This is a genomic window from Pseudomonas sp. DVZ6 (genome assembly GCF_024259445.1).
Lineage (GTDB): Bacteria > Pseudomonadota > Gammaproteobacteria > Pseudomonadales > Pseudomonadaceae > Aquipseudomonas > Aquipseudomonas peradeniyensis.
This window is the reverse complement of record NZ_JANCLM010000032.1, coordinates 1-80819: the sequence shown is the minus strand read 5'-3', so window position 1 is coordinate 80819 and position 80819 is coordinate 1. Positions and strand designations below refer to the sequence as shown.

Annotated in this window: 87 protein-coding genes and 5 tRNA genes; 16 read left to right on the top strand and 76 right to left on the bottom strand. The window is 62.4% G+C overall.

Annotation, left to right across the window (positions count from 1 at the left end; genetic code table 11):
- The first annotated feature begins 113 nt into the window (after nt 1-113).
- A complete protein-coding gene (dxs, locus tag NMG10_RS18580) occupies nt 114-2009 on the top strand; it encodes a 1-deoxy-D-xylulose-5-phosphate synthase (protein ID WP_232856655.1) in 1896 nt (631 codons plus the stop codon).
- A 147-nt stretch (nt 2010-2156) separates the two neighbouring features.
- Nucleotides 2157-4031: a TonB-dependent siderophore receptor gene (locus NMG10_RS18575; RefSeq protein ID WP_232856656.1), complete on the top strand. Its 1875-nt coding sequence runs from the start codon at nt 2157-2159 to the stop codon at nt 4029-4031.
- Here the strand turns inward: NMG10_RS18575 and NMG10_RS18570 are convergent.
- The 12 genes from NMG10_RS18570 to nrdR all read right to left on the bottom strand — a co-directional run bounded on the left by NMG10_RS18570 (nt 4009) and on the right by nrdR (nt 12831).
- Entirely contained in the window at nt 4009-4821 is an 813-nt protein-coding gene (locus NMG10_RS18570; protein WP_203650072.1) for a cobalamin-binding protein, read from the bottom strand. The genes NMG10_RS18575 and NMG10_RS18570 overlap by 23 nt on opposite strands.
- On the bottom strand, nt 4821-5240 hold the full coding sequence (locus NMG10_RS18565) for an MFS transporter (protein WP_203650070.1): 420 nt from the start codon (nt 5238-5240) through the stop codon (nt 4821-4823). Before NMG10_RS18565 ends, NMG10_RS18570 begins: the two co-directional genes overlap by 1 nt.
- A complete protein-coding gene (ribA, locus tag NMG10_RS18560; protein ID WP_011531972.1) occupies nt 5237-5854 on the bottom strand; it encodes a GTP cyclohydrolase II in 618 nt (205 codons plus the stop codon). The genes NMG10_RS18565 and ribA overlap by 4 nt, the downstream gene beginning before the upstream one ends.
- A gap of 259 nt (nt 5855-6113) precedes the next feature.
- Nucleotides 6114-6851 (bottom strand): ABC transporter substrate-binding protein, encoded by a 738-nt coding sequence (locus NMG10_RS18555; protein WP_203650068.1) that lies wholly within the window; start codon nt 6849-6851, stop codon nt 6114-6116.
- Between the two features lie 16 nt (nt 6852-6867).
- Nucleotides 6868-7371: a phosphatidylglycerophosphatase A gene (locus tag NMG10_RS18550; RefSeq protein WP_023632630.1), complete on the bottom strand. Its 504-nt coding sequence runs from the start codon at nt 7369-7371 to the stop codon at nt 6868-6870.
- Nucleotides 7368-8324 carry a thiamine-phosphate kinase gene (gene thiL, locus NMG10_RS18545; RefSeq protein WP_203650066.1) on the bottom strand — a complete coding sequence of 319 codons (957 nt, stop codon included), beginning with the start codon at nt 8322-8324 and terminating at the stop codon, nt 7368-7370. Before thiL ends, NMG10_RS18550 begins: the two co-directional genes overlap by 4 nt.
- 18 nt (nt 8325-8342) lie before the next feature.
- Entirely contained in the window at nt 8343-8843 is a 501-nt protein-coding gene (gene nusB / locus NMG10_RS18540) for a transcription antitermination factor NusB (RefSeq protein WP_203650064.1), read from the bottom strand.
- Complete coding sequence (gene ribE / locus NMG10_RS18535; protein WP_003255395.1) at nt 8840-9316, bottom strand: 6,7-dimethyl-8-ribityllumazine synthase; 477 nt, start codon at nt 9314-9316, stop codon at nt 8840-8842. The genes nusB and ribE overlap by 4 nt, the downstream gene beginning before the upstream one ends.
- Nucleotides 9317-9407: 91 nt before the next feature.
- Entirely contained in the window at nt 9408-10499 is a 1092-nt protein-coding gene (gene ribBA, locus NMG10_RS18530) for a bifunctional 3,4-dihydroxy-2-butanone-4-phosphate synthase/GTP cyclohydrolase II (protein ID WP_050703586.1), read from the bottom strand.
- Between the two features lie 18 nt (nt 10500-10517).
- Nucleotides 10518-11183, bottom strand: coding sequence for a riboflavin synthase (locus NMG10_RS18525; protein WP_050703585.1), 666 nt, complete (start codon nt 11181-11183; stop codon nt 10518-10520).
- 53 nt (nt 11184-11236) lie between these two features.
- Nucleotides 11237-12364 carry a bifunctional diaminohydroxyphosphoribosylaminopyrimidine deaminase/5-amino-6-(5-phosphoribosylamino)uracil reductase RibD gene (gene ribD, locus NMG10_RS18520; protein WP_254464859.1) on the bottom strand — a complete coding sequence of 376 codons (1128 nt, stop codon included), beginning with the start codon at nt 12362-12364 and terminating at the stop codon, nt 11237-11239.
- 2 nt (nt 12365-12366) lie between these two features.
- On the bottom strand, nt 12367-12831 hold the full coding sequence (gene nrdR, locus NMG10_RS18515; RefSeq protein WP_009685710.1) for a transcriptional regulator NrdR: 465 nt from the start codon (nt 12829-12831) through the stop codon (nt 12367-12369).
- 105 nt (nt 12832-12936) lie between these two features.
- Here nrdR and NMG10_RS18510 point away from each other — a divergent pair, with 105 nt between their 5' ends.
- From NMG10_RS18510 to trxA, 3 genes are read left to right on the top strand one after another with little or no spacing between them, the layout of a single operon-like run.
- Nucleotides 12937-13389, top strand: a complete 453-nt coding sequence (locus NMG10_RS18510) for a YbaY family lipoprotein (protein WP_028690274.1) — start codon at nt 12937-12939, stop codon at nt 13387-13389.
- The gene (locus NMG10_RS18505; protein WP_254464858.1) at nt 13390-14049 is read left to right on the top strand and encodes a methyltransferase; all 660 of its coding nucleotides are present in this window, start codon (nt 13390-13392) and stop codon (nt 14047-14049) included.
- A gap of 31 nt (nt 14050-14080) precedes the next feature.
- Complete coding sequence (gene trxA / locus NMG10_RS18500; RefSeq protein WP_232856661.1) at nt 14081-14968, top strand: thioredoxin; 888 nt, start codon at nt 14081-14083, stop codon at nt 14966-14968.
- Between the two features lie 164 nt (nt 14969-15132).
- Here trxA and NMG10_RS18495 read toward each other — a convergent pair whose 3' ends face one another.
- A complete protein-coding gene (locus tag NMG10_RS18495) occupies nt 15133-15477 on the bottom strand; it encodes a hypothetical protein (protein ID WP_254464857.1) in 345 nt (114 codons plus the stop codon).
- A gap of 133 nt (nt 15478-15610) precedes the next feature.
- On the opposite strand from NMG10_RS18495, the gene NMG10_RS18490 reads away from it, so the two are divergent.
- From NMG10_RS18490 to NMG10_RS18470, 5 genes are all read left to right on the top strand, one after another.
- The gene (locus tag NMG10_RS18490; RefSeq protein WP_232856663.1) at nt 15611-16177 is read left to right on the top strand and encodes a DUF2796 domain-containing protein; all 567 of its coding nucleotides are present in this window, start codon (nt 15611-15613) and stop codon (nt 16175-16177) included.
- Nucleotides 16178-16888 carry an ABC transporter ATP-binding protein gene (locus NMG10_RS18485; RefSeq protein WP_234560565.1) on the top strand — a complete coding sequence of 237 codons (711 nt, stop codon included), beginning with the start codon at nt 16178-16180 and terminating at the stop codon, nt 16886-16888.
- On the top strand, nt 16888-18153 hold the full coding sequence (locus tag NMG10_RS18480; RefSeq protein ID WP_062361877.1) for an ABC transporter permease: 1266 nt from the start codon (nt 16888-16890) through the stop codon (nt 18151-18153). Before NMG10_RS18485 ends, NMG10_RS18480 begins: the two co-directional genes overlap by 1 nt.
- Nucleotides 18154-18291: 138 nt before the next feature.
- Nucleotides 18292-18783 (top strand): DUF3299 domain-containing protein, encoded by a 492-nt coding sequence (locus NMG10_RS18475; RefSeq protein WP_254464860.1) that lies wholly within the window; start codon nt 18292-18294, stop codon nt 18781-18783.
- A 109-nt stretch (nt 18784-18892) separates the two neighbouring features.
- Nucleotides 18893-19576 (top strand): OmpW family protein, encoded by a 684-nt coding sequence (locus NMG10_RS18470; protein WP_028690266.1) that lies wholly within the window; start codon nt 18893-18895, stop codon nt 19574-19576.
- Here the strand turns inward: NMG10_RS18470 and NMG10_RS18465 are convergent.
- On the bottom strand, nt 19564-20784 hold the full coding sequence (locus NMG10_RS18465; protein ID WP_254464856.1) for an MFS transporter: 1221 nt from the start codon (nt 20782-20784) through the stop codon (nt 19564-19566). The two genes, NMG10_RS18470 and NMG10_RS18465, sit on opposite strands and share 13 nt — an antisense overlap.
- 104 nt (nt 20785-20888) lie before the next feature.
- Between NMG10_RS18465 and NMG10_RS18460 the strand changes: the two genes are divergently transcribed.
- The gene (locus NMG10_RS18460) at nt 20889-21329 is read left to right on the top strand and encodes a helix-turn-helix domain-containing protein (protein ID WP_232856666.1); all 441 of its coding nucleotides are present in this window, start codon (nt 20889-20891) and stop codon (nt 21327-21329) included.
- A gap of 235 nt (nt 21330-21564) precedes the next feature.
- Here the strand turns inward: NMG10_RS18460 and NMG10_RS18455 are convergent, their stop codons facing one another.
- Together NMG10_RS18455 and NMG10_RS18450 are read right to left on the bottom strand one after the other, a co-directional pair.
- Nucleotides 21565-22497 (bottom strand): NAD-dependent epimerase/dehydratase family protein, encoded by a 933-nt coding sequence (locus NMG10_RS18455; protein ID WP_234560561.1) that lies wholly within the window; start codon nt 22495-22497, stop codon nt 21565-21567.
- Nucleotides 22490-23374 (bottom strand): sugar nucleotide-binding protein, encoded by an 885-nt coding sequence (locus NMG10_RS18450; RefSeq protein WP_028690262.1) that lies wholly within the window; start codon nt 23372-23374, stop codon nt 22490-22492. The genes NMG10_RS18455 and NMG10_RS18450 overlap by 8 nt, the downstream gene beginning before the upstream one ends.
- A gap of 181 nt (nt 23375-23555) precedes the next feature.
- Between NMG10_RS18450 and NMG10_RS18445 the strand changes: the two genes are divergently transcribed.
- Nucleotides 23556-24395 carry an alpha/beta hydrolase gene (locus NMG10_RS18445; RefSeq protein ID WP_254464855.1) on the top strand — a complete coding sequence of 280 codons (840 nt, stop codon included), beginning with the start codon at nt 23556-23558 and terminating at the stop codon, nt 24393-24395.
- Nucleotides 24396-24576: 181 nt separating this feature from the next.
- On the opposite strand, the gene NMG10_RS18440 is transcribed toward NMG10_RS18445, so the two are convergent.
- Entirely contained in the window at nt 24577-25389 is an 813-nt protein-coding gene (locus tag NMG10_RS18440; protein ID WP_110739063.1) for a helix-turn-helix transcriptional regulator, read from the bottom strand.
- A gap of 181 nt (nt 25390-25570) precedes the next feature.
- Here NMG10_RS18440 and NMG10_RS18435 point away from each other — a divergent pair, with 181 nt between their 5' ends.
- Both NMG10_RS18435 and NMG10_RS18430 read left to right on the top strand, forming a co-directional pair.
- The gene (locus NMG10_RS18435; RefSeq protein ID WP_050703570.1) at nt 25571-27013 is read left to right on the top strand and encodes a sodium:alanine symporter family protein; all 1443 of its coding nucleotides are present in this window, start codon (nt 25571-25573) and stop codon (nt 27011-27013) included.
- Nucleotides 27014-27088: 75 nt separating this feature from the next.
- Nucleotides 27089-28078, top strand: coding sequence for an asparaginase (locus NMG10_RS18430; RefSeq protein WP_203650039.1), 990 nt, complete (start codon nt 27089-27091; stop codon nt 28076-28078).
- 878 nt (nt 28079-28956) lie between these two features.
- Here the strand turns inward: NMG10_RS18430 and NMG10_RS18425 are convergent.
- From NMG10_RS18425 to fdnG, 7 genes are all read right to left on the bottom strand, one after another.
- Nucleotides 28957-29052, bottom strand: a tRNA-Sec gene (locus NMG10_RS18425).
- A 6-nt stretch (nt 29053-29058) separates the two neighbouring features.
- A complete protein-coding gene (gene selB, locus NMG10_RS18420) occupies nt 29059-30981 on the bottom strand; it encodes a selenocysteine-specific translation elongation factor (protein WP_232857412.1) in 1923 nt (640 codons plus the stop codon).
- Nucleotides 30978-32405, bottom strand: coding sequence for an L-seryl-tRNA(Sec) selenium transferase (selA, locus tag NMG10_RS18415; protein ID WP_232857399.1), 1428 nt, complete (start codon nt 32403-32405; stop codon nt 30978-30980). Before selA ends, selB begins: the two co-directional genes overlap by 4 nt.
- A gap of 162 nt (nt 32406-32567) precedes the next feature.
- Nucleotides 32568-33488 carry a formate dehydrogenase accessory protein FdhE gene (fdhE, locus tag NMG10_RS18410; protein WP_254464854.1) on the bottom strand — a complete coding sequence of 307 codons (921 nt, stop codon included), beginning with the start codon at nt 33486-33488 and terminating at the stop codon, nt 32568-32570.
- A 4-nt stretch (nt 33489-33492) separates the two neighbouring features.
- Entirely contained in the window at nt 33493-34149 is a 657-nt protein-coding gene (locus tag NMG10_RS18405; RefSeq protein ID WP_203650023.1) for a formate dehydrogenase subunit gamma, read from the bottom strand.
- Nucleotides 34146-35096, bottom strand: coding sequence for a formate dehydrogenase subunit beta (gene fdxH / locus NMG10_RS18400; protein WP_254464853.1), 951 nt, complete (start codon nt 35094-35096; stop codon nt 34146-34148). The genes NMG10_RS18405 and fdxH overlap by 4 nt, the downstream gene beginning before the upstream one ends.
- Nucleotides 35096-38164: a formate dehydrogenase-N subunit alpha gene (fdnG, locus tag NMG10_RS18395; RefSeq protein ID WP_254464852.1), complete on the bottom strand. Its 3069-nt coding sequence runs from the start codon at nt 38162-38164 to the stop codon at nt 35096-35098. Before fdnG ends, fdxH begins: the two co-directional genes overlap by 1 nt.
- Nucleotides 38165-38418: 254 nt before the next feature.
- Between fdnG and NMG10_RS18390 the strand changes: the two genes are divergently transcribed.
- The gene (locus NMG10_RS18390) at nt 38419-38916 is read left to right on the top strand and encodes a heme-binding protein (RefSeq protein ID WP_254464851.1); all 498 of its coding nucleotides are present in this window, start codon (nt 38419-38421) and stop codon (nt 38914-38916) included.
- Between the two features lie 115 nt (nt 38917-39031).
- Here NMG10_RS18390 and NMG10_RS18385 read toward each other — a convergent pair whose 3' ends face one another.
- Entirely contained in the window at nt 39032-39580 is a 549-nt protein-coding gene (locus NMG10_RS18385; protein ID WP_203650014.1) for a single-stranded DNA-binding protein, read from the bottom strand.
- A 9-nt stretch (nt 39581-39589) separates the two neighbouring features.
- Complete coding sequence (locus NMG10_RS18380) at nt 39590-40984, bottom strand: MFS transporter (RefSeq protein WP_203650012.1); 1395 nt, start codon at nt 40982-40984, stop codon at nt 39590-39592.
- A 129-nt stretch (nt 40985-41113) separates the two neighbouring features.
- Between NMG10_RS18380 and uvrA the strand changes: the two genes are divergently transcribed.
- Nucleotides 41114-43948 (top strand): excinuclease ABC subunit UvrA, encoded by a 2835-nt coding sequence (uvrA, locus tag NMG10_RS18375; protein WP_254464850.1) that lies wholly within the window; start codon nt 41114-41116, stop codon nt 43946-43948.
- A gap of 135 nt (nt 43949-44083) precedes the next feature.
- On the opposite strand, the gene bfr is transcribed toward uvrA, so the two are convergent.
- The 50 genes from bfr to birA form a co-directional block, all read right to left on the bottom strand.
- Complete coding sequence (bfr, locus tag NMG10_RS18370) at nt 44084-44548, bottom strand: bacterioferritin (RefSeq protein ID WP_050703558.1); 465 nt, start codon at nt 44546-44548, stop codon at nt 44084-44086.
- Between the two features lie 163 nt (nt 44549-44711).
- Nucleotides 44712-46151, bottom strand: coding sequence for a catalase (locus tag NMG10_RS18365; protein ID WP_203650001.1), 1440 nt, complete (start codon nt 46149-46151; stop codon nt 44712-44714).
- A gap of 170 nt (nt 46152-46321) precedes the next feature.
- Nucleotides 46322-46708, bottom strand: coding sequence for a 50S ribosomal protein L17 (gene rplQ, locus NMG10_RS18360; RefSeq protein ID WP_003255451.1), 387 nt, complete (start codon nt 46706-46708; stop codon nt 46322-46324).
- 42 nt (nt 46709-46750) lie between these two features.
- Complete coding sequence (gene rpoA / locus NMG10_RS18355) at nt 46751-47752, bottom strand: DNA-directed RNA polymerase subunit alpha (protein ID WP_003255452.1); 1002 nt, start codon at nt 47750-47752, stop codon at nt 46751-46753.
- Between the two features lie 22 nt (nt 47753-47774).
- Nucleotides 47775-48395 (bottom strand): 30S ribosomal protein S4, encoded by a 621-nt coding sequence (gene rpsD / locus NMG10_RS18350; protein WP_023629185.1) that lies wholly within the window; start codon nt 48393-48395, stop codon nt 47775-47777.
- Between the two features lie 15 nt (nt 48396-48410).
- On the bottom strand, nt 48411-48800 hold the full coding sequence (gene rpsK, locus NMG10_RS18345) for a 30S ribosomal protein S11 (protein WP_003255454.1): 390 nt from the start codon (nt 48798-48800) through the stop codon (nt 48411-48413).
- 18 nt (nt 48801-48818) lie between these two features.
- Nucleotides 48819-49175, bottom strand: coding sequence for a 30S ribosomal protein S13 (rpsM, locus tag NMG10_RS18340; RefSeq protein WP_003255457.1), 357 nt, complete (start codon nt 49173-49175; stop codon nt 48819-48821).
- A 131-nt stretch (nt 49176-49306) separates the two neighbouring features.
- Nucleotides 49307-49423: a 50S ribosomal protein L36 gene (gene rpmJ, locus NMG10_RS18335; protein ID WP_002555468.1), complete on the bottom strand. Its 117-nt coding sequence runs from the start codon at nt 49421-49423 to the stop codon at nt 49307-49309.
- A gap of 30 nt (nt 49424-49453) precedes the next feature.
- Complete coding sequence (gene secY, locus NMG10_RS18330) at nt 49454-50785, bottom strand: preprotein translocase subunit SecY (RefSeq protein WP_003255459.1); 1332 nt, start codon at nt 50783-50785, stop codon at nt 49454-49456.
- Nucleotides 50786-51220 carry a 50S ribosomal protein L15 gene (gene rplO / locus NMG10_RS18325; RefSeq protein ID WP_011531896.1) on the bottom strand — a complete coding sequence of 145 codons (435 nt, stop codon included), beginning with the start codon at nt 51218-51220 and terminating at the stop codon, nt 50786-50788.
- Nucleotides 51221-51223: 3 nt separating this feature from the next.
- Nucleotides 51224-51400 (bottom strand): 50S ribosomal protein L30, encoded by a 177-nt coding sequence (gene rpmD / locus NMG10_RS18320; protein WP_011531895.1) that lies wholly within the window; start codon nt 51398-51400, stop codon nt 51224-51226.
- Between the two features lie 2 nt (nt 51401-51402).
- Entirely contained in the window at nt 51403-51903 is a 501-nt protein-coding gene (rpsE, locus tag NMG10_RS18315) for a 30S ribosomal protein S5 (protein ID WP_011531894.1), read from the bottom strand.
- A gap of 3 nt (nt 51904-51906) precedes the next feature.
- Nucleotides 51907-52257 carry a 50S ribosomal protein L18 gene (rplR, locus tag NMG10_RS18310; RefSeq protein ID WP_023629183.1) on the bottom strand — a complete coding sequence of 117 codons (351 nt, stop codon included), beginning with the start codon at nt 52255-52257 and terminating at the stop codon, nt 51907-51909.
- Between the two features lie 10 nt (nt 52258-52267).
- Entirely contained in the window at nt 52268-52801 is a 534-nt protein-coding gene (gene rplF / locus NMG10_RS18305; protein ID WP_110739044.1) for a 50S ribosomal protein L6, read from the bottom strand.
- A 12-nt stretch (nt 52802-52813) separates the two neighbouring features.
- Entirely contained in the window at nt 52814-53206 is a 393-nt protein-coding gene (gene rpsH / locus NMG10_RS18300) for a 30S ribosomal protein S8 (protein WP_028690236.1), read from the bottom strand.
- Nucleotides 53207-53415: 209 nt separating this feature from the next.
- Entirely contained in the window at nt 53416-53721 is a 306-nt protein-coding gene (rpsN, locus tag NMG10_RS18295) for a 30S ribosomal protein S14 (RefSeq protein ID WP_011531890.1), read from the bottom strand.
- A 13-nt stretch (nt 53722-53734) separates the two neighbouring features.
- Nucleotides 53735-54274, bottom strand: a complete 540-nt coding sequence (rplE, locus tag NMG10_RS18290) for a 50S ribosomal protein L5 (RefSeq protein WP_003255474.1) — start codon at nt 54272-54274, stop codon at nt 53735-53737.
- Nucleotides 54275-54294: 20 nt separating this feature from the next.
- The gene (gene rplX, locus NMG10_RS18285; RefSeq protein ID WP_003255476.1) at nt 54295-54609 is read right to left on the bottom strand and encodes a 50S ribosomal protein L24; all 315 of its coding nucleotides are present in this window, start codon (nt 54607-54609) and stop codon (nt 54295-54297) included.
- An 11-nt stretch (nt 54610-54620) separates the two neighbouring features.
- A complete protein-coding gene (rplN, locus tag NMG10_RS18280; protein ID WP_008089810.1) occupies nt 54621-54989 on the bottom strand; it encodes a 50S ribosomal protein L14 in 369 nt (122 codons plus the stop codon).
- A gap of 23 nt (nt 54990-55012) precedes the next feature.
- Nucleotides 55013-55279 (bottom strand): 30S ribosomal protein S17, encoded by a 267-nt coding sequence (gene rpsQ / locus NMG10_RS18275; RefSeq protein WP_003255478.1) that lies wholly within the window; start codon nt 55277-55279, stop codon nt 55013-55015.
- Between the two features lie 2 nt (nt 55280-55281).
- Nucleotides 55282-55473, bottom strand: a complete 192-nt coding sequence (rpmC, locus tag NMG10_RS18270) for a 50S ribosomal protein L29 (RefSeq protein ID WP_002555481.1) — start codon at nt 55471-55473, stop codon at nt 55282-55284.
- Nucleotides 55473-55886, bottom strand: coding sequence for a 50S ribosomal protein L16 (gene rplP / locus NMG10_RS18265; RefSeq protein WP_009397508.1), 414 nt, complete (start codon nt 55884-55886; stop codon nt 55473-55475). Before rplP ends, rpmC begins: the two co-directional genes overlap by 1 nt.
- A gap of 12 nt (nt 55887-55898) precedes the next feature.
- The gene (rpsC, locus tag NMG10_RS18260; protein ID WP_003255481.1) at nt 55899-56585 is read right to left on the bottom strand and encodes a 30S ribosomal protein S3; all 687 of its coding nucleotides are present in this window, start codon (nt 56583-56585) and stop codon (nt 55899-55901) included.
- Nucleotides 56586-56598: 13 nt separating this feature from the next.
- Nucleotides 56599-56931, bottom strand: coding sequence for a 50S ribosomal protein L22 (rplV, locus tag NMG10_RS18255; RefSeq protein WP_003103908.1), 333 nt, complete (start codon nt 56929-56931; stop codon nt 56599-56601).
- An 11-nt stretch (nt 56932-56942) separates the two neighbouring features.
- Complete coding sequence (rpsS, locus tag NMG10_RS18250; RefSeq protein ID WP_003255482.1) at nt 56943-57218, bottom strand: 30S ribosomal protein S19; 276 nt, start codon at nt 57216-57218, stop codon at nt 56943-56945.
- A gap of 16 nt (nt 57219-57234) precedes the next feature.
- Nucleotides 57235-58059, bottom strand: a complete 825-nt coding sequence (gene rplB, locus NMG10_RS18245) for a 50S ribosomal protein L2 (protein ID WP_027915105.1) — start codon at nt 58057-58059, stop codon at nt 57235-57237.
- A gap of 14 nt (nt 58060-58073) precedes the next feature.
- Nucleotides 58074-58373 carry a 50S ribosomal protein L23 gene (rplW, locus tag NMG10_RS18240; protein WP_003255484.1) on the bottom strand — a complete coding sequence of 100 codons (300 nt, stop codon included), beginning with the start codon at nt 58371-58373 and terminating at the stop codon, nt 58074-58076.
- Entirely contained in the window at nt 58370-58972 is a 603-nt protein-coding gene (gene rplD, locus NMG10_RS18235; RefSeq protein WP_003255485.1) for a 50S ribosomal protein L4, read from the bottom strand. Before rplD ends, rplW begins: the two co-directional genes overlap by 4 nt.
- A gap of 12 nt (nt 58973-58984) precedes the next feature.
- Nucleotides 58985-59620 carry a 50S ribosomal protein L3 gene (gene rplC / locus NMG10_RS18230; RefSeq protein ID WP_011531887.1) on the bottom strand — a complete coding sequence of 212 codons (636 nt, stop codon included), beginning with the start codon at nt 59618-59620 and terminating at the stop codon, nt 58985-58987.
- Nucleotides 59621-59700: 80 nt separating this feature from the next.
- Nucleotides 59701-60012, bottom strand: a complete 312-nt coding sequence (rpsJ, locus tag NMG10_RS18225; protein ID WP_003186070.1) for a 30S ribosomal protein S10 — start codon at nt 60010-60012, stop codon at nt 59701-59703.
- A gap of 141 nt (nt 60013-60153) precedes the next feature.
- Nucleotides 60154-61347, bottom strand: coding sequence for an elongation factor Tu (tuf, locus tag NMG10_RS18220; protein WP_003255489.1), 1194 nt, complete (start codon nt 61345-61347; stop codon nt 60154-60156).
- A gap of 27 nt (nt 61348-61374) precedes the next feature.
- A complete protein-coding gene (gene fusA / locus NMG10_RS18215) occupies nt 61375-63519 on the bottom strand; it encodes an elongation factor G (protein ID WP_232857405.1) in 2145 nt (714 codons plus the stop codon).
- 30 nt (nt 63520-63549) lie between these two features.
- Nucleotides 63550-64020: a 30S ribosomal protein S7 gene (gene rpsG / locus NMG10_RS18210; RefSeq protein WP_003246741.1), complete on the bottom strand. Its 471-nt coding sequence runs from the start codon at nt 64018-64020 to the stop codon at nt 63550-63552.
- Nucleotides 64021-64126: 106 nt separating this feature from the next.
- On the bottom strand, nt 64127-64498 hold the full coding sequence (gene rpsL / locus NMG10_RS18205) for a 30S ribosomal protein S12 (protein ID WP_003255492.1): 372 nt from the start codon (nt 64496-64498) through the stop codon (nt 64127-64129).
- Nucleotides 64499-64709: 211 nt separating this feature from the next.
- Entirely contained in the window at nt 64710-68909 is a 4200-nt protein-coding gene (rpoC, locus tag NMG10_RS18200; protein WP_203649994.1) for a DNA-directed RNA polymerase subunit beta', read from the bottom strand.
- Nucleotides 68910-68973: 64 nt separating this feature from the next.
- Nucleotides 68974-73047 (bottom strand): DNA-directed RNA polymerase subunit beta, encoded by a 4074-nt coding sequence (gene rpoB / locus NMG10_RS18195; protein ID WP_203649991.1) that lies wholly within the window; start codon nt 73045-73047, stop codon nt 68974-68976.
- 219 nt (nt 73048-73266) lie between these two features.
- A complete protein-coding gene (gene rplL, locus NMG10_RS18190; RefSeq protein ID WP_003255496.1) occupies nt 73267-73632 on the bottom strand; it encodes a 50S ribosomal protein L7/L12 in 366 nt (121 codons plus the stop codon).
- A 78-nt stretch (nt 73633-73710) separates the two neighbouring features.
- Nucleotides 73711-74211 (bottom strand): 50S ribosomal protein L10, encoded by a 501-nt coding sequence (gene rplJ, locus NMG10_RS18185; protein WP_008089133.1) that lies wholly within the window; start codon nt 74209-74211, stop codon nt 73711-73713.
- A gap of 197 nt (nt 74212-74408) precedes the next feature.
- Nucleotides 74409-75104, bottom strand: coding sequence for a 50S ribosomal protein L1 (gene rplA, locus NMG10_RS18180; RefSeq protein ID WP_023628747.1), 696 nt, complete (start codon nt 75102-75104; stop codon nt 74409-74411).
- Nucleotides 75104-75535, bottom strand: coding sequence for a 50S ribosomal protein L11 (gene rplK, locus NMG10_RS18175; RefSeq protein ID WP_028692261.1), 432 nt, complete (start codon nt 75533-75535; stop codon nt 75104-75106). The genes rplA and rplK overlap by 1 nt, the downstream gene beginning before the upstream one ends.
- A 119-nt stretch (nt 75536-75654) precedes the next feature.
- The gene (gene nusG, locus NMG10_RS18170; RefSeq protein WP_011531880.1) at nt 75655-76188 is read right to left on the bottom strand and encodes a transcription termination/antitermination protein NusG; all 534 of its coding nucleotides are present in this window, start codon (nt 76186-76188) and stop codon (nt 75655-75657) included.
- A 9-nt stretch (nt 76189-76197) separates the two neighbouring features.
- Nucleotides 76198-76566, bottom strand: coding sequence for a preprotein translocase subunit SecE (secE, locus tag NMG10_RS18165; RefSeq protein WP_011531879.1), 369 nt, complete (start codon nt 76564-76566; stop codon nt 76198-76200).
- A 43-nt stretch (nt 76567-76609) separates the two neighbouring features.
- Nucleotides 76610-76685, bottom strand: a tRNA-Trp gene (locus NMG10_RS18160).
- A 54-nt stretch (nt 76686-76739) separates the two neighbouring features.
- Nucleotides 76740-77933 (bottom strand): elongation factor Tu, encoded by a 1194-nt coding sequence (tuf, locus tag NMG10_RS18155; RefSeq protein ID WP_003255489.1) that lies wholly within the window; start codon nt 77931-77933, stop codon nt 76740-76742.
- A 79-nt stretch (nt 77934-78012) separates the two neighbouring features.
- Nucleotides 78013-78088, bottom strand: a tRNA-Thr gene (locus NMG10_RS18150).
- A gap of 28 nt (nt 78089-78116) precedes the next feature.
- A tRNA-Gly gene (locus NMG10_RS18145) sits at nt 78117-78190 on the bottom strand.
- Nucleotides 78191-78214: 24 nt separating this feature from the next.
- Nucleotides 78215-78298: transfer RNA gene (locus tag NMG10_RS18140), tRNA-Tyr, on the bottom strand.
- A gap of 152 nt (nt 78299-78450) precedes the next feature.
- Nucleotides 78451-78876, bottom strand: a complete 426-nt coding sequence (locus tag NMG10_RS18135) for a hypothetical protein (RefSeq protein WP_110739041.1) — start codon at nt 78874-78876, stop codon at nt 78451-78453.
- Nucleotides 78877-78878: 2 nt separating this feature from the next.
- The gene (locus tag NMG10_RS18130) at nt 78879-79634 is read right to left on the bottom strand and encodes a pantothenate kinase (RefSeq protein WP_203649987.1); all 756 of its coding nucleotides are present in this window, start codon (nt 79632-79634) and stop codon (nt 78879-78881) included.
- The gene (gene birA / locus NMG10_RS18125; RefSeq protein ID WP_232857802.1) at nt 79624-80583 is read right to left on the bottom strand and encodes a bifunctional biotin--[acetyl-CoA-carboxylase] ligase/biotin operon repressor BirA; all 960 of its coding nucleotides are present in this window, start codon (nt 80581-80583) and stop codon (nt 79624-79626) included. The genes NMG10_RS18130 and birA overlap by 11 nt, the downstream gene beginning before the upstream one ends.
- Nucleotides 80584-80819: the final 236 nt, after the last annotated feature.

The following is an 80819-nucleotide window of genomic DNA, read 5'->3' as shown; positions in this document are numbered from 1 at the left end:
CCGCTCCTACAGGATCTGCGCTGCATTGAGCTTCCTGCACACCCGTCCGAATGGGCAGCTTTTCCTACAATGGGGTAAACTGCCGCGTCTTCACACCTATAACGACACGCCTGATGCCCACGACGTTTCAAGAGATCCCCCGCGAACGCCCGGTCACGCCTTTGCTGGACCGCGCCGACACGCCCGCCGGCCTGCGCCGGCTGGCCGAAGCCGACCTGGAGACCCTGGCCGACGAGCTGCGCCAGGACCTGCTCTATACCGTGGGGCAGACCGGTGGGCATTTTGGTGCGGGCCTGGGCGTCATCGAACTGACGATCGCCCTGCACTACGTCTTCGACACCCCGGACGACCGGCTGGTGTGGGACGTCGGCCACCAGGCCTACCCGCACAAGATCCTCACCGGCCGCCGCGAGCGCATGCTCAGCCTGCGCCAGAAGGACGGCATCGCCGCCTTCCCGCGCCGCAGCGAGAGCGAGTACGACACCTTCGGCGTCGGTCATTCCAGCACCTCGATCAGCGCCGCGCTGGGCATGGCCATCGCCGCCCGTCTGCAGAACGATCCGCGCAAGTCGATCGCCGTGATCGGCGACGGCGCGCTGACCGCCGGCATGGCCTTCGAGGCGCTGAACCACGCGCAGGAAGTGGATGCCAACATGCTGGTCATCCTCAACGACAACGACATGTCGATCTCGCGCAACGTCGGCGGCCTGTCCAACTACCTGGCCAAGATCCTCTCCAGCCGCACCTACGCCAGCATGCGCGAAGGCAGCAAGAAAGTGCTGTCACGCCTGCCCGGGGCCTGGGAGATCGCCCGTCGCACCGAAGAGTACGCCAAGGGCATGCTGGTGCCCGGCACCCTGTTCGAGGAACTGGGCTGGAACTACATCGGCCCGATCGACGGCCACGACCTGCCGACCCTGATCGCCACCCTGCGCAACATGCGCGACCTCAAGGGCCCGCAGTTCCTGCATGTGGTGACCAAGAAGGGCAAGGGCTTCGCCCCGGCCGAGGTCGATCCGATCGGCTACCACGCGATCACCAAGCTGGAGCCGGCCGACAAGCCGGTCGCGCCGAAAAAAGCCAGCGGGCCAAAATACGCCTCGGTGTTCGGCCAGTGGCTGTGCGACATGGCCGCCGCCGACAACCGCCTGGTGGGCATCACCCCGGCAATGAAGGAAGGCTCGGACCTGATCGACTTCAGCGAACGCTATCCCGAGCGCTACTTCGACGTCGCCATCGCCGAACAGCACGCGGTGACCTTTGCCGCGGGCATGGCCTGCGAGGGCGCCAAGCCGGTGGTGGCGATCTACTCGACCTTCCTGCAGCGCGCCTATGACCAGCTGATCCACGACGTGGCGGTGCAGGACCTCGATGTGCTGTTCGCCATCGACCGCGCCGGCCTGGTCGGCGAGGACGGCCCGACCCACGCCGGCGCCTACGACCTCTCGTACCTGCGCTGCATCCCCGGCATGCTGGTGATGACCCCCAGCGACGAGAACGAGCTGCGCAAGATGCTCAGCACCGGCCACCACTACAAGGGCCCGGCCGCCGTGCGCTACCCGCGCGGCACCGGCCCCAACGCGCCGATCAGCGGCGATCTGGAACCACTGGAGATCGGCAAGGGAGTGATCCGCCGCCAGGGCGGCAAGGTCGCCCTGCTGGTGTTCGGCGTGCAACTGACCGAAGCCTTGCAGGTGGCCGAGCAGATCGACGCCAGCGTGGTCGACATGCGTTTCGTCAAGCCGCTGGACGAGGCGCTGGTGCTGGAGATGGCCGCCAGCCACGAACTGCTGGTGACCATCGAGGAGAACGCCATCATGGGTGGTGCCGGCGCCGCCGTCGGCGAGTTCCTGGCCCGCGAGGGCGTGGTCAAGCCACTGCTGCACCTGGGTCTGCCGGACATCTATGTCGAGCATGCCAAGCCTGCGCAGATGTTGGCTGAATGTGGGCTGGATGTGGCGGGGATCGAAGCCTCCGTCAAAGCCCGGATGGCCAAGCTCGGCCTCTAGGGCCCTTTCGCGGGTAAACCCGCTCCCACAGGGACTGCACAGTATTCAAGGTCTGTGGAGATCCTGTGGGAGCAGGACTGCACAGTATTCAAGGTCTGTGGAGATCCTGTGGGAGCGGGTTTACCCGCGAATGCGATGGAACTGCCCATGAAAAAATCCGCCTGTGCCGCACTCCTCTGCGCCCCTACATTCCTGCTGGCCGCCGAGCGCGATGACGCCCTGAAACTCCCCGACGTACTGATCAGCGCCAGCCGCCAGGTCGAGTCACGCACCGCCACCAGCGCCGCCAACACGGTGTTCACCCGTGCCGATATCGATCGCCTGCAACCCAGCGGCGTCACCGACCTGCTCGCCCGCGTTCCCGGCGTACAGGTCGCACCCACCGGCGGTCGCGGCAGCCTGCCCGGCATCTTCATCCGCGGCACCAAGGCCGCCCAGACCCTGGTGCTGGTCGACGGCGTGCGCATTGCCAATGCCACCTCCGGCGACAGCGCCCTGCAGTTCCTCGGCATCGACCAGATCGAACGTGTGGAAGTGCTGCGCGGCTCGCGCTCAGCGATCTACGGCAGCGACGCCATTGGCGGGGTGATCCAGATCTTCACCCGCCGTGGTGACGGCCAGGGCCTGCAACCGCGCCTGCGCCTGGCCGCCGGCAGCAATCAGACCTGGCAACGCAGCCTGGGGCTGTCGGGCGGTGATGGCGCGACCCGCTTCAACCTCGGCGCCAGCCTCGACGAAACCGCTGGCATCGATTCGACCGGGCCGTCGTATGCCAGCGATGGCGACCATGACGCCTATCGCAACCGCTCGCTCAACCTGAACCTGAGCCACACCTTCAACGAGCGTTTCGAAGCCGGGTTGAACCTGCTCGACAGCTGCGGGCGCAGTGAATACGACAATCCGTACGGACGGCTGGATGATGTCACCTGGCTGAGTTATCCACAGCAGCCCTACACTGACTTCAGCGTCAGCAGCCTGGGCTCATGGTTCGACGTCCAGCTTAATGACACCTGGCACTCCAGGCTGGAGTTGGGCCACAGCGAAAACCGCGACGACAAGCGCGACAAGCTCAGCGACCAGCGCTTCATCTACAACACCTATCGTGATCAGGTCACCTGGCAGAACGAGCTTGCCCTGGACGAGCGCAACCAGCTGATGCTCGGTGGCGACTGGTATCAGGACCGCTTCCACGGCACGGCGAACTTCAGCGAGGACAGCCGCTGGAACCGCGCGATCTTCGCCCAGTACCGTTTCGCGGGGGAACGCTTTTCCAGCGAGCTTGGCGTGCGTCACGATCGCAACCAGCAGTACGGCGAGCAGACCACCTGGAACGCCAGCCTCACCGTCCCCTTGAATCCACGCAATGATGTGCTGGTGTCCTATAGCGAAGGATTCCGCGCCCCGACCTTCAACGACCTGTATGACGTGCAGTACGGCAATCCGGACCTGCGTCCCGAGCACTCGAAGAGTTACGAGCTGCAATGGCGCAGCCAACTGGCCAGCCATACTCGCCTGGAAGCCTCGCTGTATCGCACCGACCTGCGCGACGCGATCAACTACGACCCCACGCGCAGGCGCCCCGGCAATGTCGACAACGCACGCATCAACGGCCTGGAGTTGTCGCTAATGCAGGAGTGGGCTGGCTGGACCTCTCAGCTGGGCCTGAGCATGATCGATCCCCGCGACCGTGAAAGCGGCCATACCCTGCAACGGCGCGCTCGACGCACGTTGAGCCTGGACCTGGATCGACAGTTCGAACGCTTCAACGTGGGTGCGAGCTGGCAAGCCGTCAGCGGCAGCTACGACGATCCATCCAACAACAATCGCATCGGTGGCTACGGACTACTCGGTCTGCGCGGCGGCATGGCCCTGACCGACGAGGTGAGGCTGGAGCTGAAGCTGGACAACTTGCTGGACAAGCACTACAGCCGTGCCCTTTACAGCTTCGATGGCAGCCAGTACGGCTATCGCGAAGAAGGCCGCACCTGGCTGCTGAGCCTTACCTGGACACCGACCCTCTAGCCTCCAACAGCGCACACAACCGGGCGGTAGCCTCGATCATCTGCCCGCTGGGCCGCTCCAGTCCCTTGTCCGGCACCACCAGCAAACGCTCCCCCTTCACGGCGCTCAACTGCGGCCAGCTACGCCAGCTGGCCAGCTGCGCCGCGTCACCCGCCAGGATCACCTCGGGATCGCGCAACAGCACCGACTCCACGCTGACCTGCGGCGCAGGCTGGGTCAGGTCGTCGAACACATTGCGCGCCCCGCAGACGCGCAAGGCATCGCTGACCACCTGGCGTCCACCCAAGGTGTACAGCGGCTTGTCCCAGACCTGATAGAACACCCGCAGCGGCGTGTCGCGCCGGTAGCGCTCGCGCAGCGCCTGCAGTCGATCACGCAGGCCGGCGGCATAGGCGCGACCCTGCTCGTCCCGCCCGAGGCGCCGGGCGATGGCTTCGATCTGCTCGATCAACTGGTCGAGGTCGCCGGGCTCGCCACTGAACGTGGCGATACCCAGGCGCTTGAGCTGGTCACGCTGGGCTGGCGCGACACTGCCGGGCCAGAGCAGCAGAAGGTCAGGCTTGAGGCTGAGCAAGCGCTCCATATCCAGCTGGCCATGGCGCCCGACCGAGGGCAGGGCCTGAAGGCCGGGCGGACGCTCGCCTGCATCCAGCAGGCCCACCAGCAGGTCATCAGCATCCAGTTCGAGGACGATCTCGGTCATCGACGGCGCCAGGCTGACCACCCGCGGCCCGGCCTCGGCCAGGGTACCGAGGCACAGCAATGCGAAGGAGGCGAGAAGCGCCCGCATCAGCCGAGCTGGCGCGGAATACGGTAGAGGTACAGCAGCACCACAGTAGACAGGGCGAGGAGGATCTGCGGCACGGCCTCCAGCCCGACCAACACCGACAGTGCAGCGACCCAGGCCGGGAAGCAGGCGAACAGCATGGCCAGGCGTCGAACCCGCGCCAACTCGATCCAGGCAGCGGGTTCGTCCGGCGTGCCCAGCTGCTTGTCGGTGGCGATCAATGCCCGCTTGTAGGCGCCGAAGCGCGGCAGGCTGAGGAACATGGTCGCGGCCCCGGCGATGAACAAGGGCATGGCCAGCACCGGGATCAGCGGCTCACCGCCGCCGAACGCCCAGGCCATTATCGGCAACGGCAACAACCCCATGGCCAGGTACTGCCACCAGGCCAGGGCCAGCCGCCGCTTCACCTCGCCGCGGGTCACGCCTGTGGCACCTCGCCCTGGTGCTTGTTGCCCATCATGTGGCCAAGCTTGTCGGCCTTGGTGGCCAGGTACAGGCGGTTGTGCGGGTTGTGACCGGTGTGCAGCGGCACGCGCTCGGCAACCTTGATGCTCATGTCGGTCAGGGCCTTGACCTTGCGCGGGTTGTTGGTCATCAGACGCAGCGATTTCACGCCCAGGTGTTCGAGCATCGGCAGGCACATGGCGTAGTCACGCTGGTCGGCGGCGAAGCCCAGGCGCTCGTTGGCCTCGACAGTGTCGGCGCCGCCATCCTGCAGCTCGTAGGCGCGGATCTTGTTCAGCAGGCCAATGCCACGGCCTTCCTGACGCAGGTACAGCAGCACGCCACGGCCTTCGCGGGCGATGGCCTGCAGCGCGGCTTCAAGTTGCGAGCCGCAGTCGCAGCGCTGGCTGAACAGGGCATCGCCAGTCAGGCACTCGGAGTGCAGGCGCCCCAGCACCGGCTCGCCGTCCGCGATGTCACCCAGGCTGAGCACCACGTGCTCGCGGCCAGTAGCTTCGTCGAGGAAGCCATGCATGGTGAAGATCGCAAAGGGCGTCGGGAGTTTAGAGGCGGCAACAAAGACGACGGGCACGTTGTGCTCCTGGATAGTAGGATTTTTCAGATCGGCCGATTGTATCAGCAGCCCGGCGCAGGTGCGCAGGAGGAATATGGTGGCTTAAGATCGAAATGTTCGATGCTTATGGAACAAGGACCAAATCCTGTAGGAGCGGCCTTGTGCCGCGAAAGGGGCGCGCAGCGGCCCCAGATTCCGAGCCAGCATCAAAATTGCTGGGGCCGCTACGCAGCCCATCGCGACACAAGGCCGCTCCTACAAGAACAGCGACATGAGCCTAATGCGGCTGGCTATCCGCAGTGAACGGATACGGCTGCTTCCAGCGCTCGAAGATCGGCTTCAACTCACCGCTGCGCACCAGTTGCGCCATGCGCCGGTCGAACAGGTCACGCAAGGCCTCGCCCTGCGCACTGCGGGTGAACGCCAGGTACAACGGCAGCTCGGCGACGTGGGTGCTGCGAAAGCGCTTGGGCTCGGGCGCCTGCCCGAGTACGTACTCGACCTCGGTCTGTGCATCGATGTAGAAATCCACCCGGTCATGCTCGAGCATGGGCAGGATCCCTTCGCGACGCTGTACCTCGCGGAAATTGTGGACGTTGGGCAGGTAACTGGCGTAGTCATAGCCACGCACCCAGGCCAGGCGGTACTGGCCGATGGTGTCCAGCGTCGGCTGCGGCTTGCCGGCCAGGCCCAGGGCATAGATATGGTCCAGGTCGAAATGCCAGCGCGGATAGAGGTTGTCGTCGTTCTCTTCCTTGTACGAGCCGACCCAGGCATCCGCCTCGCCCCGTTTCACCAAACCGACCGAGCGGCTGTACGGCGCGCTCAGCACCTTGACCTTGACCCCCGCCGGCTCGAACACCTGGCGCAGCACGTCCCAGGCCAGCCCGCTGCCATCGGCGTTGGTGTAGTCGAGCCACTCCTCGCTGACCAGGCGCACCTGCTGTTCCTGCGCCATGACGCCGGGCACCGCGCAAAGCAGCACCCACGCCAGCAACACACTCCTCAAGGCCATTGCAACGCTCCCTGTATCAGGCCACCGCCCACACCAGAACCTGCATGCCCAGCCAGGCGAACACGCCGGCCAGGATATCGTCGAGCATGATCCCGAACCCACCATGCACATGGCGGTCGACCCAGCGGATCGGCCACGGCTTGAGGATGTCGAAGAAGCGGAACATCAGGAACCCCGCCAGCAGCCACTGCCAGCCTTCCGGCACCAGCCACAGGGTGATCCACATGCCGACGATCTCGTCCCAGACAATGCCCTCGTGGTCGTGCACGCGCAAGTCGTTGGCCACCTTGCCGCACAGCCACACGCCGAACAGCATGCTGATGCCCAGCAGCAGCCAGTAGCCCCAGTCGGGCAGCATCTGCCACAGCGGGATGAACGGCAGCGCCACCAGCGACCCCCAGGTACCGGGGGCCTTGGGCAGGGTGCCGGAGCCGAAGCCGAAGGCGATGAAGTGCCACGGGTTGCGCCAGACCGAAGGCGGAACGAACTCCGCAGGCACCTGGTTGGGGTGGTCGGTCACGGTGTCTCCCTGAAATGTTGATAGCCCCGCTGCACGGGGGTGATGTCCTGGCCCTGCGGGTCACGCAGGGTCACACCCTGGCCTTGCAGCACACGCCCGATGACGTGCACCTCGCGGGCCAGGGAGGTCAGTGCGCTTTCCGGCAGGGTGAAGGCCAGCACGTAGTCGTCGCCGCCAGTGAGCGCCGCCTGCACCGCCGCCTCGCGCCCCAGGAAAGCCTGTAAAGGAGCAGACACGGGGACCTGCGCCAGGTTCACCTCAAGCGCGACGCCGGACGCCTTGGCGATATGCCCGCAGTCGGCCAGCAGGCCGTCGGAGATATCCAGTGCCGCCGTGGCCAGGCCACGCAGGCGCTCGCCCAGTTGCAGTTGGGGCAAGGGCGACCAGTAGTGCTCCAGCAGCGGGCCGGCCACCTCGGCAGCCGCCTCGCGCTCGCCCAGCACCAGCGGCAAGGCCCCCGCCGCATTGCCCAGGAAACCGCCGACGCACAGCAGGTCGCCCGGCTGCGCGCCGCTGCGACGCAGGGCCTGGCCCGCCGGTACCCGGCCGAACACGGTCACGGTGATACTCAGCGGTCCACGGGTGGTGTCACCGCCGATCAGGGTCATGCGGCAACGGTGGGCCATGCGGCCGAGGCCATCGGCGAAGGCTTCAAGCCAGTCCGGGCCGACTTCGGGCAGGGTCAGGGCGAGGGTGAAGCCGATGGGCGTGGCGCCCATGGCCGCCAGGTCGCTGGCCGCCACGGCGAGCGAGCGCTGGCCCAGCAGCAGCGGGTCGCAGACGGCGGGGAAATGCACAGCGGCCACCAGCGTGTCGGTGGAGATCGCCAGTTGCTCGCCGGCGGGCAGGTCCAGCAGGGCGCAGTCGTCGCCGATCCCCAGGGCCACGCCCTCGCCGCCCTGCGCACAAGGCGCGGCGGCGAAGTAGTGACGGATCAGCTCGAACTCACCCATGGCTGGTCAGCGCCGCGATCAGCGCTTGTTCGCCTTGACTTCCGCCTCACGCAGACGCGGAGCCAGCTTGTCCAGCACGCCATTGACGAACTTGTGGCCGTCGGTGGCGCCGAAGACCTTCGCCAGTTCCACGCCTTCGTTGATGACGACGCGGTACGGCACGTCGACGCGCATCATGAACTCCCAGGTGGACAGGCGCAGCACGGCCAGCTCGACCGGGTCGAGCTCTTCCAGCGGCGTGTCCAGGCAAGGCTTGAGCGCCTCGTCGATCTCGGCCTTCTTCGCCGGGACCCCGTGCAGGATCTCGCGGAAGTAGGCGCCGTCGACATCGGTGAAATCGTTATCGACCCGGAACTGCGCTTCCACTTCGTTCAGCGAGTGCTTGGCCATGTGCCACTGGTAGAGCGCTTGCGTGGCGAGCTTGCGGGCTTCGCGACGCTTGGCGCTCTTCGAGGGCTTGCCGGCATCCGCAGGTTTTGGATCGCGCGGGTTGAAACGATCGCTTTCGTCGCTAATCACTTGGCCTCCAACTGCGCCAGCAGACTGACCATTTCCAGGGCCGACAGGGCAGCTTCGGCACCTTTGTTGCCGGCCTTGGTGCCGGAACGCTCGATGGCCTGCTCGATGGAGTCGACGGTCAGGACGCCGAAGGCCACCGGAACACCGAACTCCATGGACACCTGGGCCAGGCCCTTGGTGCACTCGCCCGCCACGTATTCGAAGTGCGGGGTACCGCCACGGATTACTGCGCCCAGGGCGATGATCGCGTCATAAGCACCCTGCTGGGCGACTTTCTGCGCTACCAGCGGGATTTCGAACGCGCCCGGGGCACGAATGATGGTGATGTCGCTTTCACTGACGCCGTGGCGTACCAGGGCATCGACTGCACCGCTTACCAGGCTTTCGACGACGAAGCTGTTGAAGCGGCCAACCACCAAAGCATAGCGACCTTTGGGGGCGATGAAGGTACCTTCGATGGTCTTCAGGGTCATTCCGGAGTTCTCATCTTCAAGAGCGAGGCCGCGCTGTGGCGGCCTCGGGAGGGTTTGGACTCGAGTCCAGGGGCGAAAATGCCGCCTCAAGTCACTCGGAGGGCACGTATTCTACAACTTCCAGATCGAATCCGGATATCGCATTGAACTTCATCGGCGAACTCATCAGGCGCATCTTGCGCACGCCGAGGTCGCGCAGGATCTGCGAACCGGCACCGACGGTGCTGTAGGTGGTCGGCGCTTTCGCCGGGGCATCGCCCGCGCTCTCGCGGATATGCGCCAGCAGCACGTCGCCGTCCAGCGGGTGGCCCAGCAGCAGCACCACGCCGCTGCCGGCCTCGGCCACGGCGCTCATGGCCGCGCGCAGGCTCCAGCGGCCCGGTTGCTTGACCATCAGCAGGTCGCGCAGCGGGTCCATGTTGTGCACGCGCACCAGGGTCGGCTCCTCGGCGCAGATCTTGCCGAGGGTCAGGGCCATGTGCACATCGCCTTCCACCGCGTCGCGGTAGGTGACCAGGTTGAACTGGCCCAGCTCGCTCTCGATCGGTTGCTCGGAGACGCGCTGCACGGTGCGCTCATGGATCATGCGGTAGTGGATCAGGTCGGCGATGGTGCCGATCTTCAGGCCGTGCTCGGCGGCGAACACTTCCAGCTCGGCGCGGCGCGACATGGTGCCGTCGTCGTTCATCACTTCGCAGATCACCCCGCTTGGCTCGAAGCCGGCCATGCGCGCCAGGTCGCAGGCGGCCTCGGTGTGACCGGCGCGGGCCAGGGTGCCGCCGGGCTGGGCCATCAGCGGGAAGATATGACCGGGGCTGACGATGTCCTCGGCCTTGGCGTCCTTGGCGGCGGCGGCCTGCACGGTGCGGGCGCGGTCGGCGGCGGAAATGCCGGTAGTGACGCCTTCGGCGGCTTCGATCGACACGGTGAACTTGGTGCCGAAGCCCGAGCCGTTGCGCGGCGCCATCAGCGGCAGCTTGAGCGTTTCGCAGCGCTCGCGGGTCATCGGCATGCAGATCAGGCCGCGGGCGTGCTTGGCCATGAAGTTGATGTGCTCGGGCAGGCAGCACTCGGCCGCCATGATGATGTCGCCTTCGTTCTCGCGGTCTTCGTCATCCATGAGGATGACCATTTTGCCCTGGCGGATGTCTTCGACCAGTTCTTCGATGCTGTTGAGCGCCACGCGGCACCCCCTTCTCAATCAGGATTTCAAGAAGCCGTTGGCGGCCAGGAAGCTTTCGGTGATGCCACTGCCTTTGCTCGGCTCGGCGGCCTTGTCGCCCAGCAGCAGACGCTCCAGGTAACGGGCCAGCAGGTCGACCTCAAGGTTCACCCGACGCCCTGCGCGGTAGTCGGCCATGATGGTTTCGGACAGGGTGTGCGGGACGATGGTCAGCTCGAACTCGGCGCCATCGACTTCGTTGACCGTCAGGCTGGTGCCGTCGACGGTGATCGAGCCCTTGTGGGCGATGTACTTGGCCAGCTCCTTGGGCGCGCGCACGCGGAACTGGATGGCGCGGGCGCTATCGGCGCGCGAGACGATCTCGCCGACGCCGTCGACGTGGCCGCTGACCAGGTGGCCGCCCAGGCGGGTGGTGGGGGTCAGGGCCTTTTCCAGGTTGACCCGGCTGCCGCTCTTGAGGTCGACCATGGCAGTGCGCTTGAGGGTCTCGACGCTGACGTCGGCCCAGAAGCCGTCGCCGGGCAGCTCGACGGCGGTCAGGCACACGCCGTTGACCGCGATGCTGTCGCCAAGCTTGACGTCGCCCAGGTCGAGCTTGCCGGTCTCTACGTAGACGCGCACGTCACCGCCCTTGGGGGTGAGGCTGCGGATGGTGCCGATGGATTCGATGATGCCGGTGAACATGGTGTTCTCCTAGATACGGGCTGCGCCTCGGGCTATATGGCACAAGCCAGGCATTATACGCCGGGGGCCGGCAGGGGGATGGCAGTGACTCGCCAGTCATCGCCGACCGCGCGCATTTCGGTGATCTTCAGCCGCGGCGCCTCGCTCATTTTCGACAGCGGCCAGTCCAGCAACGGACGGGCGTCGGAGCCGAGGAAGGTGCCGGCGACGAACAGCTGGTACTCGTCGACCAGGCCCTGGCGGGCGAAAGCGCCGACCAGGCCGGCGCCGGCCTCCAGCAGGATTTCGTTGACCCCGCGCCCAGCCAGGGTGCGCAGCAGTGCCGGCAGGTCGACACGCCCCTCGCTGCCGGGCAGGTTGATCAGTTCATGGCCGGCGGCCGCATAGCGTGGGTCTTCACCGGCGGCGGTCACCACCAGTGCCGGGCCGGCCTGGAAGAACGGCGCGTCCAGCGGCAGACGCAGGCGCCCGTCGATCAGCACGCGCAACGGCGGGCGCGACAGGGCCAGGGCGGTGAGCGCGTCATCCAGGCCCAGCTCCTCGCCACGCACGGTCATGCGGGCGTTGTCGAACAGCACGCTCTCGGCGCTGGTCAGCACCACGCTGGAGCAGGCGCGCAAGCGCTGCACCGCGGCACGCGCCGCAGGGCCGGTGATCCATTGGCTTTCGCCGCTGGCCATGGCGGTGCGGCCGTCCAGGCTCATGGCCAGCTTGGCGCGCACGAACGGCAGGCCCTGCTCCATGCGCTTGAGAAAGCCCGGGTTGAGCGCGCGAGCCTCGGCCTCGAGCACACCGCTGGCGACTTCGATGCCGGCCTCGCGCAGCCGCTGCAGGCCATTGCCGGCCACTTGCGGATTGGGGTCCTGCATGGCCGCCACCACCCGCGCCACCCCGGCCTTGACCAGCGCCTCGGCGCACGGCGGCGTGCGGCCATGGTGGCTGCAGGGCTCGAGGGTGACATAGGCGCAGGCGCCGCGGGCGCGCTCACCGGCCTGGCGCAGGGCATGGACCTCGGCGTGCGGCTCGCCGGCGCGCGCATGCCAGCCTTCGCCGACCACCTCGCCGTCACGCACGATCACGCAACCCACGCGGGGGTTGGGGTGGGTGCTGTACAGGCCCTTGCGGGCCAGTTCCACGGCCCGGGCCATGTAGTGGGCGTCGAGAATGGCTTGGCTGGACATGCTTACTCTTTAGCCGGCTCGCGGGCCAGGCGGTCGATTTCTTCGCGGAATTCGTCGAGGTCCTGGAAACGCCGGTAGACCGAGGCGAAACGGATGTAGGCCACTTCGTCGAGCTTGCGCAGCTCGGCCATCACCATCTCGCCGACCACCAGTGACTTCACTTCGCGCTCGCCGGTGGCGCGCAGGCGGCTCTTGATATGCGCCAGCGCCGCTTCCAGACGCTCGACGCTGACCGGGCGCTTCTCCAGCGCGCGCTGCATGCCGGCGCGCAGCTTGTCTTCGTCGAAGGGCTGGCGCGTGCCGTCCTGCTTGATCAGCCGGGGCAGGACCAGCTCGGCGGTTTCGAAGGTGGTGAAGCGCTCGCCGCAGGCGACGCATTCGCGCCGACGACGCACCTGTTCGCCCTCGGCGACCAGACGCGAGTCGATGACCTTGGTGTCGTTGGCACCGCAAAACGGACAGTGCATGGTGGCAGGCAACAAAAAAAGGGAGGGCCATGGTAGCGCATTGCACTGGCAAGACAAGCCAAAGGGTTTACCATCCATGCAAATCTGCCCGTGAAGGACTACCCCATGCACCCTCGAGCGCTCGTCGTGCTGTGTTGCGCCGCCCTGCTCGCCGCCTGCGGCAGCGACCGCCCCAAGCCGGAACAGGCCCCTGCCCCTGTGCCGGCCAAGGTGGCCAAGAAAACCGAACCCCTGGGCCCGCTGCCGGCCTACCAGCGCGAGCTGAGCGGCACCCTGCTGGAAATCCCGGCGGGCGCCGACGTGGAGCTGGCCCTGCTGGTGATCGACGAGCGCGGCCGACCACAGCAACTGCTGGCCAGCAGCACCCTGAGCGGCACTGGCCAGGCCCTGCCCTACCGCCTGCGCTTCAACCCCGAAGCCTTCCCCGCCGGAGCCCGGGTCGAACTGCGCGGTCGCGCCAGCCGCTCCGGCCAGCTGATCCTGCACCTGCCGCCGGTACGCATCGCCCAGGCCCAGACCCAGGCCACCGGCCCGCTGCGTTTCGAAAAGGCACCCTAGATGGCCCCGGCAATCCTGCAACAGGCCCTGAGCGGCCTGATCGGCGAAGCGCGGCTGATCGTCAGCGAACTGCCCGGGTGCGAGCTGAAACTCTGGTTGATCGACGACCAGAACATGGACCGCGAATTCACCCGCGAGGAAACCCGGCGCATTCTCGAGGAGCCGCCCTACTGGAGTTTCTGCTGGGCCAGCGGCCTGGCCATGGCGCGCTACCTGGCCGAGCGCCCGCAGTGGGTGCGCGGCAAGCGCGTGCTGGATTTCGGCGCCGGCTCCGGCATTGCCGGGATCGCCGCCGCCCGGGCCGGCGCCCTGGAGGTGGTGGCCTGCGACCTCGATCCGCTGGCCCTGGACGCCTGCCGTGCCAACGCCGCGCTGAACGGTGTGACGCTGAGCTACAGCAGCGACTTCTTCGCCGAAGCCGACCGCTTCGACCTGATCCTGGTCGCCGATGTGCTCTACGACCGCGCCAACCTGCCGCTGCTGGACGAGTTCCTCAGCCGTGGCCGCCAGGCGCTGGTCGCCGATTCGCGGGTGCGCGACTTCAGCCACCCGCTGTACCGCCCGCTCGGCGTGCTCGAGGCGCTGACCCTGCCGGATCTGGCCGAGCCGCACGAATTCCGCCGGGTCAGCCTGTACCATGCCAGCCGCGAGCCCTTATAGTGGGGGTATTCACGGATTTGCGAGAGTTGCGATGAGCCAAGCTCCTGATAACAAAGATGTGCCGTACATCTTCGATGCCACCGATGCCACCTTCCAGCAACTGGTCATCGAGAACTCCTTCCACAAGCCGGTGCTGGTCGACTTCTGGGCCGAGTGGTGCGCGCCGTGCAAGGCGCTGATGCCGTTGCTGGCAAAGATCACCGAGGGTTATCAGGGCGAACTGCTGCTGGCCAAGATCAACTGCGACGTCGAGCAGCAGGTCGTCGCCCAGTTCGGCATCCGCAGCCTGCCGACCGTGGTGCTGTTCAAGGACGGCCAGCCGGTCGACGGTTTCGCCGGCGCCCAGCCCGAGTCGGCCATCCGCGCCATGCTCGAACCCCATGTGCAGATGCCCGCGCCGCCTGCCGCCGCGCCGCTGGAGCAGGCCAAGACGCTGTTCGCCGAAAGCCGCTTCAGCGAAGCCGAGGCCCTGCTGCAGGTACTGCTGGGTGAAGACAACAGCAATGCCGAGGCACTGATCCTCTACGCCCGCTGCCTGGCCGAGCGCGGCGAGCTGGGCGAGGCCCAGGTGGTACTCGACGCGGTCAAGACCGACGAGCACAAGGCCGCCCTGGCCGGCGCCAAGGCCCAGCTGACCTTCCTGCGCCAGGCCGCCAGCCTGCCGGAAGCCGCCGAGCTGAAGAGTCGCCTGGCGCAGAATCCGCAGGACGACGAAGCAGCCTACCAGCTGTGCATCCAGCAGTTGGCGCGCCAGCAGTACGAGGCCGCGATGGACGGGCTGCTGAAGCTGTTCCAGCGCAACCGCGCCTACGAGAACGGCTTGCCGCAGAAGGCGCTGCTGCAGGTGTTCGAATTGCTGGGCAACGCTCACCCGCTGGTCAGCGTGTATCGCCGCAAGCTGTCCGCTGCGCTGTTCTGACGCCACGGCAAGGCAAACCCGTGGGAGCGGGCTTGCCCCGCGATCACCGGCGAAGCCGGTGCCATAAACCGCATCGCGGGGCAAGCCCGCTCCCACGCCGCTCCAGTTAAATCAATAAGTCACCTTTTACTACAAGAAAGCAGACGTGCTCCGCGATGTATCGCTCACCCCACCCAGCGATACACCGGCGCATCCACGCCGCTTTCCACCTTCACCTCACTGCTGTGGCGCAAGCGCACCAGCAGGCGCTTGCCCGCCGCCACGCTCCCGGCCAGCCCCTCCAGGCGCTCCAGCAGCTCCGGCCCACCCATCTGGCCCGCCTGGCGCAGCACTTCTCGCGCGGCCGCCCACTGCCCGTCATCCTGCCGAGGTGCCGGGCTGGTGGTGACCGGCAGCGCCTCGACAGAGGCCGGCACCTCCAGTCGACGCCCCAACTGTGCCCACTCCTCCGGCGCCAGCTCAACGGTCAGGTCCACCGGCCAGTCACCGATCTGTCCACGAATTCTCACGATAGGTTCCTTGCTTTCAGGCTCGATGCCGCCATGCTCCCACGAACATGAAACCTGTGCCAGACAGGCTGGCGGGGCAAAGAACAATTGTTATAACATCACAAATCATCCCAAGCCGCCTGTGGAGCCGTCCATGCGTCGTCTGTTGCTCGCCCTGCCCTTCGCCCTGCTGCCCCTGGCCGTGGCCCATGCCCACGACGACCATGATCATGACCACGCCCATGGCACCCTAGGCACCCACGAGCATGGCGTGGCCAAGCTCAACGCGGTGCTTGACGGCAATACCCTCGAGCTGGAACTGGACAGCCCGGCGATGAACATCGTCGGCTTCGAGCACGTAGCCAGCAGCGATGCCGACAAGGCCAAGGTCGCCGCCGCCCGCCAACAGCTCGAACAGCCCCTGAAACTGTTCGGCATTGCACAGGCCGCCGGTTGCAAGGAAGACGCCCAGGAGCTGGAAAGCCCGCTGTTCGGTGACGCCGACGAGGATGGCGACAGCCATGAGCACGGTCACGCGCACGCCGACGTCAACGCCCACTATCAGCTGACCTGTGCCACCCCGGGCAAACTCACCCAGATCGACCTCGGCCCGCTGTTCAAGACCTTCCCGCAGACCCAGAAGATCAACGTGCAACTGATCGGCCGCAACGGCCAGAGAGGCGTCGAGGCCACCCCCGCCAAGGCCATGGTCGCGTTCTGAATGAACCAGCCGCTGATCGAACTGCATGATCTGGTGTTCGCCTGGCCCGGCCAGGCGCCGCTGCTGGAAATCCCGGCCTTTCGCCTGGAGCCCGGCGAAGCGCTGTTCCTCAAGGGCCCCAGCGGCAGCGGCAAGACCACCCTGCTCGGCCTGCTGGGTGGCGTCAACCGCCCCGGGCAAGGCAGCATCCGTCTGCTTGGCCAAGACCTCGCAACCCTGGGCCAGGGCGCGCGCGACCGTTTCCGGGTCGATCACACCGGCTACATCTTCCAGCAGTTCAACCTGCTGCCGTTCCTGTCGGTGCGGGAGAATGTCGAGCTGCCCTGCCGCTTCTCGAAAAGCCGCGCGGTCCGCGCCGCCCAGCGCCATGGCAGCATCGACCAGGCCGCTGCCCAACTGCTCGCCCACCTGGGCCTGGACGACCCGGCCCTGCTCGCCCGCCGCGCCGACAGCCTGTCGATCGGCCAGCAGCAGCGGGTCGCCGCGGCACGGGCGCTGATCGGCCAGCCCGAATTGGTGATCGCCGACGAGCCCACCTCGGCCCTCGACGCCGACACCCGCGAGGCCTTCATCCGCCTGCTGTTCGACGAATGCCGCGACGCCGGCGCCAGCCTGCTGTTCGTCAGCCATGATCAGAGCCTGGCGCCGCTGTTCGACCGGCACCTGTCCCTGGCCGAGCTCAACCGCGCCGCCAAGCCCCGGGAGGCCTGATGTACCTGCTTCGCCTTGCCTTGGCCAGCCTGGCCAACCGCCGCTTCACCGCCCTGCTCACCGCGTTCGCCATCGCCTTGTCGGTGTGCCTGCTGCTGGCCGTCGAGCGGGTGCGCACCGAGGCCCGCGCCAGCTTCGCCAGCACCATCAGCGGTACCGACCTGATCGTCGGCGCCCGCTCGGGGTCGGTGAACCTGCTGCTGTACTCGGTGTTCCGCATCGGCAACGCCACCAATAACATCCGCTGGGACAGCTACCAGCACTACGCCAGCGACCCGCGGGTGAAATGGGCCATCCCGATCTCCCTGGGCGACTCGCACCGTGGCTACCGGGTGATGGGCACCACCACCGACTACTTCAGCCATTACCAGTTCGGCCGCCGCCAGCACCTGGCACTCGACCAGGGCCGGGCATTCGCCGACGATCCGTTCGAGGTGGTGCTTGGCGCCGAAGTGGCCCAGGCGCTGCACTACAAGCTCGGCGACAAGCTGGTGCTGGCGCATGGTGTAGCCGCCATCAGCCTGGTCAAGCATGACGACAAGCCGTTCACCGTGGTCGGCGTGCTCGAGCGCACCGGCACCCCGGTGGACCGCACCCTGCACATCAGCCTGGCCGGCATGGAGGCGATCCACATCGACTGGCACAACGGCGTGCCGGCCCGTGGTGCCGGGCGTATCAGCGCCGAGCAGGCTCGAACCATGGACCTGCAGCCCGCAGCAATCACCGCCTTCATGCTCGGGCTCAACAGCAAGATCGCCACCTTCAGCCTGCAGCGCGAGATCAACGAGTACCGTGCCGAACCGCTGCTGGCGATCCTGCCCGGCGTGGCCCTGCAGGAGCTGTGGAGCCTGATGGGCACGGCGGAGCAGGCCTTGTTCGTGGTGTCGCTGTTCGTCGTGCTCACCGGCCTGATCGGCATGCTCACGGCCATTCTCACCAGCCTCAACGAGCGCCGCCGGGAGATGGCCATCCTGCGTTCGGTGGGTGCCCGTCCCTGGCACATCGCCGGGCTACTGGTGCTCGAGGCACTGGCCCTGGCGCTGGCGGGCATCGCCGCCGGGCTGGGGTTGCTGTATGCGGGCATCGCCCTGGCTCAAGGCTATGTACAGGCCAACTATGGGCTATACCTGCCACTGGCCTGGCCGAGCGCCCACGAGTGGACGTTGCTGGCCATCATCCTAGGCGCGGCGCTGCTGATGGGCAGCGTGCCGGCCTGGCGCGCCTATCGGCAGTCGTTGGCCGATGGTTTGTCGATTCATCTTTAAGAGACAGACATGACTCTAGACTTCACCGCCCTCTTCGCGGGTAAACCCGCTCCCACAGGGATCGCCTCACCTCCTGTGGGAGCGGGTTTACCCGCGAAGAAGGCAACACCGATCATTCAGTACTTGCTGCTCACGATCATGCTGATGACTTCGCTGCCCCTGTGGGCCGCCGACCCGCGCGAACTGGACTGGCCCGCCCTGATCCCCGAGGGCGCGCCGGTCATCCCGCCACAACTGACGCCCCTGCACGACCTGTCGCAGATCAGCAACGCGCTGTCCGCCGAGGCGGCCCCCGCCGCCCGCCAGCAGGCGCCCAACGCACCGGTGGTGAAAACCCTGGACGGCCAGCAGGTGAAGATCCCCGGCTACATCGTGCCGCTGGAAGTCAGCGACGAAGGCCGCACCACCGAGTTCCTCCTGGTGCCCTACTACGGCGCCTGCATCCATGTGCCGCCACCGCCGTCGAACCAGATCGTGCATATCGTCAGCGAGATGGGCGTGCGCATCGAAGACCTGTACCAGCCCTACTGGATCGAGGGGACGATGCAGGTCAAGGCCAGCAGCAGCGAGCTGGCGGATGCCGGTTACCAGATGGAAGCAGAGAAAATCTACGCGTATGAGCTCAAGTGAGCACTGCGTCACCCCGATAGCACGGCTTCTTTGAGCTGGGTCAAACTTTCTGTTTAGTCAGCTTCGTACCATTGGACTACTCGATTACTCACGTCCTCTGGGAGCTTCCATGAACAAGTCCTTGCTCGGTGCCTCGCTCGTCGCGTTGGCGCTTGCAGCCCCTGTCGCCCACGCCCACCAGGCGGGGGATTTCATCCTCCGCGCCGGCGCCATCACCACCGCGCCCAACGAGAACAGCGGCGACATCAAGCTCGACGGCGCCAAGGTCTCGGGCACCAAGGCGACCCTGGACAGCGACACCCAGCTGGGCCTGGCCTTCGCCTACATGCTCACCGACCACATTGGTCTCGAGCTGCTGGCCGCCACCCCGTTCCAGCACAAAGTCGGCGTCAAGGGCCTCGGCCCTGGCCTGGACGGCAAGCTGGCCGACATCAAGCAACTGCCGCCGACCCTGTCGCTGCAGTACTACCCGATGGCGCCGTCCTCGAAGTTCCAGCCGTACGCCGGCGTGGGCATCAACTACACGATGTTCTTCGATGAAGACCTGACCAGCGACCGCAAGGCCCAGGGCTTCAGCAACATGAAGCTGAAGGACTCGGTCGGCATCGCCGGCCAGCTGGGCATGGACTACATGCTCACCGACAACCTGCTGCTCAACGCCGCGGTCTGGTACGTCGACATCGACACCAAGGCCAGCATCGACGGCCCGAGCGCCTTGGGCGTGGGCAAGACCAAGGTCGACGTCGATGTCGATCCGTGGGTCTACATGGTCGGTATCGGCTACAAGTTCTGATCCGCAGGCGCGCCTGCTCCGACTGGAGCGGGCGCGCCGCGCATCGTCTCGATGCTCCAGAGATACCCCCAATAGCCCCAGGCTAGCGCGCTTATCCCCGCCCCCAAGCCGCACACCGCCACCCAGCCCCACTGCCCGTACACCCAGGTCGCCACGACCGCTCCCACCCCGCTGCCGAGCGAATAACAGCACATGTAGGCGCCGATCAGCCGGCTGGCCATCTCGCCGCGCCCCGCCAGCAGCACACTCTGGTTGGTCACGTGCACCGCCTGCACAGCCAGGTCCAGCATCAGTATCCCGATCACCAATGCCAGCAATGACTGCTCGAGGTAGGCGATGGGTAGCCACGACAGCGTCAGCAGGCCCAGTGCCCAGCCGCTCACCCGCCGCGCATGCCCCTGATCGGCCAGGCGTCCGGCACGTGCTGCCGCCAGCGCTCCCGCCACACCGGCCAGGCCGAACAACCCGACCTGCGTATGGTCCAGCGCCAGTGGCGCGGCGCTCAAGGGTAGCACCATCGCGCTCCACAGCACGCTGAACGCCGCGAACACCAGCACCGCGAACAGGCCGCGCTGGCGCAGCAGGCGGTCATGTCGATACAGCCGCAGCACCGATGCCAGTAACGCCCCATAGCGCTGCCCTGGCCCCTGCGGCCTGGCGGCAGGCAAGCGCCAGGCGAGCAGCCCCGCCATTGCCAGCGCCAGTCCCGCCGCCACCGCATAGACACCCTGCCAGCCGAACAGGTCAGCCACTGCGCCCGATATCAGACGCGCCGAGAGGATGCCCAGCACCACGCCGCTGGTCACCGTGCCCACCGCCTGCCCTTGTTCGGCGGGCGAGGCCAATGTGGCGGCATGCGCCACCATCACTTGCACCACCACCGCTGCCAGGCCGACCAGGGACATTGCGGCCAGCAGCACGGCCCAGTCCACGGTAAAGGCTACGGCCAGCAAGGCGCCGGACGAGACCAGCAACTGGCCGAGGATCAGTCGCTTGCGATCGACCAAGTCCCCGAGTGGCACGATCAGCACCAGCCCCAAGGCATAGCCGGCCTGGGTCATCCCCACTACCAGGCCGGAGCGGGCGCTGCTCACCCCAAGGCTCGCCGCCATCGACTCCAGCAGCGGCTGGGCGAGATACACCGTGGCCACGGCCAGGGCGCAGGCAGCGGCCAACAAAAACGTCAATCCACGGGTGAGCGTCGACATCGAAGACTCCCTTTCAATTCTGGTTTCAATTTAAAACCACCTGACTGGATTTCTAGCAAATGTGGTTTTATTCTGCAACCAGACAGACATTCAAGGATCGCGCCATGCTCGACGAGAACAACCAGCAATGCCCCGTGGCCCGCGCCTTGGAAGTGCTCGGCGACCGCTGGGCGCTGATGATCCTGCGCGATGCCTTCGATGGCCTGCGCCGTTTCAGCGAGTTCCAGAAAAACCTGGGGCTGGCGAAGAACATCCTCGCTTCGCGCTTGAAGCTGCTGGTGGAGGCGGAACTGCTGGTGCAGCAGCCGGCCTCGGATGGCAGTGCCTACAAGGAATATGTGCTGACCGAACGGGGACGCTCGGTGTTTCCGATCGTGATCGGCTTGCGCCAGTGGGGGGAGCGCTACCTGTTCACAGCGGGGGAGTCACGCTCGCAGCTGGTCGATGATCGTGGCCAAGGGCTGGAGACGCTGCAGGTGCGGGCCCGGGATGGGCGGGAGGTGGCGCCGGAGGATTGCCGGCGGCGGGTGGTCCGGCATTCGTGATGCCTGCTCCACCTGCCATGCACGATCCCTGTAGGAGATCACCCAGCCCTTCCGGCTGAGCTGTCGCGCATGGATCAGAGTTCCAGCGTGGGAGCGGGCTTGCCCCGCGATCACCGGCGCAGCCGGTGCCATACACCGCGCTGGATTCTTCGCGGGTAAACCCGCTCCCACAGGGTCAACTCAAGTCAATGGGTTACGTGTTGCTCCATAGGAGCGGCCTGCCCCGCAATAGTGCTTAAGCCTTGCCGAGCAACCGCGCCAGCCCCTCGACGAACGGCGTCGGCTCAGGGAACGCGAAACGCGCCAGCAAGCGCGCATTGTCCGCCCGCGAATGGCGGATATCGCCCGAGCGGGCCTGAGCGTAGCTGACCGCAGGCAAACCGCCCACCACCTGCTCCAGCGCCTTGAGCAGCTGGTTCAGCGAAGTCGCCTGGTTCAGGCCGATATTCACCGCGCCCTCTTCCACCACCGGCTGTTCAAGCGCCTGCACCATCACCTGGACCAGATCGCCGACGAACAGGAAGTCGCGGGTCTGCTCGCCATCACCGAACACGGTGATCGGCGCACCCCGGGTGGCGCGCTCGCAGAAGATGCTGATCACCCCCGAATACGGCGAGGAAGGATCCTGGCGCGGCCCGAAGATATTGAAGAAGCGGAATACCACCGGCTCCAGTCCATGCTGGCGGCGGTAGAAGTCCAGGTACTGCTCGCTCGCCAGCTTGTCCACCGCATAGGGGGTCAACGGTGCCTTGGGCGTGTCCTCGGCAATCGACTGGCCCTCGCCATTGTTGCCGTACACCGCCGCGCTGGAGGCGAACAGCACGCGACGGATGCCGTTCAGGCGCATCGCCTCGCAGACGTTGAGCGTGCCGATGAAATTGCTCTGGTGGGTCTTCACCGGGTTTTCCACCGAGGCCTGCACCGAGGCCACCGCAGCCAGGTGCACCACTGCCTGGCAACCATTGGCGGCACGGGCCACCAGGGCGGCGTCGGCGACATCGCCTTCGAGCAGCTCCAGGCGCGGATGGCCGAGCTGCAGGTTGCTGCGCTTGCCGGTCGACAGGTCGTCGAGGATACGCACCGCGTAGCCTTTCTCCAGCAACGCATCGCACAGGTGGGAGCCAATAAAGCCGGCACCGCCGGTGATCAGGATGGGGGCGTCAGCCATGTCGGTAGAATCGGTCCAGTAGGGGCGGCAAGCCGGCGCGCCAGGCGCGGGGCTTGATGCCGAAGGTGTGAAGGATCTTCTTGCAGGCCAGCACCGCGTGCTGCGGCTCCTCGCTGGCATCCGGGCGGGCGGCGTGGGCCTGGGCGGTCGGCGCCTGCACGGCCAGCTTGCGCCACTGGGTGGCCTCGGTGAGGATCGCCTGGCCCAGCACCAGCGGCGTGGTGGCCTCGTTGCCAGCATAGTGGTAGGTGCCCCACAGCGGCGCCTGGCAATCGAGCTGCTTGAGCACCGAGAGGATCACTCGCGCGGCATCATCCACCGGCGTCGGGTTGCCGCGCCGGTCATCGGCCAGCAGCAGTTCCTGGGGCTGTTCGGCGCGGGTCAGGAAGCGCCCGAGCGCGCCGTCGATGCTTTCGTCAAGCAGCCAACCGAAGCGCAGCAGCACATGCTGTGGACAGGTGGCGCGCACGCTCTGCTCGATGCGCCAGAGCGCCTGGCCGCGCAAGCCGAGCGGCACCGGCTCGTCCTTCTCGCTGTAGGCAGTGGCGCGCGAGCCGTCGAACACACGGTAGCTGGACGGTTGCACAAGGATCATCTCGTGGTGCTGGCACAGCTCGGCGAGTCGCTCCACCGCCCGCTCCTGCTGGGCCAGGCGTTGCTCGCTGACCGACTCGGCCTGGAACCAGTCGAAATAATAGGCCAGGTTGACCACGGCGTGCGGACGTTGCTCGTCGAGCAGCAGGGTCAGGCTGGCCGGATCCCAGCCGTTTTCCGGCGGGCGAGGCGCCAGGAAGGCGATGTCTTCCTCGGCCCCGAGACGAATCAGCGCTTGCCCGAGGGCATTGCCACCACCCAACAGCATCAGGCGCATACGCATAGAGTCAACAGGTCCGGTCTGGTCGATGGAGGAAAGGGTTCATTTTGCTGTTTCCGGCAGGGGAAGTCCAACCCAGGCAAGGCCTGGCGCGCGCCGCATACCGATTGGCACCGGTCGGGGCGGTATTCCGCCTTTGCCGACAGCTACTTATACTGCGCCAGGCCTGTTCAAGGAGATCAACATGGATGCCGAACTGAACACTGCACAACGCGCCAGCTGGCAATTCGACGAGCCCGCGCCCGGCCCGGAGCGGTTCATCGACGAAAATTTTGCCGACTATCGCCAGCAGGCGCGCCTGCTGCTGCCAGACGCCGAACGTGCCCCCACGGTCTTCGTGGTCGGCGGCGCACGCTCCGACTTCACCCGCCTCAACCCGTTGCTCTACCGTCTCCAGCAGCAGGGCATCGGCTCGCTGACCGGCAACCTCTCCGGCCATAGCCTGGCCAGCGAGCCCGGGGCGAAGGACGCCTCGCTGGCCAGCAACCTGCAGGAGGCCCTGCGCTTTCACCGGCATCTGGACGCGCGCAGCGACACCCTGGTCGGCCATAGTCTGGGCGCCGCCATCGCCCTGAAGCTGGCCGCCCAGCGCCCCAGCGTGCGCAAGCTGGTGCTGATCTGCCCGGCGGTCTACCCCGACGCGGCCCATGCCGCGCCCTTCGGGCCGGCCTTCAGCGAGGCCATCCGCAAACCTTTTGCCTTCCTTGACTGCGACAGCTATGCCTTTCTGCGCCAGTTCCAGGGCCGAGTGCTGCTGGTGATCGGCGAGTACGACGGGCTCAACTCCAGGGTCCACGGCCAGGGGCCCGGCACCTCGGCCGGTACCCGGCGGCTGGCGGGCGTCGAGCGCTACAGCCCGATTCCCGAGGAGGTCACCCACGCCTTGCTGCGCTCGGTGCCGGCGCCCCATGTGGAATGCCTGATGCTCACCGACTGCGACCATGGCATCGCCGCGCACCTGCGCGACCGGCCCGAGGTGGCGGACCAGGTGGCCGATGCGGTGGCGGCGTTCATTCTCGACTAGTCCTGCCCGCTTTTCATGGATCTGCACATGAATTACTGATTTAGCAGGGACCTGTGGGAGCGGCTTTAGCCGCGAACACCGGCGAAGCCGGTGCCATACACCGCGTCGCTTGCTTCGCGGCTAAAGCCGCTCCCACAGGATGCGCGCTGGCCGCGCAATCATGGCTCCCTGTGCGACATGGCTATTCGATCTCGAACAACCCGTTGCTGACCATCCCCGCGCTCAACCGGTCGCGGATGTCGTCGTCGATGCGCGGATCGTCCGGGCGGTACAGCTTGATCTGCCGGAAGGCGTTGATGCGGTTGATCTCCTCGCCCAGGTATTCCCACACCACCCGGGTGCACGCCGGATTGCGCCGGTCACCGCTGGAGACCCCGGTCTTGAGGCCGTTCAGGCGGCTGATACGGCTCTTGAAGCTGGGAATGAGGACGGTCTGGCTCATCTCGTTGAGGGTGAGCGACTCGTAGTCGATCAGGAACATCCGGTCCTGCAGCTGGAACGCCGCGCCGAGGTAGCGACAACGCACCTCGGCGTGCTGGTCCAGGCCGCTGCTGCGCTCCTGGCGTTCCTGGCGCTCGAACAGGAAACTGCCGCGCTCCTCCCACAGGTGCACCAGCGACACCAGGATCGAGCCCGGCACCGACATGCAGTTGGAGTATTCGAAGTAATAGCCGCAATAGCGCGACAGGTTGCCGGCTTCTTTATGCAGCGGCTTGAACAGTTCGCTGATCGGGTCGTCCTGGGAGCCGACCCGCTGATCCTGGTTGCGTGCGCCGATCAAGCGGGCGAACTGCTCGGGCGGCAGACCCAGCTCGTAATCCTCGACGCCGAAGAAGTCGCCGATGCGCTTGAGGTTGTAGGCCGTCGGGCGGCTCTGGCCGCTCAGGTACTTGTTGAACTGCGCGCGGTTGATCGACAGCTGCCGGCAAACCTCGGAGATAGAGCGGTAGTGACTGCAGGCCAATTTGAGGTTGATAGCGAAGTGATCGCCCATGATGCGCGGGTCCGGATGATGCGAGTGACGCCATTCTAGCATCAAGTCGCACCAAAATGGAGCAACCCGCGAAATTGTAACCACAGTTGTCATAGCCAACCATGCGCCCCCAATGAAAAGCGGTGCGCCTGCCGCCCGCTGGTCTTTCCACGCGAAGAATAAGAATCGAGGTCATTTTCCAATGCTCGAAGCACTCAACGATTTCCTTTCGGGGAAGCTTCTCATCGTGCTGATTGTCGGTCTCGGCAGCTACTTCACGATCCGCTCGCGGTTCGTCCAGTTCCGCCATTTCGGCCATATGTTCGGTGTCTTCAAGGAATCCCTTCGCGGCCAGGCAGGCCAACTGAGCTCGTTCCAGGCCCTGATGCTGAGCCTGGCCGGTCGCGTCGGCGCGGGTAACATCGCTGGTGTCGGTATCGCCGTGACCCTCGGCGGCCCAGGCGCCGTGTTCTGGATGTGGGTCACCGCGCTGGTGGGCATGTCCAGCAGCTTCTTCGAATGCACCCTGGCCCAGGTCTACAAGCGCGCCGACGGCGACGGCCTGTACCGCGGCGGCCCGGCGTACTACATCCAGCACGGCCTGAAGCTGAAAAGCATGGCGATCGTGTTCTCGATCCTGCTGCTGGTCACCTACGGCTTCGCCTTCATCGGCCTGCAGTCGTACACCGTGACGCACTCGCTGCAGAACGCCTTTGCCTTCGATCCGAAGCACACCGGTATCGTCCTGGCAGCCCTGCTGGCCCTGACCTTCATCGGCGGTATCAAGCGCATCGCCGCGGTGTCCGATCTGCTGGTACCGGTCAAGACCCTGGCCTACATCGGCGTGACCCTGTACGTGATCGGCACCCAGATCGAACACGTCCCGGCCATGCTGGAAACCATCTTCAAGAGCGCCTTCGGCCTCGACCCTGCGTTCGCTGGCCTGCTGGGCAGCGCCATCGTCATGGGCGTGAAGCGTGGCGTGTTCGCCAACGAAGCAGGCCTGGGCAGCGCGCCGAACGTCGCCGCCGTGGCCGCCGTGAAACACCCTGGCGCCCAGGGCGTGGTCCAGGCGTTCAGCGTGTTCCTCGACACCTTCGTGATCTGCACCTGCACCGCGCTGCTGATCCTGCTGTCGGGCTTCTACACCCCGGGCTTCGAAGGTGACGGCATCGTCCTGACCCAGAACTCGCTGGCCGCCGTGGTCGGTGACTGGGGCCGCGTGTTCGTCAGCGTCGCGCTGTCGCTGTTCGTCTTCACCTGCATTCTCTACAACTACTACCTGGGCGAGAACAGCCTGCAGTTCCTCAGCCGCAACCGCGCCGTGCTGATGACCTTCCGCGGCCTGGTGCTGGCGCTGGTGGTGTGGGGTTCGACGCAGGACCTGTCGACCGTGTTCGCCTTCGCCGACATCACCATGACCTGCCTGGCGTTCGTCAACCTGATCGCCCTGGCCATGCTGTTCAAGGTCGGCCTGCGCGTCATGCGCGACTACGACGCACAGCGCAAGGCCGGCATCAAGCAGCCGGTGTTCGACTCCAGCAAGTTCACCGACCTGGACCTGGACCGTGCCGCCTGGCCGGCCAATCCGCAGGCTGAAACAGCCACTGACAAAGCCGCCGTTCAGGCGCACGCTCAGCGCTGATATTCTCCCCTGCCCCAGCCGCCCCGTCCGTGGGCGGCTGCCCTTTCTTTCGCTACATCGCTACGGAAAATTCCCATGCGTGCAGTCAAGAATCTTCTCGTCCTCTATACCGGTGGCACCATCGGCATGTTGCAGACCGCCGAAGGCCTCGCGCCGGCCGGTGGCTTTGAAACGCGCATGCGCGAACATTTCGCCGCCTGCGGCGATGCGCCGAAGGTGCACTGGTCGCTGCGTGAGCTGAACCCGCTGATCGACAGCGCCAACATGCAACAGGCCAACTGGCTGGCGATGCGCGACGCCATCGTCGAGGCGGTCGAGCGTGACGGCCACGATGGCGTGCTGGTGCTGCATGGCACCGATACTTTGGCCTACAGCGCCGCGGCCCTGTCGTTCCTGCTGCTGGGTTTGCCGGCGCCGGTGCTGTTGACCGGTTCCATGCTGCCGGCCGGCGCGCCGGACAGCGATGCCTGGGCCAACCTTGTCGGAGCCCTGAACCTGTTCGAAAACGGCCTGGAGGACGGCGTGCAGCTGTACTTCCACGGTCAGTTGCTGCACGGCTGCCGCGCTTCGAAGCTGCGCAGCGAGGCGTTCGACGCCTTCACCGTGCTGCCCCGCCACCGTGACGGCGAGCGCGCTCCAGAACTGCCGGCCCGCCTGGACTATCGCCAGCCGCGCCAGACGGTCAAGCTGGCGGTCATGCCGGTGTTCCCGGGCCTGGCTGCCGAGCACCTGCGTGGTTTGTTCGACAGCGGTATCCAGGGGCTGGTGCTGGAGTGCTATGGCAGTGGTACCGGGCCGTCCGACGACCAGGCGCTGCTCGATGTCCTGCATGACGCCCGTCAGGGCGGGGTGATGATTGTCGCCATCAGCCAGTGTCCGGAAGGTTCGGTGGTGTTCGACACCTATGCCGCCGGCAGCCGCCTGCGTGACACCGGGCTGGTCAGCGGCGGTGGCATGACCCGCGAAGCCGCACTGGGCAAGCTGTTTGCGCTGTTGGGCGCGGGGCTGGATGTGCAGGCGGCGGAGCATTGGTTCGCGCTGGATCTTTGTGGTGAGCGCGCTTAAGCGTATTGATCTTCCGAGCGACATACGGGCTGGCTTCGGCTTCGGCTTCGGCTTCGGCTTCGGCGATCAAGAGATTACCCCCATAGCCTGCTAGCGACAGCTGCGTCAGCCCAGGCGCCGCTCGTACCTTCGCGACTTCAGGAGGCCGAACGCAGGCCTTGCGGAGGGAGGTGACGGGCATGGATGCCCGTCAAGCGCTGGGGCCCAGGATGGGCCCTGCAGCGCGGTCCTCCCGGGAGCAAGGCCGGAGTGAGGGGACCCGGAGCGAAGCGTAGGGCCGGATGAATGGAGCGAGGATTTTTTGGTTCCTTTTTGATCCTTCAAAAAGGAACTCGCCGTAAGGGCGAAAAGGTGACTATGCGTCGACATCGCAAATGAATGCACCTACAACTATTAATACCAGCACTGACCAACTTTGACTTTGACTTTGACTTTTAAATAGTCTGTTTTGAAAGTTATATGCGCATTCATTTGCGATGGTGACGCAAAGTCACCTTTCCGCCCTTACGGCGGGTAACTTTTTGAAGGATCAAAAAGTCACCAAAAAATCCTCGCTCCATTCATCCGGCCCCTACGCTTCGCTCCGGGGTTCCCTCGCTCCGTTCTTGCTCCCGGGAGGACCGCGCTGAACGCCCCATCCTGGGGCGCAGCGCTTGACGGGCATCCATGCCCGTCACCTCCCTCCGCAAGAACTCCGCTCGGCCTCCTGAAGTCGCAATTGGCGTCGCCTGAACTACCGCGCACTTAGAAGCAAGATCAAGATCAAGAGATACGAATTGATTTCAAAGTCGACAGATATACTAGGTGCTTCAGATGGGACAAGAAAGATATCCCACTACATGCAAGTTATCGTAGCCAACCAGATCTAAACAAAAAATTGGCGGAAGGCAGCGGGAGTCGAACCTGCCCGGGAACGGCTGCCGTCCCCAACCGGGTTTGAAGCCCGGCCGCGCCACCGGGCGCGATTGCCTTCCTTGAAATCAGGGCCCGCGTTGCAACTGGGCCAGGGCGCTGTCGACGCGGATATGCCGCTGGTCGCCGACCCGCCGGGTCAGGCCAACGCGGTCGAAGTACTCGAGTATCTGCACACTGCGCTTGCGACCGATGCCCAACATATCGCGAAACGCCGCAACCTGCACTATCGGCGATGCCTCGGCCTGCTGCAACAACAGCTCTGCCATGCGCCTTAGCGTCACCTCCGGGTAGAACAGGTCACGCACCACCTGGTGCAACAGGCCCAGGCGGGCGAGCTTGCGCAGCAGCAGGCGCACCTCGGCCTCCTCGCAGCGCTCCTCGGCAGCCAGCGTACGCACCCAGGGCGGATCGAACTCACCCGCCAGCAAGCGCGGCAGCAAGCGCTCCCACAGTGCAGTATCGGCTTCGCTCAACTGAACCTTGTGCCCAGGCAGATGCAGCCACGGACCACTGCTGCTGATCCCCCCTTCGCCCAGCAGCTCATCCAGCAGGCTGACAAACGCCGGACGCTCCAGCGGCATCGCGGTAAAGCGGCGCAGGCGGTCGCGGTCCGGGCCAAGCTGGTCGGGCTCCTGTTCATGGAACTGCGCCAGCCGCGCCAGCACCTGCTGCTTGAGTGAATGCCACTGCTGGCGTGAGAACAGCAACTGGCCCTGGCGGGTGGCGATAACCTGCACATCCTCCGGCAACTGCCAGGTCTCGCGCAGACGGTTGAACTGGCGCTCGAGGCGCTGCGGATCGAGCCCGCCGGGTGCAGTTTCGAGCAACGCCGGCAGGGCCTGCTCCAGTTCAGTGACATCACGCAGTACCTGCAGCTGGCGCAGGCGTACCTCGCTGCGTCGCTGTCGGCTCGGCGCAAAGGGATCGAGCACGCGGCCACCGCCGAGGGTGCGCTGGGCGCGCTGGTCGCGCAGCACCAGCCGATCGCCATGCACCGCCTGCAACGGCGCGTTGAGCAGCAACTGGGCGAACATGCGCTGGCCGGCGCCGAGCCGTTCACCCTCCAACAACGCAACACGGGCCGTGACATCCTGGGTCCCCAGGTGCACATGCACCGCGCTGAAATGCTCGAACGTCCGGGTCTCGCCCGGCAGCAAGGTGAAATCGATATCGACCCGCACGCTCGGTGCATGCAGCCACTGCGGCACCAGCCAGTCGCCCCGGTGCACCTGCTCTGCCGCCAGCCGTTCAGCGCTGATGTTCAACGCGACCCGCTGCCCGGCCTCGGCCACCAGCGCCGCCTGGTTCTGCGCATGCAGGCCACGCACCCGCACCGGCTTGCCGGCCTTGCCCAGCAACAGCGTGTCACCGGCGCTGACCTGCCCGGCCAGGGCCGTCCCGGTGACCACCACGCCCGCCCCGGACACCGCGAAGGCGCGGTCCACGGCCAGGCGGAATCCGCCCCGCACACTGCGTCGACGCACCTGGGCCTCGGCGGCCAGCAACGCTTCGCGCAAGGCGTCGATACCCTCGCCACTCAGGCTCGACACCGGGAACTGCGGTACCCCGGCGTATGGCCCGGGCGCCAGCAGCGTGATGACTTGCGCCTGGACTTCGGCCAAGCGTTGCGGCTCGACCCGGTCGCACTTGCTGATGACTACCAGCGCCTGGGGAATGCCCAGCAACTCGATGATCGACAAGTGCTCGCGGGTCTGCGGCATCACCCCGTCGTCGGCGGCGACCACCAGCAGCACCAGATCAATGCCATGGGCGCCGGCGAGCATGTTGTGGATAAAACGCTCATGGCCGGGCACATCGATGAAACCCGTCAGCGGAGCACCTTCGGCCAGCGCGGCATAGCGGTAGCCGAGGTCGATGGTCATGCCCCGGGCGCGCTCCTCCTGGCGCGTGTCGCCGGCCTGGCCGGTCAGGGCCTGGAGCAGCGCGGTCTTGCCGTGGTCGATGTGGCCGGCGGTACCGACGATCACTGCACTGGCCCCAGTTGCAACCTCGGCAGCTGCGCCAGCCACTGGGCCTCGTCGTCCAGCTGGCGCAGGTCGAGCCACAGGGCATCGTCGTCGATGCGGCCCAGTACCGGCACCGGCAGGTCACGCAGCGCCCGCTCCAGTACATGCAGGCTGCGCCCACGCAGTTTCTTCGACACCTGCGGACGCAGGCACAAGGCCGCGCTGGGCAGGCGCGCCACAGGTTGGCTGCCGCTGCCGATCATGCCCAGGGCTGGTTCGACGCTGACTGCCCATTGCGCCCCCAGCCGCGCGGCCAGTTCAGGCGCCAGGCGCTCGGCCTGGGCGGCAATTTCGGGCTGGGGCCGGGTGAGCAGGCGCAGGCTCGGCAGGCGCTCGGCCAGGCGGTCCGGATTGCGGTACAGCGCCAGCACCGCTTCGAGCGCCGCGAGGGTGATCTTGTCCACCCGCAGGGCACGCTTGAGCGGGTTCTTCTTGATCTTCGCGATCAGCTCCTTGCGCCCGACGATGATCCCCGCCTGCGGCCCGCCGAGCAGCTTGTCGCCACTGAAAGTGACGATGTCGGCCCCATCGGTCAGGGCCTGACGCACGGTCGGCTCGGCCGGCAGGCCCCAGCGGGTCAGGTCGAGCAGGCTGCCGCTGCCCAGGTCTTCGAGCAGCGGCAGCTCATGTGCATGGGCAATGCGCGCCAGTTCCGCAGTGGGCACCTGGGTAGTGAAACCCTGGATGCTGTAGTTGCTGCAGTGCACACGCATCAGCAGCCCCGTGCGCGGGTTGATCGCGCCTTCGTAGTCGCGGGCGTGGGTGCGGTTGGTGGTGCCGATCTCATGCAGCTTCACGCCGGCGCGGGCCATGATGTCGGGGATGCGGAAGGCGCCGCCGATCTCGATCAGTTCGCCACGGGAGATGATGCCTTCCTTGCGTGCGCCCAGGCTGTTGAGCGCCAGCAGCACGGCGGCGGCGTTGTTGTTGACCACCGTGACGGCCTCGGCGCCGGTCAGTTCACGGAGCAGGCCTTCGATCAGGTCGTCGCGGTCGCCGCGCTTGCCGGTGTTGAGGTCGAACTCCAGGTTCAGCGGGTAGCGGGCGGCGGTCTGCATGGCGTCGACCGCTTCCTCGGGCAGCAAGGCCCGGCCGAGGTTGGTGTGCAGCACCGTGCCGGTGAGGTTGAACACCCGACGTACCTGGCTGCGTTGCTGGATGGCCAGGCGTTCGCCGGCTCGGCCCAGGAGAACTTCGGCGGTCAGTTCGGCGGCACTCAGTTGGCCGAGGCGAGCAGGCTCGCGCAGGTCGTCGAGCAATTGGCGCAGGGCGGCCAGCGTGGCGTCACGACCGTGGCGGTCGATCAGTGGGGCGCAGGCTGGGTGGCGCAGCAGGGTGTCGATGGAGGGCAGGCGTGGGGTGTCGCTGGCGAGGGTTGAAGACATTCGGTACTACCTTTGACTGATCCGTTGTCTGTTCCGGCCCTTTCGCGGGGCAAGCCCGCTCCTACAGGAAGCGCGTTGGCGTCGAAACCAGCGCTGTACCTGTAGGAGCGGGCTTGTCCCGCGAAGAAGGCAACTCGGTGTAGCAGTGTAGACAATTACCCCCTAGCCCGGTGCCAACAGCAGATTCGGCGCCAGCCGATGGAAGCCCTCCTCATCCAGGCGCATGTCCAGCGCCAGGCTCGCCAGGTCGTCGGCCAACGGCTCGGCCGCAGCGTCGTTCTCCAGGTAGCACTGCTTGAGGTAGTTCTGGCACCCCGGGCAGCACTCGGCACGCAGCGGCGCCTTGCCTGGCGCGTGGCGGTCATCCTCGAGGTTGCTGTAGCGCAGGTCCTTGCTCGACTCGCAGTACACGCACTTGACCCGCACCACATGCCATTCGCAGGCACACAGCGAGCAGGCCAGGTAGCGCAGGCCATTGTGCTTGCCACGATTGCGCACCACCCCGGCCATCGCCGGCGAGCCGCAGGCCGGGCACTGGGCCAGGCTGCCGGCGGGTTTGAGCTCAGGCGCAGGCAAAGCCAGCAGCCAGCTGGACCACGCCGCCTGCAACGCGGCGCCGATAAAGGGCACCAGCGCGGCCGGCACTGCGTCGTACTGGCCGCCGAGCAGGGCAATGCCCCAGCCTTTGCGTTGCGTCTCATCGCTGCCACGCAACGTCCCCAGCGCGTCCGCCAGCGGCCCATCAGGCTCCGCCGCAAAATGCTCGAGCAACGCCTGCAACCAGACCAGCCACGGCCCTTCACGCACCAGGCTGTCGGCCGCCAGCGGCGGCAGGCCATGACTTATGCACAGGCGCCGGCGCTCCTCGGCCACGGGCAGGCCGGCCGGTGGGTTATCCACAAGCTGCTGCTGAATCCGGCACAGCCGTGCCATCAACCGCAGGTAATCGCCCAGGGCATTGCCCTCGGCCAGTTGCTCCAGCCGGGCGGCGCGCACCTCGAAAAGGTGCGCGGCGGGCAGGTGCAGAAACGGTGGCATTACCGCCGACGCTTCGATCTGCCCAGGTTCGAGAATCGTGCTCAAACGGTCATCCTTCTTTTCCACCGTGGTTGTGCGGCGTCTTGTCGCCGGTCACGTCCCGGTACCAGAGTTCATGGTGCTTGCGTGCCCAGGCGCGGCTGACCCAGCCATGCAGCATGGCGCCGATCGAGCCCTTGATCCAGATCCCGGCATAGATGTGCACGATGATGCTGAGGATCAGCACGAACGCCGCCAGGGCATGCAGCAGCGCCGACAGGCGAATGACGTCGATACCGAACCAATGGCTGAAGTACGCGCGCCAGATCACCACGCCGCTGACCAGCAGCACCAGCATGCAGGCCAGCAAGGTCCAGAACAGCAGCTTCTGCCCGGCGTTGTACTTGCCGATCGGCGGCACGCCCTCTTCCTTGTTGAGCATCACCCGGTCGATGCGGCGCAGCCACAGGCGGTCGTTGGCGGTAATGAAGTTGGCGCGCCAGAAGCGCAGCACCAGCCCGAGGAAGAACACGAACATGGCCACGCCGATGAACGGGTGGAGGATCCGCGTCCACGGCCCGCCGCCGAACAGGTGGCTGAGCCAGAACAGCGCCGGGTGGAACAGCGCCAGCCCCGAGAGGCCGGCCAGCACGAACAGGATCGCCACGACCCAGTGGTTGCTCCGCTCGTTGGCGTTGTAGCGCAGGATAGGCTTGTTGTCGTTCATGGCCGCTGCTCCCCCTGCCCGCCCGGGCGGTTCGGATCATAGACATGCACCGCCGGGTCCACCGGGTGGACCGTGTTATCCACAGGCGCCGGGTGTTCGTCCTCCTCGACCCGCTGCGGGCCCACGCGTACATAGTGGAAGAACCCGGCCAGCACCGCCGCGCCCATGGCCAGCAGCGCCAGCGGCTTGCTGAAGCCCTTCCACAGCCCCACCAGCGGGCTGATCACCGGTTGGTCCGGCAGGCCGGCGTAGATCCGTGGCGTGTCGGCGTGGTGCAGCACGTACATCACATGGGTGCCGCCGACGCCATCCGGATCGTACAGCCCGGCGTTCTCGTATCCCCGCGACTTCAGGTCGACGATGCGCTCGTCGGCATGCACCTTCATCTCCTCCTTGCTGCCGAAGACGATCGCCCCGGTCGGGCAGGTCTTCACGCAGGCCGGCTCCAGGCCCACGCTCACGCGGTCGGAACACAGGGTGCACTTGTACGCCTTGTGATCCTTCTGCGAGATGCGCGGGATGTTGAACGGGCAGCCGGTGATGCAGTAGCCGCAACCGATGCAGTGGTCCTGGTTGAAGTCGACGATACCGTTGGCGTGCTTGATGATCGCCCCCGGGCTCGGGCAGGCCTTCAGGCAACCTGGCTCGGCACAGTGCATGCAGCCGTCCTTGCGGATCAGCCACTCCAGGTTGCCGTCGTCGCGCTCGTGCTCGGTGAAGCGCATCAGGGTCCACGTCTCGGCGCTGAGGTCCTGGGGGTTGTCGTAGGTGCCGTGGTTGTGGCCGACCTCGTCACGCAGTTCGTTCCATTCCGAGCACGCCACCTGGCAGGCCTTGCAGCCGATGCACTTGGTGGTGTCGATCAGCTTGGCGACTTCCTGCTGCTGGCGTACCGAGGGCGGTACGGTGGTGGTGGCCGAGCGGGCGATGATGTCTTGGCTGGCCATCAGAGTTTCTCCACTTTGACGAGGAACGACTTGGACTCCGGTGTCTGCGTGTTGCCGTCACCGAGGAACGGCACCAGGGTGTTGGTCAGGTAGCCATGCCGGGTGGCACCGGTGAAGCCCCAGTGCAACGGGATGCCGATCTGGTGCACGGTCTGGTTGTTGACCTGCAGCGGACGGATCCGCTTGGTCACCACCGCCACCGCATCGATATGTCCGCGCTTGCTCGATACCCGCACCCGGTCGCCAGCCTTGATGCCCTTCTCGTTCGCCAGCACCTCGCCGATCTCGACGAACTGCTCGGGCTGGGCGATGGCGTTGAGCCGGCAATGCTTGCTCCAGAAGTGGAAGTGCTCGGTCAGCCGGTAGGTGGTCGCCGCATGGGGGAACTCGTCGTGGGTGCCGAGGGTGTCCCACACCGAATCGAAGATCCGCCCGGCCGGGTTGCTGGTGGCCTTCTTGTTCTGCGGATGCAGCGGGTTGATGCCGATCGGCGTCTCGAACGGCTCGTAGTGCTCGGGGAACGGCCCCTCGGCCATCTTGTCGATGGCGAAGAACCGCGCCACGCCCTCGGGGTTCATGATGAACGGGTTCATCCCCGCTTCCGGTGGCGAGTCGACCTTGAAGTCCGGCACGTCGGTGCCGGTCCAGGCCTTGCCGTTCCACCACACCAGGCGCTTCTTCTCCGGGTCCCACGGCTTGCCTTGCGGGTCGCTGGAGGCACGGTTGTAGAGGATGCGCCGGTTGGCCGGCCAGGCCCAGGCCCAGTTCTGCACCTGGTGCATGCCGTACGGGTCGCTGTTGTCGCGCCGGGCCATCTGGTTGCCCTGCTCGGTCCAGCTGCCGGCGAAGATCCAGCAGCCGGACGCGGTGCTGCCGTCGTCCTTCATCTGGGCGAAGCCGGCCAGCTGCTGGCCGGCCTTGAGCGTGGCACCGGTGGCGTCGGTGAGGTCGCTGACCGCCCAGCCGTTCATCTCCTTGGCCAACTCCTCGGGCGAAGGCTCTTCAGGCACCTTGTACGGCCAACTGATGTTGAGCATCGGGTCGGGGTAGGCGCCGCCTTCGGCCTGATAGCGCTTGCGCAGGCGCAGGAACAGCTCGCTCATGATGCGCACGTCGGTACGGGTCTCGCCCGGACCGTCGGCGCCTTTCCAGTGCCACTGCAGCCAGCGGCTGCTGTTGACCAGCGAGCCGTCCTCCTCGGCGAAGCAGGTGGTGGGCAGGCGGATCACCTCGGTCTGGATGTTGGCGGTGTCGACGTCGTTGAACGGGCCGGCGTTGCGCCAGAACTCCGAGGTCTCGGTGGCCAGCGGGTCCATGATCACCAGCCACTTGAGCTTGGCCAGGGCCGCGGTGACGCGGTTCTTGTCCGGCAGCGCGGCGATCGGGTTGAAGCCCTGGCACATGTAGCCGTTGACCTTGCCCTGGCCCATCATCTCGAACATGCGCAGCACGTCGTAGGCCGGCACGTCGAGCTTGGGCAGCCAGTCGTAGCCCCAGTTGTTGGCGGCGGTGGCGTTAGCGCCGTACCAGGCCTTCATCAGGCTGACGTGGAACTTGCCGTAGTTCTGCCAGTACGACAGCTGCCCCGGGCGCAGCGGTTTGGAGGCGCGCTTGTCGATGTAGGCGGTGTAGTCCTGCTCGGCATCACCGGCCAGGGTCAGGTAACCCGGCAGCGAGTTCGACAGCAGCCCCAGGTCAGTCAGGCCCTGGATGTTGGAGTGACCGCGCAGGGCGTTGACCCCGCCACCCGGCATGCCGACGTTGCCCAGCAGCAACTGCACCATGGCCGCGCTGCGGATGATCTGCGCGCCGATGGAGTGCTGGGTCCAGCCCAAGGCGTAGAGAATCGTCATGGTCTTGCCCGGCACCGAGCAGGTGGCGATCTCTTCCCAGATCTTCATCATCTGGTCCTGGGGCATGCCGCAGGTCATGCTCGCCAGCTCCGGCGTGTAGCGGCTGTAGTGCTGCTTCATCAGCTGGTAGACGCAACGCGGGTGCTGCAGGGTCGGATCGACCTTGGCGAAACCGTCCTCGCCCAGCTCGTAGCCCCAGCCGGACTTGTCGGCGTACACGCGCTTGGCCGCGTCGTAGCCGCTGAACAGCCCGTCCTCGAAGCCATAGTTCTCTTTGACGATGAACGACACGTCGGTGTAGTTGCGCACGTACTCGTGCTGGATCTTGTCGTTGCTCAGCAGGTAGTTGATCAGCCCGCCCATGAAGGCGATGTCGCTGCCGGTACGGATCGGCGCGTAATAATCGGCCACCGAGGCGGTACGGGTGAACCGCGGGTCGACCACGATCAGCCGCGCCTTGTTGTGCGCCTTGGCTTCGGTCACCCACTTGAAGCCGCACGGGTGCGCTTCAGCGGCGTTGCCGCCCATCACCAGGACCAGGTTTGCGTTGGCGATATCAGACCAGTGATTGGTCATCGCGCCACGGCCATACGTCGGGGCAAGACTTGCCACCGTCGGGCCGTGTCAGACACGCGCCTGGTTATCGAACCCCAGCATGCCCAGCGAACGGATCACCTTGTGCGTCATGTAACCCGCTTCGCTGGAAGCGGCGGACGCGGCGAGAAAGCCCGTGGTGAGCCAGCGGTTGACCGTCTGGCCCTGGGCATTCTTCTCGATGAAGTTGGCGTCGCGGTCCTGTTTCATCAGGTCGGCGACACGATCGAGGGCTTCGTCCCAGTCGATGCGGGTCCACTCGCTGCTGCCCGGCTTGCGCACCTCGGGGTACTTGAGGCGGCTGGGGCTGTGGATAAAGTCCAGCAGGCCAGCGCCTTTCGGGCACAGGGTGCCGCGGTTGACCGGATGGTCCGCGTCGCCCTCGATGTGGATGATGTTCTGTTTGACGTTCTTGCCCGCGTCACCCTGGCTGTACATGATCAGGCCGCAGCCGACCGAGCAGTAAGGACAGGTGTTACGGGTTTCTTTGGTATGCGCCAGCTTGAAGTGGCGCACCTGCTCGGCGAACGCGGGTGTCGGGGCCATGCCCAACGCCGCGAGGCTCGAGCCTCCAAGGCCGACGGCGGCGACCTTGAAGAATTGCCGACGGTTGAGATCCATCGTGCACTCCTGATCAGGTTCTCGGGCGCACGGGACTTGGCCGGCGCCTCAGGGACTTCACGGTGGCGGTGGACAGAGACCGCCAACGGTTAAGCCTAGTCAAGAATCTGCAAAGTGCGATGATCTGGATCAGGCGCGAGGCAAATCGCCTTCTCCCCCATACAAATCCTACATTGCTACCGGAAATGGACTACGCCACGACACATTCTGTGCCTGTTAGGTTGATGGATCACACATGGAGGAGGACCGCAGGCATGAACATCAAGCACCTCTTGACCACACTTTTGATCGGCATCCCAGTACTCACTCAACCCAGCATGGCGGCAACAGGAGGCGATGATCACGCCCCTCCCGCCGCGTTGCAGATCACCGCCGAGCGAGCACGGGCCATGGCCGATGCCGCCGAGCGTGCCGCCCGCGCCCAAAGCGTCGCCATCGTCATCAGCATCGTCGACAACCACGGCAACCTGAAGTACTTCCAGCGCATGGATGGCACCAGCAGCGGCAGCATCCAGGTTGCGCAGCTCAAGGCCGAGACATCCGCCCGCTTCCCGCTGTCGTCCCGCTCGCTTGGCGAGCGCAGCGCCGCGTTGCCAGCCAATCCGTACGCCTCGCTGCCCGGATTCACCCTGCTGGAAGGCGGACTGCCGATCATGGATGTCAACGGCAGGCATATCGGTGGAATCGGTATCAGCGGAGCGACGCCGGAACTGGACGCCCAATTTGCAAGGACGGCACTCGAAGAGGGCTGATCCTGGCAGGCGCCTGCCTGGTTGCCCAGACAAAAAGAAACCCGCTTCAGGCATGAAGCGGGTTTCTTGTTACAACTTCGTTCCACAAGGGCGCCATGGGTGCCCCAGGAATGGATCAGAACGGAATATCGTCGTCGAAGCTGTCGAAGTCAGCAGCTGGCTGGGGGGCCGGCTGTTGCGGCGCCGGGCGCTGTGGCGCCTGCTGCGGACGCGGGGCCTGCTGACGAGGAGCCTGGTTGTACTGTTGCTGCTGGCCACCCTGGTTGTAGTTGTTACCACCACCCTGGTTGTATTGGTCGCCACCACCCTGCTGACCCTGCGGACGCCCGCCGAGCAGCTGCATGGTGCCGTTGATGTCGACGATGATCTCGGTGGTGTAGCGCTTGATACCGTCCTTTTCCCACTCGCGGGTCTGCAGCTTGCCCTCGATGTAGCACTGCGAACCCTTGCGCAGGTACTCGCCGGCAATCTCGGCGACCTTGCCGAACAGCGACACACGGTGCCACTCGGTACGCTCGACCTTCTGGCCCGACTGCTTGTCGGTCCACTGCTCGCTGGTGGCCAGGCTCAGGTTGGTCACGGCGTTACCGTTGGGCAGGTAGCGGACTTCGGGATCCTGACCGCAGGTACCGACCAGAATGACTTTGTTAACCCCACGGGCCATAACGTTCTCCTAGGCTTCGCACGCCGCAGAGGCTGGGTTCACCAGACGCTCGAGGGTCGCACGGTCCAAAATTTTCGTATCCAGTTTGATATAGATGGCGGCTTCTTCTGCCACCACCACGGCGTCGGTCACACCCGGCACGGCCATCAGGCGCTCGGTCAGCCCGGCTTCCCGGACCGCTTCAGGCGTCAGCGGCATGCGCAGGCTGGTCACGTACGGCGGCTCATTCATGCGCAACGCAGTGAGCAACCACAGGACGCACAACACCGCGCATCCCAGGAACACCATGCTCAAGCCACCGTGCTGGAACAACCAGCCACCGAGGATGCCTCCCAGCGCGGCGCCGAGGAACTGGCTGGTGGAGTACACCCCCATCGCCGTCCCCTTGCCACCGGCAGGTGACACCTTGCTGACCAGCGAAGGCAAGGATGCCTCCAGCAGGTTGAATGCAGTAAAGAATACCACGGTGCCGATCACCAGTCCGCGCAAGTTGTCAGCCCACTGCCAGAAGAACACCTCCACCAGCAGCAGGACACTGACCGCGCCGAGCAACACGCGTTTCATCTTGCGCTTCTTTTCCCCGTAGATGATGAAGGGGATCATTGCAAAAAATGAAACCAGCAACGCGGTCAGGTACACCCACCAGTGCTCCTCCTTGGGCAGCCCGCCGCGCTCGACGAAGGCCAGGGGCAGCGCCACGAAGCTGGCCATCAGGATCGCGTGCAGCACGAAGATGCTGATGTCCAGGCGCAGAAGGTCCGGATTGCGCAGGGTCGGACCTAGAGCCTGACGGGCGACACCGGACTCGCGATGGGTCAACACATTGTGCGAATTGGGCACGACGAAGGCGATCAGGCCGATGCCGACCAGGGCAAGTCCTGCGGTGGCAAGGAACAATCCTGACAAGCCAAAGGCGCGGGTCAACAGCGGGCCGACCACCATCGCCACGGCGAACGACAGGCCGATGCTCATGCCGATCATGGCCATGGCCTTGGTCCGGTGCTGCTCGCGGGTCAGGTCGGAGAGCAACGCCATCACCGCCGCGGAAATGGCCCCCGCGCCCTGCAGGATGCGCCCGGCGATCACACCCCAGATGGAATCGGCCTGGGCCGCCAGCACGCTGCCCAGGGCGAAGATGATCAACCCCACGTAGATCACCGGACGGCGGCCGATGCGGTCGGAAATCACCCCGAACGGAATCTGCAGCACGGCCTGGGTCAGGCCGTAGGCACCGATGGCCAGGCCGATCAGCGCAGGCGTGGCACCGGCCAGGTCCATGCCGTAGGTGGCCAGCACCGGCAGTACCATGAACATGCCCAGCATACGAAAGGCGAAGACCAGGGCCAGGCCGCTGGCGGCGCGGGTTTCGCTGCCACTCATGCGCTCGTTGTGGGTGTCGTGCATGGATTAACCTCGTGTGAACCGGCGGCGATTCTATCAGTCCGACGCCTTGGCGGCATATACGCGACGCTTTGCCGCGTAATGGCAGCGCGCCGTATACTCCTTTGTTTATGCCCGCCGAGCGAGGCCGTAGTGGACAAGATCCTGATCCGTGGGGCGCGTACCCACAACCTGAAGAACATCGACCTGACCCTGCCTCGGGACAAACTGATCGTGATCACCGGCCTGTCCGGATCCGGCAAGTCCTCGCTGGCGTTCGACACGCTGTACGCCGAAGGCCAGCGCCGTTACGTCGAATCGCTGTCGGCCTATGCCCGGCAGTTCCTGTCGATGATGGAAAAGCCCGACGTCGACACCATCGAAGGCCTGTCGCCGGCGATCTCCATCGAGCAGAAGTCGACCTCGCACAACCCGCGCTCGACCGTTGGCACCATCACCGAGATCTACGACTACCTGCGCCTGCTCTATGCCCGCGTCGGTACTCCACGCTGCCCGGACCACGATATCCCGCTGGAAGCGCAAACGATCAGCCAGATGGTCGACCTGGTGCTGGAAAAGCCCGAAGGCAGCAAGCTGATGCTGCTGGCTCCGGTGATCCGCGAGCGCAAGGGCGAGCACCTGGCGGTGTTCGACGAACTGCGCGCCCAGGGCTTCGTCCGCGCCCGGGTCAACGGCAAGCTCTACGAGCTCGACGAACTGCCCAAGCTGGATAAACAGAAGAAGCACAGCATCGATGTGGTGGTCGACCGCTTCAAGGTCCGCGCCGACCTGCAGCAGCGCCTGGCCGAATCGTTCGAGACCGCGCTCAAGCTGGCCGACGGCATCGCCCTGGTCGCGCCGATGGACGACGAGGACGGCGAGGACGTGATCTTCTCGGCGCGCTTCGCCTGCCCGGTGTGCGGCCATGCGATCAGCGAGCTGGAGCCCAAGCTGTTCTCCTTCAACAACCCGGCCGGCGCCTGCCCGACCTGTGACGGTCTGGGGGTGAAGCAGTTCTTCGACACCAAGCGCCTGGTCAACGCCGAGCTGACCCTGGCCGAAGGCGCGATACGTGGCTGGGACCGGCGCAACGTCTATTACTTCCAGATGCTCGGCTCACTCGCCGCGCACTACGGCTTCAGTCTCGAGGAACCGTTCGGCGAGCTGTCGGCCGAGCACCAGAAGGTCATCCTGCAGGGCAGCGGCAAGCAGAGCGTCGATTTCAAGTACCTCAACGACCGTGGCGACATCGTCAAGCGCTCGCACCCCTTCGAAGGCATCGTGCCCAACCTCGAGCGCCGCTACCGCGAGACCGAATCGGCCACCGTGCGCGAAGAGCTGGCCAAGTTCCTCGGCACCCAGCCCTGCCCCGACTGCCGCGGCACCCGCCTGCGCCGTGAGGCGCGGCATGTGTGGGTGGGCGAGAAGACCCTGCCGGCGGTGACCAACCTGCCGATCGGTGAAGCCAGCAACTATTTCAGCGACCTAACCCTGACCGGCCGCCGTGGCGAGATCGCGGCGAAGATCCTCAAGGAGATCTGCGAGCGCCTGCAGTTCCTGGTCAACGTCGGCCTCGATTACCTGACGCTGGACCGCAGCGCCGATACCCTGTCCGGCGGCGAGGCCCAGCGTATCCGCCTGGCCAGCCAGATCGGCGCCGGCCTGGTGGGAGTGATGTACATCCTCGATGAACCGTCCATCGGTCTTCATCAGCGGGACAACGACCGCCTGCTGGCCACCCTCAACCACCTGCGCGACCTGGGCAACACAGTGATCGTGGTCGAGCACGACGAGGACGCCATCCGTCTGGCCGACTACGTGGTGGATATCGGCCCGGGCGCTGGCGTGCATGGCGGCCAGATCGTCGCCGAGGGCTCGCCCGAGGAGGTCATGGCGCACCCCGACTCGCTGACCGGCAAATACCTGTCCGGGCGCAAGAAGATCGTCGTTCCGGCCAAGCGCACCCCGCGCAACAAGAAGCTGTCGCTCAAGCTCAAGGGCGCGCGCGGCAACAACCTGCAGAACGTTGACTTGGAGCTGCCGATCGGCCTGCTGACCTGCGTGACCGGCGTGTCCGGCTCGGGCAAGTCGACGCTGATCAACAACACCCTGTTCCCCCTCGCCGCCACCGCGCTCAACGGCGCGAGCAGCCTGGAGGCCGCGCCGCACGCCAGCGTCGATGGCCTGCAGCACCTGGACAAGGTCGTGGATATCGACCAGAGCCCGATCGGCCGCACGCCTCGGTCCAACCCGGCGACCTACACCGGCATCTTCACGCCGATCCGCGAGCTGTTCGCCGGCGTGCCGGAGTCGCGCTCCCGTGGCTACGGCCCGGGGCGCTTCTCGTTCAACGTCAAGGGCGGGCGCTGCGAGGCCTGCCAGGGTGACGGCCTGATCAAGGTGGAAATGCACTTCCTGCCGGACATCTACGTGCCCTGCGACGTGTGCAAGAGCAAGCGTTACAACCGCGAAACCCTGGAGATCAAGTACAAGGGCAAGAACATCCACGAGGTGCTGGAAATGACCATCGAGGATGCCCGCGAGTTCTTCGACGCGGTCCCGGCCCTGGCGCGCAAGCTGCAGACGCTGATGGATGTCGGCCTGTCGTACATCAAGCTGGGACAATCGGCGACCACCCTGTCGGGTGGCGAGGCGCAGCGGGTCAAGCTGTCACGCGAGCTGTCCAAGCGCGACACCGGCAAGACCCTGTATATCCTCGACGAACCGACCACCGGCCTGCACTTCGCCGATATCCAGCAACTGCTGGACGTGCTGCACCGCCTGCGTGACCACGGCAATACCGTGGTGGTGATCGAGCACAACCTGGATGTGATCAAGACTGCCGACTGGCTGGTGGACCTGGGGCCGGAGGGTGGCTCCAAGGGTGGGCAGATCATTGCCTGCGGTACGCCGGAGGAACTGGCCGAGAAGAAGCAGTCGTATACCGGGCATTACCTGAAGCCGCTGCTGGAGCGGGATCGGGCTTGAGGCATTAGGGGCGCTTTGCGCGCCTTTCGCGGCACAAGGCCGCTCCTACATTTGAACGCGTCAATCAAAAGATTACGCGATCGCCTGTAGGAGCGGCCTCGTGCCGCGAAAGGGCTGCAAGGCAGCCCCAAGCTTTTACATCTGCGACTGCAGGTAGTTCTCCAGGCCAATGGCCTTGATCAGCCCCTGCTGCTTCTCCAGCCAGTAGGTGTGATCTTCTTCAGTATCGGCCAGCTGCGCACGCAGGATATCGCGGCTGATGTAGTCCTTGTGCAGCTCGCACAGCTCGATGCCCTTGCACAGCGCGGCGCGGACCTTGTACTCGAGCTTCAGATCGGCCTCGATCATTTCCGGCACGGTGCTGCCAACGTGCAGGTCATCGGCGCGCATGTCCGGGGTGCCTTCGAGCATGAGGATACGGCGCATCAGGGCATCGGCGTGCTGCGTCTCTTCTTCCATCTCGTGGTTGATACGCTCGTAGAGCTTGCCCAAGCCCCAATCTTCGTACATCCGCGAGTGAATGAAGTACTGATCGCGTGCTGCCAGTTCGCCCTTCAGCAACGTGACGAGGTAGTTGATTACGTCCGGGTGACCTTGCATCGCCCTGATTCTCCCTGTGAATACGTCTATGGGACATAGTGTGAACCAGGTTTTGTTCGCGGTCACTGAAAAACGCGCAATTAGAAGCAAATAATCGGCTAAACAGTAGTGATATTCATTGAAAAACCGCCCAAACGAGGGCGGTTCTTGTTATCACTTCGACTTAGGCGAGGTTCACACCCAAGGCCTTGGCGATGCCTTCTCCGTAGGCAGGATCTGCCTTGAAGAAGTACTGCAGTTGACGCTGGACGACATCCTCGCTGACGCCAGCCATGGTGCCGGCGATGTTGCCGATCAACAGCGCCTTCTGCTCATCGCTCATCAGGCGGAACAGCGCGCCGGCATGGCTGTAGTAGTCGTTGTCTTCGCGGTGGTCGTAGCGGTCCGCCGAACCGTTCAGGGCCAATGCCGGTTCTGCATGGCGCGGCGACTGCTTCGGCGCGTCCGCGTAGCTGTTGGGCTCGTAGTTCGGAGCACTGCCGTAGGCGCCGGTGGCCATGGAGCCATCGCGCTGGTAGCTGTGCACCGGGCAGCGTGGTGCATTGACCGGCAAGTGCTGGTGGTTGGTGCCTACGCGGTAGCGGTGAGCATCGGCATAGGCGAACACCCGGCCCTGCAGCATGCGGTCCGGCGACAGGCCGACCCCGGGCACCATGTTGCTGGGCCCGAACGCCGCCTGCTCGACTTCGGCGAAGTAGTTGAGCGGGTTGCGGTTGAGCTCCAGCACGCCGACCTCGATTAACGGGTAGTCCTTCTGCGACCAGGTCTTGGTCACGTCGAAGGGGTTCTCGTCACGGCTGGCGGCCTCGGCTTCGCTCATCACCTGGATGCACACGCTCCAACGCGGGAAGTCGCCACGCTCGATGGCCTGGAACAGGTCGCGCTGGGCGTAGTCCGGGTCGCTGCCCGCCAGGCGGGCGGCCTCGGCCGGCGCCAGGTTCTTGATACCTTGCTGGGTCTTGAAGTGCCACTTGACCCAGGTGCGCTCACCCTTGGCGTTGATCAGGCTGTAGGTGTGGCTGCCGAAACCGTGCATGTGACGGTAGCCGTCCGGGATGCCTCGATCAGAGAACAGGATGGTGACCTGGTGCAGCGCCTCGGGCGAATGCGACCAGAAGTCCCACATCATCTGCGCGTTCTTCAGGTTGCTCTGCGGGTGACGCTTCTGGGTGTGGATGAAGTCGGGGAACTTCAGCGGATCACGGATGAAGAACACCGGGGTGTTGTTGCCGACGATGTCCCAGTTGCCTTCCTCGGTGTAGAACTTCACCGCGAAACCTCGCGGGTCGCGTTCGGTGTCCGCCGAGCCGCGTTCGCCGCCCACGGTGGAGAAGCGCAGGAACGTCTCGGTCTGCTTGCCGATGCTGTCGAACAGCTTGGCACTGGTGAGTTCAGTGATATCGCGGGTGACAGTGAAGGTACCGTAGGCGCCGGAGCCCTTGGCGTGCACGCGACGCTCAGGGATGTTCTCGCGGTTGAAGTGGGCGAGCTTCTCGACCAGGTGGAAATCGTCGAGCAGCAGCGGGCCACGGGGGCCTGCGGAACGGGAATTCTGGTTGTCGGCTACGGGCGCGCCGCTTGCGGTGGTGAGAATCTTGCTCATGGGCTCTCCTGATCGGTCTTGAACTGCCGGCTAATCGGCTTGGAGAGAGTATTGTCGACCCATGTTACAAGAACAAATTCATTACCTGACTTACATCAATAGAAAATAACAATTTATAAGGCAACAAAAAACCGGGCCTAGGCCCGGTTCTTTGCAGCAGACAGAACGTCTTACTCGGCAGCTTCTACAGCACCACCGACCGGACGATCAACCAGCTCGACGTACGCCATAGGCGCGTTGTCGCCAGCGCGGAAACCGCACTTCAGGATGCGCAGGTAGCCGCCCTGACGGGTGGCGTAACGCTTGCCCAGGTCGTTGAACAGTTTGCCAACGGCGGACTTCGAACGGGTACGGTCGAAGGCCAGACGACGGTTGGCAACGCTGTCTTCCTTGGCCAGGGTGATCAGCGGCTCGGCAACGCGGCGCAGTTCCTTGGCTTTCGGCAGGGTGGTTTTGATCAGCTCGTGCTCGATCAGCGACACTGCCATGTTCTGGAACATAGCCTTGCGGTGAGAGCTGGTACGGCTCAGGTGACGTCCACTTTTACGATGACGCATGATTCATTCCTTACCAAACACTACGTTCGGTGATTACGACGATCAGGCAGTCGCCTTGTCGTCTTTCTTAAGACTTGCAGGCGGCCAGTTGTCGAGGCGCATGCCGAGGGAAAGACCACGGGAGGCCAGGACGTCCTTGATTTCAGTCAGGGACTTCTTGCCCAGGTTAGGAGTCTTCAACAGCTCTACTTCGGTACGCTGAATCAGGTCGCCGATGTAGTAGATGTTCTCCGCCTTGAGGCAGTTGGCCGAACGTACGGTCAGTTCCAGGTCGTCAACCGGGCGCAGCAGGATCGGATCGATCTCGTCTTCCTGCTCAACCACAACTGGCTCGCTGTCACCTTTGAGGTCGACGAACGCGGCCAGCTGCTGTTGCAGGATGGTCGCGGCACGACGGATAGCCTCTTCAGGATCCAGGGTACCGTTGGTTTCCAGATCGATGACCAGCTTGTCCAGGTTGGTACGCTGTTCAACACGGGCGTTCTCGACCACGTAGGCGATACGACGCACCGGGCTGAACGAAGCGTCCAGCTGGAGACGGCCAATGCTGCGGCTTTCGTCTTCGTCGGTCTGACGGGAGTCGGCCGGCTCGTAACCGCGACCACGAGCTACGGTGAGCTTCATGTTCAGGGCGCCGTTGGACGCCAGGTTCGCGATTACGTGATCGGGGTTGACGATCTCGACATCGTGATCCAGCTGAATATCGGCAGCGGTAACCACCCCCGAACCCTTTTTCGACAAGGTCAGCGTAACTTCGTCACGACCGTGCAGTTTGATAGCCAGGCCTTTCAGGTTCAACAGGATTTCAATGACGTCTTCCTGAACACCTTCGATCGCGGAGTACTCGTGGAGTACGCCGTCGATCTCGGCCTCGACTACTGCACAGCCAGGCATGGAGGACAACAGGATGCGGCGCAGCGCGTTGCCCAGGGTATGGCCGAAGCCACGCTCGAGAGGCTCGAGCGTGATCTTGGCGCGGGTTGGACTGACAACCTGCACGTCGATGTGACGGGGTGTCAGAAACTCATTTACCGAAATCTGCATGGATGCACCTATTTTCTAGCCCTTACTTGGAGTAGAGCTCGACAATCAGGTTTTCGTTGATGTCGGCGGACAGGTCGCTGCGAGCAGGAACGTTCTTGAAAACGCCCGACTTTTTAGCAGCATCCACGTCTACCCACTCAACGCGGCCACGCTGGGCGCACAGTTCAAGGGCTTGAACAATGCGCAGCTGGTTCAGCGACTTCTCGCGAACCGAGACCACGTCACCCGGACGAACTTGGTAGGATGGAATGTTCACAGTCTTACCGTTGACGCTGATCGCTTTGTGCGAAACCAGCTGACGCGACTCGGAACGAGTCGAGCCGAAGCCCATACGGTAGACGACGTTATCCAGACGGCACTCGAGCAGTTGCAGCAGGTTCTCACCGGTTGCGCCTTTTTTCGAGGCTGCAGCCTGGTAGTAACCGCGGAACTGACGCTCCAGAACACCGTAGATACGACGGACTTTTTGTTTCTCGCGCAGCTGGGTACCGTAGTCGGACTGACGGCCACGGCGCTGGCCGTGGATACCTGGGGCTGCTTCGATGTTGCACTTCGATTCCAGAGCGCGAACGCCGCTCTTCAGGAACAGGTCAGTGCCTTCACGGCGAGACAGTTTGCATTTTGGACCAATGTAACGTGCCATTTATCTGTCTCCTGATTACACGCGACGCTTCTTCGGCGGACGGCACCCGTTATGCGGGATTGGCGTCACGTCGGTGATGCTGGCGATCTTGTAGCCGCAGCTGTTCAGTGCACGAACGGCGGATTCACGACCTGGACCTGGACCCTTGACGTTGACGTCGAGGTTCTTCAGACCATATTCCAGCGCAGCTTGACCAGCACGCTCAGCAGCGATCTGGGCTGCGAACGGGGTGGATTTGCGCGAACCACGGAAACCCGAACCACCGGAAGTAGCCCAGGACAGTGCGTTGCCCTGACGGTCGGTGATGGTCACGATGGTGTTGTTGAAAGACGCATGGATGTGGGCGATGCCATCAACCACTGTCTTTTTGACTTTTTTACGAGGACGAGCAGCAGGTTTTGCCATGTCTATATTCCTGGGCGATTACTTGCGGATCGGCTTACGCGGGCCCTTACGGGTGCGTGCGTTGGTCTTGGTGCGCTGACCGCGAACCGGCAGACCTTTACGATGACGCAGGCCGCGGTAGCAACCCAGGTCCATCAAGCGCTTGATCTTCATGTTGATGTCACGACGCAGGTCACCTTCGGTGGTGAACTTCGCAACTTCGCCACGCAGGGTTTCGATTTGCTCGTCGCTCAGATCCTTGATCTTTGCGGCTGGATTCACACCAGCGTCCGCACAGATTTTCTGCGCGGTAGTGCGACCGACACCATAGATGTAGGTCAGCGAGATAACAGTATGCTTGTTATCTGGAATGTTGACGCCTGCAATACGGGCCATTCAGTGGGACTCCAATTGACAGCTACCTACGCCCCGGAAGCCAAGAAATAGGGCGCGAGATAATATCGCTGTAGAAACGAATAATCAACCCAGCAGCACACTAGCTGCTGGGTTTGAAGCGCGGATCACACTCAGCCTTGGCGCTGCTTGTGACGCGGTTCCGCGCTGCAGATCACGCGCACGACGCCTTCGCGTCGAATGATCTTGCAGTTGCGGCACAGCTTTTTCACCGATGCACGAACTTTCATTACCGACTCCTCGAACCTTAGGGGGCTAAATCAGCGCAGCAGACCGCTGCCGCCGTAGCCTTTCAGGTTGGCTTTCTTCATCAGGGATTCGTACTGGTGCGAAACGAGGTGCGATTGTACTTGGGACATGAAGTCCATCACAACCACTACCACAATCAGCAACGAGGTCCCGCCAAGGTAGAACGGCACGTTTGCTGCCACCACCAGGAACTGGGGCAGAAGGCAGACGGCCATCATGTAAAGAGCACCGAACATGGTCAGACGGGTCAGGACGCCATCAATGTAGCGCGCCGACTGCTCACCAGGACGGATGCCCGGAATAAAGGCACCGGACTTCTTCAGGTTTTCCGCTACGTCTTTCGGGTTGAACATCAACGCTGTGTAGAAGAAGCAGAAGAAAATGATCCCTGCACTAAACAGCAAAATGTTCAACGGCTGACCAGGAGCGATCGACTGCGAGATGTCCTGCAGCCAGCCCATACCTTCGGACTGACCGAACCAGGCACCCAGCGAAGCCGGGAACAGCAAGATGCTGCTCGCGAAAATGGCCGGAATTACGCCCGCCATGTTCACCTTCAGCGGCAGGTGGCTGGTCTGCGCAGCGAAGACCTTGCGGCCCTGCTGACGCTTGGCGTAGTGAACGGCGATACGACGCTGACCACGCTCAATGAACACCACGAAACCGATAATCGCTACTGCCAGCAAACCGATTGCGACCAGGGCGAAGATGTTGATATCGCCTGTGCGTGCAGACTCGAAAGACTGCCCGATTGCTCTCGGAAGACCGGCAACGATACCCGCGAAGATCAACATCGAGATACCGTTGCCCACACCGCGCTCGGTAATCTGCTCGCCGAGCCACATCATGAACATCGCGCCCGCCACGAAGGTGGAGACAGCGACGACATGGAAGCCCAGGCCCGCAGAAAACGCCACGCCCTGGTTGGCCAGGCCAATGGACATGCCAATGGCTTGAACCAGCGCCAGGATAACGGTGCCGTAGCGGGTGTACTGGCTGATCTTGCGACGGCCAGCTTCACCTTCCTTCTTCAACTGCTCCAGTTGCGGGCTGACAGCGGTCATGAGCTGCATGATGATCGATGCCGAGATGTACGGCATGATCCCCAGTGCAAAGATGCTCATGCGCTCCAGCGCGCCGCCGGAAAACATGTTGAACAAGCTAAGAATGGTCCCCTCATTCTGCCGGAACAGATCCGCGAGACGGTCCGGGTTAATGCCTGGCACTGGGATGTGCGCGCCAATCCGATAGACGATGATCGCCATGAACAGAAAACGCAGACGAGCCCAGAGTTCCGACATCCCGCCCTTACCGAGCGAAGAGAGAGCACCTTGCTTAGCCATTTATTCCTCGAACTTGCCGCCAGCTGCTTCGATAGCCGCACGTGCACCTTTGGTGACGGCGATACCCTTGAGGGTGACTGCGCGAGTGACTTCGCCCGACAGCATGATTTTCACGCGCTGTACGTGCTGGCCGATCACGTTGGCGTCCTTGAGGGACTGAACGGTGATCAGATCGCCTTCCACCTTGGCCAGCTCGGACAGACGCACTTCTGCGCGGTCCATGGCTTTCAGGGAAACGAAGCCGAACTTCGGCAGGCGACGGTGCAGCGGCTGTTGACCGCCTTCGAAGCCTGGAGCGATGGAGCCACCGGAACGGGAGGTCTGACCCTTGTGGCCACGGCCACCGGTCTTACCCAGACCGCTACCGATACCACGGCCCGGACGGTGCTTCTCGCGACGGGAACCCGGCGCTGGACTCAGATCATTGAGTTTCATCGATTAACCCTCGACCTTCAGCATGTAGTAGGCCTTGTTGATCATCCCGCGGTTTTCGGGAGTATCCTGGACTTCTACAGTGTGACCGATGCGACGCAGACCCAGACCCTTGACGCACAGCTTGTGGTTAGGGATACGGCCCGAGACGCTCTTGATCAGCGTTACTTTTACGGTTGCCATGATCAGAAGATCTCCTCGACAGTCTTGCCGCGCTTGGCAGCAATGGACTCAGGGGATTGCATGGCTTTCAGACCCTTGAAGGTGGCGTGAACCACGTTCACCGGGTTGGTCGAACCGTAGCACTTGGCCAGGACGTTCTGAACGCCAGCAACTTCCAGGACGGCACGCATTGCGCCACCGGCGATGATACCGGTACCTTCCGAGGCAGGCTGCATGTAGACCTTCGAGGCGCCGTGGGCGGCCTTGGTGGCGTACTGCAGGGTGGTGCCCTTCAGGTCAACCTGAATCATGTTGCGACGAGCAGCTTCCATGGCTTTCTGGATCGCGGCAGGTACTTCGCGCGATTTGCCACGGCCAAAGCCAACACGACCCTTGCCATCACCTACCACGGTCAGCGCGGTGAAGGTGAAGATACGGCCGCCTTTAACGGTTTTGGCTACGCGGTTAACTTGAACCAGCTTCTCGATGTAGCCTTCGTCGCGCTTTTGATCGTTATTTGCCATAACTTAGAACTCCAGCCCGCCTTCACGAGCAGCATCAGCCAGCGCCTTGACGCGGCCGTGGTACTTGAAGCCGGAACGGTCAAAGGCAACTTGAGATACACCGGCGGCTTTCGCACGCTCAGCTACCAGCTTGCCAACCTTAGTGGCCGCGTCGATGTTGCCGGTGGCGCCATCACGCAGTTCTTTGTCCAAGGTCGAGGCGCTTGCCAGAACCTTGCTGCCGTCGGCCGAGATGACCTGGGCATAGATGTGCTGCGAGGAGCGGAACACGCACAGACGCACGGCTTCGAGCTCGTGCATTTTCAGGCGTGCTTTGCGAGCGCGACGCAGTCGAATAACTTTTTTGTCGGTCATTTGCTAGGCCCTACTTCTTCTTGGCTTCTTTACGACGGACTACTTCATCCGCGTAACGCACACCCTTGCCCTTGTAAGGCTCTGGCGGACGGAAACCGCGGACTTCAGCGGCCACCTGACCCACCAGCTGCTTGTCGATACCCTTGATCAGGATGTCGGTCTGGCTTGGGGTTTCAGCGGTGATACCGGCTGGCAGTTCGTAATCCACTGGGTGCGAGAAGCCCAGAGCCAGGTTCAGGACGGTGCCTTTAGCCTGAGCCTTGTAACCAACACCGACCAGCTGGAGCTTGCGCTCGAAGCCTTGGCTTACGCCTTGGACCATGTTGTTCACCAGGGCGCGGGTAGTACCGGCCATGGCGCGAGCTTGCTGGTCACCGTTGCGAGCAACGAAACGCAGCTCACCAGCTTCTTCGGTAACTTCAACAGACGAGTGAACGTTCAGTTCGAGAGTGCCCTTGGCACCCTTCACCGAAAGCTGCTGGCCGGCGAATTTGACTTCGACGCCTGCTGGCAGCTTAACGGGGTTCTTAGCGACGCGAGACATGCCTATCTCCCCTTAGAACACTGTGCACAGAACTTCGCCGCCGACACCGGCAGCGCGCGCAGCGCGGTCAGTCATCACACCTTTGTTGGTGGAGACGATAGACACGCCCAGGCCGCCACGTACTTTCGGCAGCTCGGTAACGGCCTTGTACTGGCGCAGGCCAGGACGGCTGGTACGCTTCAGCTCTTCGATGACCGGACGGCCTTCGAAGTACTTCAGCTCGATCGACAGGGAAGGCTTGGCTTCGCCGGTCACTTCGTAGCTGGCGATGTAGCCTTCGTCTTTCAGTACTTTGGCAACCGCGACCTTCAGGGTGGAAGAAGGCATGCTTACGACAGACTTTTCAGCCATCTGGGCATTACGGATGCGAGTTAGCATGTCCGCTAACGGGTCCTGCATACTCATGGGCTAGATGCTCCTGATACAAGAATTATTAGCCTTGCGGCTATCACAACCACCCGAGCAGGCAGGGCAAAAAACCCAGGCTCAGGTGAGCCGGTCATTCTAGACACAAGGCAGAAACGAAACAAGCCCCATATAGGGGCTTGTTTCGTTGCGAGGTCACCGACGGTCGGAAGATTGCTCCCCTCGCGCCGGCGTCACGCCAACCGGGATTACCAGCTGGCCTTGACCAGACCTGGCACGTCACCGCGCATGGCGGCTTCGCGCAGCTTGTTACGGCCCAGGCCGAACTTACGGTATACACCGTGCGGACGACCGGTCAGGCGGCAACGGTTACGCAGGCGCGAGGCGCTGGCGTCACGTGGTTGCTTCTGCAGAGCGACAACGGCAGCGAAACGCTCTTCTGGAGAGGCGTTCAGGTTGACGATGGTCGCTTTCAGCTCAGCGCGCTTTTTAGCGAACTTGGCTACCGTGAGCTGACGCTTCAGCTCGCGGTTTTTCATGCTCTTCTTGGCCATTTTCCTACTCCAATCAGTTGCGGAACGGGAACTTGAAAGCACGCAGCAGAGCGCGGCCTTCGTCGTCCGAACGAGCAGTGGTGGTCAGGGTGATGTCCAAACCGCGCAGAGCATCGATCTTGTCGTAGTCGATTTCCGGGAAGATGATCTGCTCTTTCACGCCCATGCTGTAGTTGCCACGGCCATCGAAGGACTTGGCATTCAGGCCGCGGAAGTCGCGAACCCGAGGCAGGGAGATCGCCAGCAGGCGGTCCAGGAATTCGTACATCTTGTCGCTACGCAGGGTCACCTTGACGCCGATCGGCCAGCCCTCACGGACTTTGAAGCCCGCGATGGATTTACGAGCGAAAGTCACGACCGGCTTTTGACCGGTGATCTTTTCCAGGTCGGCAACAGCGTGCTCGATGACTTTCTTGTCGCCGATCGCTTCGCCCAGACCCATGTTCAGGGTGATTTTGGTAACGCGCGGAACTTCCATCACGTTCGACAGCTTAAGTTCTTCCTTAAGCTTAGGAGCGATTTCGTTCCGGTAAATCTCTTTCAGTCGTGCCATGGTCTTCTACCTAGCAGTGTTCAAGCATCAACCGCTTTTTGGGTCGACTTGAAGACACGAATTTTCTTACCGTCTTCTACTTTGAAACCAACGCGGTCAGCCTTGTTGGTTTCGCCGTTGAAGATGGCAACGTTGGAAGCGTGCAGAGGCGCTTCTTTCTCGACGATACCGCCCTGGACGCCCGCCATCGGGTTAGGCTTGGTATGACGCTTGACCAGGTTCACACCACCGATGACCAGGCGGTCATCAGCCAGAACCTTCAGCACCTTACCGCGCTTACCTTTGTCTTTGCCGGCGATCACGATGATCTCGTCGTCACGACGAATCTTTTGCATGTCGGATCTCCTTAGAGCACTTCTGGGGCGAGCGAGACGATCTTCATGAACTTCTCGGTACGAAGTTCACGGGTCACTGGCCCGAAGATGCGAGTGCCGATCGGCTCTTGCTTGGTGTTCAGCAGAACAGCAGCGTTGCCGTCGAAACGAATGATGGAACCGTCAGCGCGACGTACACCGTGACGGGTACGGACGACAACAGCGGTCATCACCTGGCCTTTTTTGACCTTGCCGCGCGGAATTGCTTCCTTGACGGTTACTTTGATGATGTCACCGATGCCGGCGTAACGACGGTGGGAACCGCCGAGCACCTTGATGCACATGACGCGACGAGCGCCGCTGTTATCGGCCACATCGAGCATGGATTGAGTCTGAATCATAAAATTTCTCCGACCCCTAGCCCTTAGACTTCAACAGCGCGTTCGAGGACTTCAACCAGTGCCCAGGACTTGGTCTTGGCCAGCGGACGGGTTTCACGGATGGAAACCTTGTCGCCGATCTTGCACTGGTTGGCTTCGTCGTGCGCGTGCAGCTTAGTCGAACGCTTAACGTATTTACCGTAGATCGGGTGCTTTACGCGACGCTCGATCAGAACGGTGATGGTCTTGTCCATTTTGTCGCTGACGACACGGCCAGTCAGCGTACGGACGGTTTTTTCAGCTTCAGCCATGATCACTTACCTGCCTGCTGGTTGAGCACAGTTTTCACGCGAGCGATGTCACGCTTAACTTGCGAGAGCAGGTGCGACTGCCCCAACTGGCCAGTTGCTTTCTGCATGCGCAGATTGAACTGGTCGCGCAGCAAGCCGAGCAGTTGCTCATTCAGTTGCTGTGCGGATTTTTCACGAAGTTCATTCGCTTTCATCACATCACCGTCCGCTTAACAAAGGAGGTGGCGAGAGGCAGCTTTGCAGCGGCCAGGGCGAAAGCTTCGCGCGCCAGCTCTTCAGAAACACCCTCGATTTCGTACAGGACTTTGCCTGGCTGAATCTGGGCAACCCAGTATTCCACGGAACCTTTACCTTTACCCATACGAACCTCGAGAGGCTTCTTGGTAACCGGCTTGTCCGGGAAGACACGGATCCAGATCTTGCCGCCACGTTTTACGTGACGGGTCAGGGCACGACGTGCCGACTCGATCTGGCGGGCGGTGAGGCGACCGCGAGCAACAGCTTTCAGAGCGAACTCGCCGAAGCTGACCTTGCTACCGCGCAGTGCCAGACCACGGTTGTGGCCGGTCATCTGCTTGCGGAATTTTGTACGCTTTGGTTGCAACATTTGGCGTACCCCTTACTTAGCAGCTTTTTTACGAGGCGCTGGTGCTTGAGGCTTCAGCTCTTCCTGGCGACCACCAATTACTTCGCCTTTGAAGATCCAAACCTTCACACCGATCACACCGTAGGTGGTGTGAGCTTCGTAGGTGTTGTAGTCGATATCGGCACGCAGGGTGTGCAGAGGCACACGACCTTCGCGATACCACTCGGTACGTGCGATCTCGGCACCGCCGAGACGACCGCTCACCTGGATCTTGATGCCCTTGGCACCAATACGCATGGCGTTCTGCACGGCGCGCTTCATGGCGCGACGGAACATGACGCGGCGCTCCAGCTGCTGGGCAACGCTCTGAGCAACCAGCATGGCGTCGAGTTCCGGCTTGCGGATCTCTTCGATGTTGATGTGCACAGGCACACCCATCTGCTTGGTCAGGTCCTGACGCAGTTTCTCAACATCTTCACCTTTCTTGCCGATAACGATACCGGGACGAGCGGTGTGGATGGTGATGCGTGCAGTTTGAGCCGGGCGATGAATATCGATACGGCTTACGGACGCGCTTTTTAGTTTGTCTTGGAGGTACTCACGCGTTTTCAGATCCTTCAACAGGTAATCTGCGTAAGTAGCGCCGTCTGCATACCAGACGGAGGTGTGCTCCTTGACGATTCCCAGGCGAATGCCAGTGGGATGTACTTTCTGACCCATCTGATCGACTCCGTTACTTGTCCGCAACCTTGACAGTGATATGGCAAGACCGCTTGACGATGCGATCAGCACGGCCTTTGGCACGTGGCATGATGCGCTTCAGCGAACGCCCTTCGTTGACGAAGACGGTGGAGACCTTCAGGTCATCAACGTCTGCGCCTTCGTTGTGTTCGGCGTTGGCAACGGCCGACTCGAGGACTTTCTTCATGATTTCAGCGGCTTTTTTGCTGCTGAAGGCCAACAGGTTGAGCGCTTCGCCCACCTTCTTCCCGCGGATCTGGTCGGCGACCAAGCGGGCTTTCTGGGCGGAGATGCGAGCGCCCGACAACTTAGCGGCTACTTCCATTTCCTTACCCCTTAACGCTTGGCTTTCTTGTCAGCCACGTGCCCGCGGTAGGTGCGGGTACCGGCGAACTCGCCCAGTTTGTGGCCGACCATGTCTTCGTTCACGAGAACTGGGACATGTTGACGACCGTTGTGTACGGCGATGGTCAGACCGACCATTTGTGGCAGGATCATCGAACGACGCGACCAGGTTTTAACTGGCTTGCGATCATTCTTCTCCACCGCCACTTCGACCTTCTTCAGCAGGTGAAGATCGATAAAAGGACCTTTTTTCAGAGAACGTGGCACTGTCGTATCCCTCTAGTTACTTGCGACGACGGACGATCATGTTGTCGGTACGCTTATTACCACGGGTTTTAGCACCCTTGGTTGGGAAGCCCCATGGCGATACCGGATGACGACCACCGGAGGTACGACCTTCACCACCACCATGCGGGTGGTCAACCGGGTTCATGGCAACACCACGAACGGTTGGGCGAACGCCGCGCCAGCGTTTGGCACCAGCTTTACCCAGCGAACGCAGGCTGTGCTCGGAGTTCGAGACTTCGCCCAGGGTCGCACGGCACTCAGCCAGTACTTTACGCATTTCGCCAGAGCGAAGACGCAGAGTCACGTAGACGCCTTCACGCGCGATCAGCTGAGCGGAAGCACCAGCGGAACGAGCGATCTGAGCACCTTTACCCGGCTTCAGTTCGATGCCGTGAATGGTGCTACCTACTGGGATGTTGCGCAGTTGCAGGGAGTTACCGGCCTTGATTGGGGCCAGGGCACCTGCGATCAGCTGGTCGCCAGCACTCACGCCTTTAGGGGCGATGATGTAGCGACGCTCGCCGTCTGCGTAGCACAGCAGGGCGATGTGAGCAGTACGGTTCGGATCGTATTCGATACGCTCGACAGTGGCTGGAATGCCATCTTTATCGTTGCGACGGAAGTCGACCAGACGGTAATGCTGCTTATGACCACCACCAACGTGACGAGTGGTGATGCGGCCATTGTTGTTACGACCACCAGACTTCGATTTTTTCTCGAGCAGCGGTGCGTGAGGAGCGCCTTTGTGCAGCTCCTTGTTGACCACCTTGACCACAAAACGGCGGCCAGGGGAAGTCGGTTTGCATTTAACGATTGCCATGATGCACCCCTTCCTTACTCAGCACTGCTGCTGAAATCGAGATCTTGGCCTGGCTGAAGGGAGACGATCGCCTTCTTCCAGTCATTACGCTTGCCCAGACCACGTGCGGTACGCTTGGTTTTACCCAGAACGTTGACAGTCGACACGTTTTCAACTTTTACGTTGAACAGGCCTTCGACAGCTTTCTTGATTTCCAGCTTGGTCGCATCGGTAGCAACCTTGAATACGAACTGGCCTTTTTTCTCAGCCAGAACGGTAGCCTTCTCGGAAACGTGCGGGCCAAGGAGGACTTTGAATACGCGTTCCTGGTTCATCCCAGCAGCTCCTCGAATTTCTTCACGGCCGAGACAGTGATCAACACTTTCTCGTATGCGATCAGACTGACCGGGTCGGAACCTTGAACGTCACGTACGTCGACGTGCGGCAGGTTGCGAGCAGCCAGGTACAGGTTCTGATCAACAGCGTCGGAAACGATCAGAACGTCGCTCAGACCCATGCCGTTCAGCTTGTTCAGCAGATCCTTGGTTTTCGGTGCTTCGACAGCGAAGTCCTGAACCACGACCAGACGGTCGCTACGCACCAGCTCAGCGAGGATGGAGCGCAGGGCTGCGCGGTACATCTTCTTGTTGAGCTTCTGCGAGTGATCTTGAGGACGAGCTGCGAAGGTTACACCACCGCCACGCCAGATCGGACCACGGGTAGTACCGGCACGAGCACGGCCAGTACCTTTCTGACGCCATGGGCGCTTACCGCCACCGGCCACGTCAGAACGGGTCTTCTGCTGCTTGGTGCCCTGACGACCGCCAGCCATGTAGGCTACGACTGCCTGGTGAACCAGCGTCTCGTTGAATTCGCCACCGAAAGTCAGTTCGGAAACTTCGATCGCCTGAGCGTCATTTACATTAAGTTGCATGTCAGTTTCCCCTTACCCGCGAGCCTTGACAGCCGGACGCACGACCACGTCGCCGCCAGTAGCGCCTGGAACGGCACCCTTGATCAGCAGCAGGTTGCGTTCAGCGTCTACGCGTACTACTTCCAGGGACTGAACAGTCACGCGCTCGGCGCCCATGTGACCGGACATTTTCTTGCCCTTGAATACACGACCAGGAGTCTGGCACTGGCCGATGGAGCCAGGGACACGGTGCGATACGGAGTTACCGTGGGTGTTATCTTGACCACGGAAGTTCCAACGCTTGATGGTACCGGCGAAGCCTTTACCTTTGGACTGACCGGTTACGTCTACCAGCTGGCCTGCAGTGAAGAGTTCAGCTTTGATCAGATCGCCAGCCTGGAAATCGCCTTCTTCAAGACGGAACTCCCAGACACCGCGACCAGCGGCAACGTTGGCCTTGGCAAAGTGGCCTGCCTGAGCGGCGGTCACGCGCGAAGCACGACGCTCGCCGACAGTGACTTGCACTGCACGGTAGCCATCAGTTTCTTCGGTTTTGAACTGGGTGACGCGATTCGGCTCGATCTCAATGACCGTGACCGGAATGGAGACACCTTCTTCGGTGAAAATACGGGTCATACCCGCTTTTCGACCGACTACACCAATAGTCATGTTGTAAACCTCATGAGTGTACGGGGCTTTCACCCGCTATGGCCGCCCATTTCAGAGCGTTACACGACCAGACCGAAGTCTTAGCCGAGGCTGATCTGCACTTCCACGCCGGCCGCCAGATCAAGCTTCATCAGCGCGTCAACGGTTTTATCCGTTGGCTGGACGATGTCCAGAACACGCTTATGAGTGCGAATCTCGTACTGATCACGCGCGTCTTTGTTGACGTGCGGGGAGACCAGAACGGTGAAACGCTCTTTGCGGGTAGGCAGTGGAATTGGACCACGCACTTGTGCACCAGTACGTTTCGCGGTTTCCACGATTTCCTGGGTGGATTGGTCGATCAGGCGATGGTCGAAAGCCTTCAACCTGATACGGATTTGCTGATTTTGCATTGGATTTCAGACTCCAGGCTGTTCCCAACGGACGCACTACGCCCGCTAAAAGGAGGCGTGATTCTATAGACGCCCCAATTTAGTGTCAACCCAATAAAAAAAACCCCCGCTGAGCGGGGGTTTTTTCAATCGGTCGAGTGATTACTCGATGATTTTGGCTACGACGCCGGCGCCGACGGTACGACCGCCTTCACGGATGGCGAAGCGCAGACCGTCTTCCATCGCGATGGTCTTGATCAGGGTGACAGTCATCTGGATGTTGTCACCTGGCATTACCATCTCAACGCCTTCCGGCAGTTCGCAGTTACCGGTCACGTCAGTGGTACGGAAGTAGAACTGAGGACGGTAGCCTTTGAAGAACGGAGTGTGACGGCCGCCTTCTTCCTTCGACAGGACGTAGACTTCTGCGGTGAACTTGGTGTGCGGCTTGACCGAACCTGGCTTGACCAGAACCTGGCCACGCTCAACGTCGTCACGCTTGGTACCACGCAGCAGAACGCCGCAGTTCTCGCCAGCACGACCTTCGTCCAGCAGCTTGCGGAACATCTCAACACCGGTGCAGGTGGTGGTGGTGGTGTCACGCAGACCAACGATTTCCAGCGGATCCTGAACGCGGACGATACCACGCTCGATACGACCGGTAACAACGGTACCACGACCCGAGATCGAGAATACGTCTTCGATCGGCATCAGGAACGGCTGGTCGATGGCACGAACTGGCTCAGGAATGTAGCTGTCCAGAGTCTCTACCAGCTTCTTGACAGCGGTAGTGCCCATTTCGTTGTCGTCTTTGCCTTCCAGGGCCATACGAGCGGAACCGATGATGATCGGAGTGTCGTCGCCTGGGAAGTCGTAGGTGGACAGCAGGTCGCGAACTTCCATCTCGACCAGTTCCAGCAGCTCAGCGTCGTCTACCAGGTCAGCCTTGTTCAGGAAGACCACGATGTACGGAACGCCAACCTGACGGGACAGCAGGATGTGCTCACGGGTTTGTGGCATCGGACCATCGGCGGCCGAGCAAACCAGGATCGCGCCGTCCATCTGGGCAGCACCGGTGATCATGTTCTTCACGTAGTCAGCGTGACCTGGGCAGTCAACGTGAGCGTAGTGACGAATGGTCGAGTTGTACTCAACGTGAGCGGTGTTGATGGTGATACCGCGTGCTTTTTCTTCCGGAGCCGAGTCGATCTTGTCGAACTCAACGATTGCCGAACCGAAAACTTCGGAGCAAACGCGAGTCAGAGCTGCGGTCAGAGTGGTCTTACCGTGGTCAACGTGGCCGATGGTGCCAACGTTAACGTGCGGAAGGGAACGATCAAATTTTTCTTTAGCCACGACAGTGAACCTCTTGCCTAAAGGGGATTAGCCTTGTTTTTTAACGAGTGCTTCGACGATGTTCGACGGAGCTTCGGCGTATTTGGAGAATTCCATGGAGTAGCTTGCGCGACCCTGAGACATGGAACGAACGTCGGTCGCATAACCGAACATCTCTCCGAGCGGAACTTCAGCACGGACGACGCGGCCGGAGACCGACTCATCCATACCCTGGACCAGACCACGACGACGGTTCAGGTCACCCATCACGTCACCCAGGTAGTCTTCCGGGGTTACAACTTCGACCTTCATGATCGGCTCGAGGACCACGCCACCGCCCTTCTGGGCCAGTTGCTTGGTTGCCATCGAAGCAGCGATCTTGAACGCCATTTCGTTGGAGTCGACGTCGTGGTACGAACCGTCGAATACCGCGGCCTTCAGGCCGATCAGAGGATAACCGGCAACAACGCCGTTTTTCATCTGTTCTTCGATACCCTTCTGGATCGGGGCAATGAATTCCTTAGGAATCACACCACCAACGACTTCGTTGGAGAACACCAGACCTTCGGTGATGTTGCCCTTGTCGTCCTGATCCGGCTCCGAGAAACGGATCCAGCAGTGACCGAACTGACCACGACCACCCGACTGACGGACGAACTTGCCTTCGATCTCGACGTTGGACTTGGTGATCTTCTCGCGGTACGAAACCTGAGGCTTGCCGATGTTGGCTTCGACGTTGAACTCGCGCTTCATGCGGTCAACGAGGATGTCCAGGTGCAGCTCACCCATGCCCGAGATGATGGTCTGGCCAGTCTCTTCGTCGGTCTTGACGCGGAACGACGGGTCTTCCTGGGCCAGCTTGCCCAGAGCGATACCCATCTTCTCCTGGTCAGCCTTGGTTTTCGGCTCGACGGAGAGCGAAATAACCGGCTCAGGGAAGTCCATACGCTCAAGGATGATTGGCTTGTCGATGTCGCACAGGGTTTCGCCGGTGGTCACATCTTTCATGCCGATCAGCGCCGCGATGTCGCCAGCGAGCACTTCCTTGATCTCTTCACGCTGGTTGGCGTGCATCTGCACCATACGACCAACGCGCTCTTTCTTGCCCTTGACCGAGTTGATCACGGAGTCACCGGACTTCAGAACACCCGAGTAGACGCGAACGAAGGTCAGAGTACCTACGAACGGGTCGGTCGCGATCTTGAAGGCCAGAGCCGAGAACGGCTCGTTGTCGTCTGCGTGACGCTCGTCTTTACGAACAGCCGGATCTTCTTTATCCAGGTCCTTGTCGTCCGGGTTGATACCCTGGATTGCAGGGATCTCGGTCGGAGCAGGCAGGAACTCGATAACGGCGTCGAGAACCAGGGGAACGCCCTTGTTCTTGAACGACGAACCGCAGACAGCCGGAACGATCTCGCTGGCCAGGGTGCGCGCGCGCAGGCCTGCCTTGATCTCTTCGACGGTCAGCTCACCTTCTTCAAGGTACTTGTTCATCAGCTCTTCGTTGGCTTCAGCAGCAGCCTCCACCATGTTCGCGCGCCACTCTTCGGCCAGCTCGAGCATGTCCGCAGGAATTTCTTCCTCGCGGTAGGTGGTGCCTTTGTCGTCGTCGTTCCAGTAGATAGCCTTCATCTTGATCAGGTCGACCTGACCCTGGAAGTTATCTTCCGAACCGATGGCCAGCTGAATCGGGACCGGGGTGTGACCCAGGCGATTCTTGATCTGACCAACAACACGCAGGAAGTTGGCACCGGCACGGTCCATCTTGTTCACGTAGACAACACGTGGAACGCCGTACTTGTTGGCCTGACGCCATACGGTTTCGGACTGCGGCTCAACGCCGGAGGTACCGCAGAACACAACGACCGCGCCGTCGAGTACACGCAGCGAACGCTCTACTTCAATGGTGAAGTCAACGTGGCCGGGGGTATCGATGACGTTTACGCGGTAGTTGTCGTACTGACCAACGGAACCTTTCCAGAAGGTGGTAACGGCAGCGGAGGTAATGGTGATACCGCGCTCCTGCTCCTGCACCATCCAGTCGGTGGTCGCGGCGCCGTCATGCACCTCGCCCATCTTGTGGCTCAGACCTGTGTAGAACAGGATCCGCTCGGTAGTGGTGGTCTTGCCCGCGTCAACGTGCGCGCAAATACCAATGTTACGGTAGCGGTTAATTGCTGTAGTACGAGCCATAAAGCCCTCGCAAAATGATTGATGCTTGAATTAGAAGCGGTAGTGCGAGAACGCTTTGTTGGCTTCAGCCATACGGTGAACGTCTTCACGCTTCTTGACTGCAGCACCTTTGCCTTCAGCAGCATCCAGCAGCTCGCCAGCCAGGCGCAGAGCCATCGACTTCTCGCCGCGCTTGCGGGCGTAGTCTACGAGCCAGCGCATTGCCAGAGCGTTACGACGGGATGGACGAACTTCAACCGGGACCTGGTAAGTGGCACCGCCGACACGGCGGGACTTTACTTCGACCAGCGGAGCGATGGCGTCGAGAGCTTTCTCGAAGATTTCCAGGGGGTCGCTGTTCTTGCGTGCTTTGACGGTATCCAGGGCACCGTAAACGATGCGCTCGGCTACGGCCTTCTTGCCGCTTTCCATCACGTGGTTCATGAACTTGGCGAGGATCTGGGATCCGTACTTCGGATCGTCAAGGATCTCACGTTTTGCTGCTACACGACGTCTTGGCATGATAAGCCCTCAAACGGTCTTCAGGTTAGCCCGGGACGTGGGTCTTCGACCCCTGCCCGACCTTACTCTTATCGACTCAAAAAAATGGATGTCTGCAAACGGCCGATTACTTCGGACGCTTGGTACCGTACTTCGAACGACCCTGGTTACGGCCTTTGACGCCCGAAGTATCCAGAGAGCCGCGAACGGTGTGGTAACGAACACCTGGCAAGTCTTTTACACGGCCGCCACGGATCAGGACGACGCTGTGCTCTTGCAGGTTGTGGCCTTCACCGCCGATGTACGAGGAAACCTCGAAACCGTTGGTCAGACGCACACGGCATACTTTACGCAGTGCCGAGTTAGGTTTTTTCGGCGTGGTGGTGTACACACGGGTGCACACGCCACGACGCTGCGGGCAGTTCTGCAGCGCAGGAACGTCGGACTTCTCGACCGAACGCTTGCGCGGCTGACGTACCAGCTGGTTGATAGTTGCCATCTACTAGCTCCACTGATTGTCTTGCGACTCTATTGTCTTGCAAGAAAGCCAAAAATTGGCGAGACGGAGCCTCACCAAATTTAAGGGTACAAAAGTCTACGGAGGATCTTGCACCCAGTCAAGACGAGGCCCCGGCCCTCCTCGCCCGATCATCGGCAACAATTCATGTCACCGATGATCGCTCGAGGCCAGCCGGGGCCCTGCCCTGTACTTAGTTACCGCTGGAATTCAGCGCTTCGGTCAGTGCGGCTTCCACCTCACTGGCACTTACGCGCAGCGGTTTGTCGGCATCACGGCGACGCTTGCGCTCGCTGTGGTAGGCCAGACCAGTACCGGCCGGGATCAGACGACCCACGACCACGTTCTCTTTCAGGCCGCGCAGGTAATCGCGCTTGCCGGTTACCGCCGCTTCGGTCAGTACGCGGGTGGTTTCCTGGAAGGAAGCCGCCGAGATGAACGATTCGGTGGACAGCGAGGCCTTGGTGATACCCAGCAGCACGCGGGTGAACTTCGAGATGAACTTGTCCTCGCCGGCGAGACGCTCGTTCTCGACCAGTACGTGAGTCAGTTCCATCTGGTCGCCCTTGATGAAGCTGGAATCGCCCGACTCGGAGATCTCGACCTTGCGCAGCATCTGACGCAGGATGGTCTCGATGTGCTTGTCGTTGATCTTCACGCCTTGCAGACGGTAAACGTCCTGGATCTCGTTGACGATGTACTTCGCCAGCGCGCTCACACCCAGCAGACGCAGGATGTCGTGCGGATCGCTCGGACCGTCGGAGATGACTTCGCCGCGGTTGACCTGTTCGCCTTCGAAGACGTTCAGGTGGCGCCACTTCGGAATCAGCTCTTCGTACGGATCACTACCGTCGGTCGGAGTGATGACCAGACGACGCTTGCCCTTGGTCTCTTTACCGAACGCGATGGTGCCGCTGACTTCAGCCAGGATCGAAGCTTCCTTCGGACGGCGCGCTTCGAACAGGTCGGCAACGCGCGGCAGACCACCGGTGATGTCACGGGTCTTCGACGTTTCTTGCGGGATACGCGCGATAACGTCACCGACACCGATCTGGGCACCGTCAGCCACACCGACGAGGGCGTTGGCCGGCAGGAAGTACTGGGCAGGTACGTCGGTACCTGGCAGGTACAGGTCCTTGCCATTGGCGTCGACCATCTTGATTGCCGGACGGATTTCCTTGCCTGCGGCAGGGCGATCCTTGACGTCCAGGACCTCGATGTTGGTCAGGCCGGTCAGTTCGTCGGTCTGGCGCTTGATGGTGATGTTTTCTTCCATGCCCACGAAGGTCACGGTACCTTTCAGCTCGGTAACGATCGGGTGGGTGTGCGGGTCCCACTTGGCGACAATGGCGCCAGCTTCGACCTTCTCACCTTCCTTGACCGAAATCACCGCACCGTAAGGCAGCTTGTAGCGCTCGCGCTCACGGCCGAATTCGTCGGCAATGGCCAACTCACCCGAACGCGATACGGCAACCAGGTTGCCATCGGCACGCACGACCTGCTTGAGGTTGTGCAGACGCACCATGCCGCCATTCTTCACCTGGACGCTGTCGGCAGCCGAGGTACGGCTTGCAGCACCACCGATGTGGAACGTACGCATGGTCAGCTGGGTACCCGGCTCACCGATCGACTGCGCAGCGATAACGCCGACAGCTTCACCGATGTTCACCTGGTGACCGCGAGCCAGGTCACGACCGTAGCACTTGGCGCAGATGCCGTAGCGGGTTTCGCAGTTGATCGGCGAACGCACGATCACTTCGTCGATGCTGTTCAGCTCGATGAACTCGACCCACTGCTCATCCACCAGGGTACCGGCAGGAACGATGACGTCCTCGGTGCCCGGCTTGAACACGTCACGGGCGATGACACGACCCAGTACGCGCTCACCCAGCGGCTCGACAACGTCGCCGCCTTCGATGTGCGGAGTCATCAGCAGGCCCTGGTCGGTGCCGCAGTCGATCTCGGTAACTACCAGATCCTGGGCAACGTCTACCAGACGGCGAGTCAGGTAACCGGAGTTAGCGGTCTTCAGTGCGGTATCCGCCAGACCCTTACGAGCACCGTGGGTCGAGATGAAGTACTGGAGTACGCTCAGACCTTCACGGAAGTTCGCAGTGATCGGCGTCTCGATGATCGAGCCGTCCGGCTTGGCCATCAGGCCACGCATACCGGCCAGCTGACGGATCTGCGCAGCCGAACCACGCGCACCGGAGTCGGCCATCATGTACATCGAGTTGAAGGACTCTTGCTCGACTTCCTTGCCCTCGCGGTCGATGACCTTCTCTTTCGAGAGGTTGGCCATCATCGCCTTGGACACTTCGTCGTTCGCCTTGGACCACAAGTCGATGACCTTGTTGTACTTCTCGCCCTGGGTGACCAGGCCGGAGGCGTACTGGCTCTCGATTTCCTTCACTTCGTCGGTGGCGGTACCGATGATGCGGGCTTTTTCATCCGGGATAACGAAGTCGTTAACACCGATCGAAACGCCGGAAATGGTCGAGTAGGCAAAACCGGTGTACATCAGCTGGTCGGCGAAGATCACGGTCTCTTTCAGACCAACCACGCGGTAGCACTGGTTGATCAGCTTGGAGATCGCCTTCTTCTTCATCGACTGGTTGACCACGTCGAACGGCAGGCCGGCAGGCACAACCTGGAACAGCAGCGCACGGCCGACAGTGGTGTCGACGATACGGGTGTTCTTGGTGATGCTGCCATCACGATCTTTCACGGTCTCGTTGATACGGACCTTGATTTTCGCGTGCAGGGCGGCTTCGCCGGCGCGGAATACGCGGTCGACTTCCTGCAGGTCGGCGAACACGCGACCTTCGCCCTTGGCGTTGATGGCTTCGCGGGTCATGTAGTACAGACCCAGTACAACGTCCTGCGACGGAACGATGATTGGCTCACCGTTGGCTGGCGACAGGATGTTGTTGGTCGACATCATCAGCGCGCGCGCTTCGAGCTGGGCTTCCAGGGTCAGCGGCACGTGAACGGCCATCTGGTCACCGTCGAAGTCGGCGTTGTACGCGGCGCAGACCAGCGGGTGCAGCTGAATCGCCTTACCTTCGATGAGCACAGGCTCGAACGCCTGGATACCCAGACGGTGAAGGGTCGGTGCACGGTTGAGCAGTACGGGGTGTTCGCGAATCACTTCGGCGAGAACGTCCCACACCTCTGGCAGCTCGCGCTCGACCATTTTCTTGGCGGCCTTGATGGTGGTCGCCAGACCACGCATTTCCAGCTTGCCGAAAATGAACGGCTTGAACAGCTCGAGGGCCATTTTCTTCGGCAGACCGCACTGGTGCAGACGCAGGGTCGGACCTACGGTAATTACCGAACGGCCGGAGTAGTCCACGCGCTTGCCGAGCAAGTTCTGACGGAAGCGACCTTGCTTACCTTTGATCATGTCGGCCAGGGACTTCAGCGGACGCTTGTTCGAGCCAGTGATGGCGCGACCGCGACGGCCGTTGTCGAGCAGGGCGTCGACCGCTTCCTGCAGCATGCGCTTTTCGTTGCGCACGATGATGTCCGGCGCCGACAGATCGAGCAGGCGCTTCAGACGGTTGTTACGGTTGATCACCCGACGATACAGGTCGTTCAGGTCGGAGGTCGCGAAGCGGCCGCCATCCAGCGGCACCAGCGGACGCAGGTCCGGCGGCAGTACTGGCAGGACGGTCAGGACCATCCACTCAGGCAGGTTGCCCGAGCCCTGGAAAGCTTCCATCAGCTTCAGGCGCTTGGACAGCTTCTTGATCTTGGTTTCCGAGTTGGTCTGCGGAATCTCTTCGCGCAGGCGGCCGATCTCGTGCTCCAGGTCGATAGCGTGCAGCAGCTCGCGGACAGCCTCGGCACCCATACGGGCGTCGAAGTCGTCACCGAACTCTTCCAGCGCTTCGAAGTACTGCTCGTCGTTGAGCAGCTGACCCTTCTCGAGGGTGGTCATGCCCGGGTCGATTACGACGTAGCTCTCGAAGTAGAGCACGCGCTCGATGTCACGCAGGGTCATGTCCATCAGCAGGCCGATACGGGACGGCAGCGACTTCAGGAACCAGATGTGGGCAACTGGCGAAGCCAGTTCGATGTGCGCCATGCGCTCACGACGAACCTTGGCCAGGGCGACTTCGACGCCGCACTTCTCGCAGATCACACCACGGTGTTTCAGGCGCTTGTACTTACCGCACAGGCACTCGTAGTCCTTGACTGGGCCAAAGATCTTGGCGCAGAACAGGCCGTCACGCTCAGGCTTGAACGTACGGTAGTTGATGGTTTCCGGCTTCTTAACTTCACCGAACGACCACGAACGGATCATCTCAGGCGACGCCAGACCGATGCGGATGGCGTCGAACTCTTCGACTTGACCCTGGTTTTTCAGCAAATTCAGTAGGTCTTTCAAGGCCTTTCCTCCTGGCGGAGCAGGGAGCGGGCATTGCCTGCCCCACTCCCCTTCGCGTCACGTGTTATTCGGTTTCCAGATCGATGTCGATACCGAGCGAACGGATCTCTTTGATCAACACGTTGAAGGACTCGGGCATGCCCGGCTCCATACGGTGATCGCCATCCACGATGTTCTTGTACATCTTGGTACGGCCGTTCACGTCGTCCGACTTCACTGTGAGCATTTCTTGCAGGGTGTATGCCGCGCCGTATGCTTCCAGCGCCCACACTTCCATCTCCCCGAAACGCTGACCACCGAACTGCGCCTTACCACCCAGCGGCTGCTGGGTAACCAGGCTGTAGGAACCAGTGGAACGCGCGTGCATCTTGTCGTCCACCAAGTGGTTCAGCTTGAGCATGTACATGTAACCCACGGTCACAGGACGCTCGAACTTGTTGCCGGTACGGCCATCGAACAGCACCATCTGGCCGCTTTCTGGCAGGTCTGCCAGTTTCAGCATGGCCTTGATCTCACGCTCCTTGGCACCGTCGAAGACTGGGGTGGCCATCGGCACGCCTTTCTTCAGGTTGTTCGCCAGGGCGAGGATCTCTTCGTCGGTGAACTCTTCCAGGTTCTCCTGACGACCACCGATCTCGTTGTAGATCTCGGTGAGGAAGGTGCGCAGTTCAGCGGCTTTACGCTGCTCTTCGATCATGCGGTCGATCTTCTCGCCCAGACCCTTGGCCGCGAGGCCCAGGTGGGTTTCGAGGATCTGACCGACGTTCATACGCGAAGGTACGCCCAACGGGTTCAGAACGACGTCGACCGGAGTACCGTTGGCATCATGCGGCATGTCTTCGACCGGCATGATCACCGAGACCACACCTTTGTTACCGTGACGGCCGGCCATCTTGTCGCCCGGCTGGATGCGACGGCGGATTGCCAGGTAGACCTTGACGATCTTCAGTACGCCCGGAGCCAGGTCATCGCCTTGCTGCAGCTTGCGCTTCTTGTCTTCGAACTTGTCGTCCAGCAGGCGACGGCGATCGACGATGTACTGCTGAGCCTTTTCCAGCTGCTCGTTCAGTGCATCTTCGGCCATGCGCAGTTTGAACCACTGGCCGTGCTCCAGACCGTTCAGCACGTCGTCGGTGATCACGGTGCCTTTCTTCAGGCCCGCGCCACCGTCGACCACCTGGCCGTTCAGGGCAGAACGCAGACGCTCGAAGGTCGCGCCTTCGACGATGCGGAACTCTTCGTTGAGGTCCTTGCGGATCTCGTCCAGCTGCATCTTCTCGATGGCCAGGGCGCGGCTGTCGCGCTCGACACCGTCACGGGTGAAGACCTGGACGTCGATGACGGTACCCTTGGTGCCGGTCGGCACGCGCAGGGAGGTGTCTTTGACGTCGCTGGCCTTCTCGCCGAAGATCGCACGCAGCAGTTTTTCTTCCGGCGTCAGCTGGGTCTCGCCTTTCGGAGTGACTTTGCCGACCAGGATGTCGCCAGCGCCGACTTCGGCACCCACGTAGACGATACCGGCTTCGTCCAGCTTGTTCAGCGCAGCCTCACCCACGTTCGGGATGTCCGCGGTGATTTCCTCTGGGCCAAGCTTGGTGTCACGGGCCACACAGGTCAGTTCCTGGATGTGGATCGTGGTGAAGCGGTCTTCCTGGACCACACGCTCGGACAGGCAGATGGAGTCTTCGAAGTTGAAGCCGTTCCACGCCATGAACGCGATGCGCATGTTCTGACCCAGTGCCAGCTCACCCATGTCGGTGGACGGACCATCGGCCATGATGTCGCTACGCTGAACCTTGTCACCTTTGCTGACCAGCGGACGCTGGTTGATGCAGGTGTTCTGGTTGGAGCGGGTGTACTTGGTCAGGTTGTAGATATCCACACCTGCTTCACCGGTCTCGACTTCATCATCGTTCACGCGAACAACGATACGGCTGGCGTCGACCGAGTCGATCACACCACCGCGGCGAGCAACCACGCAGACACCGGAGTCACGGGCGACGTTGCGCTCCATGCCGGTACCTACCAGCGGCTTGTCGGCACGCAGGGTCGGTACAGCCTGACGCTGCATGTTCGAACCCATCAACGCACGGTTGGCGTCGTCGTGCTCGAGGAACGGAATCAGCGACGCTGCGACCGAAACTACCTGCTTCGGCGAAACGTCCATCAGGGTGACGTCTTCCGGCGCCTTGACGGTGAATTCGTTCAGGTGACGAACGGCTACCAGCTCGTCGATCAGCTGCTTCTTCTCGTTCATCGCGGCCGAAGCCTGGGCGATGACGTGATCGGCTTCTTCGATCGCCGACAGGAACACGATGTCGTCGCTGACCACACCCTCTTTCACCACGCGGTACGGGCTTTCCAGGAAGCCGTACTGGTTAGTGCGGGCATAGGCCGCCAGGGAGTTGATCAGACCGATGTTCGGACCTTCAGGGGTCTCGATCGGGCACACACGGCCGTAGTGGGTCGGGTGTACGTCACGGACTTCGAAGCCGGCGCGCTCACGGGTCAGACCACCAGGGCCGAGTGCGGAGACACGGCGCTTGTGGGTGATCTCGGAGAGCGGGTTGTTCTGGTCCATGAACTGCGAGAGCTGGCTGGAACCGAAGAACTCTTTCACCGCCGCCGCAACCGGCTTGGCGTTGATCAGGTCCTGCGGCATCAGGCCTTCGCTTTCAGCCATCGACAGACGCTCTTTGACCGCGCGCTCGACGCGCACCAGGCCAACGCGGAACTGGTTCTCAGCCATCTCGCCGACACAACGGACGCGACGGTTACCCAGGTGGTCGATGTCGTCGACGATGCCCTTGCCGTTACGGATGTCGACCAGGGTCTTGAGGACCTCGACGATGTCTTCCTTGCTCAGTACGCCCGAACCTTCGATCTCGGTGCGACCGATACGACGGTTGAACTTCATGCGACCAACGGCCGACAGGTCGTAACGCTCGGCGCTGAAGAACAGGTTGTTGAACAGGGTCTCGGCGGCGTCCTTGGTTGGCGGCTCGCCTGGACGCATCATGCGGTAGATCTCGACCAGCGCTTCCAGTTGGTTGCTGGTGGTGTCGATCTTCAGGGTGTCCGAGATGAACGGACCGCAGTCGATGTCGTTGGTGTACAGGGTCTCGATGCGGACAACCTGGGCCTTGGCGATCTTCACCAGCAGGTCGGTGGTCAGCTCGGTGTTGCACTCGGCGATGATCTCGCCGGTGGCAGGATGCACGATCGCCTTGGCGGTGGTGCGACCCAGTACGTACTCCAGCGGCACGTCCAGCTCTTTCACGCCAGCCTTTTCCAGCTGGTTGATGTGGCGCGCAGTGATACGGCGGCCTTGCTCGACGATGACCTTGCCGCTGCCGTCATGGATGTCCATGACCGCAACTTCACCACGCAGACGCTGAGGCACCAGCTCCAGGCTCAGTTTCTCGCCGGACAGGTGGAACACGTTGGTGGTGTAGAAGGTGTTGAGTACTTCTTCGGTGCTGTAGCCTAGCGCGCGCAGCAGTACCGAGGCCGGCAGTTTGCGGCGACGGTCGATACGCACAAACACGCAGTCCTTCGGGTCGAACTCGAAGTCCAGCCAGGAACCGCGGTAAGGGATGATGCGCGCGGAGTAAAGCAGCTTGCCCGAGCTGTGGGTCTTGCCACGGTCGTGGTCGAAGAACACACCCGGCGAGCGGTGCAGCTGAGACACGATCACACGCTCGGTACCGTTGATTACGAAGGTACCGTTCTCAGTCATCAGGGGGATTTCACCCATGTAGACTTCTTGCTCTTTGATGTCCTTGATCGCTTTGTTCGACGATTCCTTGTCGAAGATGATCAGGCGCACCTTCACCCGCAGCGGGACCGCGAAGGTCACACCACGCAGGACACATTCCTTCACATCGAACGCCGGCTCGCCCAGGCGATAGCCGACGTACTCCAGGGCAGCATTGCCGGAGTAGCTGATGATCGGGAATACCGATTTGAAGGCCGCATGCAGGCCGACGTCGCGGAACTGATCCTTGGATGCTCCCGCCTGCAGGAATTCGCGATACGAATCCAGCTGGATGGCCAGGAGGTAAGGCACATCCATGACGTCCGGCAACTTGCTAAAGTCCTTGCGGATACGTTTTTTCTCAGTGTATGAGTAAGCCATCAGCATTCCCCAGCTTGGTCACCTGCTTGTTTGGCATCTCCCGGCGGGAGCAGCCAGAAAATCGTGCAAACCCCATGGTTTGCGCCACCGATATGGTGGTTGCCACTTCGCTATCGGGGCCGACCTGATCGGCCGCCAATAACGGAAAAAGGCCGGTGGCATAAGCCACCAGCCATCAGCCCTTCGCTTAACGCTCGGACTGGAGTCGCAAAGTCGAAATTACTTCAGCTCGACTTTGGCGCCTGCTTCTTCCAGCTTCTTCTTAGCGTCTTCAGCGGCTTCTTTCGAAACGCCTTCAGCTACAACCTGAGGAGCGCCATCGACTTTCTCTTTGGCTTCTTTCAGGCCCAGACCGGTCAGCTCGCGAACGGCCTTGATCACGTTCACTTTCTTGTCGCCGGCTTCAACCAGAACAACGTTGAACTCGGTCTGCTCTTCAACAACGGCAGCAGCAGCAGCTGGGCCAGCAGCGGCAACAGCAGCGGTAACGCCGAAGGTTTCTTCCATGGCTTTGATCAGCTCAACAACTTCCAGAACGGTTTTCTGGCCGATTGCTTCGATGATTTGCTCGTTAGTCAGGGACATGACTTAAATCCTGTATTGGGGTGACAGCCTACGCAGCCATCAAATTAAACATATGATTTTGAAAGAGGTTACGCGGCCTTAGGCAGCAGCAGCTTCTTTCTGGTCGCGAACGGCCGCCAGAGTACGAGCCAGCTTGCTGGTGGCGCCTTGAATAACGCTCATCAGACGTGCGATAGCTTCGTCACGGGTCGGCAAGGTAGCCAGTACATCGATCTGGTTGGCGGCAATGAAATTGCCGTCAAACGCAGCTGCCTTGATCTCGAACTTGTCCTGACCCTTGGCGAACTCTTTGAACAGACGAGCAGCAGCGCCCGGGTGTTCGTTGGAGAAAGCAATCAGGGTCGGGCCTTTGAACGCGTCGTTGAGGATCGAGAATTCGGTGCCTTCAACAGCGCGCTTGAGCAGGGTATTACGTACGACACGCACGTAAACGCCAGCCTCGCGGGCCTCTTTACGGAGTCCGGTCATTGCGCTTACAGTCACACCACGGGCATCAGCCACGACAGCGGACAGAGCGACTTTGGCAGCCTCGTTGACTTCAGCGACGATGGCCTTCTTGTCTTCGAGTTTAATTGCCACGGGTTTACTCCTGGTTTCTACCGTTTCATCTGGCCGGAGCCGGATGTCGTTTTGGTGTCTGATTCGCGAACGAATCGGGAGCACCATCTGCGTAGGCTTTAGGTTTAAGGCTTGCGCCGCCTACGGTCTTGGATAGCCCCCGCCAGGCAGGGACCCCAATTTAATAGTCGGTGCGACCAGGTCGCACCGACCGAGCATTACACGTCCAGCGAGCTCTGATCGATGATCAGACCTGGGCCCATGGTGGTGCTCAGGGTAACGCGCTTGACGTAGATACCTTTCGAGGAAGCCGGCTTGATACGCTTCAGATCAGCGATCAGGGCTTCAACGTTTTCCTTCAGCTTGCCGGCTTCGAAGCCGATCTTGCCAACGGAGGTATGGATGATACCGTTCTTGTCGGTACGGTAGCGAACCTGACCAGCCTTGGCGTTCTTCACGGCAGTGGCTACGTCTGGGGTCACGGTACCAACTTTCGGGTTAGGCATCAGGCCGCGAGGACCCAGAACCTGACCCAGCTGACCCACAACGCGCATGGCATCAGGCGATGCGATGACGACGTCATAGTTCAGGTCGCCGCCTTTCATTTCGGCAGCCAGGTCGTCCATACCTACGCGATCAGCGCCGGCAGCCAGAGCGGCTTCAGCAGCTGGACCCTGGGTGAAGACGGCAACACGTACGGTCTTGCCAGTGCCGTGTGGCAGCACAGTAGCGCTACGAACGACCTGGTCGGATTTACGCGGGTCTACACCGAGGTTAACGGCGATGTCGTACGACTCGACGAACTTGGCGGCCGGCAGCGAAGCCAGCAGGGTTGCGGCCTCTTCGAAGTTGTAGGCCTTGCCTGCTTCGATTTTTTCGGCGATAGCCTTTTGGCGCTTGGTCAGCTTAGCCATTACACACCCTCCACGTTCAGGCCCATGCTGCGGGCGGAGCCGGCGATGGTGCGTACAGCAGCGTCCATGTCAGCGGCGGTCAGATCGGCCTGCTTGGCCTTGGCGATCTCTTCCAGCTGAGCACGGGTAACGGTACCGACCTTGACGGTGTTCGGACGAGCCGAACCGCTGGTCAGGCCAGCAGCTTTCTTCAGCAGAACCGAGGCAGGGGTGCTCTTGGTCTCGAAGGTGAAGCTACGGTCACTGTAGACAGTGATGATCACTGGAGTCGGCAGACCTGGCTCTTGACCCTGGGTACGGGCGTTGAAGGCCTTGCAGAATTCCATGATGTTCACACCGTGTTGACCCAGTGCTGGACCAACGGGTGGGCTTGGGTTGGCCTGGCCGGCCTTTACTTGCAGCTTGATGTAAGCCTGAATCTTCTTAGCCATGAGCTACTCCAAATTCGGGTACGAACGCCTGATGGCTCCCCGTATGACTTGCGTTTTATCCCAGTGACGACAAAACCCCGCAGCACATAGGGCTGCGGGGTATGGGATGCTGCGTTCCGCTAGACCTTTTCGACCTGGCTGAACTCGAGCTCCACCGGGGTGGAGCGACCGAAAATGAGCACTGCAACCTGCAGGCGGCTCTTCTCGTAGTTAACTTCTTCGACACTGCCATTGAAGTCGGCAAATGGACCGTCAATGACGCGAACCACTTCACCCGGCTCGAACAGCGTCTTCGGCTTCGGCTTGTCACTGCCGTCGGCAACGCGACGCAGGATGGCCTCAGCTTCTTTATCGGTGATCGGCGCAGGCTTGTCTGCGGTACCACCAATGAAACCCATGACTCGAGGGGTATCCTTGACAAGGTGCCAAGTCCCTTCGTTCATTTCCATCTGGACCAATACATAGCCAGGGAAAAACTTACGCTCGCTCTTGCGCTTCTGGCCATTGCGCATTTCGACGACTTCTTCGGTCGGGACCAGGATCTCGCCGAATTCGTCTTCCATGCCAGCCAGCTTGACGCGCTCGATCAGGGAGCGCATTACATGCTTCTCGTAACCCGAGTAAGCATGCACAACATACCAACGCTTAGCCACGAGACACCCTTAGCCAACGATCAAGGAGACCAACCAGCCGAGCAGGGAATCAAGACCCCACAACAGCAACGCCATGACCAGAACTACAGCCACGACAATCAGCGTGGTCTGAGTGGTTTCTTGGCGGGTCGGCCACACGACTTTACGGATCTCGGTACGAGCTTCCTTCGCCAGCGCAAAGAACGACTTGCCTTTGGCGGTCTGCAGGGCAACGAAGCCAGCGACAGCAGCCAGGGCAAGCAGGACAAGTACGCGATACAGGATCGGAGAAGCGGAGTAATACTGATTACCCACGACACCAACGACTACCAATGCGACAACAGCGAGCCACTTGAACAGATCAAAACGCGATTCTTGGGCTTCAGTTTTGGGAGTCATCGAGGAGGATCCTGTGAGAAGAAAGCCATCACACCGAGGTGAATGGCAGGTCAGGAGGGAATCGAACCCCCAACCTACGGTTTTGGAGACCGTCGCTCTGCCAATTGAGCTACTGACCTATAACGCTGTATCAGGCCGGCCATTATACCGGCCTGATCAAGTAAATCAACTACTTATTCAATAATTTTCGCTACGACGCCGGCGCCGACGGTACGACCGCCTTCACGGATGGCGAAGCGCAGACCGTCTTCCATCGCGATGGTCTTGATCAGGGTGACAGTCATCTGGATGTTGTCACCTGGCATTACCATCTCAACGCCTTCCGGCAGTTCGCAGTTACCGGTCACGTCAGTGGTACGGAAGTAGAACTGAGGACGGTAGCCTTTGAAGAACGGAGTGTGACGGCCGCCTTCTTCCTTCGACAGGACGTAGACTTCTGCGGTGAACTTGGTGTGCGGCTTGACCGAACCTGGCTTGACCAGAACCTGGCCACGCTCAACGTCGTCACGCTTGGTACCACGCAGCAGAACGCCGCAGTTCTCGCCAGCACGACCTTCGTCCAGCAGCTTGCGGAACATCTCAACACCGGTGCAGGTGGTGGTGGTGGTGTCACGCAGACCAACGATTTCCAGCGGATCCTGAACGCGGACGATACCACGCTCGATACGACCGGTAACAACGGTACCACGACCCGAGATCGAGAATACGTCTTCGATCGGCATCAGGAACGGCTGGTCGATGGCACGAACTGGCTCAGGAATGTAGCTGTCCAGAGTCTCTACCAGCTTCTTGACAGCGGTAGTGCCCATTTCGTTGTCGTCTTTGCCTTCCAGGGCCATACGAGCGGAACCGATGATGATCGGAGTGTCGTCGCCTGGGAAGTCGTAGGTGGACAGCAGGTCGCGAACTTCCATCTCGACCAGTTCCAGCAGCTCAGCGTCGTCTACCAGGTCAGCCTTGTTCAGGAAGACCACGATGTACGGAACGCCAACCTGACGGGACAGCAGGATGTGCTCACGGGTTTGTGGCATCGGACCATCGGCGGCCGAGCAAACCAGGATCGCGCCGTCCATCTGGGCAGCACCGGTGATCATGTTCTTCACGTAGTCAGCGTGACCTGGGCAGTCAACGTGAGCGTAGTGACGAATGGTCGAGTTGTACTCAACGTGAGCGGTGTTGATGGTGATACCGCGTGCTTTTTCTTCCGGAGCCGAGTCGATCTTGTCGAACTCAACGATTGCCGAACCGAAAACCTCGGAGCAAACGCGAGTCAGCGCTGCAGTCAGAGTGGTCTTACCGTGGTCAACGTGGCCGATAGTGCCGACGTTAACGTGAGGTAGCGAACGATCAAACTTTTCCTTAGCCATCGATACAGTCCTCCGCAGAAGAAATAGTCATACAGCCTATAAAACAAAGGCAGATATTTTCATATCTGCCTTGTTTATATGGAGCTCTTGAGCGGATTTGAACCGCTGACCTCACCCTTACCAAGGGTGTGCTCTACCAACTGAGCTACAAGAGCGAAACACTTTGTGCAACAACAGCAAACTTGGAGCGGGTAGCGGGAATCGAACCCGCATCATCAGCTTGGAAGGCTGAGGTTCTACCACTAAACTATACCCGCGGAGCTTGCGGCTCTCGCTAAAACTGGTGGAGGGAGAAGGATTCGAACCTTCGAAGCTCTCGCAACGGATTTACAGTCCGTCCCCTTTGACCGCTCGGGAATCCCTCCAGATGTGGCCGGCATTCTATTTGTCTGCCGTCCTAGTGTCAAGCGTTTTTTCAAATTTTTTCAATCAAATCTGAAACTTAGCTGCTTTGACACCGCCTCCAGCTCTACCACCTCGATGGTGTTCCCTGTGAAGCGGGCGCCATTCTATCAAGCTATTCAGCAGTTGCAATACCCTCGCACAAAATAATTTTGTGTTTTAAGTCTTTGAAATCCTTGGAAAGAGTCGAGAGCACCGCAGGGTCCAACAAACGCTCGCTTTCAGGGGCTACCTTGAGCCAGAAACCCTCGGCTCCCGGCAGCTGCCCAACCACCGGCAGGGCGGCGATATCCAGGCTGAGCAGGCGCTGACGCAGGGCATCGAGCTGCTCGCGTGCGGCCAGCCCGCCCACCACCAGGCATTCGTCGCGCCGCCTGGCCGGTGCCGCGGCCCCGGTCTCGCGCAGCAGGCGTATTTCCTGCTGGGAACCTTTGTACAACGATAACGGGGCGACTTCCTTGACCTTAAGTGGAGCCTCCTGCTGATGCCATACGTAATAGACGACGTTGAGCACCACCAACAGCAGAAATAACCAGCGCATAGTCACCTCGACTCGATTGGGCAGGCCATGGCCAGGCCGACAAAGACCAGATCCGGCACGATGCGCGCCTGCGGTGCGGCGTCCTGCACCAGCGGCGCATCGCCCCCAGTCAGGAAGACCGTGAAGTCCTCACCCCAAAGCCCCCTGGCCTGCTCGATCTGGGTACGGGCAAACCCCTGGAGCATGAGCACGCAACCACGCTCGACCGCTTCGACCGTGGAGCGCCCCGGTGCCAGGCTGCCCAGGGCACGCTCGGCCGAGGCATCGTCATAGCGGATTCGCCGGGTGTGGGTGCGCAGCTGACTACGCATCAGCGGCATGCCCGGACAGATATACCCACCGAGGTGCTCACCGTCGGCCGCGACATAGTCGGCCTTGGCCGCGGTACCGAAGTCGATGACCAGGCAGGCGCGACCCGCCAGGTGATAGGCGCCCAGCGCGCCGAGCCAGCGATCCATACCCAGGCGCTGGTAGTCCTCATAGCCATTGCGAACGCCGGCCATTTCTTTCACCGGCTGGGCCACGCGTACCGCGACCCCGAACGAAGACAGGATCAACGCGCACAGCGCCGAAGTTTCTTCTTCACTGCGCACACTGACCATGCGACAGCCGATCAGGCGCAGGGATGAAAGCGCCGCGACGGCCGCAACCAGCGCCTGGTCGGAGTCGACGATACCACCACCATTGATGGTGGCGTCGGCCGCATGGATGACGCGCCACTTGATGAAGCTGTTTCCGCAATCGAGCTCAAGAATCATCACGCAACCTCAGACTGAGCTCGCCACCGCTGAAGCTCTTTTCCACACCTTCCACCTCGAGACGCAAGCCGCCTTGTCCATCCACACCCAACGCCACCCCATCGACGCGAGTGGTGCCGGCGACCAGCGAGACTTTGCGCCCCTGCCACAGGTGCGCCTGCTCCCATTCTTCCTGGAACGCGGCGAAACCATAGCGGCGATGACGAGCCAGCTCGTGCTGCAGCTGCTGGCTGAGCTCCGCCACCAAGCGGTTACGGTCCACCAGTTGTCCGGTCTCGCCGCGCATGGAGGTCCAGGGTTGGTCGATCTGATCCCCGCCCTGCATGTTCACATTGATACCGATGCCCAGCACCACATGACAGACATCCGCCGGATCGCCGACCAGCTCCAGGAGGATGCCGGTGATCTTGCGCCCGCTGGCTAATACATCATTAGGCCATTTCAGCCCGACATCCTTCAGGCCGAACGCCTTCAGCGTGCGCATGACCGCCAGGCCAACCACCAGGCTCAAGCCCTCGAGCTGGCGCATGCCACCATCGATGCGCAGTACCAGGCTGTAATAGAGGTTTTCGGCGAACGGACTGACCCATTGGCGGCCACGACGTCCGCGCCCGGCGCTCTGGCGCTCGGCCAGCACCAGGAACGGCGCGGCTTGCCCCTGCGCGGCGAGCCTCAGACCCTCGGCATTGGTGGAGTCGATGGTGTCGTGAATGAAGGTCGGCCACGCCTCAGCTTCCGAGAACCCGGCGATTGCCTGCGATTCAAGCAGGTTCAGCGGCGCTGCCAGCTGATAGCCACGGCCACGGACCTTGTGAATGGTCAGGTTCAGTTCGCTCTCAAGGTGCTGCAGCTGCTTCCAGACGGCGCTGCGGCTTACCCCGAGGGCGGCCCCCAGGGCTTCACCGGAATGGAACCGGCCATCCTTGAGGAGATTCAACAACTTCAGCATGCCAGTCTCGACTTGGAATAAGGCTGGCATGATAGCCACGCCCCGAGGGCTTGCATAGGAAAAGGGCTACCGCCGGGCTTGCCGCCGGCGCGATGCCTGTGTAGGAGCGGCCTTGTGCCGCGAAAGGGCTGCGTAGCAGAGCCGGGGTTTGTGCATCACGCTGATATCGCCGGGGCCGCGTTGCGGCCCTTTCGCGGCGCAAGGCCGCTCCTACAGGGGGAGACTGTGTTTATTTG

Coding starts and splice junctions, on each gene's coding strand:
- rpsM (WP_003255457.1), bottom strand. CDS start 49,175: ATGGCCCGTATTGCAGGCGTCAACATTCCAGATAACAAGCATACTGTT.
- rpsQ (WP_003255478.1), bottom strand. CDS start 55,279: ATGGCTGAAGCTGAAAAAACCGTCCGTACGCTGACTGGCCGTGTCGTC.
- fdxH (WP_254464853.1), bottom strand. CDS start 35,096: ATGGCCAGCCAAGACATCATCGCCCGCTCGGCCACCACCACCGTACCG.
- fusA (WP_232857405.1), bottom strand. CDS start 63,519: ATGGCTCGTACTACAGCAATTAACCGCTACCGTAACATTGGTATTTGC.
- NMG10_RS18570 (WP_203650072.1), bottom strand. CDS start 4,821: ATGCGGGCGCTTCTCGCCTCCTTCGCATTGCTGTGCCTCGGTACCCTG.
- rplA (WP_023628747.1), bottom strand. CDS start 75,104: ATGGCTAAGCTGACCAAGCGCCAAAAGGCTATCGCCGAAAAAATCGAA.
- rplE (WP_003255474.1), bottom strand. CDS start 54,274: ATGGCACGACTGAAAGAGATTTACCGGAACGAAATCGCTCCTAAGCTT.
- rplQ (WP_003255451.1), bottom strand. CDS start 46,708: ATGCGTCATCGTAAAAGTGGACGTCACCTGAGCCGTACCAGCTCTCAC.
- NMG10_RS18130 (WP_203649987.1), bottom strand. CDS start 79,634: ATGATTCTTGAGCTCGATTGCGGAAACAGCTTCATCAAGTGGCGCGTC.
- NMG10_RS18135 (WP_110739041.1), bottom strand. CDS start 78,876: ATGCGCTGGTTATTTCTGCTGTTGGTGGTGCTCAACGTCGTCTATTAC.
- NMG10_RS18475 (WP_254464860.1), top strand. CDS start 18,292: ATGCTGATGACTTCGCTGCCCCTGTGGGCCGCCGACCCGCGCGAACTG.
- ribE (WP_003255395.1), bottom strand. CDS start 9,316: ATGACCCTGAAGACCATCGAAGGTACCTTCATCGCCCCCAAAGGTCGC.
- rpsH (WP_028690236.1), bottom strand. CDS start 53,206: ATGAGTATGCAGGACCCGTTAGCGGACATGCTAACTCGCATCCGTAAT.
- dxs (WP_232856655.1), top strand. CDS start 114: ATGCCCACGACGTTTCAAGAGATCCCCCGCGAACGCCCGGTCACGCCT.
- tuf (WP_003255489.1), bottom strand. CDS start 77,933: ATGGCTAAGGAAAAGTTTGATCGTTCGCTACCTCACGTTAACGTCGGC.
- NMG10_RS18470 (WP_028690266.1), top strand. CDS start 18,893: ATGAACAAGTCCTTGCTCGGTGCCTCGCTCGTCGCGTTGGCGCTTGCA.
- NMG10_RS18430 (WP_203650039.1), top strand. CDS start 27,089: ATGCGTGCAGTCAAGAATCTTCTCGTCCTCTATACCGGTGGCACCATC.
- NMG10_RS18490 (WP_232856663.1), top strand. CDS start 15,611: ATGCGTCGTCTGTTGCTCGCCCTGCCCTTCGCCCTGCTGCCCCTGGCC.
- rpsC (WP_003255481.1), bottom strand. CDS start 56,585: ATGGGTCAGAAAGTACATCCCACTGGCATTCGCCTGGGAATCGTCAAG.
- NMG10_RS18460 (WP_232856666.1), top strand. CDS start 20,889: ATGCTCGACGAGAACAACCAGCAATGCCCCGTGGCCCGCGCCTTGGAA.
- NMG10_RS18525 (WP_050703585.1), bottom strand. CDS start 11,183: ATGTTCACCGGCATCATCGAATCCATCGGCACCATCCGCAGCCTCACC.
- rpsJ (WP_003186070.1), bottom strand. CDS start 60,012: ATGCAAAATCAGCAAATCCGTATCAGGTTGAAGGCTTTCGACCATCGC.
- rpsE (WP_011531894.1), bottom strand. CDS start 51,903: ATGGCAAATAACGATCAAAAGCGCGACGAAGGCTACATCGAGAAGCTG.
- NMG10_RS18445 (WP_254464855.1), top strand. CDS start 23,556: ATGGATGCCGAACTGAACACTGCACAACGCGCCAGCTGGCAATTCGAC.
- rpoA (WP_003255452.1), bottom strand. CDS start 47,752: ATGCAGATTTCGGTAAATGAGTTTCTGACACCCCGTCACATCGACGTG.
- rplC (WP_011531887.1), bottom strand. CDS start 59,620: ATGACTATTGGTGTAGTCGGTCGAAAAGCGGGTATGACCCGTATTTTC.
- NMG10_RS18480 (WP_062361877.1), top strand. CDS start 16,888: ATGTACCTGCTTCGCCTTGCCTTGGCCAGCCTGGCCAACCGCCGCTTC.
- NMG10_RS18455 (WP_234560561.1), bottom strand. CDS start 22,497: ATGGCTGACGCCCCCATCCTGATCACCGGCGGTGCCGGCTTTATTGGC.
- rpmC (WP_002555481.1), bottom strand. CDS start 55,473: ATGAAAGCGAATGAACTTCGTGAAAAATCCGCACAGCAACTGAATGAG.
- rpsG (WP_003246741.1), bottom strand. CDS start 64,020: ATGCCAAGACGTCGTGTAGCAGCAAAACGTGAGATCCTTGACGATCCG.
- rplV (WP_003103908.1), bottom strand. CDS start 56,931: ATGGAAGTAGCCGCTAAGTTGTCGGGCGCTCGCATCTCCGCCCAGAAA.
- NMG10_RS18385 (WP_203650014.1), bottom strand. CDS start 39,580: ATGGCCCGTGGGGTTAACAAAGTCATTCTGGTCGGTACCTGCGGTCAG.
- rplX (WP_003255476.1), bottom strand. CDS start 54,609: ATGCAAAAGATTCGTCGTGACGACGAGATCATCGTGATCGCCGGCAAA.
- trxA (WP_232856661.1), top strand. CDS start 14,081: ATGAGCCAAGCTCCTGATAACAAAGATGTGCCGTACATCTTCGATGCC.
- NMG10_RS18440 (WP_110739063.1), bottom strand. CDS start 25,389: ATGGGCGATCACTTCGCTATCAACCTCAAATTGGCCTGCAGTCACTAC.
- NMG10_RS18450 (WP_028690262.1), bottom strand. CDS start 23,374: ATGCGTATGCGCCTGATGCTGTTGGGTGGTGGCAATGCCCTCGGGCAA.
- thiL (WP_203650066.1), bottom strand. CDS start 8,324: ATGGGTGAGTTCGAGCTGATCCGTCACTACTTCGCCGCCGCGCCTTGT.
- NMG10_RS18485 (WP_234560565.1), top strand. CDS start 16,178: ATGAACCAGCCGCTGATCGAACTGCATGATCTGGTGTTCGCCTGGCCC.
- secE (WP_011531879.1), bottom strand. CDS start 76,566: ATGACTCCCAAAACTGAAGCCCAAGAATCGCGTTTTGATCTGTTCAAG.
- rplR (WP_023629183.1), bottom strand. CDS start 52,257: ATGACCGACAAAAAAGTTATTCGACTGCGTCGCGCTCGCAAAGCACGC.
- birA (WP_232857802.1), bottom strand. CDS start 80,583: ATGCTGAAGTTGTTGAATCTCCTCAAGGATGGCCGGTTCCATTCCGGT.
- rplN (WP_008089810.1), bottom strand. CDS start 54,989: ATGATTCAGACTCAATCCATGCTCGATGTGGCCGATAACAGCGGCGCT.
- NMG10_RS18405 (WP_203650023.1), bottom strand. CDS start 34,149: ATGAACGACAACAAGCCTATCCTGCGCTACAACGCCAACGAGCGGAGC.
- NMG10_RS18465 (WP_254464856.1), bottom strand. CDS start 20,784: ATGTCGACGCTCACCCGTGGATTGACGTTTTTGTTGGCCGCTGCCTGC.
- rpsD (WP_023629185.1), bottom strand. CDS start 48,395: ATGGCACGTTACATTGGTCCAAAATGCAAACTGTCTCGCCGTGAAGGC.
- rplP (WP_009397508.1), bottom strand. CDS start 55,886: ATGTTGCAACCAAAGCGTACAAAATTCCGCAAGCAGATGACCGGCCAC.
- NMG10_RS18505 (WP_254464858.1), top strand. CDS start 13,390: ATGGCCCCGGCAATCCTGCAACAGGCCCTGAGCGGCCTGATCGGCGAA.
- rplW (WP_003255484.1), bottom strand. CDS start 58,373: ATGAACCAGGAACGCGTATTCAAAGTCCTCCTTGGCCCGCACGTTTCC.
- NMG10_RS18380 (WP_203650012.1), bottom strand. CDS start 40,984: ATGCACGACACCCACAACGAGCGCATGAGTGGCAGCGAAACCCGCGCC.
- NMG10_RS18555 (WP_203650068.1), bottom strand. CDS start 6,851: ATGGCCTTGAGGAGTGTGTTGCTGGCGTGGGTGCTGCTTTGCGCGGTG.
- rpsN (WP_011531890.1), bottom strand. CDS start 53,721: ATGGCCAAGAAGAGCATGAAAAACCGCGAGCTGAAGCGTCAGCTCACG.
- NMG10_RS18390 (WP_254464851.1), top strand. CDS start 38,419: ATGAACATCAAGCACCTCTTGACCACACTTTTGATCGGCATCCCAGTA.
- secY (WP_003255459.1), bottom strand. CDS start 50,785: ATGGCTAAGCAAGGTGCTCTCTCTTCGCTCGGTAAGGGCGGGATGTCG.
- NMG10_RS18510 (WP_028690274.1), top strand. CDS start 12,937: ATGCACCCTCGAGCGCTCGTCGTGCTGTGTTGCGCCGCCCTGCTCGCC.
- rplK (WP_028692261.1), bottom strand. CDS start 75,535: ATGGCTAAGAAGATTCAGGCTTACATCAAGCTGCAAGTAAAGGCCGGC.
- ribD (WP_254464859.1), bottom strand. CDS start 12,364: ATGTCCAGCCAAGCCATTCTCGACGCCCACTACATGGCCCGGGCCGTG.
- selA (WP_232857399.1), bottom strand. CDS start 32,405: ATGTCTTCAACCCTCGCCAGCGACACCCCACGCCTGCCCTCCATCGAC.
- rplL (WP_003255496.1), bottom strand. CDS start 73,632: ATGTCCCTGACTAACGAGCAAATCATCGAAGCAATCGGCCAGAAAACC.
- rplF (WP_110739044.1), bottom strand. CDS start 52,801: ATGTCTCGCGTCGCTAAGAACCCCGTTAAGCTGCCAGCAGGCGTCGAA.
- rpsL (WP_003255492.1), bottom strand. CDS start 64,498: ATGGCAACTATCAACCAGCTGGTACGTCAGCCGCGCAAGCGTTCGGTC.
- bfr (WP_050703558.1), bottom strand. CDS start 44,548: ATGCAAGGTCACCCGGACGTAATCAACTACCTCGTCACGTTGCTGAAG.
- rplD (WP_003255485.1), bottom strand. CDS start 58,972: ATGCAACTTAATGTAAATGACGCTCAGGCGATCGAAGTTTCCGAACTG.
- nrdR (WP_009685710.1), bottom strand. CDS start 12,831: ATGCACTGTCCGTTTTGCGGTGCCAACGACACCAAGGTCATCGACTCG.
- rpmD (WP_011531895.1), bottom strand. CDS start 51,400: ATGGCAACCGTAAAAGTAACGCTGATCAAGAGCGTCTCGGGCCGTATC.
- rplB (WP_027915105.1), bottom strand. CDS start 58,059: ATGGCAATCGTTAAATGCAAACCGACTTCCCCTGGCCGCCGTTTTGTG.
- rpsK (WP_003255454.1), bottom strand. CDS start 48,800: ATGGCAAAACCTGCTGCTCGTCCTCGTAAAAAAGTCAAAAAGACAGTG.
- rpoB (WP_203649991.1), bottom strand. CDS start 73,047: ATGGCTTACTCATACACTGAGAAAAAACGTATCCGCAAGGACTTTAGC.
- NMG10_RS18435 (WP_050703570.1), top strand. CDS start 25,571: ATGCTCGAAGCACTCAACGATTTCCTTTCGGGGAAGCTTCTCATCGTG.
- NMG10_RS18365 (WP_203650001.1), bottom strand. CDS start 46,151: ATGAGCAAGATTCTCACCACCGCAAGCGGCGCGCCCGTAGCCGACAAC.
- rplO (WP_011531896.1), bottom strand. CDS start 51,220: ATGAAACTCAATGATCTGAGTCCAGCGCCGGGTTCCCGTCGCGAGAAG.
- rpmJ (WP_002555468.1), bottom strand. CDS start 49,423: ATGAAAGTTCGTGCATCGGTGAAAAAGCTGTGCCGCAACTGCAAGATC.
- NMG10_RS18575 (WP_232856656.1), top strand. CDS start 2,157: ATGAAAAAATCCGCCTGTGCCGCACTCCTCTGCGCCCCTACATTCCTG.